The 115343-nt window shown below is 58.4% G+C and carries 110 protein-coding genes and 3 pseudogenes (1 of these 113 running past the window's edge); 84 read left to right on the top strand and 29 right to left on the bottom strand.

Features of this window, described 5'->3' with window-relative positions; all coding sequences use genetic code 11:
* Positions 1-395: 395 nt before the first annotated feature.
* The 6 genes from IPP03_08620 to IPP03_08595 all read left to right on the top strand — a co-directional run bounded on the left by IPP03_08620 (position 396) and on the right by IPP03_08595 (position 7077).
* Complete coding sequence (locus tag IPP03_08620; GenBank protein ID MBL0352708.1) at positions 396-1316, top strand: bifunctional riboflavin kinase/FAD synthetase; 921 nt, start codon at positions 396-398, stop codon at positions 1314-1316.
* Between the two features lie 9 nt (positions 1317-1325).
* The gene (ileS, locus tag IPP03_08615) at positions 1326-4124 is read left to right on the top strand and encodes an isoleucine--tRNA ligase (protein MBL0352707.1); all 2799 of its coding nucleotides are present in this window, start codon (positions 1326-1328) and stop codon (positions 4122-4124) included.
* Positions 4117-4599, top strand: coding sequence for a lipoprotein signal peptidase (locus IPP03_08610; GenBank protein MBL0352706.1), 483 nt, complete (start codon positions 4117-4119; stop codon positions 4597-4599). The genes ileS and IPP03_08610 overlap by 8 nt, the downstream gene beginning before the upstream one ends.
* Positions 4596-5027, top strand: a complete 432-nt coding sequence (locus tag IPP03_08605) for an FKBP-type peptidyl-prolyl cis-trans isomerase (protein MBL0352705.1) — start codon at positions 4596-4598, stop codon at positions 5025-5027. Before IPP03_08610 ends, IPP03_08605 begins: the two co-directional genes overlap by 4 nt.
* On the top strand, positions 5028-5960 hold the full coding sequence (ispH, locus tag IPP03_08600; GenBank protein MBL0352704.1) for a 4-hydroxy-3-methylbut-2-enyl diphosphate reductase: 933 nt from the start codon (positions 5028-5030) through the stop codon (positions 5958-5960).
* Between the two features lie 553 nt (positions 5961-6513).
* The gene (locus tag IPP03_08595; GenBank protein MBL0352703.1) at positions 6514-7077 is read left to right on the top strand and encodes a histidine phosphatase family protein; all 564 of its coding nucleotides are present in this window, start codon (positions 6514-6516) and stop codon (positions 7075-7077) included.
* 422 nt (positions 7078-7499) lie between these two features.
* On the opposite strand, the pseudogene IPP03_08590 reads toward IPP03_08595, so the two are convergent.
* Positions 7500-8447: pseudogene (locus IPP03_08590) on the bottom strand (IS256 family transposase).
* Between the two features lie 408 nt (positions 8448-8855).
* Here IPP03_08590 and IPP03_08585 point away from each other — a divergent pair.
* The 3 genes and pseudogenes from IPP03_08585 (at position 8856) to IPP03_08575 (ending at position 10191) form a co-directional block, all read left to right on the top strand.
* Positions 8856-9257, top strand: a complete 402-nt coding sequence (locus IPP03_08585; GenBank protein ID MBL0352702.1) for a hypothetical protein — start codon at positions 8856-8858, stop codon at positions 9255-9257.
* A 176-nt stretch (positions 9258-9433) separates the two neighbouring features.
* A complete protein-coding gene (locus IPP03_08580; protein ID MBL0352701.1) occupies positions 9434-9691 on the top strand; it encodes a GlsB/YeaQ/YmgE family stress response membrane protein in 258 nt (85 codons plus the stop codon).
* Positions 9692-9706: 15 nt separating this feature from the next.
* A pseudogene (locus tag IPP03_08575) lies at positions 9707-10191 on the top strand (hypothetical protein).
* Between the two features lie 110 nt (positions 10192-10301).
* Here IPP03_08575 and IPP03_08570 read toward each other — a convergent pair.
* The gene (locus tag IPP03_08570) at positions 10302-10481 is read right to left on the bottom strand and encodes a hypothetical protein (GenBank protein ID MBL0352700.1); all 180 of its coding nucleotides are present in this window, start codon (positions 10479-10481) and stop codon (positions 10302-10304) included.
* A gap of 173 nt (positions 10482-10654) precedes the next feature.
* Here IPP03_08570 and IPP03_08565 point away from each other — a divergent pair, with 173 nt between their 5' ends.
* Positions 10655-11230, top strand: a complete 576-nt coding sequence (locus tag IPP03_08565; protein ID MBL0352699.1) for a hypothetical protein — start codon at positions 10655-10657, stop codon at positions 11228-11230.
* 66 nt (positions 11231-11296) lie between these two features.
* Here the strand turns inward: IPP03_08565 and IPP03_08560 are convergent, their stop codons facing one another.
* The 6 genes from IPP03_08560 to IPP03_08535 are packed head-to-tail and all read right to left on the bottom strand — an operon-like array spanning position 11297 to position 19837.
* Positions 11297-11725 (bottom strand): prepilin-type N-terminal cleavage/methylation domain-containing protein, encoded by a 429-nt coding sequence (locus IPP03_08560; protein MBL0352698.1) that lies wholly within the window; start codon positions 11723-11725, stop codon positions 11297-11299.
* Positions 11726-11740: 15 nt separating this feature from the next.
* Entirely contained in the window at positions 11741-17041 is a 5301-nt protein-coding gene (locus tag IPP03_08555) for a hypothetical protein (GenBank protein ID MBL0352697.1), read from the bottom strand.
* 26 nt (positions 17042-17067) lie between these two features.
* On the bottom strand, positions 17068-17679 hold the full coding sequence (locus IPP03_08550; GenBank protein MBL0352696.1) for a hypothetical protein: 612 nt from the start codon (positions 17677-17679) through the stop codon (positions 17068-17070).
* Positions 17680-18747 carry a PilW family protein gene (locus IPP03_08545; GenBank protein ID MBL0352695.1) on the bottom strand — a complete coding sequence of 356 codons (1068 nt, stop codon included), beginning with the start codon at positions 18745-18747 and terminating at the stop codon, positions 17680-17682.
* Entirely contained in the window at positions 18744-19259 is a 516-nt protein-coding gene (gene pilV, locus IPP03_08540; GenBank protein ID MBL0352694.1) for a type IV pilus modification protein PilV, read from the bottom strand. The genes IPP03_08545 and pilV overlap by 4 nt, the downstream gene beginning before the upstream one ends.
* Positions 19256-19837, bottom strand: coding sequence for a GspH/FimT family pseudopilin (locus IPP03_08535; protein ID MBL0352693.1), 582 nt, complete (start codon positions 19835-19837; stop codon positions 19256-19258). The genes pilV and IPP03_08535 overlap by 4 nt, the downstream gene beginning before the upstream one ends.
* 120 nt (positions 19838-19957) lie before the next feature.
* On the opposite strand from IPP03_08535, the gene IPP03_08530 reads away from it, so the two are divergent.
* The 5 genes from IPP03_08530 (at position 19958) to IPP03_08510 (ending at position 21919) form a co-directional block, all read left to right on the top strand.
* Entirely contained in the window at positions 19958-20611 is a 654-nt protein-coding gene (locus IPP03_08530; GenBank protein ID MBL0352692.1) for an energy transducer TonB, read from the top strand.
* Positions 20612-20699: 88 nt separating this feature from the next.
* Positions 20700-20969: a 30S ribosomal protein S20 gene (rpsT, locus tag IPP03_08525; protein ID MBL0352691.1), complete on the top strand. Its 270-nt coding sequence runs from the start codon at positions 20700-20702 to the stop codon at positions 20967-20969.
* Between the two features lie 110 nt (positions 20970-21079).
* Positions 21080-21406 (top strand): hypothetical protein, encoded by a 327-nt coding sequence (locus IPP03_08520; protein ID MBL0352690.1) that lies wholly within the window; start codon positions 21080-21082, stop codon positions 21404-21406.
* Positions 21393-21623, top strand: a complete 231-nt coding sequence (locus IPP03_08515) for a hypothetical protein (protein ID MBL0352689.1) — start codon at positions 21393-21395, stop codon at positions 21621-21623. The genes IPP03_08520 and IPP03_08515 overlap by 14 nt, the downstream gene beginning before the upstream one ends.
* 59 nt (positions 21624-21682) lie before the next feature.
* Positions 21683-21919 carry a hypothetical protein gene (locus tag IPP03_08510; GenBank protein ID MBL0352688.1) on the top strand — a complete coding sequence of 79 codons (237 nt, stop codon included), beginning with the start codon at positions 21683-21685 and terminating at the stop codon, positions 21917-21919.
* Positions 21920-21933: 14 nt separating this feature from the next.
* Here IPP03_08510 and IPP03_08505 read toward each other — a convergent pair whose 3' ends face one another.
* Positions 21934-22233, bottom strand: a complete 300-nt coding sequence (locus IPP03_08505) for a DUF3579 domain-containing protein (protein ID MBL0352687.1) — start codon at positions 22231-22233, stop codon at positions 21934-21936.
* Positions 22234-22552: 319 nt separating this feature from the next.
* Here IPP03_08505 and IPP03_08500 point away from each other — a divergent pair, with 319 nt between their 5' ends.
* From IPP03_08500 to IPP03_08470, 7 genes are all read left to right on the top strand, one after another.
* Positions 22553-22753 carry a hypothetical protein gene (locus tag IPP03_08500; GenBank protein ID MBL0352686.1) on the top strand — a complete coding sequence of 67 codons (201 nt, stop codon included), beginning with the start codon at positions 22553-22555 and terminating at the stop codon, positions 22751-22753.
* 211 nt (positions 22754-22964) lie between these two features.
* On the top strand, positions 22965-24137 hold the full coding sequence (locus tag IPP03_08495; protein ID MBL0352685.1) for an aspartate aminotransferase family protein: 1173 nt from the start codon (positions 22965-22967) through the stop codon (positions 24135-24137).
* A gap of 1 nt (position 24138) precedes the next feature.
* On the top strand, positions 24139-25062 hold the full coding sequence (argF, locus tag IPP03_08490) for an ornithine carbamoyltransferase (GenBank protein MBL0352684.1): 924 nt from the start codon (positions 24139-24141) through the stop codon (positions 25060-25062).
* A 10-nt stretch (positions 25063-25072) separates the two neighbouring features.
* Positions 25073-26308, top strand: a complete 1236-nt coding sequence (locus IPP03_08485) for an argininosuccinate synthase (GenBank protein ID MBL0352683.1) — start codon at positions 25073-25075, stop codon at positions 26306-26308.
* Positions 26309-26311: 3 nt separating this feature from the next.
* A complete protein-coding gene (locus IPP03_08480; GenBank protein MBL0352682.1) occupies positions 26312-26536 on the top strand; it encodes a DUF2788 domain-containing protein in 225 nt (74 codons plus the stop codon).
* Positions 26537-26848 (top strand): pyrimidine/purine nucleoside phosphorylase, encoded by a 312-nt coding sequence (locus IPP03_08475; protein ID MBL0352681.1) that lies wholly within the window; start codon positions 26537-26539, stop codon positions 26846-26848.
* A 5-nt stretch (positions 26849-26853) separates the two neighbouring features.
* Positions 26854-27348 (top strand): YajQ family cyclic di-GMP-binding protein, encoded by a 495-nt coding sequence (locus tag IPP03_08470; GenBank protein MBL0352680.1) that lies wholly within the window; start codon positions 26854-26856, stop codon positions 27346-27348.
* A gap of 101 nt (positions 27349-27449) precedes the next feature.
* On the opposite strand, the gene IPP03_08465 is transcribed toward IPP03_08470, so the two are convergent.
* On the bottom strand, positions 27450-28190 hold the full coding sequence (locus IPP03_08465) for a type 1 glutamine amidotransferase (protein ID MBL0352679.1): 741 nt from the start codon (positions 28188-28190) through the stop codon (positions 27450-27452).
* Between the two features lie 10 nt (positions 28191-28200).
* On the opposite strand from IPP03_08465, the gene IPP03_08460 reads away from it, so the two are divergent.
* The 12 genes and pseudogenes from IPP03_08460 to IPP03_08405 all read left to right on the top strand — a co-directional run bounded on the left by IPP03_08460 (position 28201) and on the right by IPP03_08405 (position 42701).
* On the top strand, positions 28201-28851 hold the full coding sequence (locus IPP03_08460; GenBank protein ID MBL0352678.1) for a TIGR02281 family clan AA aspartic protease: 651 nt from the start codon (positions 28201-28203) through the stop codon (positions 28849-28851).
* A gap of 9 nt (positions 28852-28860) precedes the next feature.
* Entirely contained in the window at positions 28861-29118 is a 258-nt protein-coding gene (locus IPP03_08455) for a hypothetical protein (protein ID MBL0352677.1), read from the top strand.
* Complete coding sequence (locus tag IPP03_08450; GenBank protein ID MBL0352676.1) at positions 29115-29708, top strand: CoA pyrophosphatase; 594 nt, start codon at positions 29115-29117, stop codon at positions 29706-29708. Before IPP03_08455 ends, IPP03_08450 begins: the two co-directional genes overlap by 4 nt.
* Positions 29709-29772: 64 nt before the next feature.
* On the top strand, positions 29773-30696 hold the full coding sequence (locus tag IPP03_08445; protein MBL0352675.1) for a CobD/CbiB family protein: 924 nt from the start codon (positions 29773-29775) through the stop codon (positions 30694-30696).
* Between the two features lie 25 nt (positions 30697-30721).
* Positions 30722-31903 (top strand): acetyl-CoA C-acyltransferase family protein, encoded by a 1182-nt coding sequence (locus IPP03_08440; protein MBL0352674.1) that lies wholly within the window; start codon positions 30722-30724, stop codon positions 31901-31903.
* A 260-nt stretch (positions 31904-32163) separates the two neighbouring features.
* Positions 32164-33576, top strand: a complete 1413-nt coding sequence (locus IPP03_08435) for a circularly permuted type 2 ATP-grasp protein (protein ID MBL0352673.1) — start codon at positions 32164-32166, stop codon at positions 33574-33576.
* Between the two features lie 2 nt (positions 33577-33578).
* The gene (locus tag IPP03_08430; protein ID MBL0352672.1) at positions 33579-34526 is read left to right on the top strand and encodes an alpha-E domain-containing protein; all 948 of its coding nucleotides are present in this window, start codon (positions 33579-33581) and stop codon (positions 34524-34526) included.
* Positions 34527-34544: 18 nt separating this feature from the next.
* Entirely contained in the window at positions 34545-37892 is a 3348-nt protein-coding gene (locus IPP03_08425) for a transglutaminase family protein (protein MBL0352671.1), read from the top strand.
* Between the two features lie 79 nt (positions 37893-37971).
* The gene (locus IPP03_08420) at positions 37972-40491 is read left to right on the top strand and encodes a circularly permuted type 2 ATP-grasp protein (GenBank protein MBL0352670.1); all 2520 of its coding nucleotides are present in this window, start codon (positions 37972-37974) and stop codon (positions 40489-40491) included.
* A gap of 2 nt (positions 40492-40493) precedes the next feature.
* Positions 40494-41465 (top strand): transglutaminase family protein, encoded by a 972-nt coding sequence (locus IPP03_08415; protein MBL0352669.1) that lies wholly within the window; start codon positions 40494-40496, stop codon positions 41463-41465.
* Positions 41465-42526, top strand: a pseudogene (locus IPP03_08410) (TIGR03862 family flavoprotein). The gene IPP03_08415 and the pseudogene IPP03_08410 overlap by 1 nt, the downstream one beginning before the upstream one ends.
* A 1-nt stretch (position 42527) precedes the next feature.
* On the top strand, positions 42528-42701 hold the full coding sequence (locus IPP03_08405; GenBank protein ID MBL0352668.1) for an NAD(P)/FAD-dependent oxidoreductase: 174 nt from the start codon (positions 42528-42530) through the stop codon (positions 42699-42701).
* 61 nt (positions 42702-42762) lie between these two features.
* Here IPP03_08405 and rsgA read toward each other — a convergent pair whose 3' ends face one another.
* Positions 42763-43629 carry a ribosome small subunit-dependent GTPase A gene (gene rsgA / locus IPP03_08400; GenBank protein ID MBL0352667.1) on the bottom strand — a complete coding sequence of 289 codons (867 nt, stop codon included), beginning with the start codon at positions 43627-43629 and terminating at the stop codon, positions 42763-42765.
* The gene (locus IPP03_08395; protein MBL0352666.1) at positions 43629-44882 is read right to left on the bottom strand and encodes a M48 family metallopeptidase; all 1254 of its coding nucleotides are present in this window, start codon (positions 44880-44882) and stop codon (positions 43629-43631) included. Before IPP03_08395 ends, rsgA begins: the two co-directional genes overlap by 1 nt.
* Before the next feature lie 56 nt (positions 44883-44938).
* Here IPP03_08395 and orn point away from each other — a divergent pair, with 56 nt between their 5' ends.
* A complete protein-coding gene (orn, locus tag IPP03_08390) occupies positions 44939-45484 on the top strand; it encodes an oligoribonuclease (GenBank protein ID MBL0352665.1) in 546 nt (181 codons plus the stop codon).
* Positions 45485-45518: 34 nt separating this feature from the next.
* Here the strand turns inward: orn and IPP03_08385 are convergent, their stop codons facing one another.
* The 6 genes from IPP03_08385 to IPP03_08360 all read right to left on the bottom strand — a co-directional run bounded on the left by IPP03_08385 (position 45519) and on the right by IPP03_08360 (position 51965).
* A complete protein-coding gene (locus IPP03_08385; protein ID MBL0352664.1) occupies positions 45519-47141 on the bottom strand; it encodes a glycosyltransferase family 39 protein in 1623 nt (540 codons plus the stop codon).
* A 72-nt stretch (positions 47142-47213) separates the two neighbouring features.
* Entirely contained in the window at positions 47214-47438 is a 225-nt protein-coding gene (rpmE, locus tag IPP03_08380; GenBank protein MBL0352663.1) for a 50S ribosomal protein L31, read from the bottom strand.
* 97 nt (positions 47439-47535) lie between these two features.
* Entirely contained in the window at positions 47536-48795 is a 1260-nt protein-coding gene (rho, locus tag IPP03_08375) for a transcription termination factor Rho (GenBank protein ID MBL0352662.1), read from the bottom strand.
* A 159-nt stretch (positions 48796-48954) separates the two neighbouring features.
* Positions 48955-49281: a thioredoxin TrxA gene (gene trxA, locus IPP03_08370; protein MBL0352661.1), complete on the bottom strand. Its 327-nt coding sequence runs from the start codon at positions 49279-49281 to the stop codon at positions 48955-48957.
* Between the two features lie 105 nt (positions 49282-49386).
* The gene (locus IPP03_08365; protein ID MBL0352660.1) at positions 49387-49989 is read right to left on the bottom strand and encodes a response regulator transcription factor; all 603 of its coding nucleotides are present in this window, start codon (positions 49987-49989) and stop codon (positions 49387-49389) included.
* Positions 49986-51965 carry a PAS domain S-box protein gene (locus IPP03_08360; protein ID MBL0352659.1) on the bottom strand — a complete coding sequence of 660 codons (1980 nt, stop codon included), beginning with the start codon at positions 51963-51965 and terminating at the stop codon, positions 49986-49988. Before IPP03_08360 ends, IPP03_08365 begins: the two co-directional genes overlap by 4 nt.
* A gap of 157 nt (positions 51966-52122) precedes the next feature.
* On the opposite strand from IPP03_08360, the gene IPP03_08355 reads away from it, so the two are divergent.
* The 3 genes from IPP03_08355 to IPP03_08345 are packed head-to-tail and all read left to right on the top strand — an operon-like array spanning position 52123 to position 55247.
* Positions 52123-53127, top strand: a complete 1005-nt coding sequence (locus IPP03_08355) for a TRAP transporter substrate-binding protein (protein MBL0352658.1) — start codon at positions 52123-52125, stop codon at positions 53125-53127.
* 60 nt (positions 53128-53187) lie between these two features.
* The gene (locus tag IPP03_08350; GenBank protein ID MBL0352657.1) at positions 53188-53967 is read left to right on the top strand and encodes a TRAP transporter small permease; all 780 of its coding nucleotides are present in this window, start codon (positions 53188-53190) and stop codon (positions 53965-53967) included.
* Positions 53964-55247 carry a TRAP transporter large permease subunit gene (locus tag IPP03_08345; protein MBL0352656.1) on the top strand — a complete coding sequence of 428 codons (1284 nt, stop codon included), beginning with the start codon at positions 53964-53966 and terminating at the stop codon, positions 55245-55247. Before IPP03_08350 ends, IPP03_08345 begins: the two co-directional genes overlap by 4 nt.
* Before the next feature lie 155 nt (positions 55248-55402).
* On the opposite strand, the gene IPP03_08340 is transcribed toward IPP03_08345, so the two are convergent.
* Complete coding sequence (locus IPP03_08340; GenBank protein ID MBL0352655.1) at positions 55403-57061, bottom strand: hypothetical protein; 1659 nt, start codon at positions 57059-57061, stop codon at positions 55403-55405.
* A gap of 214 nt (positions 57062-57275) precedes the next feature.
* Here IPP03_08340 and IPP03_08335 point away from each other — a divergent pair, with 214 nt between their 5' ends.
* Positions 57276-59138 carry a potassium transporter Kup gene (locus IPP03_08335; protein ID MBL0352654.1) on the top strand — a complete coding sequence of 621 codons (1863 nt, stop codon included), beginning with the start codon at positions 57276-57278 and terminating at the stop codon, positions 59136-59138.
* Between the two features lie 139 nt (positions 59139-59277).
* Here IPP03_08335 and IPP03_08330 read toward each other — a convergent pair whose 3' ends face one another.
* The 7 genes from IPP03_08330 to IPP03_08300 all read right to left on the bottom strand — a co-directional run bounded on the left by IPP03_08330 (position 59278) and on the right by IPP03_08300 (position 66888).
* Entirely contained in the window at positions 59278-59973 is a 696-nt protein-coding gene (locus IPP03_08330; protein ID MBL0352653.1) for a succinate dehydrogenase iron-sulfur subunit, read from the bottom strand.
* 7 nt (positions 59974-59980) lie between these two features.
* On the bottom strand, positions 59981-60313 hold the full coding sequence (gene sdhD / locus IPP03_08325; protein ID MBL0352652.1) for a succinate dehydrogenase, hydrophobic membrane anchor protein: 333 nt from the start codon (positions 60311-60313) through the stop codon (positions 59981-59983).
* The gene (gene sdhC, locus IPP03_08320; protein MBL0352651.1) at positions 60310-60696 is read right to left on the bottom strand and encodes a succinate dehydrogenase, cytochrome b556 subunit; all 387 of its coding nucleotides are present in this window, start codon (positions 60694-60696) and stop codon (positions 60310-60312) included. Before sdhC ends, sdhD begins: the two co-directional genes overlap by 4 nt.
* Before the next feature lie 319 nt (positions 60697-61015).
* Positions 61016-62155, bottom strand: a complete 1140-nt coding sequence (locus IPP03_08315; GenBank protein ID MBL0352650.1) for an IS630 family transposase — start codon at positions 62153-62155, stop codon at positions 61016-61018.
* A 77-nt stretch (positions 62156-62232) separates the two neighbouring features.
* Positions 62233-65313 carry an efflux RND transporter permease subunit gene (locus IPP03_08310; protein MBL0352649.1) on the bottom strand — a complete coding sequence of 1027 codons (3081 nt, stop codon included), beginning with the start codon at positions 65311-65313 and terminating at the stop codon, positions 62233-62235.
* Between the two features lie 10 nt (positions 65314-65323).
* Positions 65324-66505 (bottom strand): efflux RND transporter periplasmic adaptor subunit, encoded by a 1182-nt coding sequence (locus tag IPP03_08305; protein ID MBL0352648.1) that lies wholly within the window; start codon positions 66503-66505, stop codon positions 65324-65326.
* 86 nt (positions 66506-66591) lie between these two features.
* On the bottom strand, positions 66592-66888 hold the full coding sequence (locus IPP03_08300; protein MBL0352647.1) for an IS30 family transposase: 297 nt from the start codon (positions 66886-66888) through the stop codon (positions 66592-66594).
* 264 nt (positions 66889-67152) lie between these two features.
* On the opposite strand from IPP03_08300, the gene IPP03_08295 reads away from it, so the two are divergent.
* Complete coding sequence (locus tag IPP03_08295; protein MBL0352646.1) at positions 67153-67425, top strand: hypothetical protein; 273 nt, start codon at positions 67153-67155, stop codon at positions 67423-67425.
* Positions 67426-67911: 486 nt separating this feature from the next.
* Entirely contained in the window at positions 67912-68355 is a 444-nt protein-coding gene (locus IPP03_08290) for an IS630 family transposase (GenBank protein MBL0352645.1), read from the top strand.
* A gap of 39 nt (positions 68356-68394) precedes the next feature.
* Here the strand turns inward: IPP03_08290 and IPP03_08285 are convergent, their stop codons facing one another.
* Positions 68395-69927 (bottom strand): MarR family transcriptional regulator, encoded by a 1533-nt coding sequence (locus IPP03_08285; GenBank protein MBL0352644.1) that lies wholly within the window; start codon positions 69925-69927, stop codon positions 68395-68397.
* Positions 69928-70431: 504 nt separating this feature from the next.
* Here IPP03_08285 and IPP03_08280 point away from each other — a divergent pair.
* The 9 genes from IPP03_08280 to IPP03_08240 all read left to right on the top strand — a co-directional run bounded on the left by IPP03_08280 (position 70432) and on the right by IPP03_08240 (position 76881).
* Positions 70432-71787: an IS1182 family transposase gene (locus IPP03_08280; GenBank protein MBL0352643.1), complete on the top strand. Its 1356-nt coding sequence runs from the start codon at positions 70432-70434 to the stop codon at positions 71785-71787.
* Between the two features lie 234 nt (positions 71788-72021).
* The gene (locus tag IPP03_08275) at positions 72022-72636 is read left to right on the top strand and encodes a LemA family protein (GenBank protein ID MBL0352642.1); all 615 of its coding nucleotides are present in this window, start codon (positions 72022-72024) and stop codon (positions 72634-72636) included.
* 9 nt (positions 72637-72645) lie between these two features.
* Positions 72646-73518 carry a TPM domain-containing protein gene (locus IPP03_08270; protein ID MBL0352641.1) on the top strand — a complete coding sequence of 291 codons (873 nt, stop codon included), beginning with the start codon at positions 72646-72648 and terminating at the stop codon, positions 73516-73518.
* Positions 73518-74015 carry a TPM domain-containing protein gene (locus IPP03_08265; GenBank protein ID MBL0352640.1) on the top strand — a complete coding sequence of 166 codons (498 nt, stop codon included), beginning with the start codon at positions 73518-73520 and terminating at the stop codon, positions 74013-74015. Before IPP03_08270 ends, IPP03_08265 begins: the two co-directional genes overlap by 1 nt.
* A 219-nt stretch (positions 74016-74234) precedes the next feature.
* Positions 74235-74999 (top strand): transposase zinc-binding domain-containing protein, encoded by a 765-nt coding sequence (locus IPP03_08260; protein MBL0352639.1) that lies wholly within the window; start codon positions 74235-74237, stop codon positions 74997-74999.
* Positions 74989-75222 (top strand): transposase, encoded by a 234-nt coding sequence (locus IPP03_08255; protein MBL0352638.1) that lies wholly within the window; start codon positions 74989-74991, stop codon positions 75220-75222. The genes IPP03_08260 and IPP03_08255 overlap by 11 nt, the downstream gene beginning before the upstream one ends.
* Positions 75223-75423 carry a hypothetical protein gene (locus IPP03_08250; GenBank protein MBL0352637.1) on the top strand — a complete coding sequence of 67 codons (201 nt, stop codon included), beginning with the start codon at positions 75223-75225 and terminating at the stop codon, positions 75421-75423.
* A gap of 292 nt (positions 75424-75715) precedes the next feature.
* A complete protein-coding gene (locus IPP03_08245) occupies positions 75716-76633 on the top strand; it encodes a homocysteine S-methyltransferase family protein (protein MBL0352636.1) in 918 nt (305 codons plus the stop codon).
* Entirely contained in the window at positions 76633-76881 is a 249-nt protein-coding gene (locus IPP03_08240; protein MBL0352635.1) for a hypothetical protein, read from the top strand. The genes IPP03_08245 and IPP03_08240 overlap by 1 nt, the downstream gene beginning before the upstream one ends.
* A gap of 75 nt (positions 76882-76956) precedes the next feature.
* Here IPP03_08240 and mutL read toward each other — a convergent pair whose 3' ends face one another.
* The gene (gene mutL / locus IPP03_08235) at positions 76957-78816 is read right to left on the bottom strand and encodes a DNA mismatch repair endonuclease MutL (GenBank protein ID MBL0352634.1); all 1860 of its coding nucleotides are present in this window, start codon (positions 78814-78816) and stop codon (positions 76957-76959) included.
* Between the two features lie 54 nt (positions 78817-78870).
* On the opposite strand from mutL, the gene IPP03_08230 reads away from it, so the two are divergent.
* The 17 genes from IPP03_08230 (at position 78871) to IPP03_08150 (ending at position 95325) form a co-directional block, all read left to right on the top strand.
* Positions 78871-79512, top strand: a complete 642-nt coding sequence (locus tag IPP03_08230) for a DedA family protein (protein MBL0352633.1) — start codon at positions 78871-78873, stop codon at positions 79510-79512.
* Entirely contained in the window at positions 79512-80210 is a 699-nt protein-coding gene (locus IPP03_08225) for a hypothetical protein (protein MBL0352632.1), read from the top strand. The genes IPP03_08230 and IPP03_08225 overlap by 1 nt, the downstream gene beginning before the upstream one ends.
* Before the next feature lies 1 nt (position 80211).
* Complete coding sequence (locus IPP03_08220) at positions 80212-80859, top strand: phosphoribosylglycinamide formyltransferase (GenBank protein MBL0352631.1); 648 nt, start codon at positions 80212-80214, stop codon at positions 80857-80859.
* Positions 80860-80865: 6 nt separating this feature from the next.
* The gene (locus IPP03_08215) at positions 80866-81873 is read left to right on the top strand and encodes a DUF3108 domain-containing protein (GenBank protein MBL0352630.1); all 1008 of its coding nucleotides are present in this window, start codon (positions 80866-80868) and stop codon (positions 81871-81873) included.
* Entirely contained in the window at positions 81870-83132 is a 1263-nt protein-coding gene (locus tag IPP03_08210; GenBank protein ID MBL0352629.1) for an RsmB/NOP family class I SAM-dependent RNA methyltransferase, read from the top strand. The genes IPP03_08215 and IPP03_08210 overlap by 4 nt, the downstream gene beginning before the upstream one ends.
* On the top strand, positions 83129-84406 hold the full coding sequence (locus tag IPP03_08205) for a mechanosensitive ion channel (GenBank protein MBL0352628.1): 1278 nt from the start codon (positions 83129-83131) through the stop codon (positions 84404-84406). Before IPP03_08210 ends, IPP03_08205 begins: the two co-directional genes overlap by 4 nt.
* Before the next feature lie 395 nt (positions 84407-84801).
* Positions 84802-85866, top strand: coding sequence for a dTDP-glucose 4,6-dehydratase (rfbB, locus tag IPP03_08200; GenBank protein MBL0352627.1), 1065 nt, complete (start codon positions 84802-84804; stop codon positions 85864-85866).
* Positions 85863-86744 (top strand): glucose-1-phosphate thymidylyltransferase RfbA, encoded by an 882-nt coding sequence (gene rfbA, locus IPP03_08195; protein ID MBL0352626.1) that lies wholly within the window; start codon positions 85863-85865, stop codon positions 86742-86744. Before rfbB ends, rfbA begins: the two co-directional genes overlap by 4 nt.
* Positions 86744-87280 (top strand): dTDP-4-dehydrorhamnose 3,5-epimerase, encoded by a 537-nt coding sequence (rfbC, locus tag IPP03_08190; protein MBL0352625.1) that lies wholly within the window; start codon positions 86744-86746, stop codon positions 87278-87280. The genes rfbA and rfbC overlap by 1 nt, the downstream gene beginning before the upstream one ends.
* Positions 87281-87360: 80 nt before the next feature.
* Positions 87361-89199, top strand: a complete 1839-nt coding sequence (locus tag IPP03_08185; protein MBL0352624.1) for a hypothetical protein — start codon at positions 87361-87363, stop codon at positions 89197-89199.
* On the top strand, positions 89196-89879 hold the full coding sequence (locus IPP03_08180) for a WbqC family protein (protein MBL0352623.1): 684 nt from the start codon (positions 89196-89198) through the stop codon (positions 89877-89879). The genes IPP03_08185 and IPP03_08180 overlap by 4 nt, the downstream gene beginning before the upstream one ends.
* 260 nt (positions 89880-90139) lie before the next feature.
* Positions 90140-91063 (top strand): hypothetical protein, encoded by a 924-nt coding sequence (locus IPP03_08175; GenBank protein ID MBL0352622.1) that lies wholly within the window; start codon positions 90140-90142, stop codon positions 91061-91063.
* A gap of 120 nt (positions 91064-91183) precedes the next feature.
* Positions 91184-92140: a glycosyltransferase family 2 protein gene (locus tag IPP03_08170; GenBank protein MBL0352621.1), complete on the top strand. Its 957-nt coding sequence runs from the start codon at positions 91184-91186 to the stop codon at positions 92138-92140.
* Between the two features lie 185 nt (positions 92141-92325).
* The gene (locus IPP03_08165) at positions 92326-93354 is read left to right on the top strand and encodes an NAD(P)-dependent oxidoreductase (GenBank protein ID MBL0352620.1); all 1029 of its coding nucleotides are present in this window, start codon (positions 92326-92328) and stop codon (positions 93352-93354) included.
* 56 nt (positions 93355-93410) lie between these two features.
* On the top strand, positions 93411-93941 hold the full coding sequence (locus IPP03_08160) for an acyltransferase (GenBank protein ID MBL0352619.1): 531 nt from the start codon (positions 93411-93413) through the stop codon (positions 93939-93941).
* 136 nt (positions 93942-94077) lie between these two features.
* On the top strand, positions 94078-95040 hold the full coding sequence (locus tag IPP03_08155) for a ketoacyl-ACP synthase III (protein MBL0352618.1): 963 nt from the start codon (positions 94078-94080) through the stop codon (positions 95038-95040).
* 33 nt (positions 95041-95073) lie between these two features.
* Positions 95074-95325: an acyl carrier protein gene (locus IPP03_08150; protein ID MBL0352617.1), complete on the top strand. Its 252-nt coding sequence runs from the start codon at positions 95074-95076 to the stop codon at positions 95323-95325.
* 328 nt (positions 95326-95653) lie between these two features.
* Here IPP03_08150 and IPP03_08145 read toward each other — a convergent pair whose 3' ends face one another.
* The gene (locus tag IPP03_08145; protein ID MBL0352616.1) at positions 95654-96064 is read right to left on the bottom strand and encodes a transposase; all 411 of its coding nucleotides are present in this window, start codon (positions 96062-96064) and stop codon (positions 95654-95656) included.
* Between the two features lie 163 nt (positions 96065-96227).
* Between IPP03_08145 and IPP03_08140 the strand changes: the two genes are divergently transcribed.
* From IPP03_08140 to IPP03_08060, 17 genes are all read left to right on the top strand, one after another.
* Positions 96228-96596 (top strand): hypothetical protein, encoded by a 369-nt coding sequence (locus IPP03_08140; GenBank protein MBL0352615.1) that lies wholly within the window; start codon positions 96228-96230, stop codon positions 96594-96596.
* Positions 96589-97482, top strand: coding sequence for a methyltransferase domain-containing protein (locus tag IPP03_08135; protein ID MBL0352614.1), 894 nt, complete (start codon positions 96589-96591; stop codon positions 97480-97482). Before IPP03_08140 ends, IPP03_08135 begins: the two co-directional genes overlap by 8 nt.
* Positions 97482-98096, top strand: a complete 615-nt coding sequence (locus IPP03_08130) for a class I SAM-dependent methyltransferase (GenBank protein ID MBL0352613.1) — start codon at positions 97482-97484, stop codon at positions 98094-98096. The genes IPP03_08135 and IPP03_08130 overlap by 1 nt, the downstream gene beginning before the upstream one ends.
* Before the next feature lie 82 nt (positions 98097-98178).
* Complete coding sequence (gene rffA / locus IPP03_08125) at positions 98179-99321, top strand: dTDP-4-amino-4,6-dideoxygalactose transaminase (GenBank protein MBL0352612.1); 1143 nt, start codon at positions 98179-98181, stop codon at positions 99319-99321.
* Between the two features lie 64 nt (positions 99322-99385).
* Positions 99386-101209: a glutamine--fructose-6-phosphate transaminase (isomerizing) gene (gene glmS, locus IPP03_08120; protein ID MBL0352611.1), complete on the top strand. Its 1824-nt coding sequence runs from the start codon at positions 99386-99388 to the stop codon at positions 101207-101209.
* A gap of 2 nt (positions 101210-101211) precedes the next feature.
* The gene (locus IPP03_08115) at positions 101212-102507 is read left to right on the top strand and encodes a nucleotide sugar dehydrogenase (protein MBL0352610.1); all 1296 of its coding nucleotides are present in this window, start codon (positions 101212-101214) and stop codon (positions 102505-102507) included.
* A gap of 10 nt (positions 102508-102517) precedes the next feature.
* Positions 102518-103576, top strand: coding sequence for a Gfo/Idh/MocA family oxidoreductase (locus IPP03_08110; protein MBL0352609.1), 1059 nt, complete (start codon positions 102518-102520; stop codon positions 103574-103576).
* 1 nt (position 103577) lies between these two features.
* Complete coding sequence (locus tag IPP03_08105) at positions 103578-104153, top strand: N-acetyltransferase (GenBank protein ID MBL0352608.1); 576 nt, start codon at positions 103578-103580, stop codon at positions 104151-104153.
* Positions 104150-105220 (top strand): FAD-dependent oxidoreductase, encoded by a 1071-nt coding sequence (locus tag IPP03_08100; GenBank protein ID MBL0352607.1) that lies wholly within the window; start codon positions 104150-104152, stop codon positions 105218-105220. The genes IPP03_08105 and IPP03_08100 overlap by 4 nt, the downstream gene beginning before the upstream one ends.
* 101 nt (positions 105221-105321) lie before the next feature.
* Entirely contained in the window at positions 105322-105630 is a 309-nt protein-coding gene (locus IPP03_08095; GenBank protein ID MBL0352606.1) for a hypothetical protein, read from the top strand.
* A gap of 465 nt (positions 105631-106095) precedes the next feature.
* Positions 106096-107187, top strand: coding sequence for a DegT/DnrJ/EryC1/StrS family aminotransferase (locus tag IPP03_08090; GenBank protein ID MBL0352605.1), 1092 nt, complete (start codon positions 106096-106098; stop codon positions 107185-107187).
* Positions 107187-108272, top strand: coding sequence for a UDP-N-acetylglucosamine 2-epimerase (non-hydrolyzing) (wecB, locus tag IPP03_08085; GenBank protein MBL0352604.1), 1086 nt, complete (start codon positions 107187-107189; stop codon positions 108270-108272). Before IPP03_08090 ends, wecB begins: the two co-directional genes overlap by 1 nt.
* Positions 108265-109050 (top strand): ABC transporter permease, encoded by a 786-nt coding sequence (locus tag IPP03_08080; protein ID MBL0352603.1) that lies wholly within the window; start codon positions 108265-108267, stop codon positions 109048-109050. Before wecB ends, IPP03_08080 begins: the two co-directional genes overlap by 8 nt.
* Positions 109043-110815 (top strand): ABC transporter ATP-binding protein, encoded by a 1773-nt coding sequence (locus tag IPP03_08075; protein ID MBL0352602.1) that lies wholly within the window; start codon positions 109043-109045, stop codon positions 110813-110815. Before IPP03_08080 ends, IPP03_08075 begins: the two co-directional genes overlap by 8 nt.
* Positions 110816-110947: 132 nt before the next feature.
* Complete coding sequence (locus tag IPP03_08070) at positions 110948-112009, top strand: IS630 family transposase (protein ID MBL0352601.1); 1062 nt, start codon at positions 110948-110950, stop codon at positions 112007-112009.
* Between the two features lie 78 nt (positions 112010-112087).
* Positions 112088-114004, top strand: a complete 1917-nt coding sequence (gene asnB / locus IPP03_08065) for an asparagine synthase (glutamine-hydrolyzing) (protein ID MBL0352600.1) — start codon at positions 112088-112090, stop codon at positions 114002-114004.
* A 190-nt stretch (positions 114005-114194) separates the two neighbouring features.
* On the top strand, positions 114195-115343 hold the 5' portion of the coding sequence (locus IPP03_08060) for a glycosyltransferase (protein ID MBL0352599.1). The gene runs 465 nt beyond the window's last position; the window shows 1149 of its 1614 coding nt (coding positions 1-1149); the start codon lies at positions 114195-114197; the stop codon falls past the right edge of the window.

Raw genomic sequence — 115343 nt, 5'->3', positions numbered from 1 at the left:
GCGCAACAATTAGTTTGGGTTTACGCTCTTCCGCGTTGCAAAAAGGCGAAAGCCCCTTGAGGGGGCAAGGGGCTTTCAAGGCGGCCAGGTTTCGGGAAGGGAGAGGGGGTAGGCCGCCTAGGCTGAATTACTTCAGCGCATGGCTTCAAGATAGCGGCCTTGCGCCGTTGCTTCAAGTAACGGATTGCAACAGTTTGTGGGCGACGTGTATTGGCAGCGGCGAGGCCGTTCAAGTGAAGTCGAAAATTCGGCATCAGGCCGTTGTGGGAAGGAAACGGCAAGGCCGCTAATCAGTCGTCGGCTGCGGGATGCCGAGGGCTGTTCGGTCGAGTCCCGAGCGCGTCGCGCGCAGGCCAATACAAGTCGCTATAATTGCAGCTTTTTTCGGGCATCAAATGCGGGTAGTTCGTGGTTTTTCGCGCCCGGTTCCAGGGCCGACGGTATTGGCGATCGGCAATTTCGACGGTGTTCACCTCGGGCATGGCGCACTGCTCCGCCGCCTGTGCGATGTCGCATCGCAATCGGCAATGCCTCCGACCGTACTGACCTTCGAGCCGCATCCCCGCGAATTTTTTAGTCCGGCCTCGGCGCCGGCGCGTCTGACCACTTTCCGCGAGAAGATCGAACTGCTTGCCGAGGCGGGTATCGAACAGGCCACGGTCTGCCGCTTCAACGCTTCGTTTGCGGCGCTTTCCGCCGACCAGTTCATCGACAGGGTGCTGGTGCGTGGATTGCGCGTCCAACATTTGATCATCGGCGACGATTTCCGCTTCGGCAAGGCGCGCGCGGGTGATTTTGCGCTGCTGCAACAGGCGGGTGCTCAGCGCGACTTCTCTGTCGAGGCGATGGGCAGTGTCACGGTCGACGGCGAAAGAGTGTCAAGTTCCGGCGTCCGGGCGGCGCTGGCGGCGGGCGATATGGCGCATGCGGCACGCCTGCTTGGCCGGCCTTATGTCATCGACGGCAAGGTGACGCGTGGCCAGCAACTCGGCCGCCAATGGGGCTTCCCGACAGCGAACATTCGCATCAAGCACAATCCGCTGCCGATGAGTGGTGTCTTTGCGGTCGAAGTCGGCGGCCTGGGCGACAAGCCCTTGCCCGGCGTGGCTAATCTTGGTGTTAGGCCGACAGTCGGCGGAACGCGGCCGCTACTCGAAGTGCATCTGTTTGATTTCGAGCGTGACATCTACGGCGCCCATATTTCCGTTCGTTTCGTACATAAACTGCGCAACGAACAACGTTTTCCCAATTTTGACGCCCTCAAGGCGCAGATCGCGGCTGATGCCGTGGCGGCGCGGGCTTTCTTTACGCGGTGAGCATGCAAAATGGCTGATTACAAAGATACCCTGAACCTGCCGGATACCCCGTTCCCGATGCGCGGTGACCTGCCCAAACGCGAGCCGCAATGGGTCGGCCAATGGCAGCGGACCAGGCTTTACCAGCGTATCCGCGAGATCAGCGCTGGCCGCCCGCGCTTCGTGTTGCATGACGGCCCGCCCTATGCCAATGGCGATATTCATATTGGCCATGCCGTAAACAAGATTTTGAAGGACATCATTGTCCGCTCGAAAACGCTGGCTGGTTTCGATGCGCCCTATGTGCCGGGTTGGGATTGCCACGGCCTGCCGATCGAGCATCAGATCGAAAAGCTGCACGGCAAGAACATTCCCGCCGACAAGGTGCGCGAACTGTCGCGGGCCTATGCCGCCGAACAGGTCGAGCGCCAGAAGCAGGATTTCATCCGTCTTGGCGTCCTGGGTGATTGGGACAATCCTTACCTGACCATGAGCTTCAAGGCCGAAGCCGACGAAATGCGGGCGCTCGGCAAGATTCTCGATCAGGGCTACCTGTATCAGGGTTTGAAGCCGGTCAACTGGTGTCTCGATTGCGGTTCGGCGCTGGCCGAAGCCGAGGTCGAATACGAGGACAAGACCTCGCCGGCCATCGACGTCGCTTTCGACGTGCATACGAACCACGCCGACAAACTGGCCACCGCCTTTGGGCTGACTCACCTGCGTGGCCCGGCCTTCGCGGTGATCTGGACGACGACCCCGTGGACGCTGCCCGCCAACGAGGCGGTCAGCGTGCATCCGGAACTGACCTACGACCTGATCGAAACCGAAAAGGGCGCGCTGATCCTGGTCCGTGAACTGGCTGACGCCTGCCTCAAGCGTTACGGGTTGAGTGGCGAAACCGTTGCTTCCTGCCTGGGCAGCAAGCTCGACCAGATCCTGCTCAAGCACCCGTTGCAGGCGCGCGATGTTGCCATCATCTGCGGCACGCATGTTACCACCGAGGCCGGCACCGGTTTGGTGCACACGGCACCAGCACACGGTGCGGACGACTTTACGATCGGCAAGAAATATGGTCTGCCGGTCAACAATCCGGTCGGTAGCGACGGCCGCTTCCTTGCCAACACGCCGGCGCTGTCGGTCGGTGAACTGGCCGGCAAGTCGGTTTGGGAAGCCAATCCGCTGGTGCTGCAGGAACTCGAATGTCGCGGTCGACTGCTAAAAACCGAGAAAATTCAGCACAGCTACCCGCATTGCTGGCGCCACAAAACGCCGATAATCTTTCGCGCTACGACGCAGTGGTTCATCGGCATGGAGCACAAGAAGGACGAAGACGCCTCGACCCTGCGCTGGATCGCCGAGCGTGCCGTCGATGAAACGCAGTTCTTCCCGGCCTGGGGCCGCGCGCGGCTGGAGGCGATGATGCGTACCCGGCCGGACTGGTGCGTATCGCGCCAGCGCAACTGGGGCGTGCCGATTCCCTTCTTCCTGCACAAGGAAACCGCGCTGCCGCATCCGCATACCGCCGAGTTGATCGAGCAGGTCGCGCTGCGCGTCGAGAAGGAGGGTATCGAAGCCTGGTTCAGACTCGATGCCGCCGAACTGCTCGGCGCCGAGGCCGAGCATTACGCCAAGATGAAGGACACGCTCGACGTCTGGTTCGATTCGGGCACCACGCACTGTCACGTGCTGCGTGGCTCGCACGCCGCCGATCTGGCTTATCCGGCTGACATGTATCTTGAAGGCTCCGACCAGCATCGCGGCTGGTTCCAGTCCTCGCTGCTCTCCGGCTGCGCCATCGACGGCCGCGCCCCGTACAAGGCGCTGCTGACGCATGGTTTTGTCGTCGACGGCAAGGGTCACAAGATGTCGAAGTCCAAGGGTAACGTCATCGCGCCGCAGCAGGTGTCCGACAAGATGGGGGCGGAAATCCTGCGCTTGTGGACGGCGTCGACCGATTACTCAGGTGAACTGTCGATTTCCGACGAAATTCTCAAACGCGTTGTCGAAGGCTATCGCCGTATCCGTAACACGCTACGCTTCCTGCTCGCCAATACCGCCGATTTCAACGCAGCCAGCGACATGTTGCCGGTGGATCAATGGCTGGAAATCGACCGCTACGCGCTGGCGCTGACCCGAGAGTTGCAGGAAAACTGTCTGGCCGATTACGACCACTACGAGTTCCACCGCGTCGTCCAGGCGCTGCAAACCTTCTGCTCGGAAGATTTGGGCGGCTTCTACCTCGACATCCTGAAGGACCGCCTGTACACCACAGCGCCCGATTCGCGCGCTCGCCGCTCGGCGCAGTCCGCGCTTTGGCATATCGTGCAGGCCTTCACCAAATTGATGGCGCCGATTCTCTCCTTCACCGCCGAGGAAGTCTGGCAGGTGCTGACCGGCAACGCCAAACAATCGGTGATGTTCGAGACTTGGCACGAACTGCCCAAGCCGGCCGACGAGGGTGACCTGCTGGCCAGGTGGGCGCAGGTACGCGGCGTGCGCGCCGACGTGACCAAGGCGCTGGAAGCACTGCGCGAAGCCGGCAAGATTGGTTCCTCGCTGCAGGCTGAGGTCGAATTGCAGTGTGTTGCCGAAAAATTCGATCTGCTGACTTCGCTTGGTGATGATCTCAAGTTCGTGCTGATCTGCTCCAAGGCCACGCTGAGCAAGGCGGATGCCGATGTGCTCCTGGTACAGCCGTCGACGCACGGCAAATGCGAACGCTGCTGGCATGTGCGTGAAGACGTCGGTACCGACAGCGAACATCCGACCCTGTGTGGCCGCTGTGTCAGCAACCTGTACGGTAGCGGCGAGGCGCGTACGCATGCCTGACGTGCGGCACTGGTTCGGACTGGCCGGGCTGATCGTCGTGCTCGACCAGATCAGCAAGTGGGTTGTGCTCGAAAATATCCGCTTCGGCGAAACCATTTACGTGGCGCCATTCTGGAACTGGGTGCTGACTTACAACCCCGGCGCGGCCTTCAGCTTTCTGGCCGACCAGCCGGGTTGGCAGCGCTGGTTCTTTACCGCGCTGGCTCTGGGCGTTTCCGGCTGGATCGCGCTGGAGCTTAAAAAGAACACCCATAACCGGCTCCTTTCGCTGGCCCTGGCCATGATCATGGGCGGGGCGCTGGGCAATGTGATCGACCGCATTCGCTTCGGTGCGGTCGTCGATTTCATACAGTGGCATGCCGCCGGCTTCTATTGGCCGGCGTTCAATGTGGCCGATTCGGCCATTACGGTTGGCGCAATTTTTCTGGCATTTTCGACGTTGACCGCGACAGACAAGAAAGAAACGCCCCGATGAGCGAAACCGTCCGTTCCGACAGCTACCTGACCCTGCATTACCGGATTTCCAGCCTCGATGGCGAGGAATTTCTCTCAACCTTTGACATGAGCCCGGCTACCTTGCAAATGGGCAGCGGTCAACTCGCGGAAAACCTCGAAAACGTGCTGATCGGCCTGCAGGCGCAGGAGCATTTCGTCTTCCAACTAGAGCCGAACGAAGCCTTCGGCCAGCATAACGAACGCCTCGTCGAGCGCATTGCCCGTAGCGGTCTGCCGGCCGACATGGAACTCAAGGAGAATTCCGTCGTCGAATTCACCGCCCCGAACGGTGGCACCTTCGCCGGCTTCCTGCGCGAGCTCGACGCCACGCATGCGCTCTTCGACTTCAATCACCCGATGGCCGGCAAGACGATCCGCTTCGAAGTGAAAATCATCGGAATCATGTAAATGCAAATCCTCCTCGCCAACCCACGCGGCTTCTGTGCCGGTGTCGAGCGCGCCATCACCATTGTCGAACGCGCGCTGGAAAAGTTCGGCGCGCCGATTTACGTGCGCCACGAGGTCGTGCATAACAAGTTCGTCTGCGACGACCTGCGCGCCAAGGGCGCCGTCTTCATCGAAGATCTCGCCGAAGTGCCGGCCGGCAGCACAGTCATCTTCAGTGCCCACGGGGTTTCGAGGGTGGTCCGCGATGAAGCGGAACAACGCGGCCTCAAGGTTTTCGATGCAACCTGTCCGCTGGTCACCAAGGTACACGTCGAGGTCGCCAAGATGCGCGACCGCGCGCGCGAGGTCGTCATGATCGGCCACAAGGGGCACCCGGAGGTCGAGGGCACGATGGGGCAGAGCCGTGACGGCATGTACCTCGTCGAAACCCCGGAAGACGTCAGGAGCCTCAAGATCGGCACGCCGGACAAACTCTCATTCGTCACCCAGACGACGCTCTCGGTCGACGATGCGTCGGTCGTCATCGGCGCGCTCAGGGAGCAATTCCCCGAGATCCAGGGGCCGAAGAAGGACGACATCTGCTACGCCACGCAGAACCGTCAGGATGCCGTCAAGGCGCTGGCCGAGCAATGCGACCTGGTTATTGTCGTCGGCAGCCCGAACAGTTCCAACTCGCGCCGCCTCAAGGAGGTGGCGATTGCGCGCGGCGTGGACGGCTACCTGATCGACGGCCCCGATGAAATCGAAGCCGGCTGGCTGGTGGGGAAGCGAAAAATCGGTGTCACCGCCGGCGCATCGGCCCCGGAAATTCTGGTCAAAAGGGTGGTCGACCGCATCAGTCTGCTGACCGGAGCCCAAATATCGCAGGCGATTGGGGTCGAAGAGAACGTTTCATTTCCGTTGCCGAAAGAACTCGCCTCGCTCGGCGGATGACAGGCAGAAGAAAAATAGCACTGACACACGTTCTTCGTGCTTTTTCGTATTTTTTATGCTGGCACCTTGCCTTTCTCGAGTTCGGCCGGGTTGGCGACTGATATCAGTGGTCCCTGGCAGAAAAAACCTGCCGATGGCAATTGATCTGCAACGAACTGTGTAAAGGAGATACCCTGTCGGGCGCCAGGCGGTTTTGCGTTGCGCTTGACCTACGGCGGGAAGTTCATATCGCCATTAATCATTGTAGAGCGGGCAGTTACCCCGTATCAGGAATTGTTCAGAGGGGTGCTCTGTTCGTAGACTCAGGTTGAAGGCAGCAGCGGTAGTGCCTGACCGGGGCGATATTCTGCGCATTCGTCGGAGCTCGCCAAGGACAGATCCGGGGGCAACCGCGGATGATGGGGGAGATATTGTCGCAACGGTGGCGTTGTATTTCCTGCCCGCAGTTACTCATTGGTAGCTAACGCGTCAAATCCATCCCCCGCGCGGCGAATCATATGCGAAAGCAATAGTCGTTTTACCTATTTCAACGCTTGCCAGGAGGAAAATTCTAATGGCTCACCGGATTATGTACTCCGTCCTTGCCGGGATTGTTGTATCCGTCGTTTCACTCCCAAGCATTGCTAAACCCATACCAGATGATAGCTTGAAGGTAGTCCTCATTCGGCACGGAGAGAAGCCGGAAACCGGCGATCATCTGTCCTGCCAAGGGGAAAACCGCGCTCGTCAATTGTCTGCTGTCCTCTACAACAAGTTCAACAAACCGAACTATACCTACGTCCCATCCCTGAGTCTGGGCCCATCGACCGGCCACGCGAGAATGTTTCAGACGGTAGCTCCGTTTGCCATCAAGTACAACCTGACGGTGAACAGCAAATTCGATGAAAAAAATTATAAGGATGTCGCCGTCGACGTGCAGAAGAAAACCGGTACCGTATTATTGGTGTGGGAGCACAGCGCTATTCCACCTCTCGCGAAACGGCTAGGGGTCAAAAATCCACCAGACTGGAAGGATAGCGATTTTGACAGCATCTGGATCATCACGTACTCCAAAGGCAGCGCATCGCTGTCAATAGACAAGGAGGGGCTGAACCCCCCGACAGATTGTGGTTTGTGAGCCCTTAGCAAAGCGGGGAATCTTTGGGATTCAATAGGAACATACGGCGACAATTCCCTCCTCACCTCGCCGCACCCGGACATTTCTGGTGCTCAGTTCGCTTGCATTCTTTGGCCCTGGCTTACTGGTGCCCGCCTCGCTAAGCAAAGATCCAGCCTGGGTTGCTGCCAAGACAAAGCCAAGTCTTTCTATCTTCCTCCTTGGCAGCAAGCCTTGGCCCCGATGGGTCTTCGCTTCATAATCGCTCGAGGCTTTGGCGCATGGCAGATTATTACAACGGCTAGCAGCGCTTCTTCCAGCATTGGTACTGACGATGTCGTTCAATGACGTGCCGTCGAACCTAATGGCCTGGCTTGGTTTGGCTGAATTATTTGCGGGATAAGGTCAAATCTGGTGTATGGGATGCTTTTGGCATCAGTTGATCAGGCGGCGACCTGCTGCTGTTGCATGTCATCTGGGGTTACCGGGACACCATCCTTGAAGACAGTGCCGGACAGCAATTCGGCGATGCGCTCGACGCCGCGGATGCGGCGCCATGATTTCTCGGCTTCCTGTACCAGCTTGAAGGCTAGTCCGAGGAAGGCGGATCGCCTCACACAGTTCTTCGTTCGTGTGGTGCGATGGCGGACGGTCGCGAACGTCGACGCGATCGGATTGGTCGTTCGCAGGTGAATCCAGGGTTCGGCGGGGAAGTCGTAAAAGGCCAGCAGCGCCTCGCCATCCTTCACGAGTTTGTCGGTCGCCTTCGGATACTTGGCGCCGTAAGTCTTCAGGAAATGGTCGAAAGCGACGAGGGCCTGGGCGCGGGTCGGCGCCATCCAGATTTCATGCAGATCCGCCTTGGCTCTGGCTTGCAGCGACTTGGGCAGGGTATTGAGGACATTGCCGGTCTGGTGCACCCAGCAGCGCTGCCGGCGGGGTTCCGGATAGACCTCGTCGAGCGCTGCCCAGAAGCCCAGCGCGCCGTCACCCACGGCCAGCAACGGGCCAGATTGAACACCGCGCCCGGCCAGGTCGCACAAGACATCGAGCCAGGATTCCTTCGATTCGCGCAGACCGTCGCCGATCGTGACCAGTTCCTTGGTTCCGTCCGGCGTCACGCCTATGATGACCAGCAGACATTGTCGGGCATCATTCTCCTGGCGCAATCCGGTGTGTATGCCGTCCGCCCGCCAATAGATGTAACGACTGGTCGACAGATCGCGCTTCATCCAGCCGGCGTACTCGGCCGCCCACTCACCCTTCAACCGAGAAACGACATTCGGACTCAGTCACCTGGCCTGGTCACCGACCAGCACAGTGAGTGCTTCGCGCATTTCACCGGTAGAAATGCCTTTCAGGTACAGCCAGGGCAACGCCGCCGTAACGCGTACCGACGGCAGCGCCGTCCAGCTGTGAGTGAAGTCGAATGTGCAGCTTAAACTGACTGAATTACTGTCTTGACTCAGGGGGCCACTTCAGACCTGGGTGTACGGAAAAGCTCGGTACGCAAATTGTTGGCATTTGTGTCCGCCGCGACCTCTGCTTACAGCTTGGCAGGCTTGGTCGACTGGAATCCTCGGTAGCCCTGCGAATCGGCGAGCCTCAGCGTAGATGCCCCCGAGAATCGGTAGCCAACATAGCGGGTGTGCCGGCGCTGCCGTAAATGACTGGATGTTGGTTGGGCGAGGAATTTCAGACAACTCACTACCCTGCCCGTGCACTCATGAGAAGAACTTGTGATAGCTTGTCGATGACCGAAGCTTTTCGTCGGCCAAACAACTTATGAAAGGGAACTCATGAAACTACTTCTGCAATCGATTGCCCTGAGTGCGGGACTGTTGTTGACCGTCCACAGCTTCGCTCAAACCGCTCCAGCTCCTGCCAAGCCAGCCACACCCGCACCGATGGCCAGCCCTGCTCCGTCAGCTGCGGCACCGATGGCCAGCCCTGCTACGCCGGCTTCCCCGGCAAAGCCCGCAGCCCCAACAGCAATGGAACCCAAGAAAGGGGCATACAAGACGTCAGATACTCCCGCAGCCGGAGGTGGCGAAGGTAAGGTATGGGTGAATTCTTCATCAAAAACTTACCACTGCCCGGGAAGCAAATACTACGGAAAAACCAAAGCCGGTGAGTACATGAGCGAAGCTGACGCCAAAGCCAAGGGCAATCATCCGGTTCACAATAAGGCTTGTTCATAGCCGCGCAAATTTCTTGTTGCAATCCGAGCGCCCCGCCTTGGCGGGCTTCTCTTTGATCAATCTGTTCTTTTTTGAAGTATTCTCGGTAGCGTCTGGCCTGCTGTACTGTCTGACGATAGGCCTGATGACCTCACGCGAGGGTTTCGTCGCTTTCCTTTTGCCGGAGGTGGTAATTCATGGGGCACATCGTCTGGACGATTGTCATCGGATTCTTCGCTGGTTTGCTTGCGAAGATGTTGACCCCGGGTAGCGGGCCCGGTGGGTTCTTCATGACCGCGGTACTTGGCATAGCCGGTTCGCTGCTTGCCAGCTATCTCGGTCAGGCGCTGGGGTGGTATTCGGCTGGGCATGTCGCCGGCTTTATCGCATCGGTCATTGGCGCCATCGTGCTGCTGGTCGTTTACCACTTGATCACCCGCAATAGCGGTCGTTAGACGGAGGCTTGGATTATGGGACTGTTGGATCTACTTTCACAGGTTGTCGCTGGCGGAGCCGTTAGCGGCGAGCATTTCGACCAAGTCGCCCAGAATGCCCCTGACGAGGTAATCGCCAGCGGATTGACACATGCATTCCAGTCTGAACAGACGCCTTCCATTGGTGACATGGTGGGCCAGATGTTCGGCAATTCAAACGGGCAACAACAGGCAGGCATGCTCAACCAGATCTTGGCAACTCTGGGCCCCGCAGCCGCTTCGGCCTTGGCGGGAGGAGTCCTGGGGCGGGCCTTGGCGCCAGGCAGCACACAGATCACGCCGGACCGGCTTCTCAACTGACAGCGGAGGAGGTGCAGGCAGTGGTCAATCACGCCCACCAAACTGACCCGGGTGTCGCTGACAACCTGGCCAACTTCTATGCGCAACACTCGACGCTGATCAAGACACTCGGCGGAGCCACCTTGGCGGTAGCGCTGGCGAAGATGAAGGATCATGTGTAACCGTCCGGTTACCCGCGTCTATTTTCTGAACGGGGGCTGCAGGAAGATTGAGCCCAGAGGGGCATCTCAAATTTGTGCCCACAAAGGAATTCATGGACACAAATTCGAAGTCAGTTGTAGTTGCCGGCCGACGCGGTCGTTACCAGCATTACCTGCGGGCATTGAAGCTGGCGCTTGTCGAGCAGACGCTGCGGCCCGGGGTCGGGGTCTCGGTGGCGCGCATTGCGCGCATCGCGGATTACCCGGTCAACCGCGTCAGCGACTTGCTGCCGTGGAAGGTCGCTGCACAAATTGATCAGCCAGCCTATCCTCGCCTGCCTGATTCGCGCGAACCCCGAAAGACGGTGGTGGGCAGACGGTTACGGCAAGCCAGTCGAAACATGACAATTGTAAGCTACCAGTTAACGGGACTATAGATGCGTGGAGTGGAACGGTAAGCGGCAATTGGGCCCGCGAGGTCGTCATGATCGGCCACAAGGGGCACCCGGAGGTCGAGGGCACGATGGGGCAGAGCCGTGACGGCATGTACCTCGTCGAAACCCCTGAAGACGTCAGGAGCCTCAAGATCGGCACGCCGGACAAACTCCCATTCGTCACCCAGACGACGCTCTCGGTCGACGATGCGCCGGTCGTCATCGGCGCGCTCTGGGAGCAATTCCCCGAGATCCAGGGGCCGAAGAAGGACGACATCTGCTACGCCACGCAGAATCGTCAGGATGCCGTCAAGGCGCTGGCCGAGCAATGCGACCTGGTTATTGTCGTCGGCAGCCCGAACAGTTCCAACTCGCGCCGCCTCAAGGAGGTGGCGATTGCGCGCGGCGTGGACGGCTACCTGATCGACGGCCCCGAGGAAATCGAAGCCGGCTGGCTGGTGGGGAAGCGAAAAATCGGTGTCACCGCCGGCGCATCGGCCCCGGAAATTCTGGTCAAAAGGGTGGTCGACCGCATCAGCCTGCTGACCGGAGCCCAAATATCACAGGCGATTGGGGTCGAAGAGAACGTTTCATTTCCGTTGCCGAAAGAACTGTCTTCGCATTGATCCAACAAAAAAGAATAATCCTACCTGGATAATTCGGGGCGTAGCGGAATCCCTTCCGCTACGCAATCAGTTCCAGCAACGGTTCGTGGTCGGTGTTCTCTCACCGGTGTTGCTTAGTGAAAAAACGCCACAACTGTCCGTTGCTTGCGCCCCGGTAGGCGTTGCGCAAAGCCTGAAGGCATTTGCCGAAGGGTTCGTGGTGGTCTCCCCGCTACACGCTGTTCCGCCACTTGAAGTCGTGTCGAAACTAATCGTATAGAACCCGTCCGGAGAAACAGCCGGCGCGACGGTGCCGATTACGGCACCGTTATAAGTCATCCGCTCGGTATAGAACTTCTCCATGGCTTGTGCTGCTGTTGTTAGCGCTGACTTGGCGTCGGTTCTGCGCGAGCGCGATATATATTCCAAGTAACTTGGATAGGCGATCGCAGCGAGGATCGCAATCACCACCACGACGATCATTACCTCGATTAGTGTAAACCCACGTTGATTCATTGACTTCTCCATTGGTCAGTCGGTCAGTATCTCGCGCCAGCCAAGGCGGCCCGCCTTGCCTTTACCGAGATCCTTTTTGACTATGGTTTGTCCGGCACTACCGAAGTCAAACTCGACATCAGCGCCTTTCGGGTTGGTGATGATCACGCCGGGTGGTGTGATCCCCGTCGTGCTCTTGCGTGCCGAAGCAAAGGCATTTGTACCGCCGAAGTTCTGCAGGCCCGAGACATCCGGGTAGGCAGACCATGTCAGGCGACCGCCGTTGAATGCATCGACGAAGTATTCCCACGAATAGCCGCCGGCTGCGCAGATATCGTCAGAGGGAACCGTACTGACCACACGCAAGATAGTTCCGCCACGCACCTCGACATTGTTGCTGATCCGTTCGCCGGTATCGGGCAGGTTGAAGTACCAGCCATCTTTCGCGGCCCAGTCGATACTGTTGTCGGTGAGCGTACGGTAATCCGTTGTTTCGGTTTTCGTGACTCCTCCGAATGCGAACGTCGACGTTGCCGAAACGGTTGCGGTAATGACCTGCTGCTCCTGAAGGTTCAGGCGGTCTGTCGAAGCGACCGAGGTGGTATTCATCTTGTCCCATATCCCGTATACGGTCTGGGCTTGCGTAGTCAAGTCATCGGTCTTGAAGAGATAGCTTCCCGTGCCGAAATTCAGCAGTACGCCACCATTCGGGTGCCGAATGGCGTCCGGTGCGGTAGTAATCGGTTGGCGGGCCCTGGTGCCTTGCTCGTCCCACGCGACATAGAGCGGGTCCGGGTTGCCTGCTGTTCCCAGCGTGATGTCCCAGTTAGTGGGGTTCTGGTCGGTGAAGTCAAAACGCCACAGGTTTCCCTTGATGTCACCCGCATAGACATAATCAACGATGCCGTCACCATCCAGGTCGACAGGGGCGATCTCGGCCAGAGCGTTCGGGCCGGTCGCCGTCATGTCGCCTTGCTTGACATTGATTTTCCTGATCAGGGCGCCAGTTTTCGCATTGAGCACGAAAAGCGCGGCATCGCCGGTGGTGCTGACGTTGCCGTCAGCTTCGGTGTTGTTATAACCGCTGTTGATCAGCACGTGCCAGGTCCATTTGTCGCATGATCCGGACACGCGGGTGGTGCACAGACGAACGATATACGGTCGCCCGATCGTGTAACCCATGTCTGCATCGTCCTTGTCGGAGAATTCCCATTTGACCAGGGTCGAGGCATTGGCCTCCGAAAAGGTGGCGGGGTCGGTTACATCAAGGGCAAAGATGCCCTGGCCGCCAGCACCCAGTGCGCCAACCAGCAATGAGCGCCAGTTGCCGTCGCTGCATGAACCGACGTTTTCCTCGGTACAGATATCGCCGATAGTCGGGGTGGCATCAACATAGTAGCGGTGCGCGTTGGTGCTTCCGGTCTTGCCGTAGTCGGCTTCGGTCAGCTTGCTCAGGCCCCAACGGGAATTTCGCAAACGGTACACATCACTTGGTACATAAGCCAGGAGTTCTTCACCGGTCGTCGCATTGAAGCCGTGCAACATGCCGTCATTGGCGCCAACATAGATCATTGACTGGCGGTTTCCCTTGCCCGTCGTATTGGCGCCACTGTAGTCAGCGGCGAACTTGGCATAGCTTGCATCAGCAAAGCCGCCATTCGGCCGTGCGACGTACTGGGATTGCGAGTTGATGATGTCGCCCAGAAGATTGGTCTTGCCTGTCGGCGTACAGGTTACCGATCCACTGGTTGAGCAATACGCAACGCCGCCACCCGATGGACATGAATACGAGCCAACGCAACTCGAACTGGCAATGTTCGTCAGCAAGATTTGCGGGCGTGTGCGCATGCCGACTACATCCACCCCGCGCAGGAAGTCAACACGCTTGTCACCGAGACCGTCGACAGTGCCAGTGGATAACATGTTGAGTGAGTTCTGCAAGACGCCTGGGGACGACATGCTGCTCCACTGGAAGGGGATGCCCCGTGATCCGGCCGCCTTGTCGGGGTCATAGGTGAGGATGACGCGGCTGGCCGGAGATTTTTTCGTCAACTCGATCTGGGCTTGCCAGGATGGGTCGCCGATGCTCGTCGCCGTAACAGGATAAGCGAGAAGCTCGCCGCTCCAGCCGTCGCTGTTGAATCGGCCGAGGAAGATCTGGGTATCCGTCTGCAGGGTAAAGGAGTTGGCGGTGGTCGCCGCTGCGGTACCGGACGTATCCTTGATCTTGCCCAGAGCGTCGTCCAGTTGGCGAAGCAGTCGCAGCGGGTTGACTACCAGGAAGTAATTGTCGGGAACCTTGTCGCCATCGGCATCCCATTCATTGACCTGCGGCACGCCATCGCCGTTGATGTCGTTGAAGCCGCCGTATTTCGCCGCATACCAGAGCGGGTCATTCAATATGGTTGCCGAGGTGCCCGTGGTATTGGGCGTAAAGGTTCGGGTTGCGAAATTGCTGGCGTCGGGGACGTCAGTATCCGCGCTGGAGCGCAAGGGCAGGTGGTAGGCTGAGTTGGCGCCGGTATCGCTACTGTTGGGACGATCCAGGAAGTATTCGGGGTCGCTGCCGTAGTCGGTATCACTATCGCGCACCACCAGATAGGTGCCGTCGGCGGTGGTGCCGGAGATGACATAACCCATGTGCTGAATAATGCCGCCGGCCGCGTAAATCGAATCGACCTTGACCGATACAGTGTTGTCGGCATTCAGCTTGACCTCATACAGGGCAATCGCATCCATGTCGTGGTCGGCACCCTGCTCGACGTCTTCGTAATTGATCCTGAACAGGTAGTATGGGCGACCGCCATTGACATTCGCATCCATGTTGCCGACCGCGGTATTCTTGATGGCATCCACGTAAAAATCGACAATCTGGTTGGTCGGCTGGAAGGCTCCCTTGGTTGCACTGATGCTGGATCCACCAACCGATTTGGCAAAGGGAACAATCGTCACCGGCTTGTCCGGTGATCCCGGAATGGGAATCTGAATGGTCGGCAGGGGTGCGGCGAGCGCAATCGAGAAAGTACCCAGTTTCTGGTTCCCGGTGACCGGATTCAGGTCGTTCAGCAATCCGAAATTGGCAACGCTGGCCGAGTAATAGCTTCCCTGACGCGTCGGGTCGCTCGGTGCAAGCCCGCGGATGTTGCCGAAACTTGAGGCGGTCTTGGCTGTGGGCGCGCCGTCAAAATTGATGCCAACCTGGCCGATGAAGATGTCCTTGTTGGCGCTGGCGCCGAACTCAAGATTCCACAGATCCTGACCTCTGCTTGAAGCATCAAGCGTCGCGTTATTGATTGTGGCCGCCGCGACGCTTCCAAAATTGCTGTTGACGCCCGGTACCTTGTCCGAGTCGAACGAAGGGTAGACATCGCTGATCAGCATCAGGAAGGGCTTGGAGCAATGCGGGAACGGACCGGTATCCGGGATGGGGGCTATTTGTGCTGCAGTATAGGGGTTGGTCCAGGTCGTGAATCTTGGCAGGCCGGTTCCGCCAGCGGGCAGGGTAACGCCATCATCCCGGGTTCTGTTGGTCGTGAATGCCGGAGTGGCCGAGGTTGCGCCGGAGAAATAGCGAACCGCTTCATACATCATTTCCGCAAGCGGATTTCCCCACATCTCGCACTCGCCCGGGTTCATCGCCCGGGTAGTGATCCAGCCGCAACTGTAGGAATAATCGCCATAGTTAAAACTGGTGATGTGCAGCCGGTTGATTGTGCCGACAATGCCGGCAACGCAGGCGCTGCTTGAAGCGGTGCCGCAGGTGCTGCCGGATTCCTTGAAAATGCCGGTCGTGGTTTCGATTTCGTTGGTGATCGACGACATTGGCTTACGCAAGATGCCGCCATCGGTGTTCTGATCGTAAGACCCGGTCAGCAGGCCAAAGTACATACCGTTGTTGTCGCCGTACTTGTGCAGCAGGCCGGTCGGCTTGTAGATTGTCGTCGTTCCATCGGTGTAGGCCTTGCAATTGGCTTCGCGGCCATAATTGGCTGTGGCAGGAACTCCCGAGATCTCCTTGCACACCTCGGTACGGACGGTGTAGTCCGTCATGGTCGATGCCGCGGTGGTCGTGTTATAGAAGGTTTGCTTAAGGTTGCTGAACTTGGCAGCCGGGACCACCGCCCACGCGTTGCCGCTGTCTGGACCCTTCCATCTTAGTCTCCAGCCTTCACCGCCTTGATATTCCTGATGACGAAAAACGATCGCGTGGCTGCCGGCAGTGAGATTCACCGTGGCGGAGTAGCTATCGCAGTTGCAAACGCCATGGCCGCCGTACCATCCAACGACACGAGTTCCGTCGATCCAGAGTTCAACCGCGTCGTCGCCATCGACAGAGAATTGGTAGCTGCCGGCGGTGGAAACGATTAAATCTCCTGTAAAGATATCGAGATAATTGTTGTCCGGGTTTGTCTGATAGGGGTTCAGATCGGTTCCGATCTGATCGATGTTCGCGACGTCTCGAAAGCCTTGAAGGTGCCCGGAGGTCGCGTAGGTAGTCACCAGCGCATCGTACTCTGTGGCATTGTTCGGGAAGCTGGCATAGGTGCTGCCCGAAGTGCAATTGCTCCGCGCGTTGTTTCCGGTCGCGCAATCGGTGCCGGCGACCGGGCGTTCGATCGAGACCCAGTTCCAGATTCTGAAGCTGCTATTGCTGAGAACGCGCATCAAGGGGGGGTTCCCGTAGCCGGTCAGGGTGACATTGGCGAAGAGATGGCGCTTGTCCGTCTCTGGAAGCGCGAGTGGCGTGTATTCCGAAATGTCGTACCCGTCGTTGGCGACGCTGAGATATTCCTTGCCCCAACTGTGGGCATCCTGGGGTATGAATGCGCGCTCCAGGGTGGTCTGCGTCGTGGTGTCGGTGCTTCGGAATCCGCCGTACAGCACCTTGCGCAAGGCATCGATGCGCGATGTTGTCACATAGTTCAGAAAATCACCGCTCCAGTAGTTGCCCGAGACTGTGCATTTCTTGTTGTAGGTTTCGGGCGTGGTGCCTAGCGCGTCGCTCATGGCGACGGGTATAAAGATGCCGCCTGAATAGGAGTAACACTTGTAGGAGTCAAATTGACCGTAGTACTCAATGATCCCGGGTTTGTAGCCGACGTCGAGACTGCCGTCTCCGTTGAGGTCAGAGTAGTCGTTGTACGCTTCGTAATAGAGCTTGTGGTCGCGAGCCATGGTCAGCAAGACCAGCGGCGGCTGGCTGGCCTTGACGAACAGGGGGGCATTGGCCAGGGTCGCGGCCTGAGCGCCGGTTGTCTGAATCAGGCAACCCAGTGTCAGCGAGAGAATGGCGACAAATTGGCCGGCGTTCGATTGGCGGGTGCGTATGGGATTCATGGCGCGATCCTGTGAAAAAGCTTGGGTCAATTGGGGCGAATCAATGATTGCAGCATGACGCGGCTACTGGGATTCAGCCCGAACCCGACTGCTGTAACGCGATAAACGGTATTGCTGCCCGAGCCGCCGGGATTTACCTTGAGTGAGCCCGAGGCACCCGGCACGGTCAGGCCTTCGATGATGTAACGTGGCGGCGCAGGGAATCCGGGAAGTGCGACGGCGTTTGTGTAGGTGCCATAAGAAACGCTTTTCGAAGCGCCTGTCCCTGATTTCCAGGCAGCATCAGTCTTGACCAACTTGACCCATAGGGGTGCACAGTCAGTGCTGGACGGACAGACATTTGGCAAACACAAGCCATCCGCACCGCAATCGCTGACGAACCCTGTGAGTCCGTTGACCCGCGAGCCGGTCAGGATCTCTCTCTCGGCATCCCTTAGCGCACTCTCCGCAGCCTGAAAGGCGTTGTTCCAGTCCCGGTGGCTGCCGACCATGCGTTCTTCAAGAATGCTGGTGCGCATCAGGGATAGTACGACCAAGGTGAGAATCACGAGCAACATGATTGCCGTAACCATGACAAAACCCCGCTGCCTGGTTGTCGCGGTCGACCTGAATTTTGGGGCAATTTTCATGGCGGGCATTTAATAGGTTCGGTTACGGGCGACAGCCGTTTCGCTAAACACCCGCCGCAAAATTCGGTCTGAAGGGGTCACTTCGTATTCCGCGGTGTCGCCGGGCTCTGTCATAAAAGTATAGGTTTGGCTACCGGTGGAAACGTTGGCCCCAGAGGAACGGACGAGCAGTTCTATCTTGACCGAGATGACACTGGACCAATTTGCTACGCCCGATGCAGTGACATAACTATCGACGGTTCCGTTACCGTCGCTATCGACGCCGTAGAGAATTTGCATGTCTTCGACGTTGTTCAGCAATTCACGTTTGGTCGAGGTGCCGTTGGTCCCTTCCAGCGCCAATGCATAAAGCGAGCGCGTACCGGGGTTGGACACAGAATCCGCAATGAAATAGGCGTTCGAGAACACACGCATCATTGATGATCCGGGTTTGTAAACGTAGGAAGCGGCTGCGCCGGATGATGGGCAGGTGACACCAAGGTATTGGGAGCAGTTGCCGGGGCTGCCGCCGGCATCATGCTCAATAATGTCGGCCGCCACGGCGCTTGCCTGAAACATGGAGGCCTTTGAGCAGTCGGTTATCATTAAAAGCTCACCAGACTTCACCGAATGCCCGAGAGTTTTAATCTGGGCAGCGGCGGGATCATGCGATTGAACGACCATCTCGCCGCTGCCACTGCCGCCCATGAGAATCAGTGCGTCAGTTCCACTTATAGCTCCGGCGCCGCTCAGTACGGATGGGAGCGTATCAACACCTCCTTCGTAGCCACGAATCGGCGTTGCGATGTCCAGCAACGGGTTGGAACTTCCATTGCTGATGATGTTGGACGTGACGACAGATCGACTGCAACCGTTGTATCCGGCCATCCGGATGTCCCGGTTCATGGTTTCCAGCGCGAAGCGCCCGACTTCCTGAATGCGCGCCACTTCATTAGCATAATTAAAGCCGTTGCGGGTGTTGACATAAAGCACACCGATGGCGCCAACGACAAACAGGCCTATGGTCAGGGCAATCAGCAGTTCAACGAGCGTCAGACCGCGCTGCCTGGAGTTCGAGCGTGGAGAGGAGGCAATCATGGTTCGAAGGTGATCCAGAAGGATTTGTTTGCAGCACCGCTGCGATTCTCGTCCCAGGACACGATAATCGCGTACCAGTTTGAATTTGCGGTCTTGTCTTTACATACTGCGCCGGCGCCCATGGGCAATTCCGTCATGTTGGCGCGTTGCCAGCAACTGCTATCGAACGCGACCCCGGTGCCAGAGCAGGATGGAGGGGTGGTGCTCGAAGTTGTAACCACCGGAATGCCGCCTCCTTTGATGGCAGTCAGAAGAGTCGAACACGAGGGGGATCCACTGGGGAGGATTCCATCATATTTGTCGGACTTGGCATCAACTGGGTTGCCACGCATGCGGTCCGCCATGTCGTAGGTCTGTTTGATTGCAATCGTCCGGAACTGTGAGTCCGCGCCAGCCTGCAATCCGCGCAAGACAAGGCTGGCAAGCCCGAGAAGCCCGAATGCAACGACGACAATGGTCACCATGACCTCAATCATGGAGAAACCGCGATTTGATGAAATTTCAGTTCTCATGGGCAACTGGCCGTAGATGATTTCAGGGAGGCTCGCCCGGTTGAACTAACCTCAATTATTCGGCCAAAGTTGCCTGTTCGATCATCGCAAAGTGCGAATGTACCGATAGTCGTCGAATTAAGGGCGCCTGTCGGGCGATATTGGATATAGTTGCTTGTTGCCGCTCCCGCAGAATTGGTGAAGCCGGCTGCGGTAATGGTGACGCTGCTCTGGGTGTCGGCTGGTGTTACACGGAGCACCGTTTCTCCGGAATCGACCTCGCCCACGGTTCCGGAAGTGCTTTCGTCAACAAAGATCATCCGGCCGTTTTGCCATGCCGAGCCGGTCTCACACGCTGCACCATCGGCACTGATGCACAAAGTGACGCGCTTGCCCAGGCGGGAAGACTCGGAGCGCGCCAAGGCGAGGTCGGTCAGCAGGTCGTTGGTCGCCGTCGCCAGGCGGTTGTTGAGCAGCAGCGTCCGAAAACTGGGAATGGCAATCATCCCCAGAATTGCCACAATGGTAACGACAATCAGCAATTCCAGCAGGGTGAATCCGCTGTGCTTGAGAGGTTTCGTATTGGCAAAATTATTCATGGACTCATATTAACTGTTGTGGCATTACTTGCCTGTCAGGAGAGATCAGAGGGTGTGCCAATCCGACGAACGGTGCCGGAGCGGCGGACGACAACGACGAAACCTACTTAGAATTGCTGCATGTCCAATCGATTTTCGTTGTTTGTCTGTCTGGCGCTTTCCCTGATCGCCCACGTCACATTGATACTGCTGGCAGGCTACCCGGTTTCTCCAGGTATTGGTGATTTGCAAACAGGCACCGCAAACTTCCCTCTCCAGGCAACTTTGTTGCAATCACCCGCTCTTGTTTCAGCATTGCCTGATGCAGGGCCGGAGAGTTTGTTGGTTGCCCCCGAACCCGAGGAAGGGCACGCTACGAACAGGGAAGTTGGGCAGGAAGCAAAAAGTTTGTCGGGCGAGGATGAGCAAAAGCCTGTCGTGCGATTGTCTGTCGATGATTACTTGCCGCGTAGTCGCCTGGATAGAATTCCCAAGTTGATTGGAAGCGTCGATACGAGCGCAAATTTTGAAGGGATGCTGGGCTTGGTCGGTGAGGCGGAGATCATCGTTCTCATCTCCTCGGACGGGGGCGTGGATGATGTCCTGGTCGCGGAATCGACTTTGCCGAAATTCCTGGTCGACAAAATGATAGCGGCCTTCAAGGGTGCCAAATACGAGCCGGGCATGGTCGGTGGGTTGAACGTAAGAAGCCGTTTGAGAATACGGTTTTCCGCGCCGAGCAATGACGAGATTTTGGGGAACCCAAGTTCGGCCAGAGAGCGGGCATGGCGTTGAAGAGTATGGAAAATCAGTTTCGGGCTTGCTCAAACTTGATATCATGCCCTATAATTTTCTTCTTTAGCTTTTTCTCGGAATTCATAATATGGCCAATAGCGCACAAGCCCGCAAGCGTGCCCGTCAAGCTGACAAACAGCGCTCCCACAACACCAGTCAACGTTCGAGCCTGCGCACCGCGATCAAGCGCGTGCGCCAAGCCATCGAAGCCGGCGACAAGGCCGCCGCTCAGGGCGTCTTCCAGCAGTCCGTTGCCATCCTCGATCGCATCACCGACAAGAAGATCGTCCACAAGAACAAGGCGTCGCGTACCAAGAGCCGCCTGTCGGCCCAGATCAAGGCGCTGGCTGCTGCCTGATCCTTGCCCGGCACAAAATTGAAAGGCACCTGCGGGTGCCTTTTGTTTTTGCTACAGTGCGCATGGAATATCTTGCCAAGCCAAATCGCCAAAATATTCGGAGGCATTCCATGAGAACTCATCAGGAGATTGATCAGCGTAGTCTCGCGCTGCATCGCTTGGTCGCGGAGCGGGTCATGCGTGATCCCGCCTTGTTCGAAAAGGCCAGACTGACGCTGGCGCGGTGGGGCCGGACGGTGTGCGTTGCTTCCCAGCCTTATCTTGAGGAGTGGGAGCGCCTGATGAATCAGGGAATCGAGGCTTGCCTTTCGGTTGCCGTTGAGGATTCGCAGCGGGCAGCCGCGTTGCGCCAATCGTCGCCATTTGCTGGCGTTTTGACCAATCGGGAACGTTTTGCCTGCCTGAAACAATGGCGTAACGATCATGAAGCGCAGTGAACTTGAACATTTGATTCGCGCTGCGGCAGCGGTTACCGATCAGTGCGAAATCGTGGTGCTACGTAGCCAATCCATTCTTGGTGCGGCGCCCGATGCACCAGCGGTTCTGCTGCAGTCGCGGGAGGCTGATTGTTATCCGCTGCATCGTCCGGATCTCGCCGATGTGATCGATGGTGCGATCGGGGAGCTTTCACCGTTTGATGAACGATTTGGCTAGTACGCCCAAGGGGTTGGTCCGGAAACTTCCATTCTTCCGCCAGGTTGGGCGGACGCCTGGTGAGGATTCAGAACGAAAACATCGATCTGAAAATTGGTTACTGCCTTGAGCCACATGATCTCGCGGCATCCAAACTGGCGGCTGGTCGAGATAAAGACTGGCCGTTTGGCGAAGCGATGCTCCGTCACGGAATTGTGGATGGTGGCATCGTTGAGGAACGGGTTGCGCTGCTTTCGATTGCCTACGATCAAAAGAAACGTCTAAGCGAGTGGATTCGGGCGCGCAGCTTGTCCTGAACCCGATTGCCGCGTTACTTCCGGTCGTCCAGCGAGCAGACGCCGTCGATGATCTGCAGGTCGTTGTCCTGAGCGAAGTTGAGCATGAAACGGTAGGCCATAGGCTCGATTTCGCTGAGGCGACCATCGACGAACACTGCTTTTTCGCCGTTGTAGTCACCGGGGCCGACGTAGGGCGAGTACTTCATCTTGCGCTCGGCGCCGAAGGCGGACATGACGCCACACAGGCGTTCTGCCCAGTCGCTGGGGCGAAACTTGCGTCCTTGCGTCGTCAGGCCGACGATTACGAAGGTGGTCGATTCTTGGTTTGTCATTGTTCCACTATGCTGGGTAAGGCGTTGCGACCTCGTTTCCAAGGCATTCTAGCAGAAGCGCCGAAGCTGCGGCGTGACTTGATGGAACGGTCGGGCCGCTCGGCGAAACGATATCGCTTCGCACCCGCCACGGTGCATGATGGTGCAACGCAATGCTGCGGGAACTCACGGGGTATTCCATGACAACGCATCAAGAGATTGATCAGCCATGTCTTGAGGAGCAGGAGCACCTGATGAATGCGTGGGCCGAGGCTTGTCTTGCGGCGGCGGTTACCGATCAGTAGGAAATCTTGGTGGTCGGGACAAAGGCGGGCCTTTCGTGGAAGCGATGCTTCGACACAAGATAGTCGATGGAATGGTCGCCGTGGAGCGGATCGCGCTGCTGCCGATTATTGGCGAACACCAGCAACGGTTACGCGACTGGGTTCGCGCGCGGGGTGTCCTGAACCATTTTCCTTGGTCTTGCATGCGGAAGCCGTTGCTGATTCGCCGGTCGTTGCACTGCGCGAACCCGATCTGAACCAGCGGGCCATCGATTCGGTGGCCGTCGAGGAGAATGGCCTTTTTGCCGTCGTGTCTTGGTGAGGTTTGACCGGTTAGTCTTCTATACAAGGCATTGTTTTTGGCTTAACATTCTCATCTTCGCAACCCTTTTCGGTGTCAGCCTGCCGTCGGGGTTGCGGTCGGTTCCGGCGGCAATGTCCGCCGTTTTCGTTTTCTGGGGTTGTCCGATGTCGCATGTGATGAATACCTATGCCCGGCTGCCGGTGGCGTTCAGCCACGGTCAGGGGTGCCGGATTACCGATAGCGAGGGCAGGGAGTACCTGGACGCATTGTCGGGGATTGCAGTTTCGACGCTCGGCCATGCCCATCCGCGGCTGGTATCGGCGATCGCCGCCCAGGCCGGGCGCCTGCTGCATACATCCAACCTCTATCGCATCCGCGAGCAGGAGGAACTCTCCGACCGGCTGGCGGAATTGTCGGGGATGCAGGAAATCTTCTTCTGCAATTCCGGTTGTGAAGCCAATGAAGCGGCGATCAAGCTGGCGCGCTATTACGGGCACAAGAAGGGCATCGGCACGCCGACCATCATCGTCATGGAAAAGGCCTTTCACGGGCGGACGATGGCAACGCTTTCGGCCACCGGCAACCGCAAGGCGCAGGCGGGTTTCGAGCCGCTCGTCTCCGGCTTCGTGCGCGTGCCGTATGACGATCTCGAGGCGATCAAGGCGATTGCCAGGCACAACAAGAACATCGTCGCGGTGATGCTGGAAATCATTCAGGGCGAGGGCGGCATCAATCTCGCTTCGCTCGAATTCCAGAAGGGGCTGCGCCAGCTGTGCACCGAGCAGGGCTGGCTGCTGATCTGCGACGAGGTACAGTGCGGAATGGCGCGTACCGGCAAGTGGTTCGGCTACCAGCATGCCGGCATCCGGCCGGATATCGTGACGCTGGCCAAGGGCCTCGGTTCGGGTGTGCCAATTGGCGCCTGCATGGCCGGGGGCAGGGCCACCGGACTGTTCGAACCGGGCAAGCACGGCTCTACCTTCGGCGGTAATCCGCTGGCGTGCGCAGCGGCGCTGACGACGATCGCCACCATCGAGCAGGATGGCCTGATGGCGCGGGCGGAATGTGTCGGTGCACTGATCCGCAAGCTGTTCGCCGAGGCGCTGGCCGGCGTCAGGGGCGTCGTCGAGATTCGTGGCTACGGCCTGATGATCGGTATCGAACTCGATCGCCCGTGCGGCGAGCTGGTAGGCAAGGCGCTGGCCGCCGGGTTGCTGATTAACGTGACGGCAGACAAGGTCATCCGGCTGCTGCCGCCGCTGATCTTCGGTGAAAATGAGGCCAAAGAGCTGGTCGACCGCAGTGCTCCGCTGATCCGGGATTTCCTGGCGTCCTGACATGGCGATCAAACACTTTCTGCAGTTCCGGGATTTCACGCGCGACGAGTTCGAATACGTTTATGAGCGCACGCGCTGGATCAAGAACGAATTCAAGTCCTACCGCAAGCACTGGCCGCTCTGCGACCGCACGCTGGTGATGATCTTTGAGAAGGCGAGCACGCGCACGCGCCTGTCCTTCGAGGCCGGCGTGCAGCAACTGGGCGGTTCGGCGATCTATCTGAATACGCGCGATTCACAACTGGGGCGCGGTGAATCGGTCGAGGATGCGGCACAAGTGATCTCGCGCATGAGCGACCTGGTGATGATCCGCACCTTCGAGCAGGAAATCATCGAGCGCTTCGCCGCGAATTCGCGCGTGCCGGTGATCAACGGCCTGACCAACGAATACCATCCGTGCCAGATCCTGGCAGATATCTGCACGTACATCGAGCATCGCGGCTGCATCCAGGGCAAGACCGTGGCCTGGGTCGGCGATGCCAACAACATGTGCAATACCTGGCTGCAGGCCGCCGAGGTGCTGGATTTCAAGGTCAATGTATCGACGCCGCCGGGTTACGAGATCAAGCCGGACCAGATCGGCGTGGTCGATCACTCGCATTTCGAGGTTTTTGCGGACCCGATGGATGCCTGCCGCAGTGCCGACCTGGTAAATACCGATGTGTGGACCTCGATGGGCTTCGAGGCGGAAAACGAGCAAAGGATCAAGGCCTTCGCCGACTGGCAAGTCGATGGCGAGATGATGCGGGCGGCGCATGACAATGCTCTGTTCATGCACTGCCTGCCGGCGCATCGCGGCGAGGAAGTCACCGCCGAGGTGATCGACGGTCCGCAATCGGTGGTCTGGGACGAGGCCGAGAACCGCCTGCATGTGCAGAAAGCGTTGATGGAATACCTGCTCCTCGGCAGGATCGAAACGAAGTAAGGGAACAGAAATGAGCGATGTCAAGAAAGCAGTGCTGGCCTATTCCGGTGGGTTGGATACCTCGGTAATCCTCAAATGGCTGCAGGATACCTACCAGTGCGAAGTGGTGACCTTTACCGCCGACCTCGGCCAGGGCGAGGAGCTGGAACCGGCGCGCGCCAAGGCGCTGCAGTGCGGCATCCGGCCCGAGAACATCTTCATCGATGACCTGCGCGAGGAGTTCGTCCGCGACTTCGTCTTCCCGATGTTCCGCTGCAACGCCGTCTATGAGGGCGAATACCTGCTCGGCACGTCGATTGCCCGGCCGCTGATCGCCAAGCGCCTGATCGAGATCGTCAACGCCACCGGCGCCGACGCCATCTGCCACGGCGCGACCGGCAAGGGCAACGACCAGGTACGTTTCGAACTCGGCGCCTACGCGCTCAAGCCAGGCATCAAGGTCATCGCGCCGTGGCGTGAATGGGACCTGCTATCGCGCGAAAAGCTGATGGCCTACGCCGAGCGGCATGGCATCCCGGTCGACATGAAGCACAAGCAGGGTGGTTCGCCGTACTCGATGGATGCCAATCTGCTGCACATTTCCTACGAGGGCCGTCATCTGGAAAACCCGGCGGCCGAGGCCGAGGAGTTGATGTGGCGGTGGACGGTCTCGCCGGAAGCCGCACCTGACCAGGCCGAATACCTCGACCTCGACTACGAGAAGGGCGACATCGTTGCGCTGAACGGTATGCGCATGAGCCCGGCCGAGGTGCTGGCGAAACTGAACGAACTCGGCGGCAAGCACGGCATCGGCCGTCTCGACCTCGTCGAGAACCGCTACGTCGGCATGAAGTCGCGCGGCTGCTACGAGACACCGGGCGGAACGATCATGCTGCGCGCCCATCGCGCTATCGAGTCGGTCTGCCTCGACCGCGAGGTCGCCCACCTCAAGGACGATCTGATGCCGCGTTACGCCAGCCTAGTCTACAACGGCTACTGGTGGAGCCCAGAGCGCGAGGCGTTGCAGGTGCTGATCGACCACACGCAAAGTGTTGTCAATGGCTTTGTCCGCGTCAAGCTGTACAAGGGCAATGTCATCGTCGTCGGCCGCGATTCACCGAGCGATTCGCTGTTCGATCCGACCATTGCCACCTTCGAGGACGATGCCGGCGCTTTCGACCAGCGCGATGCGGGCGGTTTCATCAAGCTTAACGCGCTGCGCATGCGTATCGCCGCCAACCTGCGTGCGCGCAAGGGTCAGGCATAGGCGATGGAAAGCGGCACCCTTTTCGGTTTTACCGAGGAACAGCTTGCGGACTTCGGCGCAACCTGGGGGGTCGGCGCGTTCATCCTGTTCATGCTTTTCATCATCGGCGAGATCGCCTGGAAGTCGAAAGCCGGCAAGATGGGCACTTTCGTGCTCTTCTTCGTGCTGGCCTTCGGCATGGTCGGCTTTGTCGCCAAGGCTGTCATTCAGAAACTCTGGGGTATCTAGATGTCGCAATTCGATAATGTTTCCGTGGTCAAGCAGGCCAATGTCTATTTCGACGGAAAGTGCGTCAGCCACACGGTAGTTCTGGTCGACGGCACGAGGAAGACGGTAGGCGTCATCCTGCCGTCCTCCCTGACCTTCAATACCGGCGCGCCGGAAATCATGGAAGGTGTCGGCGGTTCTTGCCGCGTCAGGCTCAAGGGCGAAAGCGACTGGAAGCCCCTGGGCGACGGCGAGTCGTTCTCCGTGCCGGGTGATTCCAGCTTCGAAATCGCCTGCGACGAGCCCTACCATTACGTCTGCCACTTTGGATAATCGCCATGCCAAGTTTTGACTTTACTTCCGAGGCCGACATGGTTGCGTTGAAGAACGCCGTCGATGTCGCCTCGCGCCAGATCGACAACCGCTACGACTTCAAGGGTACCTCGGCCAAGGTCGAGCTGAACGAGAAGGACAAGATCATCACGCTGCACGGCGATTCCGATTTCCAGCTCGACCAGATCAAGGACATCCTGTTCCCGGCGATGGAGAAGAAGGAAGCCGAGAGCACCAAGCGCCTCGATCACCAGGCGGTGCAGAAGATTTCCGGCAACAAGGTCAAGCAGGATCTGAAAATCAAGCTGGGCATCGAGTCCGAGATGGCCAAGAAGATCGTCAAGCTGATCAAGGATGGCAAGCTCAAGGTGCAGGCTTCGATCCAGGGCGACGCGGTGCGGGTCCAGGGCGCCAAGCGCGACGATCTGCAGGAATGCATCGCGCTGATCCGCAAGGAAATCGTCGATTTTCCGATCCGCGCCGGCAATTTCAGGGATTGAGCACATTGCCGCCGCCTCCCAAGGGGACTTCCTGAGCGAGGCGCGGTCAACCGGGAAAACGGGCAAAAAATGAGGGCGGCTTCGGCTGCCCTGACGCCTTTTCAGCGGGCGAGCCCGTGAATCCAGACCGAGTAAACCTGTTCCGACAACCGGCGCATCTCCGGCAGGCGTTCGGGGATTTCCCGAAGCATGACTTCGGGCGGCTGGACGCTCGGGCGATCGGTCCGGGCAAGGGCTTCGCCGCCCCATTTCCCGCACCAGGCGGCGATCATCTCCGGCGTCATCTCGACATGGCACTGCATGGCAAGGTGGGGACCGAGCGCGAACATCTGGTTGGCACAGTGCATGCTGGTCAGCAGCCGGGTGGCGCCGGGCGGGATGCTGAAGGTTTCGCCGTGCCAGTGGAACACGGTGCCCGATTTTCCGGCATAAGGCCCCAGCCATGCCCGCGCCGTCATGTTGTCTTCGCCGGCGGCTTTGCCCCAGCCAATTTCCCTGACCGGATTCGGCGTCACCTCGCCGCCGAGCGCCTTGCTCATCAACTGCCCGCCGAGGCAGTGGCCGATGACTGGCACATCCCGGGCGACGGCATCGCGGATCAGGGTGCAGACAGGCGCTATCCACGGCAGCGGGTCATTGACGCTCATCGGGCCGCCCATGAAACAGAGGCCGGAAAAGCCGTCGACCGCGCCCCGAAGGAAGTCCCCTTGGGGGACAACGGGCACTGCGTCACCCTCATCGATGGCGATCAGGCGCCAGGGAATCCCGTGCTGTTCGAGGAATATGGCAAAATAACCGGGACCTTCAACGGGAGCGTGGCGGAAGATGGCAACAGGTAGCATGAATGGGGAAATGCCCGGAAAATCGACGCTCCATTTTACGCTCCTTGCCCTGGCGCTGTGCCTGGTTTCGGGGAGCCTCGCCGCACAGGAGGTCGGTCTTGCCGGCGTCATGGGGAGCAGGGCGATGCTAATGGTCGATGGCGGTGAGCCACAGGCGGTCGCGGTCGGTCAGTCGCTCGCTGGTGTCAAGGTGATTTCGGTTCAGGGCGATCAGGCGGTCGTCGAGATCGGCGGCAGGAAGCGTCCGTTGCGCATCGGGCAGCATGCCATCGGCGCCGCGCCGGCGGATGGCTCGGGAACGATCGTCATGACGGCGGACAACCAGGGTCACTTCTATGTCACCGGCAGTGTGAACGGTGCTACCGTGCGTTTTCTGGTGGACACCGGCGCGACGATGGTCTCGCTGGGTGCGAGCGATGCGCGCCGGATCGGCCTCGATTTCAACCGTGGCCAGAAGGGCATGACGCAGACCGCCAACGGCCAGAGCATGGTGAGCAAGGTGCAACTGGATACCGTGCGCATCGGCGATGTGACCTTGCACAACGTGGACGCGCTGATCCATCAGACGGAGATGCCCATGGCCCTGCTCGGCATGACTTTTCTGAACCGGATGGAAATGCAGCGCGATGGCAGTACCATGACACTCAGGAAACGATTTTAGGAGAGCAGGATGCCGCACCGTGATCAGGAAATTGCCTTGCTGCGCCGCGAAGTAGAAATGCTGATGGGCGAACGTCAGGCGATACTGCGCGTGGCGGGGGCCTCGGCGGCGCTGATCGCCAGTCTCGACAGCAAGCAACTGCCGGTGGGCGCCGTCGAGGCTGCCGACATGGTCGCGACGTCGCTCAACGATCTTTCCGAGGAAACCTTGCAGGATGCCCTGGCGGCAGTCCATGCGGAAATCGAGGATGATGCCGAAACTGCATGAGCTTCGATCTTGAACGTCTGCGCGCCACTCTGTTCAGGGACCCGGCAAGCGGCAATTTTGTGCAGGAAGCAGGCGATGAATTCACCGAACTGACCCCCGCTGCGGTTCTTTTTCCGATTGTCCAGCGTGCCGGCGGTCAGACGGTGCTGCTCACGCAACGTACCGCCCATCTTCGGGACCATGCCGGGCAGATCAGCTTTCCCGGCGGCCGCATTGAGGCTGGCGACCCCTCGCCGGTTCATGCCGCGTTGCGCGAGACCGAGGAGGAAATCGGCCTTGCCCGCGAGCACGTCGAGATCCTCGGTTTTCTGCCCGAGTACCATACTGGCACCGGTTTCCGGGTGACCCCGGTGGTCGCCCTGGTGACCCCGCCATTCGTACTGGTGCCTGATCCGTTCGAAGTGGCGGAAGTCTTCGAGGTGCCGCTCGCCTTCCTGCTCGACCCGGCCAATCACAAGCGCCATTCGCTGTACTACCGTGGCGCCTTACGCCACTTCTTTGCGATGCCCTACCGGAACTATTTTATCTGGGGCGCCACCGCCGGAATGATCCGCTCGCTGAGCGAACGGCTCGATCTGCAGGCCGCCTGAGCATGTGGTATGGTGGCGTCCTTGCGCAACGACACCCGCCGGACACGGCGATTCCCGGCCCCCCATGAGTTTTCTCTCGCTGATTGCGGTCCTTCTCATCGAGCAGCTGCAGCCGCTGAACTACCGCCGTGTCGTGGAAAAGCCACTGCAGGCCTGGGCCGACTTCATCGGAGCCCGTTTCGATGCCGGCGAATACGCGCATGGCGTGATTGCCTGGTGCCTTGCCGTTGCGCTGCCGGTGATTCTGGTCGCGGTGCTCCATGGTTTTCTCTATTCGATCAGTCCGCTCCTCGGCTGGTTGCTCAATGTCGGCGCTCTCTACCTGACCATGGGCTTTCGGCAGTTCAGCCATCATTTCAGCGCAATCCTCATCGCGCTGCAACTGGACGACCTGCCGCGCGCCCGGCATCTGCTCGGCGATTGGCTGGGACATCCGGCCGACGGACTGAGTTCGCGGGAGATTGCGCGGCAGTCGATCGAAGTGGCCATGGTGGCCTCGCATCGCCACGTGTTCGGCGTGATTGTTTGCTTCGTGCTGCTGCCCGGGCCCTCGGGGGCCGTGCTCTATCGTCTGGCGCATATCGTTCAGGCACGCTGGAAGCGTGAAAATACCGTAACGGAAGGCAATTTCCCGACGTTTTCCCGGCAAGTTTTCGGTATCATCGACTGGTTGCCGTTACGGGCAACGGCGTCGGCCTTTGCCATCGTCGGCGATTTCGAGGACGCGGTATATTGCTGGCGCACCCAGGCTGGTCAATGGCGGGATCGTGATATCGGCATCGTCCTTGCCAGTGGTGCCGGAGCGCTGGGCGTCCAGCTTGGTCCGCCGGCCGCCGAGGGCGTCGAGATGGCAGGTGGCGTGGAACTTGGTCTCGGCGACCCAGCCGATGCCGATTCCATGCAGAGTGCCGTCGGACTCGTCTGGCGCGCCACGGTTCTGTGGATGCTGTTGCTGTTTTTGTTGGGGCTTGCCAGGTTGGCGGGCTGAATAATTTCTAACAGGAGGTTTACACATGAGCAGAGATGTTGTCGTTCTGAGTGCAGTTCGTTCCCCGATCGGTACCTTTGGTGGCTCCCTGGCCGATATCGAGCCCACTGAGCTGGCCGGTATTGTCATGAAGGAAGCGGTTGTCCGTTCGGGTGTCGATCCCCTGGCCATCAACTACGTCACCGTCGGTACGACGATACCAACCGATTCGCGCTACGCCTACATTTCCCGCGTCGCCTCGATCCAGGCTGGCCTGGCGATGGATTCCGTCGCCATGCAGGTTTCCCGCCTGTGCGCTTCCGGCCTGCAGGGCATCGTCACGACCGCTCAGAACCTGATGCTCGGCGATGCCGACTACGGTATCGGCGGCGGCGTCGAAGTCATGTCCAAGGGAGCTTACCTGCTGCCGGCGCTGCGTTCAGGCGCCCGCATGGGTGACACCAAGGCAATCGACTCGATGGTTGCCGTGCTGACCGACCCGTTCGGTGTCGGTCACATGGGGATCACCGCCGAGAACCTCGCCGCCAAGCACGGCTTCACGCGTGAGCAGCAGGATGCCCTCGCGGTCGAGTCGCAGCGTCGTGCCGCCGCGGCCATCGATGCCGGCCACTTCAAGTCGCAGATCATTCCGATCGTCAAGCAGACGCGCAAGGGCGAAGTCGTGTTCGATACCGACGAGCACCCGAAGCGTGGTACGACCATGGAAACCCTGGCCAAGATGAAGCCGGCGTTCAAGAAGGACGGCACCGTTACCGCCGGTAACGCCTCCGGTATCAACGACGGCGCCGCTTTCTTCGTGCTGGCTGCTGCCGACGTTGCCGCCAAGGCTGGCCACAAGGCGATGGCCCGCATTGTCTCCTACGCCGTCGCCGGCGTGCCGAACGAAATCATGGGCGAAGGTCCGATCCCGGCGACCAGGCTGGCGCTCAAGAAGGCCGGCCTGACGCTGGACCAGATGGATGTCATCGAATCCAACGAAGCGTTTGCCGCTCAGGCCCTGACCGTATCCAAGGTGCTCGGCCTCGATCCGGCCAAGACCAACCCGAACGGTGGCGCCATCGCCCTCGGCCACCCGATCGGCTGTTCCGGCGCCTTCATCGCCACCAAGGCTCTGTACGAGCTGGAGCGTGTCGGCGGCAAGTATTGCCTCGTCACCATGTGCATCGGCGGTGGACAGGGTATCGCGGCTATCTTCGAACGCGCCTGATCGCTTCAGCGCGGCAACCGATAAAACCCGCCGGAGCGCTCCGGCGGGTTTTTTATGTCATCGCTGGCGCCGGTGAGGGCGGCGTGGGCTTGAGCCGTATCCCTTGTGGATGTTTGCACCACTTTGAAATCACCTGCACCGCAATGGGGCATTGCGCACTTCGGCGAAGCTGCGGCTCGATGATTTCATTGACATTTCAACCGTGGCACGAAAACTGCTGAACAAATAGCCTCGAGAGCATCTTCAGCGACGAGTCGGAAATGAACTTCTATAACGAAATGATCGACGCCAAAGATGGCGTCCGCCCGTATTATCAAGGCTACGACGAATGGCTCAAGGCCACCCCGCCAGCACGCATTGCCCGCAAGCGCGCCGAAGCTGACCTCGCTTTTCATCGCGTCGGCATCACCTTCGCCGTCTATGGCGAGGAAGCCGGCAAGGAACGCCTGATTCCCTTCGACATCATTCCGCGCATCATCCCGGCGGCCGAATGGAAGGCGATGCAGTCCGGCCTGCGCCAGCGGGTCAGGGCGCTGAACATGTTCCTGCACGATGTCTATCACGATCAGGAGATCCTCAAGGCGGGCAAGATTCCCGCCGAGCAGGTGCTCAGCAACACGCAGTACCGGCCGGTCATGCAGGGCGTCGATGTGCCGGGCGACATCTATGCGCACATCGCCGGCGTTGACATCGTCCGCGCCGGGGCTGGCGAGTTCTATGTGCTCGAAGACAATCTGCGCGTCCCGTCCGGCGTCTCATACATGCTGGAAGACCGCAAGATGATGATGCGCCTGTTCCCCGAACTGTTCGCCCGGCACAAGGTGGCGCCGGTCCAGCATTATCCCGACCTGCTGCTGGAAAAGCTGCGCGCCGTGTCGCCCAAGGGCGTCAGCAATCCGACCGTCGTCGTGCTGACGCCCGGCGCCTATAACAGCGCCTATTTCGAGCACACCTTCCTTGCTCAGCAGATGGGCGTCGAACTGGTCGAAGGGCGCGATCTCTTCGTCAAAGACGAGGTTGCATACATGCGCACGACGCAGGGGCCGCAACGCGTCGATGTCATCTACCGCCGCATCGACGACGATTTTCTCGATCCACTGGCTTTCCGCGCCGATTCGGCTCTCGGCGTACCAGGCCTCCTGCGCGCCTACCAGGCAGGCAACGTCACGCTGGCCAATGCCATCGGCACCGGCGTTGCCGACGACAAGTCGATCTACCCCTACGTGCCAGACATGATCCGCTTCTATCTCGACGAGGAACCGAAGCTGAACAACGTGCCGACCTATATGTGCCGCAAGCCCGAGGACCTGAAATTCGTGCTCGACAACCTGGCCGAACTGGTGGTCAAGGAAGTGCACGGTGCCGGCGGCTACGGCATGCTGGTCGGGCCGGCGGCGACCAAGGAGCAGATCGAGCAGTTCCGCCAGTTGCTGATCGCCAAGCCGGAAGGCTACATCGCCCAACCGACGCTGGCGCTGTCCAACTGCCCGACCTTCGTCGGTGAGGGCATCGCGCCGCGCCACCTCGACCTGCGCCCCTTCGTGCTGTCATCGGGCGACTGCGTCAACATGGTGCCGGGCGGCCTGACCCGGGTCGCGCTGACCGAGGGTTCGCTGGTCGTCAATTCGTCGCAGGGTGGCGGCACCAAAGACACCTGGATTCTGGAGGACTGATCATGCTATCCCGTACCGCCGACCACCTGTTCTGGATGGCCCGCTCCATGGAACGGGCCGAAAGCCTGGCCCGCCTGCTCGATGTGACCTGGCAGATGTCGCTCGTCCCGCAATCGCTGGAAGCGGCGAACCAGAACTGGAATGCCGTCATTGCCCTGAACAGTCTCGAAGTCGACTTTGCCCTGCGTTATCCTGCGGTCAACGCCGAAAACGTGCTGAAATTCATGGTCAGCGACCCGCTCAACCATGTGTCGATTCATACCTGTCTCCGCCTGGCCCGCGAAAATGCGCACGCAGTGCGCGGCACGATCACCGCCGAAATGTGGGAGACGATGAATCTGACCTGGCTCGATGCCCGCGGGCGGACCTTCGAACAGATCAAGAACGCCGGCATCGGCGAGTTCTTCGACTGGGTCAAGATGCGCTCCTCGCTATCGCGCGGCACCACGCTCGGCACCCTGCTGCAGGACGAGGCCTATCATTTCATCCGGCTCGGTACCCTGCTCGAACGCGCCGACAACACGGCGCGCATTCTCGACGTCAAATACCACGTTCTGCGTCCGCAGGGTGACGAGGGCGCCACCGATTTTTACCAGTGGGGCGCGTTGCTGCGCTCGGTCTCGGCCTTCGAGGTCTATCGCAAGGCCTACCGCGACGTCATCACGCCCGAACGGGTCGCCGAACTGCTGATCCTGCGCATGGACATGCCGCGTTCGCTGCATTTCTGCATGAACGGCGTGGTCAAGAACCTCGGCCTCGTTGCCAACGGCCAATCCAGAGAAACCCTGCGCCAGGCCGGGTTCCTGCACGCCCAGCTACACTACGCGCGGATCAACGACATTCTCGAACACGGCCTGCACGAGTGGCTGACCGACTTCATGGATCGCATTTACATGCTGGGCGATGGCATAAGCCGGGATTTCCTGGTGCCGATGGCCGAGGCGGCCTGACTTCAACGGAGCACACTCTTGTCCATCCACGTTGCACTGAATCACGTTACCCATTATTCCTATGACCGCCTGGTCAGTCTCGGGCCGCAGGTGGTTCGGTTGCGACCTTGCCCGCATTCGCGCACGCGTATCCTCTCTTATTCGCTGAAGGTCGGCCCGACGCAGCATTTTATCAACTGGCAGCAGGATCCACAGGGCAACTATCTGGCGCGCCTGGTCTTTCCCGAGAAGACGCGCGAGTTCCGCGTCGAGGTCGATCTGGTGGCCGAGATGTCGGTCATCAACCCCTTTGATTTCTTTCTCGAACCGCATGCCGAGAAAATCCCCTTCACCTACGAAGCGTGGGAGCGCTACGAACTGGCGCCGTTTCTCTTCAAGCTTCCGGCGATGCCGCTGTTCCAGAAGTACGTCGATGGCATCTCGCTGGAAAAGACGCGCAGCGTCGACTTTCTGGTCGCGCTCAACGCCCGCCTGCAGAAGGACATCGGCTACACGATCCGCATGGAACCGGGCGTGCAGACGCCCGAGGAAACGCTGAAGAAACGCACCGGCTCATGCCGCGACTCAGCCTGGCTGCTGGTCCAGGTCCTGCGCCACCTGGGTCTGGCTGCGCGCTTCGTTTCGGGCTATCTGATCCAGTTGACCGCAGACGTCAAGTCGCTCGACGGCCCCTCCGGCCCAGAGGCCGATTTCACCGACCTCCACGCCTGGAGCGAGGTCTATCTGCCGGGCGCGGGCTGGATCGGTCTCGATCCGACTTCCGGCCTGTTTGCCGGTGAAGGCCACATTCCGCTTGCCTGCACGCCGCAGCCGGCTTCCGCTGCACCGGTCAGCGGCGACATCGAGAAGTGTGAAACTACCTTCGGACACCACATGCAGGTGACCCGCATCTGGGAAGCGCCGCGTGTCACCAAACCCTATACGGACGAGCAATGGGTCGAGATCGAAGGCCTTGGTCACCAGATTGACGCGACCCTGCAAGAGATGGACGTCCGCCTGACGCAGGGTGGTGAGCCGACTTTCGTCGCGGTCAACGACCCCGATGGCGCCGAATGGAATACTGCGGCGCTCGGCCCCACCAAGCGCGTTTTCGCGGCCGAACTGTTCCACCGTCTGCGCGAGAGATATGCCCCGAACGGCTTGATGCACTTCGGGCAGGGCAAGTGGTATCCCGGCGAGCAACTGCCGCGCTGGAGCCTCAACTGTTTCTGGCGCAAGAACGGTGAGCCAATCTGGAGTTCGCCGGATCTCTACGCCGACGAGAAGAAGGATTACAGCGCGACCAGCGAGCACTCAGAGCGTTTCATGAAGCGCGTCGCCGAAAAGCTGGCGCTGGATCCCGCGTATGTCTTTCCGGCCTTCGAGGATATCTACTATTACATGTGGCGCGAGCGCTGCCTGCCGAGCAACGTCGATCCCTTCGATTCGCGCATCAATGACCCGCTCGAGCGCGCGCGTCTGATGAAAATATTTACGCAGGGCCTGACCAAGATCATCGGTCACGTACTGCCGGTCATGAAGAACGAACAGAGGCGCTGGGAGAGCGGCCCGTGGTTCCTGCGCGCACAGCACTGCTACCTGTTTCCTGGCGATTCGGCAATGGGTTACCGACTGCCGCTCGATTCGCAGCCGTGGGTAACGGAGAGCGATTTCCCCTACGTCAACCCGCCTGACCCGTCCCAGGCGACGGTAGCGCTGCGCAGTCACACCGAGATCATCCGCCAGACTGAGGCGTGGGCACCGGTTTCTGGCACTGCCGTGGCCGAAGCGGGGGGCCCGCAGGCAGGCGGTGAGGCCGTTTCCGGCCGCGGTAAAGCGCCCGACACCGTCCCCGAATTCAAGGAATCGGCCGCTTGGGTCAGCCGCCGCGCGATGTCCGCCGAAGCGCGCGAAGGCAGGCTCTACATTTTCATGCCGCCGACGGAGACGCTGGACGATTACCTGGAATTGGTCGCCGCTGTCGAGTCGACCGCGGCAGAACTGCAAATGCCGGTCGTCATGGAGGGCTACGAGCCACCGGGCGATCCGCGCCTGACCAACTTCCGCGTCACCCCCGACCCAGGCGTCATAGAGGTGAACGTCCACCCCGCAAAAAGCTGGGACCAACTGGTCGACCAGACCACCCACCTCTACGATGCCGCCCATGTCTCGCGTCTGACCAGCGAGAAGTTCATGGTCGACGGGCGCCATACCGGAACCGGCGGCGGCAATCACTTCGTTCTCGGCGGCGCGACGCCGAACGATTCGCCCTTCCTGCGCCGTCCCGATCTGCTGCGCAGCCTGATCGCCTACTGGCACAACCACCCGAGTCTTTCCTATCTCTTTTCCGGTCTTTTCATCGGGCCGACCAGCCAGGCGCCGCGCGTCGATGAGGCGCGCAACGACAGCCTCTACGAACTCGAAATCGCCTTCAGCCAGATCCCGCCGGTCGGCGGCCATATCGCGCCGTGGGTGGTCGACCGCGTGCTGCGACATCTGCTGACCGATGTCACCGGCAACACGCACCGCGCCGAGTTCTGCATCGACAAGCTCTATTCACCCGATGGTCCCACCGGCCGCCTCGGCCTGCTCGAGTTGCGCGCCTTCGAAATGCCGCCGCATGCCCGCATGTCGCTGACTCAGCAACTGCTGCTACGGGCGCTGGTTGCACGTTTCTGGGATGAGCCGTATGTGCCGCAGCGCCTGACGCGTTGGGGCACCGAACTGCACGACCGCTTCATGCTGCCCTTCTATGCCAAACAGGATTTTCGTGATGTCATGGAAGAAATGCAGGTGGCCGGCTTCCCGTTCAAGGCGGAATGGTTTGCACCGCACTTTGAATTCCGCTTCCCGAAATACGGCGACTTCGCGGTCAAGGGTATGGAATTCGAACTGCGCCACGCCCTCGAGCCCTGGCATGTCATGGGCGAGGAGGGGGCGGCTGGCGGTGCTGTGCGCTACGTCGATTCATCGGTCGAGCGCGTCCAGGTCAAGGTCAAGGGCATGGCGCCGGATCGCTACGTGCTGACCTGCAACGGCGTGCCAGTGCCCATGCAGAACACCGGGACTAACGGCGAGTTCGTCGCCGGCGTGCGTTACCGCGCCTGGCAGCCGGCCTCCTGCCTGCATCCGACCATCGGCGTCCATGCGCCGCTGGTCTTCGACCTCGTTGATACCTGGATGCAGCGTTCGCTGGGTGGCTGTCAGTACCATGTAACTCACCCTGGCGGGCTCAGCTACGAAACCTTCCCGATCAATGCCTTCGAGGCGGAAGCGCGACGGCTGTCGCGCTTCTTCCGCTTCGGGCATACACCCGGCAAGATGCAAGTCACGGCGCCGGAAGTCAGCGCCGAGCACCCGTTTACGCTAGACTTGCGGCGTTTTTAACCGCTAAAGATGCAGGCGCGGTCAGCGGGCTGCGCTGTTCTGACTGGCAACGGCCCGTCCGCGTTTACTTTCAGGCTCGATGGCCCGTCCCCTTCTCGCGATCTATCCGCATAGCCCCCACCGTTACGACGAAATGTTGGCGGACGATGGCGAGGTGCGGGCGCACTGGCGCAAATTTTTCTGCCATCTTGATTCGGTGGCGCCGGATGACATGCGGGAGCGGCTCGAATTCGTCGACCGGCGAATCCAGGAAAATGGCGTTACTTACAACGTCTATGCCGACCCCAAAGGCTCGGATCGTCCGTGGGCGCTCGATCTGCTGCCGCTGATCATCCCGCCTGACGAATGGGCCGAGGTGTCCGCTGCCGTGGCCCAGCGCACTGCGCTGCTCAACGCCATGCTGGCCGATCTTTACGGCGAACAGAGGTTGCTGTCGGAAGGCCTGTTGCCACCGGCGCTGGTCTATGGCCAGCACGGCTACCTGTGGCCATGTCAGGGGATCAAGCCGCCGGGCGGTGTCTGGCTGCACAACTACGCGGTTGATCTCGCGCGTTCGCCGGATGGCCGCTGGTGGGTCATCGCCGACCGCACGCAGGCGCCCTCAGGGGCCGGTTATGCGCTGGAGAATCGGCTGATCGTCTCGCGCGTCTTCCCCGAGATGTTCCGTGACCTGCACGTCCAGCATGTCGCTGATTTCTTCCGCGACCAGCAGGATGGCCTGGCGACGCTCGCGCCGCTCGACGGCGCCGAGCAGCCGCATGTCGTGCTGTTGACGCCGGGGCCGTACAACGAAACTTATTTCGAGCATGCCTACCTGGCCCGCTATCTGGGCTACCCACTGGTCGAGGGTCAGGACCTGACGGTGCGCGGTGACACGGTATTCCTCAAGACCCTGCGCGGCCTCAAACGCGTCCATGTCATCCTGCGCCGCCAGGACGATGCCTTTTGCGATCCACTCGAATTGCGCGGCGATTCGGCGCTCGGTATTCCCGGCCTGATCAATGTCGCGCGCGCCGGACGGGTCGTCGTTGCCAATGCGTTGGGCAGCGGCATGCTCGCTTCGGGGGCGCTGATGGGTTTCCTGCCGGCGATCTGCCGCAAACTGCTGGGCGAGGAACTGGCGATGCCTTCGGTGGCGACCTGGTGGTGCGGCGAAAAGCCAGCGCTCGACTACGTGCGCGAGAATTTCGACGACCTCGTCATCAAGCCGGCCTACCCGTCGCAGCGCATGGACCCGGTCTTCGGTTACGAACTGGAGGGCGCGGCGCGGACCGAGATGCTGCAGCGCATTGAGGCGCGGCCGCATGCCTATGTCGCGCAGGAGATGGTTGAACTGTCGCAGGCACCGGCCTGGAGCCGTTCGCATGAGCGCCGCTTGCTGGCGCGTCCGGTCGGCCTGCGCGCCTACGCGGTGACGACGCCCAACGGCTATTCGGTGATGCCGGGGGGGCTGGCGCGCGTCGCGACGGGCGCCAACGCCCGCATCATCTCGATGCAGCGCGGCGGCTCGTCCAAGGATGCGTGGGTGCTGGCGCAAGGCCCGGTCAGCGAATTCACGATGCTCACGCCCTCGCTTGGCGTGCGCGAAATCGTGCGTGCCGGGGCCAACCTGACTTCCCGCGTTGTCGAAAACCTGTTCTGGCTCGGCCGCTACTCGGAACGTTTCGACGACAGCGCCCGCATGTTGCGCGTCGCCCTCAGCCGCCTCGTCGAAGCCGCCGGGCATAAGACGTCGGCAGTCGAGTCGGCGCTGGAACTGGCCACGCGCCTGCACATCCTGCCCGACCCGGAGGAGGACAGCGAGATCAAGGAGGGCAGCGAACACGCACTGCTCGAGGCCATTTATGACCCGGAGCAGCCGGGCAGCCTGGCCGGCACGATCCGCGAGGTGATGTGGTCGGCGACGCATGTCCGCGAGCGCCTGTCGCTCGACCACTGGCACTCGCTGAACCGCCTGCAGCGCGAGCAGCAGGCGGCACTCAAGCGCCACCCGACACTGACCGAGGCGATCGCCTTCCTCGACCGCGTGCTCGGCGTCTCCTCGTCGCTGACCGGCTTTGCGATGGACAACATGACGCGTGACGACGGCTGGCGTTTCCTGATCATCGGCCGCCGCCTGGAACGGCTGTCCTTCCTCGCCCAGGCGCTGGCCAATTTCCTGCGCATGCCGTCGACGCGCGGGCCGGGTAGCCTCGAATGGTTGCTCGAACTGACTGATTCAATCATTACCTACCGTTCGCGCTATTCGCGCCTTCCGGAACTGTTGCCGGTCCTCGACCTGCTGGTTTTCGACGACAGCAACCCGCACGGCGTGGTTTTCCAGGCCAGCGTGCTGGCCCGTTACCTCGAGCGGATGATGCGCGAGCTCGGCGCATCCAGCGACGCCCGGATGAGCGATGCGCTCAAGCGCCTGCGCGCTTTCGATCTCGGGCGCTTCGAACACCTGCAGTTCAACCAGTGCCGCAACTGCTCGCCGTGCGAGGATCTGGCAACCCTGCTGGAAGAACTCGACGCCGCCTCGGTCAAGCTTTCCGACTGGCTGGCCATGCGCTACTTCACGCATGTGTCGGATGTCAGCCGGCAGACGATGGCCCTCTAGTCATGGATCGCCAGGCCATCCGCTACCATGTGCTGCACGAGACACGCTACGAATACGGCAGCGCGGTGTCGCTGTCGCAGCAGCAACTGCATCTCTCGCCGCGCGTCCTGCCCTGGCAGCAGGTCGAGGAGCAGCGCATCGACATCGTCCCGCAGCCGACCTGGCGGCGCGACGGGCAGGACGCCTTCGGCAATCCGGTGACCTGGATCGCCTTTCACGCGCCGCATGAGGGGCTGATCATCCGCTCGGCGATGACCATCGCCGTGCGGCCGCATTTGCCGGTGCATCTCGAGAAGTCACTACCGTGGGAACGGGTGCATGACCGACTGGCCTACGATGCAAAGGCGCCACGGCCGGAAGATCTCGATGCGCTGCGTTTCCTGTTCGAGAGCGCCCATGTCCGTATCAAGCACGAACTGGCGCAGTACGCCGCCGACTGCTTTCCGCCCGATACGCCGGTGCTGGTCGGCGCCCGGGCGCTGATGGCCAAGATATTCCGGGAATTCAAGTTCGATCCGGAGGCGACCACGGTGTCGACGCCAGTTATGGAAGTGCTGGAAAACAAACGCGGCGTTTGCCAGGATTTTGCCCACCTGATGATCGCCTGCCTGCGCGCGCTCGGCCTCGCGACGCGTTATGTCAGCGGCTACCTGCTGACTCGGCCGCCGCCTGGCAAGCCACGCCTGATCGGGGCCGACGCCTCGCACGCCTGGGTCTCGGTCTATGCGCCTGGCTTTGCGAACGACTGGGTGGATTTCGATCCGACCAACAACCTGCTGCCGGATACCGAGCACATCACGGTCGCCATCGGCCGCGACTTCGGCGACATCTCACCGCTGCGCGGCATCATTCTCGGCGGTCGCGGGGCTGAACCGGAAGTCGAGGTGACGGTGACACCGCTCGACAAGGACGAGCCGCCGGCAGCGGACGCCGTACCGGAAAAAATCACCAGCCCGGTGGACGCCAAGCGCTGATGACAAGCGTCGCCATCATCGGTGGCGGGCCGGCCGGGTTGATGGCGGCGGAACAACTGGCTGGCGCGGTCGACGGCCTGAAAGTGGATATTTTCGATGCCATGCCGTCGTTCGGTCGCAAGTTCCTGATGGCTGGCAAGGGCGGTATGAACATCACTCATGCCGAGCCGCTGGCCGATCTCATCGGCCGCTACGGCGAGCGCCAGCAAGTACTCGGCCACCTGCTCGAAGCTTTCGGCCCCCAGGCTTTGCGCGAATGGATCGCCGGGTTGGGCATCGCGACTTTCGTTGGTTCGTCGGACCGCGTTTTTCCGGTGGAGATGAAGGCGGCGCCACTGTTGCGCGTCTGGCTGCAGCGCCTGCGCGGACAGGGCGTGCATTTTCACGTGCGCCATCGCTGGCTGGGCTGGGCTGCCGAGGGCGCCTTACGCTTTGCGACGCCGACGGGCGAAATACAGTTTGCGGCGGACGCGGTGATTCTGGCGCTGGGCGGGGGCAGTTGGGCCAAGTTAGGTTCCGATGGCACCTGATTGCCGCTGCTGCGTGAACGCGGGATTTCCGTTGCGCCGCTGAAGCCGGCAAATTGCGGCTTCGACGTCGGATGGAGCGCGCATTTCAGTACGCGTTTCGCTGGTCAGTCGGTCAAATCGGTGGTTGGTTCAGTGGGCGGGCGGCGCCTGCCGGGCGAATTCACGATCACGGCGGGCGGTATCGAGGGCGGGCTGCTCTATGCGCTGGCGGCCCCGTTGCGCGATGCGCTGATGCAGGATGGTAGCGCCGTGCTGCATCTTGATCTGGCGCCGGGGCGCACGCTGGAACGCCTGTGCGCTGACCTCGCGCGGCCGCGCGGCCACGATTCGCTGGCCAACCACCTGCGCCGGCGGGCCGGGATCGAGGGTCAAGGCCGGGCTGCTGCACGAATTTCTGCCAATTTCGACGTTGACCGCGCCCGGCAGGTCCGCAAGGGATACCGCCCCCGGCAGCGCCGGGGACATAAAGTACCCTTGGGGTGCAACAGACCTTGTGGCGGCGGCGATCAAGGATTTTCGTTTACCTGTTAAGGTGCCGCGACCGATCGACGAAGCGATCAGCACGGCAGGTGGCGTCAGGTTTGAAGGGCTGGACGAAAAGCTGATGCTGCGCGACCTGCCGGGTGTCTTCTGTGCCGGCGATGGTCGATTTGGAGGCGCCGACGGGTGGTTATCTGCTGACCGCCTGCTTCGCCACCGGCCATAGCGCCGGGCGCGGCGCGCGAGACCGGCTGGCGGAAATATCCTGAGCCTCGGTGCAGAGCGGATCAATCGGCGCGCGGCGTGCCCATGATACGGTGGTAGATGGCGAAACGCCTTTTGTCGATGTTTCCGGCGTCGACCGCGGCGATCAAGGCGCAGTCGGGCTCGCGGTTGTGGTGGCAGTCACGGAAGCGGCACTTGCCGAGATAGGGGCGGAATTCGCGGAAAGCGTATTCGATCTCCTGGCGGTCGAGGTGGCCGAGGCCGAATTCCTGCAGACCCGGCGAATCGATCAGTGCGCTGTCGGGGTCGAGGTGGTAGAGCGTCGCGTGCGTCGTCGTGTGCTTGCCGGAATCGAGCGCCGCCGAAATCTCGCGCGTCGCGGCCTGGGCTTCCGGCACCAGCGCATTGACCAGCGTCGACTTGCCCATGCCTGACTGGCCGACCAGCACGCTGGTGTAGCCGTGCAGTTCGGGGCGCAGGTCCTCGGCGTGGTCGCGGGCCGAGAGTTCGACGACGCGATAGCCGAGGGTGGCGAAGACCGCAAGCTGGGCACGGGCGGCTGGAACCCGTTCGCTCAGGTCGCACTTGTTGAGGACGATCAGCGGCTCGATTTCCTCGCTCTCGGCGGCGAGCAGGGCGCGCGTCACCAGTTCGTCGGAAAAAGCCGGCTCGGTGGCGACGACGATGACGATCTGGTCAACGTTGGCGGCAATCAGCTTCTGCCTGACTACATTCGAGCGGTAGAGCAGGCTGGTGCGCGGCTGGATGGCTTCGATCACCCCCTGGTCATCCGAGGTGCGCTGGACGTCGACGCGGTCGCCGCAGGAGATATCGCTGCGCTTGCCGCGTGGGAAGCAAGGCAACAACGTGCCGTTGTCGAGTTCGACGACGTACTGGCGGCCGTGGGCGGCGACGACGCGGCCGTGCATCAACGGGCAACTGCCTGTGCTTGGGCCAGTCGGGCGATGCGTGCTGCGGCCGGCGGGTGCGAATCGTAGAACAGCGAATGCAGCGGGTCGGGGGTCAGCGTCGTCGCGTTGTCCTCGTAGAGCTTGACCAGTGCCCGGCCGAGGTCGGCGGCAGCCGTATGTTCGGCGGCGTAGGCGTCGGCCTCGAATTCGTGCTGGCGCGACAGGCGGCTGAGCAGCGGGCTGAGCGGGAAGGTGAATACTGGAATGACGAGGAAGAACAGGATCAGGGCCAGCGCCGTGCTTCGGGCCGGCACGCCAAGGCCGGCGTAGAACCACGGCGCGTCGATCAGCTGGCCGAGCAGCCAGAGAAAGCCGAGGGCGGCGGCGAACATGAAAACGATGCGCTTGACGACATGGCGGCGCCGGAAATGCCCGAGTTCGTGGGCCAGCACGGCTTCGATCTCCTGCGGTGCAAGGCGCGCGAGCAGGGTGTCGAAGAAGACGATGCGCTTGTTGTCGCCGAAGCCGGTGAAATAGGCATTGCCGTGGCTCGAGCGCTTCGAGCCGTCCATGACGAAGAGGCCGGACGAGGTAAAGTCGCAGCGCGTCAGCAGCGCCTCGATGCGCGACTTCATCTCGCCCTCTTCGAGCGGTGCGAACTTGTTGAACAGCGGCGCGATCCAGGTCGGGTAGATGAACAGGATCAGCAGGTTGAAGGCGCACCAGAAGAGCCAGACCGAGAACCACCAGGCGCTGCCCATGGCGCCCATCAGCCAGAGTACGGCGAGGATCACGGGGGCGCCGATGACGATGCCGAGCAGGGTTTGCTTGGCCAGGTCGCCAACGAAGAGGCCGAGGCTCATGCGGTTGAAGCCGTAGCGAGCTTCGATGACGAACTGGCGGTAGAGCGCGAAGGGCAGGTCGATCAGCGCTGAAATGAGCATCACGCTGAAGATCAGCGCCAGACCGTAGGGCAGGCCGACGAGGCGGGCGCTCCAGAAATCGTGCAGCCAGGCGAGTCCGCCAGCGAGCGTCAGGGCCATGAGCAGCGCGGCGTCGACCAGTGTGGTCAGAATCGCCAGTTTGTTGCGGTCGACCGTGTAATCGGCTGCTTTTTGATGGGCGGCGAGTGAAATGCGTTCGGCGAAATCGTCCGGAACGGCGCCACGGTGGGCGGCGACGAAACGGATCTGGCGCAGCGTCAGCCACAGGCGGCCGGCGAGCGTCAGGGCAAAAGCTGCAAGAAACAGGAAGGTCAAGTTGGTGCTCACGGAACTGGTTGCGAAGCTATGAGAAAATGTCGGTCTTCAAGGTCTCGGGCAATTATATGACAGGCAACGCAAACAACCTCGTCTGGCTGGATATGGAGATGACCGGCCTCGATCCCGACAGCGACCGGATCATCGAAATGGCGATGGTGGTGACCAATTCCGAACTGGAACTGGTGGCCGAGTCGCCATCCTGGGCCTTCCATCAGGAAGATGCAGCGCTGGCCGCCATGGACGAATGGAACCAGAAGACGCACGGCCGCTCGGGACTGATCGACAGGGTCAAGGCGTCGGTGCTGGACGAGGCAGCGGTCGAATTGCTTGCGCTGGAGTTCCTCAAGAAATACTCCGCGAAGGGCCATTCGCCGATGTGCGGCAACTCGATCGGTCAGGACCGCCGCTTCATGGCCCGCCACATGCCGACGCTGGAAGCCTTTTTCCATTACCGCAACCTCGACGTCAGCACCCTGAAGGAACTGTGCAAGCGCTGGCAGCCGGAAGTCTACAAGGGATTCAGGAAGAAGGGGCGGCATACGGCGCTGGCCGATATCCACGAGTCGATCGACGAACTCAGGTATTACCGCGAGCATTTTCTCAAAGGCTGAGCGCCGAGCGCGACCGACCGGAAACATGCCGGGGTCAACGCCGGTAGAGGCGGAATTTTTCCTTGTGTTCACCGGGACGGTTCCCTTGCCAGACCCGGGTCCACGTGCCGTTCGGAGCAGCAAGTTCCTTGCTGTTGCTGCCCGCGACCAGCAGCCAGTTGCATTCCCTGCCGGCGGCCGAGTTCGCCGCATTCGGCTCGATGCCGATAAAATAGGCGAGTGACGCACGCTGCGCGTCGCCGAGGCCGCGTTCGGCCAGGCAGCCATGGTCGGCTGGAAGTGCGCTGGCAATGGCTTCGGCCACCGGACGATAGCTCTTGCCGTAGTCGAACCAGGGCAGGATCAGCGACGTCGCCATCAGCCACAGCGTGGTGAACCCCAGCGTCCAGTGGGTAAGGCTGCGGTAGGGCGAGCGCGGCGCGGTAAAGATCAGCCAGATCCACCAGATCGTGGCCAGCACCCCGATGGTGAACGCGGCCAGTTCGAAATTCCCGACGAACCCCGGGCGCAGCACAACCACCCGGGTGGCCAGGCGCTGCGGCCAGCCGAGCGCCATGGCCGACCACGCCAGCCAGAGCAGGGCAATGAAGAAGCTGAGGGTCATCATCGAGAACCAGTCGAACGCGCTGGCCGCGCCGCGGCGCAAGGTCAGGGCCCCCGGCGTGGCGAGCAGGGCCAGCGGCGGCAGCATCAGCAGGGCGGGGATATCGCGCGGCCGGAAGGCGAGCGCGAGCATCAGCACGGTCAGGAGCAGGAAGGCCAGCGGCAGCAACTGCGGTGTCGCCGTCAGTGCCTGGCGCCTGGTCCACAACGACCAGGCCGCGAGCGGCAGCACAGGGAAGGCAAACCAGGGCAACAGTGACAGGAAGTGGCCGGCCCCGAAAAACGAGAACGGCGTCCGTAGCGGCACCAGTTCGGTGTTCAGCCAGCCATGGAAGCGCGAGGGTTCGAGGGCGAGCAGCAGGAGCGGCCAGGGCAGGATCAGGATCAGGGCAAGTCCGAGACCGAAAGCAAGGGCGCGCAGCGCCAGCCGGCGGTCTGCCGCCAGCCACCAGGCAAGCGGTGCGATCGCCAGCAACGGCAGGGTCGGGGCAATCCCGGTACCGAGCAGGCAAGCGGCGACGGCGAGACCGTAGAAAGTCCCCGCCCGCCACGGCCGGCGGCTCAGTGCGGCTAGCGCGCCGATGGCGCTGCCGTAGGCGGCGACCGCTATCAACATGGGCTGCGCATCGTGGGCATGGATCAGCAGGCCGACACAACCGGCGAGCAGGAGCGGGCTGGCGGCGGCGCTTTCCTGTCCGTAGAGTTCGCGCCCGGCATAGTAGATCCCGACCAGCGCCAGCGTAACCCAGACGCCGCTGGCGAGGCGTATCGCTTCGTGCATGGGCAAGAGCCAGCCGAGCGCCTTGCCGGTCAGGGCGCCGGTCCAGTAGTACAGCGGAGGCTCGTGGAAAGGGCGTCCGGCGAGGTCGGGCGAGAGCCAGTCGCCGTAGTGGAGCATGTTCCAGGCGGAGCCAATGTGGATCGCATCCTCACCCTTCCACGGGTCGCGGCCGAAGAGTCCGGCCAGGACGTAGAACGCGAGCATCGCAGCCAGGGCCCAGCCGGCCGGGGGCAGACGGATGCCGCGACGGAGCAGGGTTGCGAAATTAGCCATGGGCGAAAGAATATGTTCCAAAAAAGAAAAAGGCAGCCCGCTGGCTGCCCTTCCTGTCTTGACGCATGCCGATCAGGCGGCGGCTTTGCTACCGCGCAGGGCGCCGAACTTCTGGTTGAATTTCTCGACGCGGCCTGCGGTATCGACGATCTTCTGCTTGCCGGTGTAGAACGGATGGCATTGCGAGCAGACCTCGACATGAATCGCTTTTTTCGTCGTCGAGCGGGTCGAGAAGGCATTGCCGCACGAGCAAGCAAACTGGATTTCATTGTAGGCGGGGTGGATATCGGCTTTCATTTGGTGTCCTTTCGTTGCGCGACCGGCGGTTTTGGCCGACCTGGAAATCGCGAAATTATCCTCGAAAAATCACGCGCTTGCAAGACGAATTCGAAGCTCAGCCGCGGCGCATGGCGTCAAAAAACTCGGCATTGCCCTTGGTCGACTTGACCTTGTCGAGCAGGAATTCCATGGCAGCGAGGTCGTCCATCGGGTAGCACAGCTTGCGCAGCACCCACATCTTCGACAGCACGTCCGGCTTGAGCAGCAGTTCCTCACGGCGGGTGCCGGAGCGGTTGACGTTGATTGCCGGATACATCCGCTTCTCGGCCATGCGGCGGTCGAGGTGAATTTCGGCGTTGCCGGTACCCTTGAACTCTTCATAGATCACTTCGTCCATGCGCGAGCCGGTGTCGATCAGCGCGGTGGCGAGAATGGTCAGCGAGCCGCCTTCCTCGATGTTGCGCGCGGCGCCGAAGAAGCGCTTCGGCTTTTGCAGCGCGTTGGCGTCGACGCCGCCGGTCAGTACCTTGCCTGAGGCCGGCTGCACGGTGTTGTAGGCGCGGGCGAGGCGGGTGATCGAGTCGAGCAGGATGACGACATCTTTCTTGTGCTCGACCAGGCGCTTGGCCTTCTCGATGACCATTTCGGCAACCGCAACGTGGCGCGTGGCCGGTTCGTCGAAGGTCGAGGCAACGACCTCGCCCTTGACGGTGCGGGTCATTTCGGTGACTTCTTCCGGGCGTTCGTCGATCAGCAGCACGATCAGTACGACGTCAGGGTGATTGGCGGTGAGGGCATGGGCGATGTTTTGCAGCATCACCGTCTTGCCGGTTTTTGGCGGCGAGACGATCAGGCCGCGCTGCCCGGCGCCGACCGGGGCGATCATGTCGATGACGCGGCTGGTAATGTTTTCGTCGGCCTTGATGTCGCGCTCGAGACACAGCATGCGTGTCGGGTGCAGCGGCGTCAGGTTCTCGAACATGATCTTGTGCTTGTTCGCCTCGGGCGGGAAGCCGTTGATCGATTCCAGCTTGGTCAGTGCGACGTAGCGTTCTCCGTCCTTCGGCGTTCGGATCTCGCCCTCGATGGTATCGCCGGTACGCAGGTTGAAACGCCGGATCTGCGACGGTGAAACGTAGATGTCATCCGGGTTGGCGAGGTAGGAAGTGTCGGACGAGCGAAGGAAGCCGAAGCCGTCCTGCAGCACTTCGAGCGTGCCGTCGCCGTAGATCGTGTCGCCGTTCCGGGCGCGGGCTTTCAGGATCGCGTAGATCAGTTCCTGCTTGCGCATGCGATTGGCGTTCTCGATGACGAGTTCGGTGGCCATGTCGAGCAGTTTGCTGACGTGTAAGGTCTTGAGTTCGGAGAGTTGCATATGTGGGTAGTTGTGGCACCTGCGATGGGCCGGGCGAATGCCGGTGGCCGGATGGCGCTGTGGGGTGCTTTGGATGGGGGGAGATCGACGCCGGCTTCAGCCGATGCTGCGTCTGCCTGAAGGCGCGAAACAGGCCTTCAGGCGAGGACGATACGGAGATTACAGGTTGCTGTCAATAAAGGCGGCGAGTTGCGACTTCGACAGAGCGCCGACCTTGGTCGCTTCGACATTGCCGTTCTTGAAGAGCATCAGCGTCGGGATGCCGCGAATGCCGAACTTGGCCGGCGTCGCCTGATTGTCGTCGATATTGACCTTGGCCACCTTGAGCTTGCCGGCGTATTGCCTGGCGATGTCGTCGAGGATGGGTGAAATCATCTTGCAGGGTCCGCACCATTCGGCCCAGTAATCCACCAGAACCGGCTGCTGCGACTGCAGCACCTCGGTTTCGAAGGTGTCATCGGTAACGTAATGGATATGCTCGCTCATGTATTGCCTCGTCGAATGGCAGAATGCCAGTAAAAAAGTCGGGTGCCGAAAACGGCACTGGTGAATTCGCCAGATGCTAGCGAAAAAGCGCAGGCAAGGGAAGGGTCAGTGCTTGGGTTTGAGCAAATTGGCCAGTTCGACTGCGGTTTTTACCTTCATCTTGTCAAACAGGTTGGCGCGATGAACCTCGACGGTGCGCATGCTGATGTTCAGTTCATCGGCGATGATCTTGTTGAATTTGCCGAGCAGAACATGTTCCATGATCTGCCGTTCGCGGGTCGTCAGGGTGGAAAGCCGCGAGTTTACCGAGTCGACCGTGGCGCTCGCCGCGCGTTGCCGGGCATCGAGATCCATCGCTTCGCGGACGCTCGTCGCCAGGTCGTTGTCGTTGAACGGCTTTTCGAAGAAATCGAAGGCGCCCTTTTTTAGCGTCGTCACCGCCAGCGGCACGTCGCCATGACCGGTCAGGAAGATCACCGGCAGCGCCGACTGGCGCTCGCGCAGCATATCGAAGCAGTCGAGGCCGCTCATCCCCGGCATGCGCATGTCGAGAATCACGCAGCCGGCGAGCTTCGGCGTCCACGCGGCGAGAAAGGCTTCCGCGCAGTCGTGGGTCGTGCATGGTATGCCGCGCGATTTCAGTAGCCAGGCCAGCGCATCGCGGATTGCTTCATCGTCGTCAACGAGATGGGCTTGCGGTAGGCTCATGCGGATTCCAGCGGCAGGGTGAATTTGAATATCGTACCCGCTCCGGTCGGCGATCGCGGATTATCTTCCGCCCACAGGCGGCCACGGTGGAATTCGATAATCGAGCGGCAGATCGACAGCCCGACCCCCATGCCCTCCGGCTTGGTCGAAAAGAATGCGGTGAATAGCTTCTCGCGGACTTCCGGCGCGATGCCGCAGCCGTTGTCGGCAACGCTGACGATGACCTCGCCGTCGCCGGCAATTGCGGAGATGCGCAACACCCGCATGTTCTCGGGCGTCGCGCTCATCGCTTCGACGCCGTTGCGGATCAGGTTGAGCAGGACCTGTTCGAGCATCAGGCGGTCGGCCAGCACCGGCGGCAGCGCCAGCCGCGTGTTTTCGATACGCACCCGGTGCTTGCGCATCTCGGCCTCGACGAAGCCGACGCAATCGTCGACGACCTCGCGCAGCGCGCAGGGGGCGCGCTTTGGCTCGCTCTTCCTCACGAAATCATGCACGCGGCGAATGATGCGCCCGGCGCGCTGGGCCTGGACGCCGAGTTTTTCGAGCGCCTCGCGAATATCCGCGCAGTCGACCGTCTTGTTTGCCAGCAGGTTGAGGCAGCCGGTGTTGTAGCTGGCAATCGCCGCCAGCGGCTGGTTCAACTCGTGCGCCAGGGTCGACGCCATTTCACCCATGGTCACCAGGCGCGAGGTGAACTGCAATTGTTCCTGTTGCTGGCGGGCCAGTTCCTCGGCGCGCCGCCGCTCGGTGACGTCCAGTACCGAGGCCATCCAGCCGGTTTGCCGGCCGTTGCTGTCGATCAGCGGCGCCTCATAGACCAGCGCCTGGAAATGCTCGCCATCCTTGCGCCGGAAGGTGATCTCGAAGCCGTCCGGTGGCGCTTCGCCGGCCATCACGACCTGATGCATGGCCATCGTTTCTTCGTATTGTTCAGGCACCCAGTAAGGCATCGGCGGGCTGCGGCCGACCAGTTCTTCGCTCGCGTAGCCGGTCATCCGGCAAAGTGCCGGATTGACGTAGATGATCCTGCCGTCCAGGTCACGCGCCCGCATGCCGATCGTCAGCGAGTCCTCCATTGCCGAGCGCAAGGCATGTTCGGTACGCAGTGCTTCCTCGGTCAGCGCGCGCTTTTTCATAAGGTCGCGGACGATCCACAGGCTCCAGAAGATGCCGCTGGCGAGGATCAGGATAGCGGCGGCGAGCAGGCGCTGCAGCGGATTGCCGGGGCTCTGGTAGCTGGTGACGCGGATGATCAGCCCGTAGCCCGGCGGCTCGAAGGGCAGTTCGTAGGAAAGGTTCGGGGTGCCTTCGATATTCGATTTGGCGGCGAACTGGACGTCGTTGTCGTCGATGACGACCACCCGGTATTTCTCGGCAAACCACCAAGGTACGAGATTGCCGAGCATGGCGTTGATCGAATAGCTGACGACCAGCATGCCGGTCAGCTTGCGTTCAGCGAAGACCGGCACGGCGAGCGCGAAATGGGCGACGTTGCCACGCAGGAAGAAGGGTTCGCTGTAGACCCGCTTGTTGAGGTGGCTGGCCAGTTCGAAAGCCTTCTGCGTCACCGGCGGCCCGAAGGCTTCCAGTTCGCTGTCGGCCGGCAGTGCCCCCGGCAGGACATCGATTACCTGGCGTTTGGCGTCGAACCAGACGATCTGCGCGATATCCGGGTTGTTCTTCAGCATGTGGTTGGCGCGAAGCCGGAAAAGATGCTGACGGTCACCCTGGGGGCCGAGATCCTGGGCCAGTTGCTGGAACTGCTCCTCATTGTTGGCGAGGTGAAAGCGCAGGTTCTGTTCCAGCCACAGCACGTCCTTGATCAGGCTGGCACGTTCTTCCTCGATGTCGTTCTGGTGCAGCAGCCAGAGCAGCGAAACGACTGCAGCCAGCAGCAGCACGACGCCCAGCTTGGGCAGGGCGAAAATCCAGCGCAGGCGGCGGGCGCTGACGGGGGGCGGGAGCGAAAGCATGGAGGGATGTTAAACCAGCCGTCTCCGGCCGGTTCGCGGATTGTGGAAAACCACAATACGGATATCCACAATGCCCCAAGGACCCGCCTTTCGTAATACTCTACGGCTGCTGGCCCCTGTTTTGGCTGAAATTCATAATCTGGAGGAGAAAACCGTCATGAAGATGTCTTCACTATTGTTTGGCCTGATGACCTGCGTGCTGTCGGCCTCTGTTCTTGCCGCCGAGCCGATCGTCATCAAGTTCAGTCACGTCGTCGCTCAGGAAACCCCCAAGGGAATGGCCGCCAATTATTTCGCCAAAAAGGTGGATGAGCTGACCAAGGGCAAGGTCAAGGTCGAGGTTTACGCCAACTCGACGCTGTACAAGGACAAGGAAGAAATGGAAGCCTTGCAGCTTGGCGCTGTCCAGATGCTCGCTCCGTCACTGGCCAAATTCGGCCCGCTCGGTGTCAAGGAATTCGAGGTCTTCGACCTGCCCTACATCTTTGACGGCTACACCGAACTGCACAAGGTCACGCAGGGCCCGGTCGGCCAGCAACTGCTGGCCAAGCTGGAACCCAAGGGCATTCGCGGCCTGGCTTACTGGGACAATGGCTTCAAGTCCTTCTCGCTGAATTCGCCGATCAAGTTGCCGGCCGATCTCAAGGGCAAGAAGATGCGCATTCAATCGTCCAAGGTGCTCGAGGCGCAGATGCGCGCCCTCGGCTCGCTGCCGCAGGTGATGGCGTTCTCCGAGGTTTATCAGGCGCTGCAGACCGGCGTGGTCGACGGCACCGAGAACCCGATTTCCAATCTCTATACCCAGAAGATGTTCGAGGTTCAGAAGCACCTGAGTTTGACCGATCATGGCTATCTGGGTTACGCCGTCATCGTCAACAAGAAGTTCTGGGATGGCCTGCCGGCCGATGTTCGCGGCCAGCTTGAAATTGCAATGAAGGACGCCACCATTTTTGCCAACAAGATCGCCAAGGAGCAGAACGACAAGGATCTGGCCTCGGTCAAGGCGAGCGGCAAGACCGAAGTCTATACGCCGACCAAGGAAGAGCGCATGGCATTCAAGAAGGTGCTGGTGCCGGTGCATAAGCAGATGGAGTCGCGCATCGGCAAGGAAATCATCGAGAGTGTCTACAAGGAAACCGGTTTCAATCCGAATTCCCTGTAATCCGCTGATCTGATCAAACCCGGGGGCCGCGGCCTCCGGTCACACGCCGGGGGAGTCGTAATGATCAACAAGGCGCTCAATCACTTAGAAGAATTGCTGGTGACCTTCCTGATGGGGGCGGCCACCTTGATAATTTTCGCATCGGTTGCCCACCGCTACATGGCCGGAGTCAACGTTCCGGTGCTGCAGGACTGGCTGCTGTCGCTCGATTTCGGCTGGGCGCAGGAACTGTGCATTATCATGTTCGTCTGGATGGCCAAGTTTGGCGCGGCCTACGGCGTGCGCACCGGCATCCACGTCGGCGTTGACGTGTTGATCAATCGCCTCGACGAAAGGATGCGCAGCAAATTCATCGTCTTCGGCCTGCTCGCCGGAGCGCTGTTCACCGGCACCGTTGGCACGCTCGGCGCCAATTTTGTCTGGGAGAACGGCGCCCATTACGCCATCTTCAATTTCCTCGGAATCGCCGGCGAAGGCCTTTACGAAGGCCCGACCACGCCCGACCTCGAATGGCCGACCTGGATCGTCTACTGCGCCATTCCGTTTGGTTCCTCGCTGATGTGCTTCCGTTTCCTGCAAGTTTGCGTTTCCTTCATCCGCACCGGCGAACTGCCGCACCACGATCACGGCCATGTCGATGGCCTGGAAGAGGAAGTGCCACCGGCCGGCGTCGATTACTACGGCATGGATGACAACCTGCACATGCATGACCTCAAGAACCCGATGGTCGGCGACCGCCGCAGCGGCGAAGACCGCCGCCAGGCGGACGCCGGACCAGCCGAACCGGAGCGACGCCACGATCAACGCCGCAAGGCCGATGACCGGGGGGATGCGCAATGAACGCCCTGGTGATTTTCGGCCTGCTGGCCGTCCTCATGCTGACTGGCATGCCGATCTCGATTTCGCTCGGCCTGACGGTGCTGACCTTCCTGTTCACGATGACCCACGTGCCGCTCGAATCGGTCGCGCTCAAGCTGTTCACCGGTATCGAGAAGTTCGAGATCATGGCCATTCCGTTCTTCATTCTCGCCGGCAACTTCCTGACCCATGGCGGGGTGGCGAAAAGGATGATCAATTTCGCCACCGCCATGGTCGGCCACTGGTACGGCGGTCTCGGCCTCGGCGGCGTGCTGGCCTGCGCACTGTTCGCGGCGGTATCCGGGTCTAGCCCGGCGACCGTCGTCGCGATCGGCTCGATCCTGCTGCCGGCGATGGTCAAGGCCGGCTTCCCGAAGACCTTCGGGGCCGGCATCATTACCACTTCCGGCGCGCTCGGCATCCTGATCCCGCCGTCGATCGTCATGGTCATGTACTCGGTGGCGACCAACACTTCGGTCGGTGCCCTGTTCATGGCCGGCGTCCTGCCCGGCATGGCGCTGGCCTGCGTGCTCGGTGGCGTCACCTGGTACCGCGCTCGGAAGTTCGACTATCCGCGGCAACCGAAAGCGAGCTGGGGTGAACGTTGGCAAGCCTTCCGCAAGTCGGTCTGGGGCCTGCTGCTGATCATCGTCGTCATGGGCGGTATCTACACCGGCATCTTTACGCCGACCGAGGCGGCGGCGATGTCTGCGGTCTACGCCTTTATTTGCGCCGTTTTCATCTACAAGGACCTCGGCATGAAGGACGTGCCGAAGGTGCTGCTCAATTCGGCCAACATGTCGGCGATGCTGCTCTACATCATCACCAACGCCGTGCTCTTCTCGTTCATCATGACCAACGAGAACATCCCGCAGGCGCTGGCCGACTGGATGCTCGGCAACGGGCTGGGGATGATTACCTTCCTGCTTGCGGTCAACGTCATCCTGCTGCTTGCCGGCAACTTCATGGAACCGTCGTCGATCGTCCTGATCTTCGCGCCGATCATGTTCCCGGTGGCTATGGCACTCGGCATCCATCCAGTGCATTTCGGCATCCTGATGGTCGTGAACATGGAGGTCGGCATGTGCCATCCGCCGGTCGGCCTTAACCTCTATGTGGCGTCGGGCATCACCAAGATGGGCATTACCGAGCTGACGGTCGCCGTCTGGCCGTGGCTGCTGTCGATGCTCGGCTTCCTGATGATCGTCACCTACTGGCCGACCCTGTCGCTGTGGCTGCCGCAGCAGTTGGGCATGCTCTAGCCAGGAACGCGGAATACGAAGCGGCCCCCGATGGAGTCCGGGGCCGTTTTTTCGCGTTGTCCCCGAGCGCTGGCTCGAGATCCGCATCCTCCGTGTGCGGGTTACTTGCGCGCCCGTGACCGGTTTCCATCAATGCGAACCGGTCCTCGTTGGTATCAGCGCCCGTTTCCCGACAAGGCCGCCCACAGCGCGCGCAATTTCCCGGTTATGCTCAGTCGCTCGTCGGCGAGGTCCTCGAGGAAGTCCGACAGCGGCTTCGAGCGGGCGACGGCGAACAGCACCAGGGCGGTGAATACCACGGCGGCGATCGCGACGTGCACGATGCGTTCCTCCACGGACCCGTCGCCAAACGGAATGATGTTCATGCCGAAATAGCCGGTCATCACGGTGGCGATCAGGCCGAGGATTGTGATCACGGTCAGGCGCACGACGGTATTCGACTGCCGACGCTGCGAGTCGCTGTCGAGATACTGGCTCATTTCGCGGATTTCTTCGCGCACCTCGTCGTACAGCTCGTCGTTGCGCAAATGATTGGCGCACAGGCGGAAAACGGCCTGCACATGCGCGCGTTCCGACAGCAACTGGAACCAGTAGCGGTGCGTGAAGCGCAGGAAGGTCTCGAAGTTGGCGCGAATCCGCCGTTTGAAGCGGCGCACCGATTCGTCGTCGCGGATGTCGAGATCGTTGACCGCATCGGCGAGAATTTCGGAAAAGGCGATCAGGGCAGCCCGGTGCAGGTGGGCGATCAGGAAGACCAGGAAGTACTGATGCCGGAACTGCCCGAGCACGCCGCGCTCGGGATCGGTTGTGAAGGCCACGGCGGCGTCGCCGACCACGGTCAGCGAGTTGCCGGTGCACACGAAGCGCGTGTTCGGGCCGGCTTCGTTGTCGTTCCAGAAGCGGTCCTGGCAGTAGCGCTGCTCGAATTCGACGACCCCCGGCTCGTTGACCGGCAACGGCTCGTCGGGATGCAGCGTCGTCGCCAGCCCGATGCGCACCCAGTCCTCGCGGCGCAGGCGGCGCGGTTCGTCGATCGCGAGAAACGCCATGAGCGGCATGCGGTGATACTCGAGCAAGCGGTAGCGCAGTTCTCCCGTTTCGTCTGAGTGGGCGAGGGCCAGCGGGCGCAGCAGGCAGGCCCAGTGCTCGGAAACGCAGGGGCTCCGGTGTTCGCAGACGAAGGCGAGATATTTTTCGCGGCGCCCGGGGTCGGAACGGGCGACGACCCGCCCGTCGACGTCCAGCCATTCCGAAACGTGGGCATTGTTCAACCCCTCGCCATGCTCGTCCCAGCCTGAAGGATAGGCGCGGCCGAAACGGAACAGGATGTCGCGGACGGTGGCGAGCGGCAGATCGTCGCCACGTACCTCGACGTTGAGCTGGACGACGTCGAGGTCCTGGAAGAAATAGAGGTCGACATGAACGACACGCAGTTCAACCGGTGTCGCGCCCCGGCGCAGCGTCAGACGCAAGCGGTCGATGTCGGTCCGCCGGAAGACGTGTACCGGCGAGTTGCCGGGCGGGTCGTCAGGATTGGATTTGCGGGCGCGGCCTTCGCCGTAAAGAAAGCACTGGACATAAGGCAGGAAGGAGACGAACTCGCGGTAATGGCGCTCCCGGAACTGATCGGGATCGGCCGTGAATTCGTCATCGACGCGGCGCCAGGCATGGGTTTCCCGGCCCGCCTCGAAAATTTCCCAGTGCCGCCCGCCGGCGCCCGCGGTGGCCAGCGCTTCGAGTTGCAGCGGCCACACCAGGTTGGCGTGGAACAGGCGCACGCGGGCGCCGTCGCCGATTTCTTCCGGAACCGCCATAACCATCCTCCTTCGGTTGGTAGCCCGCACTCCGGGCCGCGACGTCGTCAAGCTCCTTCGTTGTGGCGTCATTTTTTTTACGGGCCATCGGGCGTGATCAACCTCCCAACGCTCAGGCGAAGAGAGTACACTATCCGCCGCTGGATGTGGCCTGGAAGACGGGAATCCCCCGCGAGGGTGGCATCGACGCCACAAAAACGCTCAGGGGAATATCATGCACGCTCGTCAATCCGTCCCGGTGCTCGCCGTTGCCGCGATCGGTGTTGTTTTCGGCGATATCGGCACCAGCCCGCTGTATGCCCTGAAGGAAATCTTCAGCGGCCACCATCCGATCCCGGTCACGCCGGACAACATCCTTGGCGTCCTGTCGCTGGTGTTCTGGGCGATCATGATCCTGGTGACGATCAAGTACGTGCTCATCATCATGCGCGCCGACAACCGGGGCGAGGGCGGATCGCTCGCACTGCTCTCGCTGATTATCGAGAAGGCCAGAAGCCCGCGCCTGACCTGGATCATCTCGCTGCTTGGCATCTTTGCGGCCGCGCTCTTCTTTGGCGACAGCATGATCACCCCGGCGATTTCCGTGCTCTCGGCCGTCGAAGGCCTCGAGATCATTACCCCGGACCTCAAGCCGTACGTGATTCCGATCACGCTGGTGATCCTCAGCGGTCTGTTTTTCATCCAGAAGCACGGCACCGGCGCCGTCGGCATGCTTTTTGGCCCGGTCATGGTCTGCTGGTTCGCGATCCTCGGCGTTCTCGGGGTGATTGAAATCGTGCAATACCCGAGCGTCCTCGTCGCGCTCAGTCCGCTTTACGCCATCGGCTTCGTCATTGCCCATCCCGGGCTATCCTTCCTCGCCCTGGGTTCGGTCGTCCTCGCGGTGACTGGCGGCGAAGCCCTGTACACCGACATGGGCCACTTCGGCCGGCCGCCGATTCGCCTTGCCTGGTTCGGCTTCGTGATGCCGACGCTGGTCCTCAACTATTTCGGCCAGGGCGCCCTTCTGCTCAACGAACCGGAGGCCATCGCGAGTCCCTTTTTTCACCTTGGGCCCTCCTGGGCGATGATCCCGATGGTGGTGCTGGCCACGGTGGCAACGGTGATCGCCTCGCAGGCGGTGATCTCCGGCGCCTTTTCCGTCGCGCGCCAGGCCGTGCAGATGGGCCTGCTGCCACGCATGCAGATCATCCACACCTCGGGCCGGGAAGAGGGCCAGATTTACGTGCCGTTCACCAACTGGACGCTCTATCTGGCGGTCGTCGCCCTCGTCGTCGGCTTCCAGAACTCGTCCAACCTGGCTGCGGCTTACGGTATTGCGGTCACCGGAACGATGCTGATCGATACCATTCTCGTCGCCTTCGTCATGGTCCTGCTGTGGCGCTGGAGCCTGATGCTCGTCGCACTGGTCGCCGGCTCACTGCTGTTGGTCGATATCGCGTTCTTCGCCGCAAATGCCATCAAGATTCCCGAAGGCGGCTGGTTCCCGGTCGCCATGGCTCTCGTCTCCTTCACCGTGCTCACCACCTGGCGGCGCGGCCGGCGCCTGCTGCTCGACGAAATGGCCAAGCAGAACTTTCCGCTCGCCGACTTCATCGGCACCATCAGCGACGTTCATCGCATTCATGGCACGGCGATCTTCATGACCAGCGCCAAGGAAGGCGTGCCGTCCGCGCTGCTGCACAACCTCAAGCACAATCAGGTGCTCCACGGGCGCGTCGTGCTGCTGACCGTCCAGACGGCCAACAGCCCCCACGTCAACGATCTCGATCGTATCTACCTGCACCGGCTTGACGCGGGCTTCATTCGCGTCATCGTCCGCTACGGCTTCATGGAGGACCCCGACATTCCCGCCGCGCTGGAGCAATGCAGCCGCTTCGGCGAGACCTTCGACATGATGGAAACGACCTTCTACGTCTCCCGCGAAACCGTCATTCCGCGCATTCCGGGGCGCGATATCGCACCGTGGCGGGCCCGCCTGTTCGCGCTGATGTCCAAGAACGCAACTAGCGCCACCGACTTCTTCAAGATCCCGACCAACCGCGTCGTCGAACTGGGGACGCAACTGGTCCTCTAGGGAGCCGCTGATCAATTCACCGCAAAATATTGTGAGGTGGGATTTTTGATAAAACTATCTGGCTCCAACGCTGAAAAAATGTGATATCGCTCACTTTTAAGACCATTTTTGGCCTTCATGACGCAGATACCACAGGCTCTCAAAGCGAATGCTTGAGCAATTTGATCCGAATTTTTTCGATAGCATGTGATGGACTCAGTCCCTTTGGGCAGACCTCGGTGCAGTTCATAATCGAACGGCAACGATACAGACGATAAACATCGTCGAGAAATTCCAGACGTTCGTCTGTTGCGGTATCCCGGCTGTCGACGATGAATCGGTAACCCTGAAGCAGCGCGGCGGGCCCGAGAAATTTGTCCGGATTCCACCAGTAAGAGGGGCAGAAACCGCTGCAGCAAGCGCACAGAATGCACTCCCACAGGCCATCCAGTTCAGCGCGCTGGTCCGGAGACTGCAGGCGTTCGCGTTCGGGCAGCGGTTCATCGTTGATGAGGTAGGGCTTGACCGAATTGTAGTGAGCGAAGAACTGCGTCATATCAACGATCAGGTCACGAATTACCGGAAACCCGGGCAATGGTCTCAGTAATACGGGTTCCTTCAGCCCGGCTAGCGGCGTAATGCAGGCGAGGCCATTGCGACCATTGATGTTCATTGCATCAGAGCCGCACACACCTTCCCTGCAGGAGCGGCGAAAGGACAGGCTGTCGTCGATGGATTTGAGGCGAATCAGGGCATCGAGCAGCATCTTGTCACTATGCTCCGGCTCCATTTCATAATCCTGCATTGCCGGCTTGTTGCCTGAATCCGGATCGTACCGGTAGATGGAAAAGCGCATGGAATGTCTACCTCGCTCCCGCTAGAATGATCACCACCCATGCTTCGAGCGCGATCAGGCCCGCGGCAATGCTTGCCAAGAGCAGCATCCGTAATGGCAGTGGATGCACATAATCAAGCAGAACATCGCGCAAGCCAATCCAGGCATGCAGGAAAATTGATGAAAACATTAGGAAGAAGCCCACCTTGACCACGGGTTGGGCCACCAGTGCCCGCCAGGCAGTGAAAGTTAGCGGATTGCCAAGTGCGACATAGGCTACAGATGCGGCAAGAAAAAGTAACAGATAGAGCGCTGTCAGGCGTTGGATGACCCAAGGACGCTGTCCCCCGAGCAGTCTCATTTCAGTAAGCTCCAGAGCATTAGCAGTACGGCCAGACCGCCCCCGATCAGCACCATCAACGCGGTTTTGCGCGCGACGGGTAGGGACGACCCAATGTCCACGTCCATGAGCAGGTGTCGGATTCCAGCCAGAACATGATGTATCAGGGCCCAACACACAATCAGCCCGGTCACGATGCCAAGCGGACCATGCAATATCTCCGCAATCCGGTGAAACGCCGCTTCGCTATTCAGGCTGCGCTCGAAGACGGCGACCAGGAAGGGCAGCAACACCGCCAGGACGACTCCGGCGACACGGTGCCCGATCGACGCAATGGCACCTACCGGGAAGCGAATCCGGAACAGGTTCAGGTAAACGGGGCGGCGAGCTTTGGTTGAACTCATGTTTGCTTCCTTGCCGGACGTCGGGTGCCTCATTCAGTGCCAGCCAACGTTTGAGGCTCTGATATGACTCGATAATGCACCGTTGGTATTCGTGCGAACTTGCGAAGCGTGTGCGACTCAGAACGCTCGAGCGGTAGATTCCCTTTGTGCGCCTGACCCACCCGGCAGCCGAAGTAACGCCATGACGATCGACAAGCAACGCGATGCGCACCGTTTCGTCCATTATGCCATTACCATCTCTTCGCAGCTAGTCATAGATTACACCAGCACGCCGTTGGACTAAACATCTAGTATATCGTTCCATCAATATAATTACGTATTATGCGATTTCGAGGTCGAATTTCTTCCAGCGAAAGACAACTGGGGTGGCGTTCATTTCATCGATACCTTTCAGGATGCGCGCTTTGAGTTCATGAATCGAGGCGACGCGGATATGGCGGAGGAAGGTCCGGGCCATTTTCGAGAAAGCGCATTTGATCAAGTTGAGCCAAGAACCATGCTTGGGTGTATGAACATACTCGAAACGTCCGGGTCGCGTCGCCAAGTAAGCCATCGTCTCTTTCGAGATGTGGGCCGAGTGATTGTCGAGGACGACACGGATAATGGCCTCCGGCGGGTAGTACGCATCGATTGAACGGAGCAAACCGATGAATTCGCAGCTGCGGTGCCGGTCTTCGACTTGGGCAAACACATGGCCGGCGTGCAAGTCGATGCCGGCCAGGATCGATACGGTTCCATGGCGGACGTACTCGTAATCCCGACTCACCGTCGGCGCTTTGCCGGGAACCGGTGGCCGGTCAGGCGCCGTCAAGCCAATCGCTTGAACGCCGGGCTTTTCATCGACACTGACCGTGTAAATCGGGTTCGGCCGTCCATCATGAACGGCGCCTTCGGTGTAGAGGGAAACGTCCCGGTGGACCATCAGCACCTCATGCATCTTCCGGTCGAAGTCGGGATCCCGTTTCTCCAGGTAGTAGGTGATCTTGTGGGGTTTGAGTTGGTTTGCATCAAGAATCCGCCAGACCGTGCTCTTGCCCGCACCGGCAAGCCGTGGGAAGCCCGATGCCGCTGCCTGTTCGGCCACATGGCGGGCCAGCGCCGAGATGCTCCACAACTCCGCAGCCAGTCCAAACTCCCTTGGTTTGGTGCACGCTACGCTGACCACCCAAGCCTTGGCCTCCTCAGTAATCTCCGGGGCGTGAGGCCGGTGGTAGGCATCCTTCAATCCGGCTTGAATGCCCGCCGCAAGTGCCTTGTCGATGCATTTGTAGATCATCGGCCGGCTGACGCCCAACTGCCGCTGAATCTCGGTGATCGATACGCCCTGCGCGTATTTGAGCAGCACGCCGGCACGCTCCACTTCGCGCAACGGCGCCGTTCGCGACGCCGCCAATTCAGACAACCTGGACCTCTGCTCGTCTGTCAGCAACAGTGCTGCTCGCCCGCTTGTCCGTCCCATGATCACCTCCACGTCAAATGCTAAGACAATCATGGCAATTAAAGGCACGTTTGTAAATATATTAATGGAACGTACTACTAGAGTATGGAGCCGTCACCGGAATCCGTCGAAAAGCGTTCCAGATATAGGTACACAACCGGGGTCAAATAGAGCGTGAGAAATTGGGAGACAACTAGCCCCCCCACCACCGCCAAGCCAAGGGGTCGTCTGACCTCCGCGCCGGCACCAAGGCCGAGCGCGATGGGAAGCGTTCCTACCAACGCCGCCATGGTGGTCATCATGATTGGCCTGAAACGTATCAGACAGGCCTTGACGATTGCTTCAGCCGCATCCATCCCATCCTGCCTTTGCCTAGCCAAGGCGAAGTCGATCATCATAATGGCATTTTTCTTGACGATGCCGATCAGCATGATGATGCCGACGAAAGCGTAGAGGCTCAGGTCGACGCGGAATATAAGCAGCGTCAGTAGTGCACCCAGACCGGCGGCGGGCAACCCGGAAAGGATGGTCAGGGGGTGGATAAAACTTTCGTAGAGGATGCCGAGAACCAGATAAACCACGAGAACGGCCACCATCAAAAGCATGCCAAGGCCCTGTAGCGAGGATTGGAATGCTTGCGCGGTTCCCTGCAGGCTGGTGTTGAGAGAGACCGGCACACTTACTTCCTGCTCCAGCTTCTTGATCTTGTCCACTGCATCTCCAAGGGATACGCCTGGTAACAAATTGAAGGATATGGTGACCGATGGTAATTGGCCCTGATGGTTTACCGTCAGCGCCTGTGTCTTGCGGCTAAAGTGGGAGATCGTATCGAGCGGTATGAGTTTGCCGCTGTTACTGCGGACATAGAGATGTGACAAAGTTTCCGGCCTGTTCTGAAACTCCGGCGCAACTTCGAGAATGACCTGATATTGATTGGTCGAACCGTAGATGGTGGAGATCTGCCGTGCACTGAACGCGCTCTGGAGGGCATCCTCTACCTGGCCATAAGTAAGACCCAGGGTTGCCAGCTTGTCGCGGTCAATATCGAGGGCAACCACCGGACTGAGGTTGTTGAGATTGTTGGTCACATCGACGAAGCCTGGCAGTTGGCGGATGCGCTCGGTCAAGGTAGCCGTCCATTGGTACAGTTCATTCAGATCGGTATCCTGCAAGGTATATTGATACTGCGCCGCCGTGATCTGGCCACCTATTCGAATGACCGGGGGATTCTGCATATACGACTTGATGCCAGGCACGGCAGCCAGCTTTGGCCGCAAGCGCTGAATGATTTCGTCCGGAGAGGAATTGCGTTCACTGCGCGGCTTGAGGATCATGAATACCGTGCCGGTGTTGGCGGTTGGCCGGATACCACCTGCGCCGACAGACGACATAAACGAGGCAATATCCGGATCCTGCGCCACAATCCCGGCGATGGCTCGTTGATGCTGAACCATTGAGGCGAAGGAAACGTCCTGCGCTCCCTCGGTGAAGGCGATGATCTGGCCTGAATCCCCGCTCGGGATAAAATCCTTGGGCACTTGCGTAAAGAGAAACCCGGTTAGCAACAGAGTGGCAAAAAAACTGGCCAATATCGCTCTTGGATGCCCCATGGCCATGCCGAGCGTACGTTCATAAGCCGCCGTCAAAGCAGTAAAGAAGCGCTCGAACATTAGGAATACCGGGCCGTGAGATTCTGGCTCCGCATGTTTGATGTAGCGACTGCACAGCATCGGCGTGAGCGTCAGTGAAACGAATCCGGAAACCAGAATGGCGGCACAGATGGTCACTGCAAATTCATGCAGGAGCCGGCCAACTATTCCGCTCATGAAGAGTACGGGAATAAAAACCGCAGTCAGGGAAATGGTCATTGAAATGATAGTAAATCCAATTTCCCTTGAACCTTTGATCGCAGCCTGAAATGGAGGCTCCCCCTCTTCAACATGGCGCACAATGTTTTCCAGCATGACTATGGCGTCATCCACCACAAAGCCGACGGACAAGGTCAAGGCCAGCAGGGAAAGGTTGTCAAGGCTATAACCGAACACCGACATTGCGGCAAAGGTTCCGACGACCGAAATCGGTAACGCCAACGCCGGAATGAGCGTTGCCGAAAGGTTCCGCAGAAAGAGCAAGATCACAAGGATTACCAGGAATCCAGCAAGAATCAGGGTGAATTGGACGTCATTGATGGCTTCGCGGATGGAGAGGCTGCGGTCGAACAACACTTTCATTTCGATCGCTGCCGGCAGCTTGGCCTGGAAGGACGGAAGGATCCGCTTGATGGCATCGACCGTTTCGATGGTGTTGGCGCCGGGTTGGCGCTGGATGGCCAAAACAATGGCGCGCTTATCCACGTTCCAACTGGCAATCTTGTTGTTTTCAACGCTGTCGATGGGTGTCGCGACTTCCTCCAGGCGCACCGGGGCGCCATTCTTCCAACTTACGATAAGCGGGCGGTAGGCAGCCGCATTGGCAAGTTGGCCGCCATCCTTGATGGCAAAGGTTTGACGGTTACCATCGAGTTGGCCGACCGGTTGATTGACGTTGCTCTGCCCAAGCGCCTGTTGCAGTTCGTCGATGCCAATGCCGCGGCTTGCCAGCTGATCCGGGTTGACCTGGACCCGCACCGCGAATTTCTGGGAACCGTAAACCTGTACCTGAGCCACCCCGGGAATGGTTGATAAGCGCTGGGCAAGTTGGGTTTCGGCGTACTCGTTTACCAACGACAACGGCAGTGTTGTCGACGACATGGCGATGTAAAAAATTGGCGAGTCAGCGGGGTTTACTTTGCGAAACGAAGGTGGTGCTGGCATGTTCGGCGGCAGTTTGCGCAGGGCGGCGGAAATGGCAGACTGCACATCCTGGGCTGCCGCATCGATGTTGCGATCCAGGGAAAACTGAAGTGTGATTGAAGTTGAGCCTTGGGCACTGGTTGAGGTCATCGAATCGAGACCTGCAATGGTCGAGAACTGCCCCTCAAGGGGGGTTGCCACAGCGGCTGCCATGGTTTCCGGAGATGCCCCCGGCAAATTCGCCGTTACGGCAATCGTCGGAAAGTCGACGCTGGGCAGTTCAGCTACGGGCAGGGAACGGTAGCCAATGATGCCGAAAATGAGGAACGCTGCCATCAGCAGCGTGGTCATTACCGGACGGCGAATACAAAGCTCAGACAGATTCATGCTGTGCTTTTCAGTTTCGGGATTGGGCAACGGCCGGCGATGGCGCAGAATCACCCATCTTGGTGTCGCCTGGGCCCGATGACTTGATTTGGACGCTAGCCCCCGGCGCCAGTCTGAGTTGACCGTCCGTCACGATGGTTTCACCAGCGGCAACGCCCTTCGCTATCGCGGCCAAATTGCCAGAAGTTGTTGCAATCTGGATTTTTCGGGGTTCCACTGTCTCATCCTGTTTGACGACATACAGAAAGTTACCGTCCGAGCCTTGCTGTACTGCTTCAGTTGGCACCACGACCGCATCGGTGAGGGTATCGAGGCGCATCGTGACATTCAGAAATTGCCCCGGTGTCAGCTTTTTTTCCCGATTTTCAAGCACTGCTTTCATCTGGATCGTACCCGTGGTGGTATCGACCGCGTTGTCGATAAACCTGACGTTCGCCTCGAAGGGTTGCTCCTTGTTTCCAGGAATGGTCACCACCGCTGTCAACTGGCCGCGCTCCAGCGCAGCCTGCAAGCGCGGAAGATATTTTTCTGGCACTGAAAACGTCACGTAGAGCGGCTGTACACGATTGATTACCACCAACGCCGTGTCATTGACCTTCACCGCCGTTCCGGGGAAAACAAGGCGTGCGCCAACCACGCCGGCAAATGGAGCGCGCAAGGTGGCGTAAGTGAGCTGCAGGCGCGCCAGTTCAAGGGCGGCCTTGTCTGCCTTGACGGTCGCCAGTGCAGCAGCCTCTGCCGTTCTTACATCGCTAACCTTTTCATCGGAAACAAATCCACGGGCTTTCAAGGTAACGTAGCGCCCGACATCGGCGTGCGCTTTGGCCAGCTGGGCCTCATCCTTGGCCAGATTGGCGCTGGCTTGCTGCAAGCGGGCGTCAAAATCACCTGGATCAAGTTTGACCAACACATCTCCCTGTTTTACGTGCTGGCCCTCGGTGTACATCACGCTAGCCACCTGACCGTCCAGCCGTGATTTGACGGTGACGCTTTCATAGGCTTCAGCCCGCCCTACAACTTCCAGCAGTACGGGAATATCGGCAGTGACCGCCTCGGCTACCGTAACCGGTACCCGTGGGAGCGTCTTTGCTGTTCCAGCGGAGCCGCTACTACGCGCGGCCTGATACCAGTAACCGGCACCGATCACGGCCGCCAGGGCGATTCCTGCCAGCAGAGCCTTCGACTTAGTCATGTTGCGGCACCAAGAGAGGAATGAAGAGGCATTTTCAAATCTAAATTCACTAGTAATGCTGACGAATACAATAGCACTCGGTGGATTCAACTCTGAAGTGCAACAGGGTAATGACGGGAGTGTAGCTGACTCATGAAGAGGTCGTGAGGTGTATTGTGGTCAAGGCATTTTCGAGGTCGGTGATTGAGACGGAGCCTGGCAAGTCCGATATTTTTTTCGGAGATGCCATCAAAGCTCATTTTCTTGGGGAAGAACTGCCGAATGAGGCCGTTCATATTCTCGTTGGCCCCGCGTTCCCAAGAAGCAGAGGGGTGGGCGAAGTAGCAATCAGCCTGGAGTTGCTCGGCAATTCGCTGATGCTGGGCAAACTCCTTGCCACGCACCGCGAGCCAGAGCTGCTCTACAGCGAGATCGGCAAGTTGAAGATGGAACTCGACTAGCTCAAAAAAAGTCCGGGATCAGCCTTGCGTGACCCGACAAGACTGGATCGATCGCAATGATGCCGTGGCACTCGTCCAGCAATGCGTTCTGGCTGGCGTCTCACGCGCCACAATCGATGCTCAACGTAAGCCCAAGCTTGGTCTGATGAGAGCGACCTTCTGCTCAGCGGTCTGATTGACGAGGAGCATGCCCCGCAGGAAATCTCCTTGGGGGACAACGGCGAGCGTCCGCACCAGTATCTGGGTGACAAAACGCCCGATGTCGTGCATCAAACCGCGATCGGTGGCGGTGCCATGATCGTCGATAAGTTTCCGCGCGCGGTGGAGGGCACCCCTGTTCCGCTACGCTCCACAGGGGATTCCTCCACCGCAGAAACAAGATCAGAAGCAACACCAAAGTCAAAAACGGGGCAGCGCCGTCCAGCTGTATGCGAAGTCGAATGTACAGCTTATTCAATTTCCACACCAATTAAGCAATAATAAGTGCATCTCAATGAGATCTGAGGTGTGGCATGGGAAGGCCGTTCAAGGGAGAGGGGTCGGTAGCGGAGGCGCTGAAGATTGTCAAAGAAGCCAAGAGTGTGGAACAACTGCGCCAGGCCCAAGCGGTTGTTCTGCCGTTGTGCTACGGTTTGAATCTTGAGCAGACCGCCGCGGTGATCGGCGTTTCGCTCAGTTGGGCCTCACGATTACGCAACGCGTTTCTGGCTGGACATCGGGTAGGCGGTGAATCGGAACCTGCACGAGGCGGACGCCACCGGGAGAATTTCACCCGAGCGCAAGAAGCCGAACTGTTGAAACCCTTTTTCGACCAAGCGGCCAAGGGCGGTATATTGGTCGTCAGTCAGATCAAGCCGGCCCTGGAGAAAGCGCTGGGACGCCCGATGGCGCTGTCCTCCGCCTACAACGTGCTGCATCGCAACGGTTGGCGCAAGCTGGCGCCAGACAAGCGACATCCGCAAAGTGATCCGACCGCGCAGGAGGCGTGGAAAAAAACTCCCCGACACCCTTGGCGAACTCCGGAGAGATTTCGCTCAAGGAACCCCGATCCGTCTGATGTTTCAGGACGAAGCGCGCTTCGGGCGCATCAACGATGTGCGTCGTGCCTGGGCGCCCCAACCCATTCGACCGTTGTGCCGGGCCATGCTCACCCACCAATACACCTACGCCTACGCGGCCGTCGATGTGGATACGGGCGAGCTTGACTCGCTGATCTTGCCGCACGTCAATACGCCGTGCATGCAGCTATTCCTCGACGAAGTGGCGGCACGCCATCCGATGGATCGGATCGTCATGGTCCTTGACGGTGCGGGCTGGCATGCCAGCCAAGCACTCAGAACACCCGAAAACATACACCTGCTACCGTTGCCTCCCTATGCCCCTGAACTCAACCCGGTCGAGCATCTCTAGTCACTAACCAGTTCAATCATCACAAATCATGAGAAGAATTCAGGATGCGCAAGCCATGGTTGGCACTATGTTGAAGCGGGTCAATGAGCAGGCCGCAGCGACGACTGAACGCCCCAATCGAGTGAGGTAGTAGCGATAGGTATGAGTGACTTTCTTGATCAAGCCGAGCGTACGCAGTCGGGCAAGTTGGCGCGACATGGCGGACGGAGTGAGCTTCAGATAGCTGAGAAGATCGGCACGACGCCAACCGTGAATGTTGAACTCGCCGCGTTGCATGGTTTGCAGCAAGGCTTTCTCGGCAGGATCAAAGAAGTTCACCCCTTTGACACCGGGAGCCGCCCCCAACCGTGGCATGCTCAATCGCTCCAAGTCACGCTCGCCGGCACTGGGGTCATCGAGGCTGGAGAGGAACGCCAGGTAACGTTGGTTGCAGCCGAGCAGGATGTCGCGCAGGTCGATCAGGCTATAGATTGTCTTCTTCAGGGGCGCCAATTCTCGGGTGGCGTGCCTGTCCTTGTGTTCCACCTTGCGGTGGTGTTTGAAGAAACTCACGTCATTGACGGTCGTTTCGACCCGCAGTACGCGGGAGAATTTGTCATACACCTTGACGCCAGCGGCGCCCATGGTGTGCTTGATGCAGCGCCCCTCGATACGGGTGGACAACCGGGAACCGATCTCCTGGGCCAGTTGTGGCGTGACCTTCTTGCCCAGAAAGCTGGAGACGCGTTCTGCGTTGGCGGCCAAGACCGCTTGGCGCGAAATGGCGTCATACAGTGGAACCAATATCTGCTCACTGCGAAACATCAGGTCGGTGGAGTATTCGACTTGGCGCAGGCTCCAGTGATACGAGGATCCAAAGACGTCAAGCACTGGGCACAACCACTGCGCATAGCGATCCAGTCGCGGGTGAAGTACGTCGGGACTGAACGCATCCGCCAGCGCCTGCGCCTGCGCGATGTCGGCGACACGCAGGAAGGCGTTGTCCTGCTGGAGGAAGTCGATCCTTTCTCGCGTCAGAGTTCTTGCCAGAGCGCTGTGACCATTACAGTAGAACTGCAACCCGAACGGTGCCCACGTCGGCACACGCAGGTAGCACAACCCCAGTTCCTCGTCGATGAAATAGAAGTAGTAGTGCAGGCACTTGCCTTGATCGGGGCGCAGGTAAGTCTTGCCACTGCCTTTGTCATGCCACGGTTTGTAGCTCGGACAGGCTTCCATGGCCGAGAGCACATGCACCAAACCCGGTGCGTCGCCGCGACCGGCGAGCACTCGCGCGACCAACTCTTCCTTGCGAATATGGCTTTTGCTGACGTGCGCGATTTCAATACCCGCCGCCAGACACACCTCCTGCGCACGCTCACGAATGCGATCTCGCAGCGGCTCGGCAAATCGCGGGTAGTCGAATACCCGAATTCCGTGCGTGTACAAATAACTCGTCATTCCTGCCGCGTAGCACGCACCAGGCAGCGTGCCGGTGATAATGATCCGGTCAAAGCACGAAAGCACGCCATGCATGTTCGTCGCGTATCGTTCCGCCAGAGCCATCGCCAACATGATCGCCTCCTCGGTCATTCGTCAGGCTTCTATCGTAATACCTGTTTGGTTCCGGCTCGTCCGGCTTAGGATGAACTGCGCGAGAAGTTCTTCCACAACCTTGCCTTCGATAGCATCGATGCACTTGAAGATCAACTCGAATCGAGCCTCAAAACCCTTGAATCAGAGCACCAGCGTGTCCGCTCAATCGTACACTGGCCGTGGATAGTTAATGCATTAACGAATTAGAAACGGAATTAAACCAAGGCCATTATTGTCTTGACTCAGGGATCCGCTTTAGGATGGCCGCTTGAATCTCATTCGCAGCAGGATGCTCGATGATCGCGTCTGTGTCGCAGGCTTTGTCCGCATTACGTTGCGTGTTCGACGCGAAAAAGGAATTAATCGGCGCCTCCTAAACGAAGATTTCGCCGATCAATGCCATAGTCATTCATCGGATTGATTGTCAACACACACTAGCAGCCTGTCGGACTTCACCAGAAATATGATATAATCATATCCACTATTTCAACGGGCACGGTAATGGCCTTTCAACCGATAGATCGAGATACGGACTACCTACTCCCACCTTCGGTGCAGGATTGGTTACCCAAGGCGCACTTGGCACGGTACGTTGTGGATGTGGTCGAAGGGCTGGACCTCTCGGCGCTGGAGCGGGCCTATGCGGGCAGAGGCAGTGAGGCCTACCCTCCGGCGACGCTGCTGTCGTTGCTGATCTACGGTTACGCCACGGGCACGTTCTCCAGTCGCAAGATCGAACGGGCAACGTACGACTCGCTGGCGTTCCGGTACATTGCCTGCAACCGGCATCCGGATCACGACACCCTGGCGACGTTCAGGACGCGCTTTGGCCAGGAATTTGAATCGGCGTTTGTTCAAGTGCTACAGGTGGCCCGAGAGAACCAACTCTCGCGCTTTGGCACGGTAAGCCTGGATGGCACCAAGATTCACGCCAATGCTAGCCGGCACAGCGCCTTGTCGTACGGGCATTGCGAGAAGATCGAAGCCCATCTGAAGGCCGAAGTGCAGGAACTGTTAGCGCTGGCCGCAGCGGCCGACCAGTCGGTCGTGCCGGACGGGGTCAGCATTCCCGAGGAGATCACCCGCCGGGAAGATCGCTTGGCCGCGATTGCGGCGGCCAAGGTCAAGATCGAAGCGCGAGCCCAGGAGCGGTTCGCGGGGGAACAGGCCGAGTACGAGGCCAAGATGTCGGCTCGTGTGGCCAAGGAAGCAAAGACGGGCAAGAAGCCCCGTGGCAAGGAGCCGGAGCCTCCCGAGCCGGGCCCGCGAGCCAACGACCCGATCAACCTGACCGACGAAGAATCGCGGATCATGAAGGTGGCTGGTGGCGGCTTTGAGCAGTGCTATAACGCGCAGGCGGTCGTTGACACCGAATCGATGCTCATCCTCGCCACGCATGTTACTCAAGCCACGAACGACAAAGAACAGGTTGAGCCCATGCTGGCGAAAGTTCAGGCTAACCCCGAAGGGCTAAATCAGCCCAAGACCTGGCTGGCCGACACCGGCTATTACAGCGCGAAGAACGTCGCGGCGTGTCTCGCCGCCAACAGTGAGCCGCTGATTGCCGTCCAGCGCGACGAGCACCATCCGGACTGGCGGGAACGTTTTACCGAGCCGCTGCTGCTGGCGGGCGACGCCTCGCCGGTCGAGATCATGAAACACACGCTCAAGACACGAACGGGGCGTGCCGCCTATGCGCTACGCAAACAGACGGTTGACCCGGTGTTCGGCATCATCAAGTCGGTGATGGGCTTGCGCCAGTTTCTGCTCCGCGGTCCTTCTAACGTCAAGAACGAATGGACGCTGGTTTGCCTCGCGTGGAATTTGAAGCGCATGGCCGTATTGCGTCCGCAGTGAGAAAATAGAACAGGAGCATTGCGATTCCATGAAAAAACAACTCGATTTCGCCCCAAAAGGTGTCAATTCGTCTCGGATTATGAAATCGCGCCATCGGTCGAACTCAAGCCCGACAGGCTGCTAGTGTACCGGGCTATCGCCATACGCCAAACCTGGCTGCGCTGGAAATCTCTCTTGCATTTTTTTTGCGATCGTCCAATATCAGCCGCTACCAATCAATCTGGAGTCCGCTCGATGAAATCCCGCCTTGTGATCTTTCTGCTGTTCATCACCACCCTACTTTCCGGCTGTGGCTACAATCAGGTGCAAACCAATGATGAGGCGGTCAACGCTGCCTGGGCCGAGGTTTTGAACCAGTACAAACGTCGGGCTGACCTGATTCCCAACCTCGTTTCCATCGTGCAAGGCTATGCCGCGCATGAGAAGGAGGTCTTGACCAAGGTGACGGAAGCCCGTGCCAGCGTCGCGGGCATGAAAGCCACGCCAGAGTTAATCAACGACGAGGCCGCTTTTGCTAAATTCCAGAGGGCTCAGGCTGATCTCGGTGGCGCGCTGTCTCGCCTGTTGGTTGTTTCGGAAAACTATCCGCAATTGAAGGCTGATGCCAATTTCCGCGAACTGCAGGCACAGGTTGAAGGCACGGAAAACCGGATTACCGTGGCGCGCAATCGCTTCATCAAAACCGTTCAGGAATACAACGTCTCGGTACGCACCTTCCCGAACAACCTGACGGCGATGGTGATGGGCTGGAAGCCTAAGGCCAATTTCACGGTCGAAGATCAAAAAGCCATCTCGACGCCGCCGGCGATCAATTTCGGCACCGCCCCGGCCCCGGCTGCTGTCAAGTAATTGCTTCTGATGCTACGTCTGCTGGCGATTTTCGCACTCTGCTTGCATGCGCTTGGCGCGCTGGCTGCGGGCGAACTGATCGCCATCCCGGTGCTCAAGGCACGGGTGACGGATCTCACCGCCACCCTGCCGGCCAGTCAGATTGCTGAGCTGGAAGCTCAACTCGCCGCTTTTGAAGCCAAGAAAGGCAGCCAGATCGTTGTCCTGATTCTACCCACTACCCAGCCGGAAACCATCGAACAGTTCGGCATTCGCCTGCTCGATACCTGGAAAATCGGTCGCAAGAACATTGATGATGGCGCGATCCTGATTGTCGCCAAGGACGATCGGCGGTTACGTATTGAGGTCGGTTACGGCCTGGAAGGCGCCTTGAATGACGCCACGGCGAAACGGATTATTAGCGAAACGATCGCGCCCAAATTCAAGGCAGGCGATTTGCCGGGCGGCATTACGGCGGGTGTCGCGGCGATTGTTGCTGTGGTCGATGGCGAACCGCTGCCTGATGCGCCAGTGGCAAAACCTGCCGGTGGCGACGCTTTGGGCGGTTTGGGTAACTTTGGCGAAAACGCACTGATCATCGGCTTGGCTTGCGCGGCGCTGGGTGGCGCTATCCTGCGTCACTTTCTCGGTAACCTGCTGGGTTCCGGTGTGGTCGGTGGCCTGAGCGCCGGCCTCGGCTGGATGTTAACCGGCTCGGTGCTCGGCGCTCTGGCCGGCGCCGGCATTGGCTTTGTGGTTGCCCTGATTGGCCTCGATCTCCTGCTCAGCGGCCTGCTAAACAGCGGGCGCTCCGGTGGGGGAGGCTCAGGCGGCGGATTTGGGGGCGGATTTGGCGGTGGCGGTGGTTCAGGCGGTGGCGGCGGCGCGTCGGGGAGTTGGTGATGACACTAAAACGTATCCTCAAGCACTGGAAAATGCCAATTCGTCGCGTCGGCCAACATTTCGGCCCGGCCACGCTGGCGGCAATTGAACGCGCCATTGGCGAATCGGAAGAACAACATCGAGGCGAAATCCGTTTCGTCGTCGAAGGCCGCCTCTCGTTGCTGCAATTACGACGTGACTTGACGGCACGACAGCGGGCTGAAGGACAATTCAGGCAACTCGGCATCGGCAATACCGAAGAACACAGCGGCATCCTGTTCTACATCCTCCTCGCTGAGCGACAAGTCGAAATCGTCGCCGATACCGGCATTACCGCCCAAGTTGCACAAACCGAGTGGGATGCACTCTGCCGGCGCATGACCTTAGCCTTTGCTGCCGGAGACTACCAGGCAGGTGCGCTGGCCGGTATCGCCGGGGCGACAACGCTGCTCAGTCAACACTTCCCGGCCCGGCCCGGTAATCCGAACGAACTGGAAGACGCGCCGCTGGTTCTGTGATGTCGGGATTTGCTGTTGCGCGGCAGTTGGCCGCACATCTTTGTATCGCTGGCCTACTGCTGCCCTTGCCAGCGCTGGCACTGCCGGGATTTGCCGAGGTTAAGGCCAGCTACGTGTCTTCCGAAGCAACTTTGCTGGCGCGCGATGGCCAGCTGATACACCGCCTGCGCCTCGACAAAACCGTGCTGCGGCAAGCACGGACGCCGGCGCGCCGAGATTTTGCCGGCACTGATCCGCGCCATCATCGTCTCCGAAGATAAGCACTTTCTCGAACATGACGGGGTCGACTGGCAAGCCGCCGGCAAAGCGGCATGGAGTAAATTCTGGAATAGCAAGACGCGCGACGCCAGCACGTTGAGCATGCAACTGGCTGGCCTGCTTGATGAAGACAGCCAGCGCCACGGCCGCGGCAGTATTTTGGTAGTACAGATGGCGATGTTTATCTCTTTGGGCGTGGAAGTGGTGTCGACACGATCACCGAGGCGGGCGATACGCCGTCTACCGCCGTCGTCGTCCCGAGCGCACACTGCTCCGATGAAACCACTAGCCATTCGACTAAGCGCGATAAAACATGCGCTAAGTCGCTGGTTATATCGCACGGTACAGACGTATCTTGCAACTTGGCCGGCGCTTCAGGATGATGGCACCAGAGCAACTGCGCCCGCGGTAATCGAGCGGGAATTCCGCCGCTACCTCGACTACAGCGTCCTCGCCCACGGCTTTACCCGCGCCCGTTACACCGAGTGCGGGCACGACTTCCTGGTCGCCTACTCGTGCAAGTGTCGCGGCGTCTACCCATCCTGCACCACCCGCCGTATGGCGGAGACCGCCGCGCATCTGGCCGACCATGTCATCTCGCGCCTGCCGGTGCGCCAGTGGGTGTTCTCGGTGCCCAAGCGGCTGCACTATCGCCTGGAATGCGATCTGGCAGTTCTCAGCGCCACACTGCACATTTTTAGCTCCAGCCACGGCGATGCCGCTTAACCTGCTGCGCAGGTTAGCCTGCACTGAAAGTTCGTTTTCGGTCGATGCCGAGGTGCGCATCGACGTGCGCGAGCGCGATGGTCTGGAACGGCTGCTGCACTACTGTGCGCGTCCGGCCTTCGCGCTGGAGCGGCTTCGCGAAACTGATCCCGAGCACCTGGTCTATGGGAGCGTGAAGCCCGGTCTGGGTGTCAGCATCAGCCTGATGCTAACACCGATGTAATTGCTCGATCGTCTGGCGGCGCTGATTCTGCCGCCGCTGTGGAAGATGCTGGGCAGCGAACCTGGCGAAATTGACCCACAAGCCCAGCCAGAAATGGATTATTCCACGAAGCAAATCCCCTGGCGTTACGAGTTCGACCAGCGCATCGCGTGGCAGGGGACAAGTCGAACAGACTCGCTCGTCGGGGCGACTCGAGCCTGAGGCCACCTGCGCGGTAAACGTCCGCCACCCAGGTGGCCACAGGCATCGACAACGGGCATGCCGGGGCGGGTTTTTCAGGCTCCTTCAGCACTACTTTCAAGATTGACCATGACTGAAACGCAATACATACTGCGAAAGTGGCCTTGAATTTCCTATCCTTTATCCTTTCGATTCTGGCTTTCTTGACGCCTCGGCTCCGCCCCGATTCCCCGCCGGCCGGGTCGATCTCCGGATTCAGGAAGGCCCGTTTTCGTTGGACACTTCTACCATCCCGGTTTATCTCTGAGCGCTCATGTTCGCCCACCTTCTCGCCGCCCACCCGCTGATTCTGGCCGAATGCGCAATCGCCGAACGCTTGCGCCGCCGGCCCGGAATTACGCTGCACCCGACCCTCTTCAACAGCCCGCTGATCTATGGCCCGGACGCCGCGAAGCGGGAAATGACCGCCCTCTACGTCGAGTATTTGCAAACCGCCGCAAGCGCCGGGATGCCGCTGCTGCTCACCGCGCCGACCTGGCGGCTGGATGCCACCCGGGTCGCCGCCGCCGGAGTTCCCGCGTCCATCAACGCCGACGCCGTTGCCTACCTCCTGGACCTTCGTGACCGCCACCCGCCCACCCCCGTGCTGGTGGGCGCCCTCATCGGCCCCCGGAGCGACTGCTACCGCCCGGATCTGGCACCGGATGCCGTCGCCGCAGAGCACTTCCACTCGCCGCAAATCGCCGCGCTGGCCGCCACCGCGGCCGATTTCCTGCTCGCCCAAACCCTCCCTGCCGTTGGCGAGGCGCTCGGCATCGCCCGCGCCCTGAGCACCACCGCCAAGCCCTACCTGATCAGTTTTTGCACCGGACCCGATGGCAGGATCCTCGATGGCACTCCGCTGCCCGAGGCGATGGAATTCCTCGACCGGCAGCTCTCAAGGCAGCCGGAGGGCTACTTCGTCAACTGCACCCATCCGCGGTTCATCATCGATGCCTACCCCGTCGGCAGCCTCGACCGCCTGATTGGCATCCAGGCCAACGCATCCTCGAAAGACGTGACCCGGCTCGACGGCTCGGCCGTCACCGAAGCCGATCCGATCGACGATTGGGCCCGGTCGATGCTCGAACTCCACACCCGGCACCAGGTTCCCATCCTCGGCGGCTGCTGCGGCACCACGCTCTCCCACATGCAAAGCTTGCTCAAGCCGGCCAGCACCTGGTTGGCGTAATGGGCGAGAATTTTCGATACCTCGGCGGCGACCTGTTTGCCGGCTTTGGTCAGTTCGAGATGGACGATCCGGCGCCCGTCGGCACAACGGATGCGGCGAATCAACGCTTTCGCTTCCAGGCGGCGATCGATCTCGCGGGCGACAACTTGCGTCAGCTTGTTGACCAGATAGCCGGTGCTGTTTTCGGCACGATAAGTCGCTGCCTGGTAAAGCAGTCGAGGGGTGTTCATCTATGTCTGCCGGGTTAGTAACTGCCTAGGCAGCAATCTAATTGGCCTGATTGACGGTGTCAAGTCATTTGTCGGCAAAGCTTGGGCGCTGATTTACTGGCCACGCAGAAACAGCTTGTCGAGCTGGCCGATGCTCAGTTCGGTCCATGTTGGCCGGCCGTGATTGCACTGGCCGGCGCGTTCGGTTTCTTCCATCTGGCGCAGCAACGCGTTCATTTCCGGCACGCTGAGCAGGCGGCGGGCACGTACAGCGCCGTGGCAGGCCATCGTCGCCAGCAGTTCGTTACGGCGCGCGGTAGCCAACTGGGTGATGCCGTGTTCGCGTAGTTCGGCGATCAGCGAACGCGCCAGCGCCACCGGGTCGCCGGATTGCAGCAGCGCCGGTACGCCGCGCACGCCAAGCTGCTGCGGACCGAGCGGGGCGATTGCAAAGCCGAGTTCGGCCAGCGCTTGGGCATGTTCCTCAACAGTGGCGATATCAAGTGCTTCGGCTGAAAACACGGCCGGGATCAGCAAGGCCTGGGTGGCGATCTGCCGGCTGTCGAAGGCGGTTTTCAGGCGTTCATAAAGGATGCGCTCATGCGCTGCGTGCATGTCGACCAGCACCAGGCCGCGGGCGTTCTGGGCAAGGATATAAATGCCGTGCAACTGGGCCAGTGCGTAGCCGAGCGGCGGACTGTTACAGTCGACGGCGGATTCGGGCTGAAATTGCGCGCTGTTTTCAGTCCGGCCGCTGGCAACTGTCGGTGCGAACTGAGTGGCGCGGGCAAAGGCGAGATAGGCGGCAGCAGCCGGTTCGCCAACGCCGTGAAGCAAGTACCCTTGGGGTGCGCCGAGGCTGGTCTGATGGCGAAGCGGTGGTGCATACCCCAAGGGTACTTCCTGCGGGGCGTAACTGAAATTTGCCGGCTTTTCGGCGTCGACCGCAACAGCGAAAGGTGTCGCATTCGACTCAACCGATACCGGCGTCGCCAGCGCGCGCTGTATGACATGAAAGACAAACTGGTGCATCGCCCGCGAATCGCGAAAGCGCACTTCGGTCTTGGCCGGATGCACATTGACATCGACCAGCGCCGGGTCAATCTCGATGAACAGGCAGACAGCCGGCTGGCGACTGCCGTGCAGCACGTCGCGATAGGCTTCGCGCAGCGCATGGCCGATCACCTTGTCGCGCACGAAACGGCCGTTGACGAACACCTGCTGCCCGTCCTTGGCCTCGCTGGCGCGGGTCGGGTCGATGGCGAAGCCGGCAATCGCCAGCGGGCCGGCCTGCGCCTCAAGGCGGCGCGAGGCGGCCAGGAAATCGTTGCCGAGGATGTCGGCGATGCGCCGCGCGCGGTCGGCCGGCGCCAGCTGGAACAGGTTGCGGCCGTTGTGGGTCAAGCTGAAGGCGACGTCGGGCCGGGTCAGCGCCAGGCGGCGGACGGCATCGGCGCAGTGGGCGAACTCGGTGCCCTCGGCTTTGAGGAATTTGCGCCGTGCCGGGGTGTTGAAATACAGGTCGCGCATCTCGACCACGGTGCCGGCCATCAGCGCCGCCGGTTCGGGCTCGGCGCCGCCATTTGCCAAAAACTCGGCCTTCAGCTTCCAGGCCTGAGCGGCGCCACGTTCGCGGCTGCTGATGGTCAGGCGGGCGACGGAAGCTACCGAGGCCAGTGCCTCACCACGAAAGCCGAGGCTGGCAACGCGCTCCAGGTCGGCGAGCGAAACGATTTTCGAGGTGGCGTGACGGGTCAGGGCCAGCGCCAGTTGTTCACGGGCGATGCCGCAGCCGTCGTCGGTAACGCGGATCAGCTTGACGCCGCCTTCCTCCAGATGCACCTGGATCACCGTGCTGTCGGCGTCGAGGCTGTTTTCGAGCAGTTCCTTGAGCACCGAGGCAGGGCGTTCAACCACTTCGCCGGCAGCGATCTGGCTGATCAGCAGGTCGGGAAGGCGGGCGATGGTGGGCATCGGTGGATTATACCTTGGGGTAAAATCACGCCTTCATCATGCTTGGCGCCCCACATGGAAATCCTGACCCAATTCATCGACATCGTGCTGCACCTCGACAAGCATCTCGCGCTTCTGGTGCAGCAATACGGGCTGTGGATCTACGGCATCCTGTTCGTCATCATCTTTTCCGAAACCGGTTTCGTCGTGACGCCTTTCCTGCCCGGCGACTCGCTGCTTTTCGTGGCTGGGGCGCTGGCGGCGCTGGGCGAGGGCGGGATGGACATCTTCGTGCTGATGGGTGTGCTCTCGAGCGCAGCCATCCTCGGCAACACGGTCAATTACCATGTTGGCCGCTATCTCGGCCCCAAGGTATTCCACTGGGAGAATTCGCGCTTCTTCAACCGCGACGCGCTGGTCAAGACGCATGCTTTTTACGAGAAGCACGGCGGCAAGACGTTGATCATTTCGCGCTTTTTGCCGCTGTTTCGTACCTTCGCACCCTTCGTGGCGGGCATTGGGGCGATGTCTTACACGAAGTTTACGATCTTCAACCTGATTGGCGCCATCGCTTGGGTGGTGTCGCTGTGCCTGGCCGGTTACTGGCTGGGCAACCTGCCCTGGGTCAAGACCAATCTGTCCTTGATCATCATTGGCATCATCGTCTTGTCGCTGATTCCGATCGGCATCGGCTACCTGAAGAACAAGGATGCTTGATGCGTTGGCTGGTCATTCTCCTGATCCTGTCGCTGGCCGGATGTGCGACGAAGATGGGGAAGGACGGCAGGACGCAGACGACGGTCGATGCGAAATATCTGGTCAAGTCGGACGTCGACCGCATTGCCGATGCCGATCGCGCGGAAGTCGTCGCTGGCCTGCTGCTGATTGCCGACAAGCTCTACAAGCGCAATCCGAAGGAGTGGAAGAAGGGCGGCGCGGTCAGCCGCGAGGCGGCTGTCGAGCGTCTGCGCCAGCGCAACTATCGGAACTGGCCGGAGTTTGGCGGAATGCGCGAGCGTCAGGCGGCGGCACTGGCCTTCAGCAACACCTATGACGGCGACCGGGTGGCGGCGCTGATTTACGGTCTGCTGACCATGGTCGACGCCGCCTTCGAGTACAAGGAGGAGTTTTACATTCTCGACAGCCTGAACGAGACGAAACTGTACAATTCCGCACGCAACATGGAAATCGCCGTCTGGAAGCTGAGTAACGACCGCAATGCCGCCGGCGACCTCTTCCTGCTGTCCAACGAACTCGACCCGGCCAACCGCAACATTTCCTTCGAGCGTGAGTTCGGGCGGATCACCGGCTTGCTCGATTTCATGGCGAGAATCGTCGCCGACCGCAATGGCCGGACCATTTCCCGAACGGCGCAAGCGATCGCAACCATGGTCTTTCTCCCCGTAAGTTTCTGACATGAAGAAAATCGTCATTCTCATTTCCGGTCGCGGCAGCAACATGGAGGCGTTGATCGCCGCCCGCGCTGCGGGAACCCTGCCGGTCACTATTGCCGCCGTGATCAGCAACCGGCCCGCGGCGGCGGGGCTGGAAACTGCGCAGAAGGCCGGTATAGCCACTCGTTGTATGGACCACACTGCCTTTGCCGACCGCCACGCCTTCGACGCCGCGCTGGGCGAGTGCATCGACGGATTCGCGCCTGACCTCGTCGTGCTGGCCGGCTTCATGCGCATCCTGGGCGACGGCTTCGTACGCCATTACGCGGGCCGCCTGATGAACATCCATCCGTCGTTACTGCCGGCCTTTCCCGGCCTCCACACGCACCGGCGGGCGCTCGCCGAGGGCGTGCGCATCCACGGTTGCACCGTGCATTTCGTGACGCCAGCGCTCGATCATGGCCCGATCATCATCCAGGCCGCCGTCCCGGTGCTCGATGGCGACGACGAGGCGACGCTGGCCGCCCGCGTGCTGCGCCAGGAACACCGCATCTACCCGCAGGCCGTGCGCTGGTTCGCCGCCGGCCGGCTGCGCCTCGATGGTGGCCGGGTGCGGCTGGCTGGCGAACCGGTTGCCGATGCTGTCCTCGTCGCGCCCGAGGTCGCTTGAGCGGCGATGCCGGTCGCGCTGTTCGCCGCACTGCTTGGTTCGCTGGCCATTCATGCCGCTGCGCTGCTCGGGATGGATGTCGAACTCTTCGGCGGTGCTCCCGATCCAGAGCCGGCGCCGTTGCGCGCCGAGATCAGGCCGTTGCCGGAAGCGCCGGTCGTCCGGCCGGATGTTGCGCCCAAGGCGGCGCCAGTGCCCGCGGCCAAAGCAGCCAGATCGCCGCGGCCGGCGAGCGCCAGACCGATGACGCAAGCCGCGTCGGTCGCTGCGTTGTCCACTGCCGAACCCGAACCCGAACCCGAACCCGAACCTGTACCAGTACCCGAAATCGCACCTGAAATGCCGTCGACCGCGCCCCTGACTCCTGCCCAGCCCGCGAAGCCGATCCTGCCGGCGACCGGCACGATCCGTTATGCCATCCTCAAGGAGTCGCTCGGTCTCCAGGTCGGCCGCGCCGAGCACCACTGGGAGTTCAGCGAGGACGGCCGCTACCGGCTGACCGGAATCACCGAAACCAGCGGGCTGGTTTCGCTGTTCAAGCCGATTCGCCTCGAAGCCGAGAGTTCCGGGCGTCTGGTTGCCGGCGGACTGCAGCCGGAAACCTATCGCACTCTGAAGAATGGCAAGGATGCCGGTGAAAACGCCGATTTCGACTGGTCGACCGCGGAAGTCCGCCTTGCCCGCGATGGCAGTGTGCAGTCAATCGCCAAGGGGACGCAGGACGTCCTCTCGCTCAACTACCAGTTCGCCTATCTCGGTGGACTGGCCGACGGGAGTGTCATTGGCGTCGTCACCGGGAGGAAATACGAGCGCTACGCGGTCGACTCACTGGGGGAGGAAGAAATCGAAACGCCGGCTGGCCGTTTTCGCACCCTGCATCTGCGGGCGATGACCGACAAGACGACGGAAGTCTGGATCGCGCTCGACCACGACGGCTTGCCGGTTAAAATCCGTTTCACGGACAAGAAGGGCGAAAGCTTCGAGCAGGTCGCCACTGAAATTGGATCGCCATGAAAGCCCGCTTTACTCCCGCCCTGTTTGCCCATGCCGAAGCCGTGCTCGGCCAGTTGCTGCGTTTCGACTTCCCGGCGGACGCTGTCGTTTCACGCTATTTCCGCGAGCATCGCGCGCTTGGCCATGCCGACCGTGCCTTCGTCGCCGAAACGGTGTTTGCCGTGTTGCGCCGCGGGCGCAGCATCGAGGCGCGTTGTGCCGGCAAGCTGTCGGATCGCGCCCGCTTGCTGGTCGCGCTGGCCGTGACGCGTGGCTGGAGCCAGCGCGATCTGGCGCCGGTGCTCAAGGCGGGCGAAGAGGAATGGCTGGCGGCGGCCAAGTCGATGCCCGAGAGCGATTTCAGCCCGGCAGTGCGCTGCGATCTGCCGGACTGGCTCTACGAGCGGCTGGCGGCTCAGTTCGGCGCCGAGGAGACCCTGGCACTGGCCGAGGCACTCAACCAGCCGGCGCCGCTCGATCTGCGCGTCAATACCGTCAAGACGAATCGTGATGCGGTGCTCGGCCAGTTCGCCGCCGAAGGCATCGCGGCGCTCCCCGGCCGCCTGTCGCCGCTGGCCATCCGCCTGCGCGACAAGCCGGCGCTGGCCAGACACCCGCTGTACCTCGCCGGCGCATTCGAGGTTCAGGACGAAGGCAGCCAGTTGCTCGGCTACCTGCTGGAGCCCAGGCGCGGCGAGATGGTCGTCGATTTCTGCGCCGGCGCTGGCGGCAAGACGCTGCTGCTCGGCGCCCTGATGAAGAACACCGGCCGCCTCTATGCCTATGATGTGTCCGACAAGCGCCTCGCCCGGCTGAAACCGCGCCTGGCGCGCTCCGGACTGTCCAATGTGCATCCAGTGCGCATCGAGCACGAGCGTGACACCCGGATCAAACGGCTGGGCGGTAAGGTCGACCGCGTGCTGGTCGATGCGCCATGTTCCGGCCTTGGCACGCTGCGCCGCAACCCGGATCTCAAATGGCGCCAGAGTGAGGATTCGGTTGTCGAACTGGCGCTCAAGCAGGCCGCCATTCTCGAAGCCGCCGCCCGGTTGGTGCGCCCCGGCGGGCGCGTCGTTTATGCCACCTGCAGTCTGTTGGCCGCCGAGAACGAGGCCGTCGTAGACGCCTTCCTCGTCGGGCATTCCGATTTCACCCTTGTACCCGCCTCGGAAGTACTGGCCAGGCATGGCATCGTGCTTGAAGGCGATACCTTGCGCCTGGTGCCACACCGGCAGCATACCGACGGCTTTTTCGCCGCCATTCTGGACAGGAAGCCATGACCGATAGATACCCAGCACTGACGCTCCTACGCAATCTCCTCGAGGATGTTCGCGACCCGAATTTCATCTGGCAACTGCTTGCGCTGGCGGCGTGCCTGGGCGTCGCCTGGCTCATCGAGCGCTGGTGGCGGGGCCGCCATGCGGAAGGCGCGGGACGTCTCAGGGACGCCGGGTCCCGACTGGTCTTTCCACTGTCCGCCATGTTGCTGGTCGGCGTGACCGAGTTGGCGCTGGCGAACTTCACCAACGTCAACCTGCTCAAGCTGGCGATGCCGCTGCTCAGCTCGCTGGCGCTGGTGCGCTCGGTGGTGTTCGTGCTGCGCCAGGCCTTCCCTGCTGCAACCTGGCTGACCACCTGGGAGCGCATCATCGCCACCGCGGTCTGGGGCTGGGTGGCGCTCTATCTCACCGATCTCGCGCCGTACGTGATAGACGCCCTGGAACAGGTCGATTTTGCCCTGGGCAGGCAGCGGGTCAACCTGTGGATGATCGTCCACGGCTTGTTTACGGCATTGCTGACGGTGGTCGCCGCTTTATGGATTGCCGGCATCATCGAAACCCGCCTGATGATGGTCGACACGCTGGATTCGAGCCTGCGGATAGTTGGCGTGCGCGTCGCCAAGGCGCTGCTGACGGTGGCCGCCATCGTCACCAGTCTGTCGCTGGTCGGCATCGACATGACGGCGTTTTCCGTGTTCACCGGCGCGCTCGGCGTCGGTCTCGGCCTGGGCATGCAGAAGATCGCCAGCAACTACGTTTCGGGATTCATCATCCTGCTCGACCGCTCGATCCGGCTTGGCAACGTCGTGCAGGTCGGCACCGACGTCGGCCAGGTGACCCGGATCACGACGCGCTATACCGTGCTCAAGAATACGACCGGCACCGAGTGCATCGTTCCCAACGATCTGCTGATCAGCAGCGTCGTCCAGAACCAGACCTACTCGGATACGCGTCTGCGTCTGGCCACGACGATCGGCGTCGCCTACGACACTGACCTCGATCTGGCCATGCGCCTGATGACCGAAGCCGCCAGCGGCCAGCGGCGCGTCCTCGCCGACCCAGCGCCCAAGGTCCTGCTGACGCTGTTCGGCGATAGCAGCATCCTGCTCGAGCTCGGTTTCTGGATTGCCGATCCCGAGGCAGGCAAGGGCGGCGTCACCTCGGAGGTCAACCTCGCCGTCTGGCGCGCCTTCAGCGACAACGGCATCCAGGTTCCCTTCCCGCAGTGCGAGGTGCGGATGCTCAACAAAATAACGGCGGAACAGCCCGGGTAGGCTTTCCGCCGTAGGGACAAGAAAAATTCAGTTCAGAAGACTGCTGCACTCAAGGCGCGCTCGATCCGTTCCTGGCGGCGTCGGGCAGCGTATCTCCGAAAGTCCGCGATCAACTGAACGATCTCGTAGAGACTGGGAAACTGTCTGTCAGTGGTTCTGATATAAATCATTATTATTTCTCCGTTACTTGGGGTGGCTGCATTGTATTTTCCCCAGTGAAAGCTTTCTGTTTGTCTTTCTGGGGGCCTTTGTAACTGTTATTGACACCAGCAGTGCGGATTTTGTTCAATTGGCACCCCTTCGTGGTGTCAGAAAGGCGTGGTCGCCCTCACCGGTTTCATGGCATTCCTGCGCTGCGGTACAATTCGTTTCATTAAAAATGGCAGGTCGATGCAATGCTTCTCGTCACTGGTGCAGCAGGCTTTATCGGCAGCAATTTCGTCGTCGACTGGCTGGCGCAAAGCGACGAGCCGGTCATCAACCTCGATGCGCTCACTTACGCGGGCAATCTCGAGAACCTTGTCTCGTTGCAGGGCGATCCGCGACACATCTTCGTCAAGGGCGACATCGGTGATTTCGATCTCGTTGTCAGAATGCTGGCCGAGCACAAGGTTCGCGGGGTCGTTAATTTTGCCGCAGAAAGCCACGTCGACCGCAGCATTCACGGCCCGGAAGATTTCATCCAGACAAATATCGTCGGTAGCTTCCGCCTGCTTGAAGCAGTTCGCAGCTATTGGGGAGGACTCCAAGGCGACGCCAGGGCGAATTTCCGCTTCCTCCACGTCTCCACCGACGAAGTCTACGGCTCGCTCGAAGCTGGCGATCCCGCCTTCGCCGAGACTCACCGCTACGAACCCAACAGCCCGTATTCGGCGAGCAAGGCCGCCAGCGACCATCTGGTCCGTGCCTACCACCATACCTACGGCCTGCCGGTCCTGACCACCAACTGCTCCAACAACTACGGTCCCTGTCACTTCCCGGAAAAACTCATACCGCTGGTCATCCACAACGCGCTCGCCGGCAAGCCGCTACCGATCTACGGCGATGGCCAGCAGATTCGCGATTGGCTCTACGTCAGGGATCACTGCTCGGCCATTCGCCGCGTACTCGAAGCAGGCAGAGCAGGCGAGGTCTACAACGTTGGCGGCTGGAACGAAAAGCCGAATCTCGAAGTTGTCCATACGCTCTGCACAATCCTCGATGAACTCCAGCCGCGTCCAGATGGCAAGTCGTACAGAGAGCAGATCACCTACGTCAAGGACCGTCCTGGCCATGACCGCCGCTACGCCATCGATGCCAGCAAGATCGAGCGTGAACTCGGCTGGAAGCCGGCCGAGACCTTCGAGACAGGTATCCGCAAGACGGTGCGGTGGTATCTCGATAATCAGGCTTGGGTGCAGAACGTAACCAGTGGCGCTTACCTGAGTTGGGTCGGGATGAACTATGGAGAGCGGCCATGAATCGGAAGGGCATCATCCTCGCCGGCGGTTCGGGCACCCGTCTCTACCCGGTGACGCTGGCCGTTTCCAAGCAGTTGCTACCGATCCATGACAAGCCCATGATCTACTACCCGCTCAGCACGCTGATGCTGGCGGGTATCAGGGAGATTCTCGTCATCTCCACCCCGCAGGACACACCGCGCTTCGAGCAGTTGCTGGGCGATGGCGGTCAGTGGGGACTCAGCATCAGTTATGCGGTCCAGCCCAGTCCAGAGGGTCTGGCGCAGGCCTTCATCATCGGTCGCCGGTTCGTTGACAATGACCACAGCGCCCTGGTGCTGGGCGACAACATCTTTTACGGCCACGAGTTTGCGGGCGACCTCAAGGAGGCTGGCAGGCAACCGGATGGCGCCACCGTTTTCGCCTACCACGTTCATGACCCCGAGCGTTATGGCGTCGTCGAATTCGACCGCAATGGCAAGGCAATCAGCCTCGAAGAAAAGCCGGCGAATCCCAAATCCAACTACGCGGTGACTGGACTCTATTTCTACGACAATGCCGTGCTCGACATCGCCCGTGACCTGCGACCCTCGCCTCGTGGTGAGTTGGAAATAACGGATGTCAACAGGGCTTATCTTCAAAGGAACGTGCTGAGCGTCAAGGTCATGGGCCGCGGCCATGCCTGGCTGGATACCGGCACCCATGAAAGCCTGCTTGACGCAAGCCAGTTCATCGCCACGATCGAGAAGCGTCAGGGCCTGAAGGTCGCTTGTCCCGAGGAAATCGCCTACCGTCAAGGCTACATCGACGCAGTTTCCCTCGAAAGGCTCGCCCAACCTATGCTGAAGAATCCCTACGGGCAGTATCTGATAAGCATAATCAAGGAGCGCGTGTTCTGATGAACGTCATCCAGACAGGCATCACCGGTCTCCTCATTCTCGAGCCGAGAGTTTTCGGAGACGATCGGGGAATTTTCTTCGAAAGCTTCAACCGCAATATATTTCGTGAGGCAACGGGTGTCGACGCTGAATTCGTTCAGGATAATCAGTCCAGAAGCGAAAAGAACGTACTGCGCGGCTTGCATTATCAGGTATCCCCAAGAGCGCAGGGAAAACTCGTTCGTGTCGTGCAAGGAGCGGTTTTCGACGTGGCCGTGGATATTCGCAAGGATTCACCAACATTCGGGCAGTGGGTCGGCGAAACCTTGAGTGCGGAAAACAAGAAACAGGTGTGGATTCCTCCAGGATTCGCGCACGGATTCCTCACGCTCACGGATTCGGCGGAGTTTCTCTACAAAACGACAGATTATTATTCGCCGGATCATGAACGCTGCATTGCTTGGGATGACCCGAAAATTGGCATAAATTGGCCGTTGACCGCGACAGCATTCATAATTTCCGAGAAGGATAGACGAGCCCTGCCGCTTAGCCATTAAGTAAGTGGGCTTGGAAGTAAGATGCGGGTTTGGCATCTCCACCCTGGAGTAGCTGTAATCCTTGGAAGTGGAACCTCTTGGTGCAACAATTCATTAACTTTATAGCGAACAAGCAACGTTCATCAACGACCGAGAATGCGCTATCTGCTCTCGTAATAGTAATAGCGGCGTTTGGGGTGGGTTGGTTACTAAGGTTCAGCCGCTATGGATTTGACTTTACGGACGAGGGGTTTTATCTGAACTGGATCTCGCATCCGTTCAATTATCCAACATCAAGCACCCAGTTCGGATTTATTTACCACCCGTTATATCTCGCAGTTGGCGGAGATATTGCCCTGCTCCGCCAAGCGAATATTTTGCTGACTTTCGGCTTGGCATTAGCTGCCGCTTGGATTCTTTTAGGCAATGTTTTCGGAGGCCGGACGCTGTCACGTGCTTCGAGGCTTGCGGTATCTGCGGCCATGGCAACGTCGGCCCCCTTGGCCTTTGTGTTCGCGGGAATGTGGCTACCCACGCCGAGTTACAACTCTCTGACGTTTCAGGGCTTGCTGGTTGCATTGATAGGATTGCTGTTGGCTGAAAAGGAACTCAGTCGAGCGAGTATTTTTGGTTGGATATTGATCGCGGTTGGCGGCTGGCTGACTTTTATGGCCAAGCCAACATCGGCTGCGGTATTGGCAATGGTTTCCGGAACATATGTGCTGCTAGCTGGAAAATTTCGCGTTGCGCCGCTGGCCATCACGCTAGGCAGCACTTTCGGCCTGCTTCTCCTGTCGGCCTTGGCAGTTGACGGATCGGTTATGGCTTTTGTGGAGCGCCTTAGCGCAGGGGTGGAGGAAGGGAAAACCCTTGCCAGCGGCAGCAACTATACCTTCGACACGATGTTCCGACTCGACGACCTTTTGCTGACCGAAGACATGAAGCTTCTTTTGTGCTTCGTGTCTGTTATTGCTTTCTTTGCGGTGTGGTTTGCACGGGTGCAAACTGGTTATATTGGAGTCGTTAGCCAGATATTGTCGGTTGTATTGGCGATAATTGGATTTTTGATCCTGTTCCAATTTATTCCGCCGCAATCGATCTTGGGGCAACATCGTGGGTTGGTGCTTTTCGCGGTACCTTGTGGTGCCGCGCTTGCGGGGTTGACGATTTATCGGTTCAAAGGGTTGCACCAGATCAGCGTATCTCAATGGGCCTTGCTCCTTGTATTGCTTATCTTGCCCTATGCCTATGCGTTTGGTACAGCAAACAATTATTGGGTGCCCATCGCCTGCGCTGGGGTGTTTATCGTTCTTGCCGGTTATCTGCTCCTTGGTCCGATAGTTCCTCCGCAGACAGTTCCCAAGGTGCTTTTGACTGTAGGTTTGTCGGTTCAGGTTGTTTCGATGGTGCTCCTGGCCTCAGGACTTGCGTCACCCTACCGGCAATCGCAACCACTGAGTCGGAACGATTCAGTGGTGGAAGTGGGGAAGCCAAGGTCTATTCTGATCTTGGCAAAAAGCCCTGCCGATTATCTTCATTCGGCCAAGGAGATCGCACGCCAGGCTGGCTTCACGCAAGGGTCGCCAATGATTGACCTGACTGGCCGATCACCTGGGCTGATTTATGCCTTGATGGCAGACAGTGTTGGTCTAGCGTGGGTTATCGGTGGATATCCGGGCAGTAATCAGCTCGTGATCGACGGATTGAGACAAGTACCATGCGGACAACTAGCCGCTGCTTGGATACTGTCCGAGCCGGATGGCCCGAGAGCGATTTCTCCGCAAGTATTGTCTTCTTTTGGCGCGAACATCGAGACAGATTTCGAAATGGTCGGGTCGCTCATTTCGCCGGAGGGCAAGGCTCAGCACATGCTCCGGCCGGTGCGGGCAATTGATAGCGCAATTACCGCGTGCGGAGCTATCCGGGCAAAAAGTCTATGAAGAAAGTGGCCATCCTCCAGTCCAACTACATCCCGTGGAAGGGCTACTTTGACATGATTGCCGCAGTGGATGAGTTTATCCTCTACGATGATGTGCAATTTACCAAGAATGATTGGCGTAATCGTAACCAGATCAAAACCCCGCAGGGAGTGCAGTGGCTGACGATACCCGTGGGCCAAGATATTGGACGACGTATCCGCGACGTAACCATTGGTACAAAGTGGCAAGAAAAGCATTGGAGGACATTGGAGAGTAACTACCGGCGTGCGCGGTACTTCGAAGAGATTGCCAAGTGGTTAATGCCACTTTATTTCGATGAGCCAGCTAGCCATCTCTCGCATTTGAATCGGCGATTCATTGACGCTATATGCAATTATCTTGGAATCAAGACCAAGCTGAGCAGTTCCTGGGACTACTCGTTGATTGAAGGCAAGACAGAGCGCCTAGTTGACCTTTGCGCGCAGGTGGGCGGCACCGAATACATCTCCGGCCCTGCTGCCAGGGATTACATCGAGGAAGGCGTATTTGGCGAGGAGGGCATCGAACTCACGTGGTTTGACTACTCTGGATATCCCGAATACCCTCAGCTCTGGGAAGGATTTACACACGGTGTAACAATTCTCGACTTGCTGTTCAACTGTGGCAAAGATGCTCCACGTTACATGAGGTATGTGCGCTGATGAAGTTCTCGGTCGTTGCGACACTCTACCAATCGGCGCCCCACATCGCCGAGTTTCATCAGCGTCCGAGTGTTGCCCTAAGGAACTTGTCGACCAAGATTACGAAATCATTCTGGTGAACGATGAGCCGCCCGATTACAGCCTTGAACTCGCAGCGCAACTTACTGAATGCGATCGTAATGTTGTCGTCGTATACCTCTCGCGAAACATTGTCCATTACAAGTCCATGATTCCAGTAAATCAGCAAAGGAGGCCCTCTCATGGGTTGGGTTAAGAAAGGACAAATTGTGAAGCCGACAGGCCAGCGCTATTGGTTGACCACGCGCGCCATGCTTCCCACAGCAGTTCCACTCGGTGGTGATTTGTACAGGATTTACTTCTCTGGCGGGGATGATAATAACCAGTCGCGTATTGGATACATTGAAGTAAACATGAACGAACCAGAAAAAATTCTAAAGATGGTGGATGACCCGGTTCTAGATCTCGGAGAGCCTGGTTGCTTCGACGATTGCGGGGTATCGCCAACTTGGATTGTCAATCATGATGGCAGAATCTATCTTTACTACATGGGCTGGAACAGAGGGTCGGCTGTAAGAGTAAGTGAGGTTTCTGGGTTGGCAATCAGTTGTGATGGTGGTGAATCATTTAAGCGTCATTCTCGAGTACCTATAATCGATAGAACTCCAGCTGAGCCATTTCTAATCTTGGTTATTTCATGTGTTTTGATTGCACCAGACGGCACTTGGCGTATGTGGTATGACTCTGCAGATACTTGGATTACTCCGGAGTTGCCTAAGTACAATATAAAGTATGCAGAATCGCGTGATGGGGTGAACTGGAATAGAAAAGGGGTGATTAGTGTAGGCTACAAATCTATACAGGAAAGCCGAATTTCAAGAGCATGTGTGCTTTACGAGGATGGGCTACAGAAAATGTGGTATTGCCATGCCATTGGGAAGGGCGGCTATAAAATGGGATATGCTGAAGGCCCTCTGCGTACCGATGGATTGGGATTTGTTAGAAAAGATGAGCAGGTTGGTATTGAGTTGTCTGAAGTAGGTTGGGATTCGGAAATGATTTGTTACCCTAATGTTTTTAATCATAATGGGAAGAAATATATGCTTTACTGCGGCAACGGATACGGTCGCGGTGGATTCGGGTATGCAGTCTGGGAAAATAGCTGATAAAACTGAACCACTCTAATACTAACAAATTGTTCGATTTAAACATAAGTTCGTATACGACATAATTTATTAAATAATTGAGATGCAATGAGTCCTGTTAACATGGATCAATCAAGTACTATAGAACTCTCGATTGTAACGACGATGTATCAATCGGAAGGTTTTATCGCTGAGTTTCATAGACTTTCGACAGAGGCTGCTAATGGCTTCACTTCATCCTATGAGATTATCTTCGTGAACGATGGGTCGCCTGATGACTCGCTGGAAAGATCACGGGCGCTGGTAGAGGTCGATGCACATGTACGCGTTGTAGATCTTTCTCGGAACTTTGGACATCATCGTGCTCTCTTGGTAGGAATCGAACATGCGCGCGGTCGCTTGGTCTTCTTGATCGACTGCGATCTTGAGGAAAACCCACTCACGCTCTCTGAATTCGCCACAGAGATGAAACAGACAAAGGCCGATGTTGTGTATGGTGTCCAAACTATACGAAAAGGAGGTATTGTCAGGAAAATTGGAGGTGTATGGTTTTGGTCCCTCTTCAATCTCATTTCAGAAGTCAAGGTCACTCCGAATGTCATAACTTCTCGCCTGATGACTCGGAGATATGTCAATGCACTCCTTGGGTTTCGCGAAAGAGAACTTTTTCTCTCCGGTATCTTTGCCTTAACGGGTTTCAAGCAAGTCCCGATGGTAGTCAAGAAGGTAGCACGCTCCGGTACCTCTTATACAATCCGCAAGAGATTTGCACTCTTGGTAAACGCGATTACTTCGTTTAGCAGCCGCCCACTTCTCTTGGTGTTTTATTTAGGATTGGCAATCTCGCTTGTTTCAGGGATCTCAGCGGCGGGACTCCTAGTCACAAAACTTATGTCAAATGACTTCGCTGCCGGATGGCCATCGCTTATTGTCTCAATATGGTTGATAGGAGGAATAACCATATTTTGTTTAGGACTCATTGGCATATACATCGCGAAAGTATTCCAGGAGGTTAAAGACCGACCACTTTCAATCATACGAGATATTTATGAAAATACAAACCAGAAGGTAAGCACCTCAATGGATTTGAAGCAGTAGAGTCATTGTGATACTGCGTGTTGACGCGATGAGAAAAGTGCGAACGCCCTTGAAATAAAAAACACTGCAAAGGCAGAATTCCACGGTCAACGGTCAAATTCTGCCCAAAATCAATCTTTTTGGGCAATCCACGAATATACGATGGATTGTTCAGAGAAATATTAACCAATCAAAAAGTTAATTGAATGAAAAATACAAATATCATTGTATTTGGCGCTGCAGGATTTATCGGCACCTACTTAATTGATGAGTTATTGAAAGAAAATTTCAATGTGACAGCATCCGACATTAATGAAATAGGAGAAACGTATTATAAAAAAAATAATGTGCCATATTTTCAGATTGACATAACTAATGCGGATGATTTTGAAAAAGTCAAGGACTTGAAATTCGATACAGTAATTCACCTGGCCGCACTTCAGCCCGCTAACGTTAGTGAGAAGAACTTTAGTCCAAGAGACTATATAAACGTAAACGGAATAGGTACAATTAACATTTTGGATTTTTGTGTACGAAATAAAATAAAAAAAATAATATACGCGTGCTCACATAGAAATACTCAGGGAGTGTGGAAAAAAGATACAGCAATAAAAGAAAAGGACGGACGATCGATAAAATACCATGGTGAATATGCCATGTTCAGTATTTCAGAGAATACCGCACAGGACTGTTTGCGATATTATTCGGAAGAATATGGCTTACAAACCATAAACTTTAGATTGCCACCAGTTTATGGTTACGGCCCTCACACCGAGATTTTTAAAAATGGCAAACCTGTCATAACAGGATTTCAAACATTTATCGAGAACGCAATTGCTTGTAAACCAATAGAATTGTGGGGTGATAGTAGTGTCGGAAGAGATATTATATATGTTAAAGATGTCGTGTCGGCATTCATTAAAGCAATCAATAGTGACACAGCACAAGGACTGTTCAATATCACGTCAGGCAAATACCTCACGTTAAAAGAACAGGTTGACACGACAGTGAAAATCTTTTGGGGAAATAAAAACAAGCCAGAGATAATTGAACTCCCTGACAAGCCTCATCATATGGATTCGTTCTTGTACGATAATAGCAAAGCCAAGCAAGAGTTAAATTGGAGTCCGCAGTATAGCTTTGAGGATATACTTTTGGACTACAAGAAAGAGATGAAAAACCAAAAGTTCAAATATCTACTTGATAAGCGAAAAAAAATGTTTGAAAGCTTGTAAGCGTTGGCGAAATTAATTTTGAATTTGAAATAATTATTCGGAATAAGGAGTTTTAGATGTTCACAATTCAGGATATTGAACTGATGGGAGATAATCTAAGGGGGAAACTTAGATCCTGCGGCGAAGGGGTTAAAATAAATCCTTTGGCAAAAATAGCCAAACCTCATGTTGTCGATTTGGGTAATCATTGTCGAATCGGTGATTTTGTTTTTATTTATGCCGGTGATGGTGTGACAATTGGCGAATACACGGATGTGCAGCCACATACGGTGATTTGGGGCGGAGGATTAACTATCATTGGGAATAGAGTTTCTACTGGCCCTGGCACAGTATTCTTGTCAGCAACATATTCTCATGCAAAAGGATTAAAAATGGTGGATGGGCTAGGCGAGGGAATGGCAAAGGAAGTTGGAGGAAAATTGGTGGTAGGAGATGATGTATATATAGGGGCTAGAAGTATAATCATGCCTGTAACAATAGGAGAAGGGGCAATCATTAGTGCAGGCAGTTTTGTAAACAGAGACCTGGACCCTTGGGGAATATATTTTGGCAATCCCGCAAAGAAAATTCGCGAAAGAGAGCATTAGAGATTTCGATTCTCCGCTAAGGGATTATTTTTAAATCAACATCGATTTTGTAAGCAATGAAGCTTGATAGGTAATACTGTTCTTGGCCAATTTTAGTTGTTTTAGGTAACCTGATGTAAAAGAAGGTGACTCAGATATGAATTATTTCATAAATAAAATTGAATATTATTTGCCTGAGAAGATAATAGACAATGTTTTCCTGGAATCGGAATGCGGAATCGAGAGGGGCTTCCTTGAGAATAAAATTGGAATTAAATTTAGACATTTGGCTGAAAAAAATGAATCTGTGTCTGACATGTCATTCAAAGCAGCGAAGAAATTAATTGATGTTAATAACATCGATGCTGAATCAATAGATCTTCTCCTGGTTTGTACCCAGAACCCGGACTATAAATTACCAACAACAGCTTGTATCGTCCAGGATAAGCTCAAGTTAAAAACCTCGTGTATTGCCTTTGACGTCAATCTTGGGTGCTCTGGATTTGTTTATAGCGTAATTATCGCCGGGAACTTCATCAAATCGAATTTGATAAAAAATGCTTTAATTATAATGGCTGATCAGTACTCCAAGATTATAAACTATAAAGATAGGAATACTGCGCCACTTTTTGGTGATGCTGCAAGCGCTATCCTGATAAGCGAAAGCAATGAGAAGAACGGTGTTATTGACGTAGATTTCGGAACGGATGGAAGTGGTGCTGAAAATCTAATAGCCTATAATTCCGGTGTTGTCAGGGACGATAATAAGTCGAGTTTTTTGTATATGAATGGAAGGGAGGTTTTAAAGTTTTCAATTACAGCTGTTCCGGAATCTATTGCTAAAATTTTGGAAAGAAACAAACTAACTACTAAAGACGTTAAATATTTCGTCCTTCATCAAGCCAACAAGTATTTGCTCCAGGAAATTAGTAAAGCGCTGGGAGTGGCGGATGAGCAGATGATTATAGACCTTGAAAATTACGGCAATACAGTATCTTCAACGATCCCGATTGCGCTTAAAAATCTGGTGGATAAGAATTGTTTGCATAAAGGAGACCTGATAATTCTCTCCGGCTTTGGAGTTGGGTTCTCATGGGGGACGATTTTATATGAGTATTGATGATAAGATTATTAATGAATGGAGCTTATATTAATGAACAGGGGCGCTATTTTTGAGGACTTAGTTGATTTTGTTATCAAAGTGCAAGGTAATGATGTTCCAATTGACGAAGAAACTGTCGAATTATTCGATTCAAAGGTGCTAGATTCACTGGATATAATGGGTTATCTAACTTATATTGAAAAAAAATACGGTGTGAAAATTACTGATCAAGATGTGGCAGACCGCAAATTGGGGGTTATCAGAAATATGATTCAATTCATATATGAGCGAAGCAAGGGATAGCTTTCTGATAGATTCCTGTGTCTACTCATCTAGGAGCGAGTTTGATCGTGCAAATACTTACTGGTCCTTTCGCTATTTTAGCCAATTACTAGCCTCCTCAAAGGAAGTCTCAGATAGGGCATATTGGCACACGGGCTGGCGAATGGAAGATTTCACTAGTTCCAGGAATTTCTGGATTCGGTGCCATGCGCTATGCGCCAGTTTTTTTGTCTCGTTCTTAGAGTTGACGTGTTGGCGGGATACGTGCCGCTTGGCGTTTGCCGATACCGGCTCGTCAGGATTCATGTGCGGGAAATATGGGGGCAAATAGAAGAGCTTGAGAAGGTCTTCATGCCTCGATAAATGCCCTGATGAACTTTGCTTTGTGAATGGGATGACCCTCCACAATAAGGAAGACAAGCTTTTCTGTACTGACCATCAGTAGCTTGAGGAACTTCAGGAACACCGCCGCAGGTACCGAGCTGTCATGGAGCATGAATTGGAACTCACTGCGTGGACTGACTGCGGGGATCATATTCAGCGAAAAGCGTCGTCCAGTCACCTCGACGACCGGTGTTTGGTCTCTGGGCGCCCACGTTGTTCCCATGTAGTAGTCCGAGTGGATTCCCGATTCATCGGTAAAGTAGAGGGTAGCGCCCTCGGTTTGTGCCTCAGCGCGGATGGTGGGAAAGCACGAACTAAAGGAGAATTTGAACTTCAGCGGCGTATTCTCCCGAACCGCCCGAGCCAGCCATCTCATTTCGTCCGCGCTTACTTTCGGCGGCCTGCCCGGAATCAGCTTGGCCAGCAGTGTGTTCTGGTCCCTAATGGCAAAATCCGCAAGGCAGCGAAAATTACTTCACTCATTGACGGCCCTTTAATTTAATGTATTTGATATTGAGCGTTTTTTGGTAAGAGCTAAAATGACAAAATACTGGATGATTCTACCCATTGCTGTTCTTGTAACCTATAGTCAGCTTATTGTGAAATGGCGAACAAGCGAGATGGCACTGGTCGTGCAAGCAAGTTTTCAGCGGCAACTCCTGAAATTCCTGACTGACCCGGTCATTGTTTCAGCATACGCCGCAGCACTCATCGCCTCATTTGCCTGGTTGTATGTTGTCACCAAGTTGCCTTTGACTGTTGCATTCCCCGTTTACATTGGGGTTACCTTTGCCATGGTCTTGCTTGGGGGATGGTTTTTTCTGTCGGAAACGCTAACCGCCACAAAACTCGTTGCTGTGTTGCTGATCTTTGGTGGAATTGTCCTTGGGGTAACTGCGGATGCATGACGGGGAACAAGCATTTGCTATCCAGTTTTGGTTGGCGGAGGTCCGCTCACAGTTCGTCAACGCAGCACCTGAGTTACTACCTTTGCTTGATACCTACTCGGCGGAAGCACTGTTTGGTCGGCGTTACATCGATTCTGATCTTGATAGCCTGCAATCCGGGGCCAGAGTTCTTGAGGTCGGCGCAGGCTCATTGCTTCTTAGTTGCCAGTTGATGAGAGAGGGATTCGAGGTCACGGCACTAGAGCCAATCGGCGATGGTTTTTCACATTTTGACCAAATGCGCCAAATTGTTATGGATAAAGCTCGATCCTTGGGGTGCTGCCCTGCAATTTTTGACCGTCCGGCTGAAGTGCTCGCAACGGTCAACCATTTTGACTATGCATTTTCGGTCAACGTGATGGAGCATGTGGATGATGTTGCGCGTGTCTTGGAAAACGTGGGGAAAAGCCTGACTTTCGGCGCAAGCTATCGTTTCACCTGCCCGAATTACCTTTTCCCTTATGAGCCTCACTTCAATATCCCGACTTTTTTTTCCAAACAGCTTACGGAGAGACTGCTGGGGCGGATGATATTTGGTAGCCGGACAGTGCCCGACCCATCTGGAACCTGGAAATCACTTAACTGGATCAATGTCATTAGGGTTGGAAAGTATGTTCGACGATTTTCGGGGCTCAAGCTGACTTTCAACCGTTCTATGTTGGTCTCTACCCTCGAGCGCATTGCTTCGGATCCGGACTTTGCGGGCCGTCGTTCCCCGGCAATGCGTAGTTTCCTCCTGATGCTGGTTCGCTTGCGAATTCACCAACTATTCTGGCTCGTTCCGGCTGTCTTGCAGCCCATCATGGATTGCCGTGTCGAGAGAACTGCTGATCCGGAGGTCTGTTGATGGCGCAGATAACTCATGGGATTAGAGCCATTCTCTCATCCCCTTTGGTTTATGCCTCGTTCCAGTCGCTGATGGGGGCTCATAAAATTCGCCAGAGGTTTGTATCTGACTTTGTTCAGCCATTCTCCGGGATGAAAGTATTAGATATTGGCTGCGGTCCGGCGGACATCCTGGCTTATCTACCTGATGTTGACTATTGGGGTTTCGATATCAGTGAGGCGTATATCCAACAAGCGAGCACTCGATTTGGCCTGCTGGGAATGTTTCACTGCAAGCAGTTGGGATTTGAAGACTTGGCTGAGTTGCCGCCTTTTGAGGTCGTCCTTGCGCTTGGTGTGTTGCATCACCTTGATGATTCTGTCGCATTGGAAGTGATGCGACTCGCCTTGCAGGCTCTCAAGCCTGGTGGCAGACTCCTCACGATAGATCCTTGTCTGGATAATGAGCAGAATCCTATTGCTCGCTTTTTGGTAAAGAGCGACCGAGGGCAGAATGTGCGGAACAAGGCTGGATACGAGGCGCTTGCCCGTAGTGTTTTCAATGAGGTTCGCGTTGATGTGCGTCATCAAATATGGATTCCCTATACACATTGCTTTATGGAATGTCAGAAATGATGGTGCACGTGACGCACTGCTGTGAGTGTCAGGACTGTCTCGCTGCTATGGCGCGTGAAACCCGCAGGCGCGGAGGGTTTCTATGAGGGAAGATAAGATACCGTTCAATCGCCCGTACATGACGGGCAAGGAACTCTATTACATTGCCGAAGCCAAGTTCGGCAACATGCTGGCGGGCGATGGCCCGTTCACGAAACGCTGCCACCGGTGGATTGAAGAGAAAACCGGTTGCAACAAGGCGCTGCTGACCCATTCTTGTACCGCGGCTTTGGAGATGGCAGCGTTACTGCTCGATATCCAGCCCGGTGACGAAGTGATCATGCCTTCGTTCACCTTCGTATCCACCGCCAATGCATTCGTGTTGCGGGGCGGGGTGCCGGTGTTTGTGGATATCCGCGAAGATACCTTGAACCTCGATGAACGTCTGATCGAGGCGGCGATCAATCCTCGCACCAGGGCGATTGTGCCAGTCCATTACGCCGGGGTGGCGTGTGAAATGGACACGATCATGGGCATCGCACGGCGGCACGGGCTGAAGGTTGTCGAGGATGCTGCGCAGGGCGTCATGGCGAGTTACAAGGGGCAGGCACTTGGCAGCATTGGTGATCTAGGCGCGTACAGCTTCCACGAGACCAAGAATGTGATTTCCGGCGAAGGTGGGGCGTTGTTGGTCAATGACCCTGGATTGGCATTGCGGGCCGAGATTATTCGGGAAAAGGGTACGGACCGCAGCCGGTTTTTCAGGGGTGAGGTGGATAAATACACTTGGCAGGAGGTGGGTTCCTCATTCTTGCCAGGTGAACTCATTGCGGCATTTCTGTGGGCACAACTTGAGGAGGCGCAAGCAATAACCGACGTACGACTGGCGATGTGGGATCGCTACCACGTAGCTTTCGCTCATCTTGAAGTCAAAGGTCTGATACGCCGACCTTTCATTCCGGAAGGTTGTCAGCACAATGCGCATATGTATTACGTTCTTCTGGCGGCAGAGATTGATCGGCGGAATGTGCTGACTGAATTAATGCGCAACGGAATCCATTCGGTATCTCATTACGTACCTCTGCACTCTTCTCCTGCCGGCCGACGCTACGGGCGGGTACATGGTTCGATGGATGTGACAAATAGTCAGTCAGAGCGGTTGATTCGGTTACCAATGTGGGTTGGATTGGAGGAAAATGACCAGGAATTGGTCTTCAATGCGCTGGCACAAGCCATCGATTTTTAGACTCTATGCGAATGCCTACCTCACGGCGCGCATTGTATAATCGGCTCTTTTTCGTGAGGCCAGAATGTGCGGAATTGTCGCGGCTGCAGCCGGCAGCAACATAGTCCCAGTTCTGGTTGAGGGCCTGAAGAAACTCGAATACCGAGGCTATGACTCGGCGGGGCTGGCTGTCATCAGCGGCGCCGGCATCGAACGTGTCCGTTCGGTCGGGCGCGTCGCGGAACTCGAAACCGCCTCGTCCAATACGCGGTCGGTCACCGGAATCGCCCACACCCGCTGGGCTACCCACGGAATCCCCAGCGAACGCAATGCCCATCCGCACGTTTCGGGTTCGATCGCAGTCGTCCACAATGGCATCATCGAGAACTACGAAAGCCTGCGCAACGAACTGAGCGCCCTGGGCCACGTCTTCACTTCCGATACCGACACCGAAAGTATCGCCCACCTCGTCGAAGCCACGTTGCAGACCGAGCCCGACCTTTTTGCCGCCGTCCGCATTGCCTGCCGCCGCCTGGTCGGCGCCTACGCCATCGCCGTTATCGACCATCGCCAGCCGGGCAAGGTTGTCGTCGCCCGCGAAGGCTCGCCACTGCTGCTCGGCGTCTCGGAAACCGGCAACTACGCTGCCTCCGACGCCTCGGCCCTGTTGCAGGTGACACGCAACATGGTCTACCTGGAAAATGGCGATATTGCCGAGTTGACCGCGACAGGCGTCAAAATTACCCGCCTCGACGGCACCCCGGTCGAACGTCCGGTCCATGTCTCCGAACTCTCGGCTGCCGCTGTGGAACTTGGTAACTACCAGCACTATATGCAGAAGGAAATCTTCGAGCAGCCGGAAGCGCTGGCCAACACACTGGATATCGTCGGCGGCAGCAAGACCATCCAGCCCGGCATCTTCGGCGCCGAAGCCGCCAGCCTGCTGGCCGACGTCGATTCGATCCTGATCCTCGCCTGCGGCACCAGCAGCCACTCCGGCTATACCGCCCGCTACTGGCTCGAAGCCATCGCCGGCGTCACCTGCAACGTCGAGGTCGCCAGCGAATACCGCTATCGCACCTCGGTGCCCAATCCGCGCCAGCTTATCGTTGCCATCTCCCAGTCTGGCGAGACCGCCGACACACTGGCCGCACTGCGCCACGCCAAGTCACTCGGCCAGATGAAGACCCTGGCCATCTGCAATGTTCCCGAGTCGGCCATCGTTCGCGAATGCGCGCTGCGCTTCATTACTCGCGCCGGCCCGGAAATCGGTGTCGCCTCGACCAAGGCCTTCACCACTCAGCTTGCCGCACTCTTCCTGCTGACGCTGGTCATCGCCAAGGTGAAGAATCGCCTGAGCGCCGATCAGGAGAGTGCCTACATCGACCAGCTCCGCCACCTGCCGGTTGCGGTCAACAAGGTGCTGGAGCTGGAATCCGACATCAAGGCCTGGGCGCTGCGCTTTGCCGACAAGCACCACGCCCTGTTCCTTGGCCGTGGCCGGCATTATCCGATCGCGCTGGAAGGCGCGCTGAAGCTCAAGGAAATCTCCTACATTCATGCCGAAGCCTACCCCGCCGGCGAACTCAAGCACGGCCCGCTGGCGCTGGTCGATGCCGACATGCCGGTTATCTCGGTGGCCCCGAACGACCTGTTGCTCGACAAGCTGAAATCCAACCTTAAGGAAGTGCAGGCGCGTGGTGGCGAATTGTATGTGTTTGCCGATGCCGATTCGGAAATGACCGAATCCGAAGGTATTCACATCCTGCGCCTCCCGGAGCACTATGGCGAATTGTCGCCGATCCTGCACGTCATTCCGCTGCAACTCCTCTCCTATCACGTGGCGCTGGTGAAGGGGACGGACGTCGACAAGCCGAGAAATCTCGCCAAATCCGTGACTGTGGAGTAATCATGAACCTGAATGACAAGAAAGTGGCGATCATCGGCTTGGGGTATGTGGGATTGCCGCTTGCCGTCGAGTTTGGGAAGTCGCGGCCGGTCGTCGGCTTCGACATCAATCTGTCGCGGATTGCTGAATTGCGCTCCGGCAAGGACAGTACGCTGGAAGTGACACCCGAAGACCTGGTGGCTGCCAAGCAGCTTTCCTACAGCAATCAACCCGAGGCTATAGCGGATTGTGGTGTTTTCATCGTCACCGTCCCGACGCCCATCGACAAGGCCAATCGCCCGGATCTCACGCCGCTGGTCAAGGCCAGCGAAACGGTTGGCAAGGTGATGAAAGCAGGGTCAATTGTGATCTATGAATCGACGGTATTTCCGGGATGTACCGAAGAGGTTTGCGTGCCGGTGCTGGAGAAGTATTCTGGCTTTAAGTTCAACCAGGATTTCTTCTGTGGCTACAGCCCCGAGCGCATCAATCCGGGCGACAAGGTCAACACGCTGACCAAGATCAGGAAGATTACCAGCGGCTCGACACCCGAGGTGGCGAAAGCGGTCGATGCGCTCTACGCCAGCATCATTGCCGCCGGCACCTTCCCCGCTACCAGCCTGAAGGTGGCGGAAGCGGCCAAGGTTATCGAAAATACCCAGCGTGACCTGAATATCGCACTTGTAAATGAACTCTCGGTGATCTTCGACCGCCTCGGGATCGACACGCTTGAAGTTCTCGAAGCGGCAGGCAGCAAGTGGAACTTCCTGCCCTTCCGCCCGGGGATGGTCGGCGGTCACTGCATCGGCGTTGACCCGTACTACCTGACACACAAGGCGGAGGAGGTCGGCTATCATCCGCAAGTCATCCTCGCCGGGCGCCGGATCAATGACAACATGGCACGTTACGCTGCCCGCAACGTCATCATGTTGATGCTGCGCAACGGAATCGATGTGGCGCGCAGCACAGTCGGCGTGTTGGGCATCACCTTCAAGGAAAACTGCCCGGACATCCGCAACAGCAAGGTAGCCGACCTCGTGCAGGAACTTCAGAACTGGGGAGTCCAGGTGGTCGTTTCCGACCCGTGGGCGGATGCGGATGAGGTTGCTCATGAGTACGGTATACAGCTTGGAACCATCGATGCAGCGCATCCGGTGGATTCATTGGTTGTGGCAGTAGGACACAATGAATTTCGCGAAGTCGATCTCGCAGCATTGCGTTCGCTCTGTCAAGGTGAAAAGCCGGTTCTCGCCGATCTGAAGTGTCTTTATGACCGCAATGCCGCGACCGCTGCCGGCTTCACGGTGTTCCGTCTCTGAGAGGAAAAAAATGCGAAATTACCCAACCATTGCCGGCCGCAAGATCCGTATGGGGCTTGTCGGTTGCGGCCGCATCGCTGCCAACCACTTTGGCGCCATGGAGCAGCATGCCGGCGACATCGAAATCGTCGATGTTTGCGACGTTGACCGCGTTGCCCTGGACAAGGCAGTAGAGCGTACCGGCGCCGAAGGCCATCTGAGCCTGACCGAAATGCTCCAGACCACGACAGCCGACATTGTGGTGCTGGCGACGCCAAGTGGGCTGCACCCTGAGCAGACGATCGAAATTGCCCTCTCAGGCCGCCATGTGATGACCGAGAAGCCGATGGCCACACACTGGCATGATGGCCTGCGCATGGTCAAGGTGTGCGATGAAGCCAAGGTGCGTCTCTTCGTCGTCAAGCAGAACCGCCGCAATGCCACGCTCCAGCTGTTGAAGCGCGCGGTAGAACAGAAGCGTTTCGGCCGCATCTACATGGTCAACATCAATGTCTTCTGGACGCGGCCGCAGGAATACTACGACAGCGCCAAGTGGCGCGGCACCTGGGAGTTCGATGGTGGCGCATTCATGAATCAGGCCAGCCATTATGTCGATCTGCTCGACTGGCTGATCGGGCCCATCGAAAGCATGCAGGCCTACACGGGTACCCTTGACCGCAACATCGAAGTCGAGGACTCCGGCGTCTTAAGCGTTCGCTGGCGTTCGGGCGCGCTGGGTTCGATGAACGTCACCATGCTGACCTATCCGAAGAACCTGGAAGGCAGCATCACCATACTTGGCGAGAAAGGTACGGTTCGCATCGGCGGTGTCGCGGTCAACGAGATCCAGCACTGGGAATTCGCCGAAAAGTTGCCGGAAGATGAGCGGATTGCCTCGGCCAACTACGAAACCACTTCGGTCTATGGATTTGGCCATCCCCTCTACTACGATAATGTGATCAAGGTCATGCGCGGCGAGGCCGAGCCAGAAACCGACGGGCGCGAAGGCCTGAAGTCGCTGGAAGTATTGATCGCCGCGTATTTGTCCGCACGTGACGGCAAGCGCGTGGCGCTGCCGCTGGATTACTGAGATGGCCGTTACCATACATCCGTCCGCAATCGTGGACGAGGGTGCGCTGATTGGCGACGGCAGCCGCGTCTGGCATTTCGCGCACATCTGCGCTGGGGCGCGTATTGGCCAGGGCTGTTCGTTCGGGCAGAACGTCTTCGTCGGCAACGACGTTACTATTGGCAACAATGTCAAGGTTCAGAACAACGTCTCCGTCTATGATGCCGTGCATATCGAGGACGACGTATTCTGTGGCCCGAGCATGGTGTTTACCAATGTCTATAACCCGCGCTCGGCGGTCACCCGCAAGGACGAGTACCGCCTGACGACAGTCAGGAAGGGCGCCACGCTCGGTGCCAACTGCACGATCGTCTGTGGCGTGACCGTTGGCGAGTATGCCTTCGTGGCTGCCGGTGCGGTCATCAACCGGGATGTCAGGCCTTATGCTTTGATGGCCGGTGTCCCGGCCCGGCAAATCGGCTGGATGAGTGAGCACGGGGAACGACTCGATCTGCCGCTCGAGGGCGAAGCCTCTGTCCAGTGTCCGATCACCGGCAAGACTTACAGGCTGACGGGGACGACACTGGCGGTTGAATGAAGGTCGCGGTCATCGGTGGCGGGATCAATGGTGTCATGACCGCCTGGGCCTTCGCGCGGCGCGGCAATAGCGTCGACCTGTTCGAAAAGGGCCGGCTGATGTCGGCCACCAGCCGCTCCTCCACCAAAATGCTTCACGGCGGCTTGCGTTACCTCGAACACGGCCATCTGGGTCTGGTTCGCGAGGCGCTGCAGGAGCGCTCCTGGTGGATCAGGCAGGCGCCGCAACTGGCCGGGCCGCTGGAGTTGCTGATCCCGATCTACCGGAACGGCGAGCGCGCCAGGTGGCTCGTCGGGGCCGGCATCAGGCTCTACGATCTCCTGGCAACGGGATCCGGATTCCCGCGCGGCCGCTGGTACAGTGCCGACGAGGTGGCCGAACGCTTTCCCGGCTTGAAACGCGACCAGTTGCTGGGTGCCTACGGTTACTGGGATGCCCGTATGGATGACTATCAGCTTGGCCTGTGGGCAGCGGAAAAAACCAGGGAATCGGGGGTCACCATCCACGAACAGACGCCTGTCCTCCGGATCGATCCTGCGACAGGAGCGGTTTCCACCGCGGGGTCGAGCGCCTGTTACGACCGTATCGTCAATGTGGCCGGCCCGTGGGCGGAAAGGCTCCTCGCCACCTCGGGCGTGACCAGCGCCTATCGGCTTGACCTGATCCGCGGTAGCCACATCGTCGTGCCCGGCAAGCTCGAGCAGGGTTGCGTTCTCCAGGTGCCGGGCGAAAGGCGCATCCTGTTTGTTCTTCCGCACGGGGAAGACACCCTGCTCGGTACCACCGAGGTCAGCCAGGCCGACCCTGATCGTTGCGCGCCCAGCGACGAGGAAATCGACTATCTGATCGCCAACTACAATCGTTGTTTTTTTGAGGTTATTACGCGTCGGGATATAATCTCTGCTTTTGCCGGCATCCGGCCGATTGTCGCCAGCAAGACTGATTTTTCCGCAGCCAGCCGCGAATCCGTCATCGAGCGTCAGGGACGGCTGATCAACGTCTTCGGCGGCAAGTGGACCACCTCGCGGGCCCTTGCCGAAGCAGTCGTCACGAAGTCTCAGCATTGAGAGAGAACATGGAACTCCAGTTTATTGACCCCGAAGCCCCGGACTGCTTGAGAAAGCCGGGCACGCCAAAATAGCAGCCGCGTTCATGCAAAGGATTGACCATGCAAGTTGAAGCCATATACATCCAGGGCCGCATTGAGTTCGTTAACCCCATAAAACTCAAGCACGACCACCTGCGACTGGTGGTCCTGGTACCAGACGACGAAATTGAGACCCAATCCACCCCTTATGAACTGTCGCCTGACGTGTTGCAAAAAGCAGAACAAATGCGTCAACGGATTGATGCGGCCCGGCGCGCCCCTTTGTCACCTGACGACGAACTGCCAAAGATCACAGCCAAGCAACTGGAACGCATCGAAGCCTTTGAACTTCGGGCACAGATGCGTCGTGAACAAGGGCGACCGGTATAAACCATGGATCTATTATTAGATATTAGTATTGCTGTTGACATTTGCACACGGCGCGCTCCGTTTTTTGAGGCGGCTGACCTTGCTGTCGCCCAATGCACAGTTACGGGCGGACGACTGTGGCTGTATGCTGGCAGCGTGCAAACTCTCGAATACGTGATCCGCAGCGAACTGCGCGCCAGCAACGAAAATGAGGGTATCAGCGCCACCGTTCGCCAACTGGCACAGCAAACACGTAACACGCTTCAGGCCTTCGCCGCCGACAAATTCTGGCTCGCTGCCCTGGCCGAAGAAGGCAACGTATTCGACAGCACAGACCCTGAAGATGAGCAACTTATCCGTGCGCTTTCGCGCTTCGGGATGGGCGCCATCAAGCTTCTGACCCGTGATGTCGTGCTGTGCGAACGCTACCCCCAGCAGACCATCACCCCGCAGCAATACCTCCAGGCTCCACAGCCGGCAAAACCCATAAACTTTATCGATCTGGCAGGCCAGCAAGACAGTCTGCGCTCGCAACTGGAGCGCAACCTCCATCGTGTGCTCCACCACGGCCAGTACATCATGGGCCCTGAAGTGGCCGAACTCGAAGGTAAGCTGGCCGAATACACGGGGGCGAAACACTGCATCACGGTCGCCTCTGGCACCGAGGCGCTGCTGATTGCCCTGATGGCGCTCGACATCAAGCCCGGCGATGAGGTCATTACCACGCCTTTTACCTTTGTCGCCACCGCCGAAGTCATCGCCCTGGTTGGCGCGACCCCCGTATTCGTCGACATCGAAGCCGACACCTGCAATATCGACGCCAGCAGGATCGAAGCGGCGATCTCGGCCAGGACCAGAGCCATCATGCCGGTATCGCTTTACGGTCAACCCGCAGATATGGACGAAATCAACGCCATTGCCGCGAGCCATGGCCTACCCGTAATCGAGGATGCCGCCCAGAGTTTTGGTGCGGAATACAAGGGGCAGAAAAGCTGCAATCTGTCGACCATCGGTTGCACCAGTTTCTTCCCGAGCAAGCCGCTGGGCTGTTATGGCGATGGCGGGGCAATTTTCACGAGCGACGACAAGCTTGCCAAGGCCATGAAGGAGATCCGTGTTCACGGCCAGGAGAAGCGCTATGTTCATACCCGCGTCGGCGTCGGTGGCAGGATGGATACGCTGCAATGCGCCGTCGTTCTCGGCAAGCTGGAGCGATTCGAGTGGGAAGTCGAGCAGCGCTTGAGGATCGGTGCGCGCTACAATGAACTGTTCGCGGGCAATGTGCAGACCATCGTGCAACGTCCGGACCGCACCAGCGTGTTTGCCCAGTACACGGTCGTCGTCGATGACCGCGAGCAGGTTCAGCAGGCACTCAAGGAGGTCGGCGTACCGACCGCCGTCCACTACCCGATTCCGCTCAACCGCCAGGCGGCCTACCAGACTTTGTCCAGAGCCGGAGACTTGTCAATGTCGGACCGCATGGCCGGGAAGGTGATGAGTTTGCCGATGAGCGCGGATCTTGACGAAGGCACACAGGGTGCTATCGTCGAAAACCTTCTCAAGGTTCTGGTCAATTGATCAAGATCGTCACTATCGTCGGCGCGCGTCCGCAATTCATCAAGGCGGCGGCCGTGTCGCGGGCCATCCGGAACGAGTTCGCCCATCAAGTCAGCGAAGTGCTGGTCCACACCGGCCAGCACTACGATGCAAACATGTCTGAGGTGTTTTTCGAGGAACTCGGCATTCCCCATCCAAAATACAACCTTGAAATATCGGGTGGACAGCACGGGGCAATGACCGGCCGCATGCTGGAGGCGGTGGAAAAGGTCTTGCTGGACGAAAAGCCGGCCTGGGTACTGATCTACGGCGATACCAATTCCACGCTGGCCGGTGCCCTGGCGGCCGTCAAGCTGCATATTCCGGTAGCGCACGTGGAGGCGGGCTTGAGGTCGTTTAACATGCGCATGCCGGAAGAAGTGAACCGGATCGTTTCTGACCGCGTATCGACCCTTCTGTTCTGCCCGACCGAGACCGCCGTGCGGAACTTGGCCAATGAAGGCATTGTGACCGGTGTCCATAACGTTGGCGACGTCATGTATGACGTCGCCCTCTACTACCGAGAGCAGGCAAAACGCCAGAGTACCGTGCTTGGGGACTTTGGTCTGACAAGCGGCGGTTTTGCCCTGGCGACCTGCCATCGTGCCGAGAATACGGACGACCCCAAACGCCTTTCTGAAATCATTTCGGCGTTGGCAGAGATATCCAGACAAATGCCGGTCGTCCTTCCGCTTCACCCGCGCACCCGCAAACTGATTGCTGACAACGGTCTGGAGGGCACGCTCGGATCGGTGATAGTTGCCGACCCGATTCCGTTCCTCGATATGGTCGCTCTCGAGCAAGCCGCGCGGGTCATCCTTACCGATTCCGGCGGGGTTCAGAAGGAAGCGTTCTTCTATGGCGTTCCCTGCGTGACCATGCGCGACGAGACGGAGTGGGTGGAAACGGTGGACATGGGCTGGAATAAGGTCGTCGGAGCAGGCTATCAGCGAATTCTCGATGCCGTCCAGAACCTCACTGAAGGAGTAACCTGCGCCAGCCCATACGGCGACGGCGCGGCAACGCGCCATATTGTTTCGGCAATCTTGGAGAGTAGCATTGATTGATCCTCTTCTTCTGTTGTGGAAAAACCATAAGCTGCTGATTGCAACCGCCACTCAATCCCTGCGCTCCAGGATGATAGGCAGTGCCTTGGGAGCTCTATGGTTTGCGCTGTACCCAGTGCTTTTCTTGGGAATGTATGCGCTTGTATTTGTGTTAATTCTAGGTGTGCGCGTTCCTGGGCTTGCTACGCCGGATTACATCTTGGTAATCTTCTGCGGCCTCGTCCCATTTCTGGCTTTCTCGGAGGCCTTTGGTACCGGTACAGGAAGCATTGTGGCGAATCGCGGACTCTTGCGAAATACACTTTTCCCTATCGAACTGGTCGTTGCGCGCGACGTAATCGTCGGACATGCAACCATGGCATTCGGTTTTCTCTTTGTCTGGCTGGCTGTCGTCTATTTTGGGCATGTGCACTGGACACATCTTTTGGTGCCCGTCATCTTTGTCTTTCAGATACTGATGGTGCTGGGCATGGTTTGGATAACGTCCACGATAACTGTGTTCTTTCGCGATATGCAACAAGCGGTCCCAATCTTTATTCTGTTCCTGATGATGGTCTCTCCGATTGGCTATACAGACTCCATGGTTCCTGCAAAGATGGCGCCTTTGCTCATTCTCAATCCGCTTGCCTGGCTAATGAAACTTTATCGAGCCTGCCTGATTGACGGCAGTATTCCGGTGAACGAGTTACTCATCTTCATGGGGTTCAGCTTAGTGATGCTGGCGACGGGGTACCGTGTGATTTCTCGTATAAAGCCAGTATTTTCTGACTATGTCTGATCGGACCATCGCCATCGACGGCGTCGTCAAGGTGTTCCGCCGCTTTCAACACCCAGGATGGCGGGCGTTTGACGCATTGGGTATTCGTGTCCCAAAATCAAAATACGATGAATTCGTCGCCCTTGACAGAGTCAGTATGACAGTCGAGCGTGGCGAAAAGGTGGCCCTGATTGGCCGCAATGGAGCAGGAAAGAGCACACTGTTGCGCGTCATCTGTGGCCAAATGCGCCCGGATTCTGGACGAATCCAGATTGCTGGAAATGTGCAAGCCCTGATGGAACTGGGCACGGGCTTCCACCCTGAATTCACCGGCGTCGATAACATACGATCGGCGCTCGCTTTTCAGGGACTGGCCAAATCCCGGGTCGACAAAGCGATCGACGAAATCGTATATTTCACCGAGTTGGAAGAGTTCATACACCGTCCGGTCCGTGAGTACTCTGCAGGAATGTATGCTCGCCTGGCATTCGCGGTAGCGACTACGGTGGTACCAGACATTCTCATTGTCGATGAGATCCTTGGTGCTGGCGACGCCTATTTTGTAGGCAAATGCATTCAGCGGATGAGGAATCTGACCAGTGAAGGTGCGACTGTGCTATTCGTGTCGCATGACATGAGTTCAGTCCAGCTGCTCTGTGATCGTGGTGTCTGGATTGATCGTGGTCGTGTGAAGGCAGATGGTGATATCCTTAATGTGAGTAAGTTATATCTGGCGAGCGTTCGGGAAGATGAAGAGATTCGGACACGGGCCCGGAGTATGTCGCTGTCTAAGGCCATGGTTAGGGCCGCGAATGCGGAGTCCGCGCCCATTTCACTCTTTCGTCTGATTGGCATGGATGGCCGCGCGCCCTCTGAGGCTTTCGTGGTCTCTGAAATACGCTTTGGTTGCGGAGATCGAACGATGGGCACAATTCAACCAGAGCAGGACAATGATTCATCGCGAATGATCGCCGAGCAGGGGGCGACAAACTGGTCAGATGTGGAGATCGTTAAAGGAACCGCAGTAAGAAAGTTCGTTGATCTGGGTGGACGTTTTGTCCATGCCCCATGGCAGATTGATTGGTCTGGTGTTCCTGTCAGCGAAAGATGGATCGAGCTTGTCTATCTGGCTAGTGGCAAGCTTGCCCTCTCACTGGACAAATACGACACATTTCAGCAAAAATTTGTGCAGATCAAGGAGATCCTTACGTCTGCTGCTGTGACAGAATGGAGTAGCGTTCGGGTAATGCTACCCAGTAATGTTGGTGACGAGCAAACAGCGGCTAAGGATGTTTCGGTGAAATCCAAACTGCTGGTGCTTTCGTCAGTGGACCGCTATGGGAGCGGGCCCATCAAGATTACCGAGTTCGGCTTTTTTGATTCCGATGGCGATTCTCGTCACACACTGGTGAGTGGAGAGCCTGCCTCAGCCACAATGACCTATGCTGCCACTGAACCGGTGATCGATCCTGTTGCGGTGATCACTCTCTATCGACCAGATGGCACCTGCGCCCTTCAGGTTATCTCCAGTAGAAGTGGGATGCGTTTAGGCACCCTTGAAGAGAAAGGAAGTATCAGTGCGACTTTCGATCCGTTGTTACTTGGCCCGGGGGACTATATCGTCACGGTAGCCCTTTTCAAGTACCTCAATCTAGCTTCCAGGCACGAGCCCGAAGCCTATGATCTACATGATCGCTGCTATGCGCTGAAAATCTTGCAACCTGATGGCATAGGGGTAGATCTTGGCATCGTGAATCAGCCGGCAGCTTGGAATATTCAGCGCTGATTCAGCAGTACTTTACGGTAAGTGAGATAAGAGTGTGCAGCAAAGTCTTTTACCCATGCTGAGGTCCCGAAGTGGTTATTGATAAGGCACGATGAAATATTTACTTTCGCAGGTTCTCGGTGTCTGCGCTTTATGGAAAAAGAAAACGCAAGAAAGCGAACGCTCGAACAACTTCATGAGCGGCGCAAGCAAGTTGTTCGATTGCACAAGAAGGCCATCAAGACCATGCAAATCGTTTCGATGACGGGGCTGAGTTACCTCGCCGTGCGCGCCACGATTGAGCTGTTTGAGGCAGGTGTGTGGTCTGCTATACGCCTGACCAGCCGGGGTCGGGCTCGCGGAGATGGGCGCTGCCGGAGCAAGATTGAAGAGGACACGATTCGTCGCATCATCATTGATAAACGCCCCGAGCAACTGAAGATGGATTTCTTCCTTTGGAGCCGGGCAGCGGTAGGTCAGCTTATTGAACAGGAATACGGGATCAAGCTACACATTCGCAGCGTCGGCAAATACCTGGCGCGCTGGGGCTTTACCCCGCAAAAGCCGGTCAGGCGAGCCTATGGACAAAGCCCGGAGGCTGTGCAGGCTTGGCTAGAGGGTGAATATCCCGGTATTGAGCAACGCGCCAGGCAAGAAGGCGCTGAAATTCATAAGGGTGACGAGACGGCGCTGGTCAATACCGATATACGCGGCAGAAACTTTTCCCAAGCGGGCAAGACACCTGTTGCGATGACCGTGTGTGGCACCAGGGAAAAGATTTCGATGATTGCCACCGTGACCAATCAACGAAAGACACGCTGGATGATCATTGATGACGCGTTTGATGCCGAGAAGCTAATCGAATTCTTGGCTGCCTTGATCAAGGATGCGGGGGAAAATGTATTCCTGATTCTGGATAAATTGCGGGTGCACCACAGCAAGATGGTGAAGGCTTGGGTGGCCGAGCGAAAAGATCAGATTGAGTTGTTTTACCTGCCCAGTTACGACCTAAGGAAGTCCACGTGGGGCAGCCCGCAACTCAATCCCGAGGAGCGCCTCAATGCCGATCTCAAACAAGAAATGGGAAAACGCGTGCCCGTGCGGAGCAAAGCAAAACTGCGCGAAGTAACCAGCGCCCATATGGCGATGTCGGAGAACAATCCAGAGCGCGTCAGCTGTTGCTTTCAAGACCGACGCGTGAAGTATGCCGCTTAAAACTTCATCAGGCCGAAGCACTAGACACATGCCGACGGCAGCTTTGTTCGACGGGCCAGTAGTTCGTGGAGTTAGCAAATGTGTGGTTTAGTTGGGGTTTGTAGCACCGCCTTATCGTCGGAGCGTGCGAATGCTTTCGTGCAGCAGATGATGGCAGTGCTTGGGCATCGCGGTCCCGATGGGGAGGGTACATTTAGCGCCCAGGAGTGCGGGGTATTCCTGGGCCACCGTCGTCTTGCGATTATTGACCCAGAGTATGGCAAACAGCCCATGACGAGCGCAGACGGCCAATTGACGGTGGTATTCAACGGAGCGATATACAACTATCTGGAACTCCGTCGCGAGTTGATTGGCAAGGGACATCCGATCCGCTCCTATTCTGATACGGAAGTGCTCCTTTACTCCTACCGCGAATGGGGGGAGCGTTGCGTGGACCGTTTCCTGGGAATGTTTGCGTTTGCCATCTGGGATCGCGCCAACCGTCAGATCTTTTGCGCACGCGATAGGATTGGCATCAAGCCGTTCTATTACTCCTTCGACGGGGAGACACTGCTCTTCGCTTCCGAGATCAAGGCGATTTTCGCCTCCGGGCAGATCAAGGCGAGGTCCAATATGGTCGGCTTACAGGACTACCTGACGTTCCAGTTTTGTTTGGGTGAAAAAACCCTGTTCGAAGGGGTCGAAAAGTTGGAGCCGGGCCATTGCCTGACCGTCCAAATAGGCCGCGACTCCATTTCACTTGCCACTCGGCAATACTGGGACGTCAGCTACGAAATCGACGACAACCATGGAGAAGACTGGTTTATCGATCATCTTGCAGGATTGATCGAGGATGCGATCCGTATGCATTTGCGTTCGGACGTGCCGTTGGGGGCGCATTTGTCTGGCGGCCTTGATTCCAGTCTGCTCGTTTGCCTGGCGGCGGAGTGCTTGAAGGGAGAGCGCATCAAAACCTTCACTGGCGCGTTTTCCGAGGGGCCGCAATTCGACGAAACCGGCTACGCCAAGGCCGTTGCTACCTTTGCTGGAACGGACTATCACGACGTTTATATTCGAGGTTCGGAATTGGCGGATGTGCTGCCGTTGCTCATGTATTACATGGATGAACCATTGGCTGGGCCGGGAGTAATTCCTCAATACTATGTTTCCAAACTTGCAGCCGAGCATGTAAAGGTGGTGTTGGGCGGTCAAGGTGGCGATGAGTTGTTTATCGGCTATGCCCGCTACTTGGTTGCGTATCTGGAGAAGTGTCTGTCTGGAGCCATTTTCGAGACGGCCCACAAAAACCCGTACGCCGTGACGCTTGACTCCATCGTTCCGAATTTGCCTTTGTTGCAGACTTATAAGCCCATGCTGCAGGGGTTTTGGAAAGATGGGCTATTTGAATCAGCGGATCGCCGCTACTTCAAATTAGTAGACCGCAGTGAGGGAATGTCCACATTGTTATCCGCAGGACTCTTCGATGGTAAATATTCACCCTATGAGTCTTTTGCGAAAATATTCAACCGAGCTGGTCTTGGATCGCTTATAAATCGCATGACTTATTTTGATTTGAAAGGGTCGTTGCCCGCGCTGTTGCATGTTGAGGACCGAACCAGTATGGCGGTGTCTATTGAGTCGCGGGTGCCCTTTCTAGACCATCGTATCGTTGAATTCATGGCGCGCATTCCACCAAATATAAAGTTTGCCGGCGGGCGGATGAAGCATTTGTTCAAGGAGGTGGCAAGAAATGCCGTTCCTTCGACAATTCTTGACCGTAAAGACAAAATGGGATTTCCAACCCCAATTGTGCAGTGGACCCGGGGTGTGGCGAGAGACTTTGTTCGCGACACTCTACTTTCGGACCGCGCGCGCCTACGTGGTATCTACAACTTATCTGCAGTGGAAAATGCGCTGAACAATGAGAAGGAATTTGGACGGGTTGTGTGGGGAATGTTATGTCTAGAGCTGTGGCATCGCGTCCACATTGATGGTGATTATCAAGTGCAGATGTAACTGCGGTTGCGCGGACTCGATTGACGCTTGGCTAACGTTGTCCGGTGACAACTAGCTGTCTCTAAGTAAAGAACTGCAGTGGGCGCAGGCAGAGGTTACGCCCATAGGAGCTTGCGATGTGTTATTTGGGTCAAGAAGTTGACCGTTACAGATTGTCAGGCGTGCGATCGAAAGTACTGGATGATTTAGGATGTATGAAGTAAATATCGTATCGGAACGCGATGCAAAGGAAAAGCCCCATGTTCTGTTGCTGGCGGCGCATGAGCCATGGCGCGATCCACGTTTAAGCTGGATCGCAGCAGGCGGCCGTGATGGCTTTATCATCCATCAGTTAGGTATTAGCCGTGTTGCAAACGACAATCCCAGTGAGTCTGGTTCAGACGATATGGGATGGGTATGGTCCTATCCACCAATGGAAACCAGCAGGAATCTGGGCGTTATTAGGGAATACATTTTTTCTCGTGGCAATTCGGCCGCCTTGCTCGAACTGTCAAGCCTGATCGCAATTATGTCACTTGACGACAGCGAACTGCTGGCAGTTCTCGGCGGTGCAGATTCATACAGGAGGGTAAAGTTTTACTGGAGCGTAAAATACTTGCTGCAGATGACCTATTCGTTAGTGGTGCATGCGGAAAAAATGGCCGGAATTAGTGCGGTCATTGCAACGGACTTGGATACCCTTCTTGCCGGAATAGTTCTTAAAGAGCGCTGGGGCGTGCCGCTTATCTACGACGCGCATGAGTTCTGGCCCGAGGCAGATGTCGAACAAGATTCTTTCGAATTGGAGTTTTGGGTTGCCTTAGAGGGCCGTTTGGCTAAGTATGTCGATTATGCGCAGACCGTATCACCTGGGTTGGCAGCCCACATGGCGCGGTTGTATGGTATCCCATTTGCATCTGTGCCTAATGCTGAGCCTTTAAGTTCAAGGGTGGCGCAAAGTGAGAAAGAAGCTAGACCAGCGCACACAGGATCAGAGTGTCGCTTTCTATTTCAAGGCGGGTTCGCAAAGGCCAGGGGGATCGATTTGCTGATCGATGCTTGGCCGGATACGCACCCGTCGGCAATACTTGTCCTCCGAGGTCCGGATAATGAATATAAAGAAAAAATGATCGACCTGGCCATCAGATTGGGAGTTTATGCTTCCCGTGTTCAGTTTCTTGAAGCGATTGACGAATCAGATTTGGTGACGGCTGCGGCTGAGTTTGATGTGGGCCTTGTCCCCTATACACCTACTGGACTCAATTATGCCAATTGTTGCCCGAACAAACTTTCCCAGTACATGGCGGCGGGCCTGCCCATTCTGGCATCGAGGACGAGCTATGTGAACCAAATCATCTTG

Source organism: Candidatus Dechloromonas phosphoritropha, assembly GCA_016722705.1.
Classification (GTDB): Bacteria; Pseudomonadota; Gammaproteobacteria; order Burkholderiales; family Rhodocyclaceae; genus Azonexus; species Azonexus phosphoritrophus.
The sequence above is the reverse complement of the archived record's forward strand: the minus strand, read 5'-3'. Positions and strand labels throughout refer to the sequence as shown.

Bases quoted from the DNA above. Each gene is read 5' to 3' on its own strand.
- IPP03_08245 (MBL0352636.1), top strand. From the start codon at position 75,716: ATGTTCGCCCACCTTCTCGCCGCCCACCCGCTGATTCTGGCCGAATGC.
- IPP03_08225 (MBL0352632.1), top strand. From the start codon at position 79,512: ATGCGTTGGCTGGTCATTCTCCTGATCCTGTCGCTGGCCGGATGTGCG.
- IPP03_08350 (MBL0352657.1), top strand. From the start codon at position 53,188: ATGATCAACAAGGCGCTCAATCACTTAGAAGAATTGCTGGTGACCTTC.
- IPP03_08180 (MBL0352623.1), top strand. From the start codon at position 89,196: ATGAAGAAAGTGGCCATCCTCCAGTCCAACTACATCCCGTGGAAGGGC.
- IPP03_08240 (MBL0352635.1), top strand. From the start codon at position 76,633: ATGGGCGAGAATTTTCGATACCTCGGCGGCGACCTGTTTGCCGGCTTT.
- IPP03_08150 (MBL0352617.1), top strand. From the start codon at position 95,074: ATGAACAGGGGCGCTATTTTTGAGGACTTAGTTGATTTTGTTATCAAA.
- IPP03_08145 (MBL0352616.1), bottom strand. From the start codon at position 96,064: ATGAGATGGCTGGCTCGGGCGGTTCGGGAGAATACGCCGCTGAAGTTC.
- IPP03_08585 (MBL0352702.1), top strand. From the start codon at position 8,856: ATGAAACTACTTCTGCAATCGATTGCCCTGAGTGCGGGACTGTTGTTG.
- IPP03_08495 (MBL0352685.1), top strand. From the start codon at position 22,965: ATGTCGCATGTGATGAATACCTATGCCCGGCTGCCGGTGGCGTTCAGC.
- IPP03_08610 (MBL0352706.1), top strand. From the start codon at position 4,117: ATGCCTGACGTGCGGCACTGGTTCGGACTGGCCGGGCTGATCGTCGTG.
- IPP03_08165 (MBL0352620.1), top strand. From the start codon at position 92,326: ATGAAAAATACAAATATCATTGTATTTGGCGCTGCAGGATTTATCGGC.
- trxA (MBL0352661.1), bottom strand. From the start codon at position 49,281: ATGAGCGAGCATATCCATTACGTTACCGATGACACCTTCGAAACCGAG.
- IPP03_08305 (MBL0352648.1), bottom strand. From the start codon at position 66,505: ATGACTAAGTCGAAGGCTCTGCTGGCAGGAATCGCCCTGGCGGCCGTG.
- IPP03_08385 (MBL0352664.1), bottom strand. From the start codon at position 47,141: ATGGCTAATTTCGCAACCCTGCTCCGTCGCGGCATCCGTCTGCCCCCG.
- argF (MBL0352684.1), top strand. From the start codon at position 24,139: ATGGCGATCAAACACTTTCTGCAGTTCCGGGATTTCACGCGCGACGAG.
- IPP03_08095 (MBL0352606.1), top strand. From the start codon at position 105,322: ATGCAAGTTGAAGCCATATACATCCAGGGCCGCATTGAGTTCGTTAAC.
- IPP03_08530 (MBL0352692.1), top strand. From the start codon at position 19,958: ATGTCCAATCGATTTTCGTTGTTTGTCTGTCTGGCGCTTTCCCTGATC.
- IPP03_08535 (MBL0352693.1), bottom strand. From the start codon at position 19,837: ATGAATAATTTTGCCAATACGAAACCTCTCAAGCACAGCGGATTCACC.
- IPP03_08465 (MBL0352679.1), bottom strand. From the start codon at position 28,190: ATGCTACCTGTTGCCATCTTCCGCCACGCTCCCGTTGAAGGTCCCGGT.
- IPP03_08285 (MBL0352644.1), bottom strand. From the start codon at position 69,927: ATGACCGAGGAGGCGATCATGTTGGCGATGGCTCTGGCGGAACGATAC.
- IPP03_08415 (MBL0352669.1), top strand. From the start codon at position 40,494: ATGGATCGCCAGGCCATCCGCTACCATGTGCTGCACGAGACACGCTAC.
- IPP03_08595 (MBL0352703.1), top strand. From the start codon at position 6,514: ATGGCTCACCGGATTATGTACTCCGTCCTTGCCGGGATTGTTGTATCC.
- mutL (MBL0352634.1), bottom strand. From the start codon at position 78,816: ATGCCCACCATCGCCCGCCTTCCCGACCTGCTGATCAGCCAGATCGCT.
- IPP03_08205 (MBL0352628.1), top strand. From the start codon at position 83,129: ATGACCGATAGATACCCAGCACTGACGCTCCTACGCAATCTCCTCGAG.
- IPP03_08445 (MBL0352675.1), top strand. From the start codon at position 29,773: ATGAGTTTTCTCTCGCTGATTGCGGTCCTTCTCATCGAGCAGCTGCAG.
- IPP03_08105 (MBL0352608.1), top strand. From the start codon at position 103,578: ATGGCCGTTACCATACATCCGTCCGCAATCGTGGACGAGGGTGCGCTG.
- pilV (MBL0352694.1), bottom strand. From the start codon at position 19,259: ATGAGAACTGAAATTTCATCAAATCGCGGTTTCTCCATGATTGAGGTC.
- IPP03_08365 (MBL0352660.1), bottom strand. From the start codon at position 49,989: ATGAGCCTACCGCAAGCCCATCTCGTTGACGACGATGAAGCAATCCGC.
- IPP03_08315 (MBL0352650.1), bottom strand. From the start codon at position 62,155: ATGGGACGGACAAGCGGGCGAGCAGCACTGTTGCTGACAGACGAGCAG.
- IPP03_08155 (MBL0352618.1), top strand. From the start codon at position 94,078: ATGAATTATTTCATAAATAAAATTGAATATTATTTGCCTGAGAAGATA.
- IPP03_08130 (MBL0352613.1), top strand. From the start codon at position 97,482: ATGGCGCAGATAACTCATGGGATTAGAGCCATTCTCTCATCCCCTTTG.
- IPP03_08460 (MBL0352678.1), top strand. From the start codon at position 28,201: ATGCCCGGAAAATCGACGCTCCATTTTACGCTCCTTGCCCTGGCGCTG.
- IPP03_08115 (MBL0352610.1), top strand. From the start codon at position 101,212: ATGAACCTGAATGACAAGAAAGTGGCGATCATCGGCTTGGGGTATGTG.
- IPP03_08275 (MBL0352642.1), top strand. From the start codon at position 72,022: ATGAAATCCCGCCTTGTGATCTTTCTGCTGTTCATCACCACCCTACTT.
- IPP03_08110 (MBL0352609.1), top strand. From the start codon at position 102,518: ATGCGAAATTACCCAACCATTGCCGGCCGCAAGATCCGTATGGGGCTT.
- IPP03_08485 (MBL0352683.1), top strand. From the start codon at position 25,073: ATGAGCGATGTCAAGAAAGCAGTGCTGGCCTATTCCGGTGGGTTGGAT.
- IPP03_08505 (MBL0352687.1), bottom strand. From the start codon at position 22,233: ATGACAAACCAAGAATCGACCACCTTCGTAATCGTCGGCCTGACGACG.
- sdhD (MBL0352652.1), bottom strand. From the start codon at position 60,313: ATGAGACTGCTCGGGGGACAGCGTCCTTGGGTCATCCAACGCCTGACA.
- rpmE (MBL0352663.1), bottom strand. From the start codon at position 47,438: ATGAAAGCCGATATCCACCCCGCCTACAATGAAATCCAGTTTGCTTGC.
- IPP03_08135 (MBL0352614.1), top strand. From the start codon at position 96,589: ATGCATGACGGGGAACAAGCATTTGCTATCCAGTTTTGGTTGGCGGAG.
- IPP03_08435 (MBL0352673.1), top strand. From the start codon at position 32,164: ATGAACTTCTATAACGAAATGATCGACGCCAAAGATGGCGTCCGCCCG.
- IPP03_08420 (MBL0352670.1), top strand. From the start codon at position 37,972: ATGGCCCGTCCCCTTCTCGCGATCTATCCGCATAGCCCCCACCGTTAC.
- IPP03_08560 (MBL0352698.1), bottom strand. From the start codon at position 11,725: ATGAATCAACGTGGGTTTACACTAATCGAGGTAATGATCGTCGTGGTG.
- IPP03_08280 (MBL0352643.1), top strand. From the start codon at position 70,432: ATGGCCTTTCAACCGATAGATCGAGATACGGACTACCTACTCCCACCT.
- IPP03_08455 (MBL0352677.1), top strand. From the start codon at position 28,861: ATGCCGCACCGTGATCAGGAAATTGCCTTGCTGCGCCGCGAAGTAGAA.
- IPP03_08175 (MBL0352622.1), top strand. From the start codon at position 90,140: ATGGGTTGGGTTAAGAAAGGACAAATTGTGAAGCCGACAGGCCAGCGC.
- IPP03_08555 (MBL0352697.1), bottom strand. From the start codon at position 17,041: ATGAATCCCATACGCACCCGCCAATCGAACGCCGGCCAATTTGTCGCC.
- IPP03_08070 (MBL0352601.1), top strand. From the start codon at position 110,948: ATGGAAAAAGAAAACGCAAGAAAGCGAACGCTCGAACAACTTCATGAG.
- rho (MBL0352662.1), bottom strand. From the start codon at position 48,795: ATGCAACTCTCCGAACTCAAGACCTTACACGTCAGCAAACTGCTCGAC.
- ileS (MBL0352707.1), top strand. From the start codon at position 1,326: ATGGCTGATTACAAAGATACCCTGAACCTGCCGGATACCCCGTTCCCG.
- IPP03_08565 (MBL0352699.1), top strand. From the start codon at position 10,655: ATGATCGGCCACAAGGGGCACCCGGAGGTCGAGGGCACGATGGGGCAG.
- rffA (MBL0352612.1), top strand. From the start codon at position 98,179: ATGAGGGAAGATAAGATACCGTTCAATCGCCCGTACATGACGGGCAAG.
- asnB (MBL0352600.1), top strand. From the start codon at position 112,088: ATGTGTGGTTTAGTTGGGGTTTGTAGCACCGCCTTATCGTCGGAGCGT.
- IPP03_08100 (MBL0352607.1), top strand. From the start codon at position 104,150: ATGAAGGTCGCGGTCATCGGTGGCGGGATCAATGGTGTCATGACCGCC.
- IPP03_08210 (MBL0352629.1), top strand. From the start codon at position 81,870: ATGAAAGCCCGCTTTACTCCCGCCCTGTTTGCCCATGCCGAAGCCGTG.
- IPP03_08550 (MBL0352696.1), bottom strand. From the start codon at position 17,679: ATGCCCGCCATGAAAATTGCCCCAAAATTCAGGTCGACCGCGACAACC.
- IPP03_08220 (MBL0352631.1), top strand. From the start codon at position 80,212: ATGAAGAAAATCGTCATTCTCATTTCCGGTCGCGGCAGCAACATGGAG.
- IPP03_08450 (MBL0352676.1), top strand. From the start codon at position 29,115: ATGAGCTTCGATCTTGAACGTCTGCGCGCCACTCTGTTCAGGGACCCG.
- IPP03_08440 (MBL0352674.1), top strand. From the start codon at position 30,722: ATGAGCAGAGATGTTGTCGTTCTGAGTGCAGTTCGTTCCCCGATCGGT.
- IPP03_08480 (MBL0352682.1), top strand. From the start codon at position 26,312: ATGGAAAGCGGCACCCTTTTCGGTTTTACCGAGGAACAGCTTGCGGAC.
- IPP03_08330 (MBL0352653.1), bottom strand. From the start codon at position 59,973: ATGCGCTTTTCCATCTACCGGTACGATCCGGATTCAGGCAACAAGCCG.
- IPP03_08545 (MBL0352695.1), bottom strand. From the start codon at position 18,747: ATGATTGCCTCCTCTCCACGCTCGAACTCCAGGCAGCGCGGTCTGACG.
- IPP03_08265 (MBL0352640.1), top strand. From the start codon at position 73,518: ATGACACTAAAACGTATCCTCAAGCACTGGAAAATGCCAATTCGTCGC.
- IPP03_08215 (MBL0352630.1), top strand. From the start codon at position 80,866: ATGCCGGTCGCGCTGTTCGCCGCACTGCTTGGTTCGCTGGCCATTCAT.
- IPP03_08605 (MBL0352705.1), top strand. From the start codon at position 4,596: ATGAGCGAAACCGTCCGTTCCGACAGCTACCTGACCCTGCATTACCGG.
- glmS (MBL0352611.1), top strand. From the start codon at position 99,386: ATGTGCGGAATTGTCGCGGCTGCAGCCGGCAGCAACATAGTCCCAGTT.
- IPP03_08470 (MBL0352680.1), top strand. From the start codon at position 26,854: ATGCCAAGTTTTGACTTTACTTCCGAGGCCGACATGGTTGCGTTGAAG.
- rfbB (MBL0352627.1), top strand. From the start codon at position 84,802: ATGCTTCTCGTCACTGGTGCAGCAGGCTTTATCGGCAGCAATTTCGTC.
- orn (MBL0352665.1), top strand. From the start codon at position 44,939: ATGACAGGCAACGCAAACAACCTCGTCTGGCTGGATATGGAGATGACC.
- ispH (MBL0352704.1), top strand. From the start codon at position 5,028: ATGCAAATCCTCCTCGCCAACCCACGCGGCTTCTGTGCCGGTGTCGAG.
- IPP03_08430 (MBL0352672.1), top strand. From the start codon at position 33,579: ATGCTATCCCGTACCGCCGACCACCTGTTCTGGATGGCCCGCTCCATG.
- rsgA (MBL0352667.1), bottom strand. From the start codon at position 43,629: ATGCACGGCCGCGTCGTCGCCGCCCACGGCCGCCAGTACGTCGTCGAA.
- IPP03_08310 (MBL0352649.1), bottom strand. From the start codon at position 65,313: ATGAATCTGTCTGAGCTTTGTATTCGCCGTCCGGTAATGACCACGCTG.
- IPP03_08140 (MBL0352615.1), top strand. From the start codon at position 96,228: ATGACAAAATACTGGATGATTCTACCCATTGCTGTTCTTGTAACCTAT.
- IPP03_08335 (MBL0352654.1), top strand. From the start codon at position 57,276: ATGCACGCTCGTCAATCCGTCCCGGTGCTCGCCGTTGCCGCGATCGGT.
- IPP03_08355 (MBL0352658.1), top strand. From the start codon at position 52,123: ATGAAGATGTCTTCACTATTGTTTGGCCTGATGACCTGCGTGCTGTCG.
- IPP03_08345 (MBL0352656.1), top strand. From the start codon at position 53,964: ATGAACGCCCTGGTGATTTTCGGCCTGCTGGCCGTCCTCATGCTGACT.
- IPP03_08520 (MBL0352690.1), top strand. From the start codon at position 21,080: ATGAGAACTCATCAGGAGATTGATCAGCGTAGTCTCGCGCTGCATCGC.
- rpsT (MBL0352691.1), top strand. From the start codon at position 20,700: ATGGCCAATAGCGCACAAGCCCGCAAGCGTGCCCGTCAAGCTGACAAA.
- sdhC (MBL0352651.1), bottom strand. From the start codon at position 60,696: ATGAGTTCAACCAAAGCTCGCCGCCCCGTTTACCTGAACCTGTTCCGG.
- IPP03_08515 (MBL0352689.1), top strand. From the start codon at position 21,393: ATGAAGCGCAGTGAACTTGAACATTTGATTCGCGCTGCGGCAGCGGTT.
- IPP03_08270 (MBL0352641.1), top strand. From the start codon at position 72,646: ATGCTACGTCTGCTGGCGATTTTCGCACTCTGCTTGCATGCGCTTGGC.
- IPP03_08340 (MBL0352655.1), bottom strand. From the start codon at position 57,061: ATGGCGGTTCCGGAAGAAATCGGCGACGGCGCCCGCGTGCGCCTGTTC.
- IPP03_08075 (MBL0352602.1), top strand. From the start codon at position 109,043: ATGTCTGATCGGACCATCGCCATCGACGGCGTCGTCAAGGTGTTCCGC.
- IPP03_08475 (MBL0352681.1), top strand. From the start codon at position 26,537: ATGTCGCAATTCGATAATGTTTCCGTGGTCAAGCAGGCCAATGTCTAT.
- IPP03_08360 (MBL0352659.1), bottom strand. From the start codon at position 51,965: ATGCTTTCGCTCCCGCCCCCCGTCAGCGCCCGCCGCCTGCGCTGGATT.
- IPP03_08580 (MBL0352701.1), top strand. From the start codon at position 9,434: ATGGGGCACATCGTCTGGACGATTGTCATCGGATTCTTCGCTGGTTTG.
- IPP03_08255 (MBL0352638.1), top strand. From the start codon at position 74,989: ATGCCGCTTAACCTGCTGCGCAGGTTAGCCTGCACTGAAAGTTCGTTT.
- rfbA (MBL0352626.1), top strand. From the start codon at position 85,863: ATGAATCGGAAGGGCATCATCCTCGCCGGCGGTTCGGGCACCCGTCTC.
- IPP03_08230 (MBL0352633.1), top strand. From the start codon at position 78,871: ATGGAAATCCTGACCCAATTCATCGACATCGTGCTGCACCTCGACAAG.
- IPP03_08620 (MBL0352708.1), top strand. From the start codon at position 396: ATGCGGGTAGTTCGTGGTTTTTCGCGCCCGGTTCCAGGGCCGACGGTA.
- IPP03_08160 (MBL0352619.1), top strand. From the start codon at position 93,411: ATGTTCACAATTCAGGATATTGAACTGATGGGAGATAATCTAAGGGGG.
- rfbC (MBL0352625.1), top strand. From the start codon at position 86,744: ATGAACGTCATCCAGACAGGCATCACCGGTCTCCTCATTCTCGAGCCG.